At 64.6% G+C, this 86,840-nt stretch carries 82 protein-coding genes; 44 read left to right on the forward strand and 38 right to left on the reverse strand.

All coding sequences use genetic code 11. The features are described 5' to 3' along the window. Positions 1–218: 218 nt before the first annotated feature. The 5 genes from cysB to ACSVIK_RS16325 form a co-directional block, all read right to left on the reverse strand. The gene (cysB, locus tag ACSVIK_RS16305; protein ID WP_277374531.1) at positions 219–1,193 is read right to left on the reverse strand and encodes an HTH-type transcriptional regulator CysB; all 975 of its coding nucleotides are present in this window, start codon (positions 1,191–1,193) and stop codon (positions 219–221) included. A 126-nt stretch (positions 1,194–1,319) separates the two neighbouring features. After that, positions 1,320–1,820 (reverse strand): universal stress protein, encoded by a 501-nt coding sequence (locus ACSVIK_RS16310; protein WP_268177829.1) that lies wholly within the window; start codon positions 1,818–1,820, stop codon positions 1,320–1,322. Positions 1,821–1,990: 170 nt separating this feature from the next. Next, positions 1,991–2,896 carry a 5'-nucleotidase gene (locus ACSVIK_RS16315; RefSeq protein WP_442445303.1) on the reverse strand — a complete coding sequence of 302 codons (906 nt, stop codon included), beginning with the start codon at positions 2,894–2,896 and terminating at the stop codon, positions 1,991–1,993. 3 nt (positions 2,897–2,899) lie between these two features. Further along, the gene (locus ACSVIK_RS16320; RefSeq protein WP_442445304.1) at positions 2,900–3,856 is read right to left on the reverse strand and encodes a putative 2-dehydropantoate 2-reductase; all 957 of its coding nucleotides are present in this window, start codon (positions 3,854–3,856) and stop codon (positions 2,900–2,902) included. Then, on the reverse strand, positions 3,856–4,242 hold the full coding sequence (locus ACSVIK_RS16325; protein ID WP_442445305.1) for a thioredoxin: 387 nt from the start codon (positions 4,240–4,242) through the stop codon (positions 3,856–3,858). Before ACSVIK_RS16325 ends, ACSVIK_RS16320 begins: the two co-directional genes overlap by 1 nt. Here ACSVIK_RS16325 and ACSVIK_RS16330 point away from each other — a divergent pair. Next, entirely contained in the window at positions 4,241–4,654 is a 414-nt protein-coding gene (locus ACSVIK_RS16330; RefSeq protein WP_442445306.1) for a PilZ domain-containing protein, read from the forward strand. The genes ACSVIK_RS16325 and ACSVIK_RS16330 overlap by 2 nt on opposite strands. 163 nt (positions 4,655–4,817) lie before the next feature. Continuing rightward, positions 4,818–5,894, forward strand: coding sequence for a 3-deoxy-7-phosphoheptulonate synthase (locus ACSVIK_RS16335; protein WP_442445307.1), 1,077 nt, complete (start codon positions 4,818–4,820; stop codon positions 5,892–5,894). 61 nt (positions 5,895–5,955) lie between these two features. On the opposite strand, the gene ACSVIK_RS16340 is transcribed toward ACSVIK_RS16335, so the two are convergent. After that, positions 5,956–6,234 (reverse strand): GNAT family N-acetyltransferase, encoded by a 279-nt coding sequence (locus ACSVIK_RS16340; RefSeq protein WP_442445308.1) that lies wholly within the window; start codon positions 6,232–6,234, stop codon positions 5,956–5,958. Positions 6,235–6,403: 169 nt separating this feature from the next. Next, positions 6,404–7,780: a GntP family permease gene (locus ACSVIK_RS16345; protein WP_442445309.1), complete on the reverse strand. Its 1,377-nt coding sequence runs from the start codon at positions 7,778–7,780 to the stop codon at positions 6,404–6,406. Positions 7,781–8,062: 282 nt separating this feature from the next. Between ACSVIK_RS16345 and oprI the strand changes: the two genes are divergently transcribed. Beyond that, entirely contained in the window at positions 8,063–8,314 is a 252-nt protein-coding gene (gene oprI / locus ACSVIK_RS16350) for an outer membrane lipoprotei OprI (protein WP_003239826.1), read from the forward strand. Between the two features lie 356 nt (positions 8,315–8,670). Here the strand turns inward: oprI and ACSVIK_RS16355 are convergent, their stop codons facing one another. From ACSVIK_RS16355 to ACSVIK_RS16365, 3 genes are all read right to left on the reverse strand, one after another. Continuing rightward, a complete protein-coding gene (locus ACSVIK_RS16355; RefSeq protein ID WP_277374527.1) occupies positions 8,671–9,630 on the reverse strand; it encodes a L,D-transpeptidase family protein in 960 nt (319 codons plus the stop codon). A gap of 71 nt (positions 9,631–9,701) precedes the next feature. Then, positions 9,702–9,983, reverse strand: coding sequence for a hypothetical protein (locus ACSVIK_RS16360; RefSeq protein WP_277374526.1), 282 nt, complete (start codon positions 9,981–9,983; stop codon positions 9,702–9,704). A 200-nt stretch (positions 9,984–10,183) separates the two neighbouring features. Next, complete coding sequence (locus ACSVIK_RS16365; RefSeq protein ID WP_442445310.1) at positions 10,184–10,789, reverse strand: arylesterase; 606 nt, start codon at positions 10,787–10,789, stop codon at positions 10,184–10,186. A 10-nt stretch (positions 10,790–10,799) separates the two neighbouring features. On the opposite strand from ACSVIK_RS16365, the gene ACSVIK_RS16370 reads away from it, so the two are divergent. Genes ACSVIK_RS16370 through greB form a run of 3 tightly spaced genes read left to right on the forward strand, consistent with a single transcriptional unit; the run spans position 10,800 to position 14,536 of the window. Further along, complete coding sequence (locus ACSVIK_RS16370) at positions 10,800–11,483, forward strand: ABC transporter ATP-binding protein (protein WP_442445311.1); 684 nt, start codon at positions 10,800–10,802, stop codon at positions 11,481–11,483. Then, positions 11,483–13,987, forward strand: a complete 2,505-nt coding sequence (locus ACSVIK_RS16375; RefSeq protein WP_442445312.1) for an ABC transporter permease — start codon at positions 11,483–11,485, stop codon at positions 13,985–13,987. The genes ACSVIK_RS16370 and ACSVIK_RS16375 overlap by 1 nt, the downstream gene beginning before the upstream one ends. Before the next feature lie 51 nt (positions 13,988–14,038). Continuing rightward, complete coding sequence (gene greB / locus ACSVIK_RS16380) at positions 14,039–14,536, forward strand: transcription elongation factor GreB (RefSeq protein WP_442445313.1); 498 nt, start codon at positions 14,039–14,041, stop codon at positions 14,534–14,536. Between the two features lie 117 nt (positions 14,537–14,653). Here the strand turns inward: greB and ACSVIK_RS16385 are convergent, their stop codons facing one another. After that, positions 14,654–14,962 (reverse strand): class I SAM-dependent methyltransferase, encoded by a 309-nt coding sequence (locus tag ACSVIK_RS16385; protein ID WP_442445314.1) that lies wholly within the window; start codon positions 14,960–14,962, stop codon positions 14,654–14,656. 485 nt (positions 14,963–15,447) lie between these two features. Between ACSVIK_RS16385 and ACSVIK_RS16390 the strand changes: the two genes are divergently transcribed. Together ACSVIK_RS16390 and ACSVIK_RS16395 are read left to right on the forward strand one after the other, a co-directional pair. Continuing rightward, the gene (locus tag ACSVIK_RS16390) at positions 15,448–16,410 is read left to right on the forward strand and encodes a triacylglycerol lipase (protein WP_442445315.1); all 963 of its coding nucleotides are present in this window, start codon (positions 15,448–15,450) and stop codon (positions 16,408–16,410) included. A 61-nt stretch (positions 16,411–16,471) separates the two neighbouring features. After that, positions 16,472–17,509 (forward strand): lipase secretion chaperone, encoded by a 1,038-nt coding sequence (locus ACSVIK_RS16395; RefSeq protein WP_442445316.1) that lies wholly within the window; start codon positions 16,472–16,474, stop codon positions 17,507–17,509. Between the two features lie 124 nt (positions 17,510–17,633). Here ACSVIK_RS16395 and ACSVIK_RS16400 read toward each other — a convergent pair whose 3' ends face one another. The 5 genes from ACSVIK_RS16400 to ACSVIK_RS16420 form a co-directional block, all read right to left on the reverse strand. Continuing rightward, entirely contained in the window at positions 17,634–18,761 is a 1,128-nt protein-coding gene (locus ACSVIK_RS16400) for an acyl-CoA dehydrogenase family protein (protein ID WP_442445317.1), read from the reverse strand. A gap of 148 nt (positions 18,762–18,909) precedes the next feature. Then, complete coding sequence (locus ACSVIK_RS16405; RefSeq protein ID WP_442445318.1) at positions 18,910–20,100, reverse strand: acetyl-CoA C-acyltransferase; 1,191 nt, start codon at positions 20,098–20,100, stop codon at positions 18,910–18,912. 78 nt (positions 20,101–20,178) lie between these two features. Continuing rightward, positions 20,179–20,946 carry a 3-hydroxyacyl-CoA dehydrogenase gene (locus ACSVIK_RS16410; RefSeq protein WP_442445319.1) on the reverse strand — a complete coding sequence of 256 codons (768 nt, stop codon included), beginning with the start codon at positions 20,944–20,946 and terminating at the stop codon, positions 20,179–20,181. Between the two features lie 16 nt (positions 20,947–20,962). Continuing rightward, positions 20,963–22,594, reverse strand: coding sequence for an AMP-binding protein (locus ACSVIK_RS16415; RefSeq protein WP_442445320.1), 1,632 nt, complete (start codon positions 22,592–22,594; stop codon positions 20,963–20,965). 117 nt (positions 22,595–22,711) lie between these two features. Further along, complete coding sequence (locus ACSVIK_RS16420) at positions 22,712–23,740, reverse strand: AraC family transcriptional regulator (RefSeq protein WP_442445321.1); 1,029 nt, start codon at positions 23,738–23,740, stop codon at positions 22,712–22,714. Positions 23,741–23,896: 156 nt separating this feature from the next. On the opposite strand from ACSVIK_RS16420, the gene ACSVIK_RS16425 reads away from it, so the two are divergent. The 9 genes from ACSVIK_RS16425 to ACSVIK_RS16465 all read left to right on the forward strand — a co-directional run bounded on the left by ACSVIK_RS16425 (position 23,897) and on the right by ACSVIK_RS16465 (position 35,101). Further along, positions 23,897–24,283 carry a MerR family transcriptional regulator gene (locus ACSVIK_RS16425; RefSeq protein ID WP_277374514.1) on the forward strand — a complete coding sequence of 129 codons (387 nt, stop codon included), beginning with the start codon at positions 23,897–23,899 and terminating at the stop codon, positions 24,281–24,283. Between the two features lie 49 nt (positions 24,284–24,332). After that, on the forward strand, positions 24,333–25,496 hold the full coding sequence (locus ACSVIK_RS16430) for an isovaleryl-CoA dehydrogenase (RefSeq protein WP_442445322.1): 1,164 nt from the start codon (positions 24,333–24,335) through the stop codon (positions 25,494–25,496). Positions 25,497–25,592: 96 nt separating this feature from the next. Continuing rightward, on the forward strand, positions 25,593–27,200 hold the full coding sequence (locus ACSVIK_RS16435; RefSeq protein WP_442445323.1) for a carboxyl transferase domain-containing protein: 1,608 nt from the start codon (positions 25,593–25,595) through the stop codon (positions 27,198–27,200). Between the two features lie 91 nt (positions 27,201–27,291). Next, entirely contained in the window at positions 27,292–28,086 is a 795-nt protein-coding gene (locus ACSVIK_RS16440) for a gamma-carboxygeranoyl-CoA hydratase (protein ID WP_442445324.1), read from the forward strand. 2 nt (positions 28,087–28,088) lie between these two features. Beyond that, entirely contained in the window at positions 28,089–30,017 is a 1,929-nt protein-coding gene (locus ACSVIK_RS16445) for an acetyl/propionyl/methylcrotonyl-CoA carboxylase subunit alpha (protein ID WP_442445325.1), read from the forward strand. Positions 30,018–30,161: 144 nt separating this feature from the next. Continuing rightward, positions 30,162–31,061 (forward strand): hydroxymethylglutaryl-CoA lyase, encoded by a 900-nt coding sequence (locus tag ACSVIK_RS16450; RefSeq protein ID WP_442445326.1) that lies wholly within the window; start codon positions 30,162–30,164, stop codon positions 31,059–31,061. Positions 31,062–31,372: 311 nt separating this feature from the next. After that, the gene (locus ACSVIK_RS16455; protein ID WP_442445327.1) at positions 31,373–33,328 is read left to right on the forward strand and encodes an acetoacetate--CoA ligase; all 1,956 of its coding nucleotides are present in this window, start codon (positions 31,373–31,375) and stop codon (positions 33,326–33,328) included. A 98-nt stretch (positions 33,329–33,426) separates the two neighbouring features. After that, the gene (locus ACSVIK_RS16460) at positions 33,427–34,242 is read left to right on the forward strand and encodes an alpha/beta fold hydrolase (protein ID WP_442445328.1); all 816 of its coding nucleotides are present in this window, start codon (positions 33,427–33,429) and stop codon (positions 34,240–34,242) included. Positions 34,243–34,354: 112 nt separating this feature from the next. After that, positions 34,355–35,101, forward strand: coding sequence for a substrate-binding periplasmic protein (locus ACSVIK_RS16465; protein ID WP_442445329.1), 747 nt, complete (start codon positions 34,355–34,357; stop codon positions 35,099–35,101). A gap of 48 nt (positions 35,102–35,149) precedes the next feature. Here ACSVIK_RS16465 and ACSVIK_RS16470 read toward each other — a convergent pair whose 3' ends face one another. After that, the gene (locus ACSVIK_RS16470) at positions 35,150–36,352 is read right to left on the reverse strand and encodes a PilT/PilU family type 4a pilus ATPase (protein ID WP_442445330.1); all 1,203 of its coding nucleotides are present in this window, start codon (positions 36,350–36,352) and stop codon (positions 35,150–35,152) included. 132 nt (positions 36,353–36,484) lie between these two features. On the opposite strand from ACSVIK_RS16470, the gene ACSVIK_RS16475 reads away from it, so the two are divergent. From ACSVIK_RS16475 to ACSVIK_RS16485, 3 genes are all read left to right on the forward strand, one after another. Then, the gene (locus ACSVIK_RS16475) at positions 36,485–36,778 is read left to right on the forward strand and encodes a peptidylprolyl isomerase (RefSeq protein WP_442445331.1); all 294 of its coding nucleotides are present in this window, start codon (positions 36,485–36,487) and stop codon (positions 36,776–36,778) included. Positions 36,779–37,020: 242 nt separating this feature from the next. Further along, positions 37,021–38,916: a patatin-like phospholipase family protein gene (locus ACSVIK_RS16480; RefSeq protein WP_442445332.1), complete on the forward strand. Its 1,896-nt coding sequence runs from the start codon at positions 37,021–37,023 to the stop codon at positions 38,914–38,916. Between the two features lie 1,194 nt (positions 38,917–40,110). Then, on the forward strand, positions 40,111–41,049 hold the full coding sequence (locus tag ACSVIK_RS16485; protein ID WP_442445333.1) for an L-threonylcarbamoyladenylate synthase: 939 nt from the start codon (positions 40,111–40,113) through the stop codon (positions 41,047–41,049). A 14-nt stretch (positions 41,050–41,063) separates the two neighbouring features. Here ACSVIK_RS16485 and ACSVIK_RS16490 read toward each other — a convergent pair whose 3' ends face one another. Then, positions 41,064–43,514: a YbcC family protein gene (locus tag ACSVIK_RS16490; protein ID WP_442445334.1), complete on the reverse strand. Its 2,451-nt coding sequence runs from the start codon at positions 43,512–43,514 to the stop codon at positions 41,064–41,066. Then, positions 43,511–45,049 (reverse strand): NADH-quinone oxidoreductase subunit L, encoded by a 1,539-nt coding sequence (locus ACSVIK_RS16495; RefSeq protein ID WP_442445335.1) that lies wholly within the window; start codon positions 45,047–45,049, stop codon positions 43,511–43,513. The genes ACSVIK_RS16490 and ACSVIK_RS16495 overlap by 4 nt, the downstream gene beginning before the upstream one ends. A 102-nt stretch (positions 45,050–45,151) precedes the next feature. Here ACSVIK_RS16495 and ACSVIK_RS16500 point away from each other — a divergent pair, with 102 nt between their 5' ends. Next, entirely contained in the window at positions 45,152–46,012 is an 861-nt protein-coding gene (locus ACSVIK_RS16500) for a LysR family transcriptional regulator (RefSeq protein ID WP_442445336.1), read from the forward strand. Positions 46,013–46,019: 7 nt separating this feature from the next. Here ACSVIK_RS16500 and ACSVIK_RS16505 read toward each other — a convergent pair whose 3' ends face one another. Genes ACSVIK_RS16505 through ACSVIK_RS16530 form a run of 6 tightly spaced genes read right to left on the reverse strand, consistent with a single transcriptional unit; the run spans position 46,020 to position 52,382 of the window. Beyond that, entirely contained in the window at positions 46,020–46,961 is a 942-nt protein-coding gene (locus ACSVIK_RS16505) for a D-2-hydroxyacid dehydrogenase family protein (protein ID WP_442445337.1), read from the reverse strand. A gap of 19 nt (positions 46,962–46,980) precedes the next feature. Then, a complete protein-coding gene (locus ACSVIK_RS16510) occupies positions 46,981–48,495 on the reverse strand; it encodes a tripartite tricarboxylate transporter permease (protein ID WP_442445338.1) in 1,515 nt (504 codons plus the stop codon). A gap of 3 nt (positions 48,496–48,498) precedes the next feature. Then, positions 48,499–48,951, reverse strand: a complete 453-nt coding sequence (locus ACSVIK_RS16515) for a tripartite tricarboxylate transporter TctB family protein (RefSeq protein ID WP_442445339.1) — start codon at positions 48,949–48,951, stop codon at positions 48,499–48,501. A 48-nt stretch (positions 48,952–48,999) separates the two neighbouring features. Next, positions 49,000–49,980, reverse strand: coding sequence for a Bug family tripartite tricarboxylate transporter substrate binding protein (locus tag ACSVIK_RS16520; protein ID WP_442445340.1), 981 nt, complete (start codon positions 49,978–49,980; stop codon positions 49,000–49,002). A 41-nt stretch (positions 49,981–50,021) separates the two neighbouring features. Continuing rightward, positions 50,022–51,266 carry an OprD family porin gene (locus tag ACSVIK_RS16525; RefSeq protein WP_442445341.1) on the reverse strand — a complete coding sequence of 415 codons (1,245 nt, stop codon included), beginning with the start codon at positions 51,264–51,266 and terminating at the stop codon, positions 50,022–50,024. A gap of 39 nt (positions 51,267–51,305) precedes the next feature. Further along, positions 51,306–52,382 carry a 4-oxalomesaconate tautomerase gene (locus ACSVIK_RS16530; protein ID WP_442445342.1) on the reverse strand — a complete coding sequence of 359 codons (1,077 nt, stop codon included), beginning with the start codon at positions 52,380–52,382 and terminating at the stop codon, positions 51,306–51,308. Positions 52,383–52,595: 213 nt separating this feature from the next. Here ACSVIK_RS16530 and ACSVIK_RS16535 point away from each other — a divergent pair, with 213 nt between their 5' ends. After that, positions 52,596–53,534, forward strand: coding sequence for a LysR family transcriptional regulator (locus ACSVIK_RS16535; protein ID WP_442445343.1), 939 nt, complete (start codon positions 52,596–52,598; stop codon positions 53,532–53,534). A gap of 4 nt (positions 53,535–53,538) precedes the next feature. Here ACSVIK_RS16535 and ACSVIK_RS16540 read toward each other — a convergent pair whose 3' ends face one another. Beyond that, on the reverse strand, positions 53,539–54,468 hold the full coding sequence (locus ACSVIK_RS16540; RefSeq protein ID WP_442445344.1) for a LysR substrate-binding domain-containing protein: 930 nt from the start codon (positions 54,466–54,468) through the stop codon (positions 53,539–53,541). 142 nt (positions 54,469–54,610) lie between these two features. Here ACSVIK_RS16540 and ACSVIK_RS16545 point away from each other — a divergent pair, with 142 nt between their 5' ends. Then, a complete protein-coding gene (locus ACSVIK_RS16545; RefSeq protein WP_442445345.1) occupies positions 54,611–55,006 on the forward strand; it encodes a RidA family protein in 396 nt (131 codons plus the stop codon). Between the two features lie 42 nt (positions 55,007–55,048). On the opposite strand, the gene nfsB is transcribed toward ACSVIK_RS16545, so the two are convergent. Next, a complete protein-coding gene (nfsB, locus tag ACSVIK_RS16550) occupies positions 55,049–55,699 on the reverse strand; it encodes an oxygen-insensitive NAD(P)H nitroreductase (RefSeq protein WP_442445346.1) in 651 nt (216 codons plus the stop codon). A 401-nt stretch (positions 55,700–56,100) separates the two neighbouring features. Here nfsB and ACSVIK_RS16555 point away from each other — a divergent pair, with 401 nt between their 5' ends. The 6 genes from ACSVIK_RS16555 to ACSVIK_RS16580 are packed head-to-tail and all read left to right on the forward strand — an operon-like array spanning position 56,101 to position 61,770. Next, positions 56,101–56,634 (forward strand): Csu type fimbrial protein, encoded by a 534-nt coding sequence (locus ACSVIK_RS16555; RefSeq protein ID WP_442445347.1) that lies wholly within the window; start codon positions 56,101–56,103, stop codon positions 56,632–56,634. A 49-nt stretch (positions 56,635–56,683) separates the two neighbouring features. Next, positions 56,684–57,184 carry a Csu type fimbrial protein gene (locus ACSVIK_RS16560; RefSeq protein ID WP_442445348.1) on the forward strand — a complete coding sequence of 167 codons (501 nt, stop codon included), beginning with the start codon at positions 56,684–56,686 and terminating at the stop codon, positions 57,182–57,184. Continuing rightward, complete coding sequence (locus ACSVIK_RS16565) at positions 57,184–57,744, forward strand: Csu type fimbrial protein (protein WP_442445349.1); 561 nt, start codon at positions 57,184–57,186, stop codon at positions 57,742–57,744. The genes ACSVIK_RS16560 and ACSVIK_RS16565 overlap by 1 nt, the downstream gene beginning before the upstream one ends. A 9-nt stretch (positions 57,745–57,753) precedes the next feature. Next, positions 57,754–58,494 (forward strand): fimbrial biogenesis chaperone, encoded by a 741-nt coding sequence (locus tag ACSVIK_RS16570; protein WP_442445350.1) that lies wholly within the window; start codon positions 57,754–57,756, stop codon positions 58,492–58,494. A 10-nt stretch (positions 58,495–58,504) separates the two neighbouring features. Continuing rightward, complete coding sequence (locus ACSVIK_RS16575) at positions 58,505–60,811, forward strand: fimbria/pilus outer membrane usher protein (RefSeq protein WP_442445376.1); 2,307 nt, start codon at positions 58,505–58,507, stop codon at positions 60,809–60,811. Next, on the forward strand, positions 60,808–61,770 hold the full coding sequence (locus ACSVIK_RS16580; RefSeq protein WP_442445351.1) for a Csu type fimbrial protein: 963 nt from the start codon (positions 60,808–60,810) through the stop codon (positions 61,768–61,770). The genes ACSVIK_RS16575 and ACSVIK_RS16580 overlap by 4 nt, the downstream gene beginning before the upstream one ends. 3 nt (positions 61,771–61,773) lie before the next feature. Here the strand turns inward: ACSVIK_RS16580 and ACSVIK_RS16585 are convergent, their stop codons facing one another. Further along, on the reverse strand, positions 61,774–62,079 hold the full coding sequence (locus ACSVIK_RS16585; RefSeq protein WP_442445352.1) for a hypothetical protein: 306 nt from the start codon (positions 62,077–62,079) through the stop codon (positions 61,774–61,776). A 178-nt stretch (positions 62,080–62,257) separates the two neighbouring features. Then, complete coding sequence (gene pdxY, locus ACSVIK_RS16590) at positions 62,258–63,130, reverse strand: pyridoxal kinase PdxY (protein ID WP_442445353.1); 873 nt, start codon at positions 63,128–63,130, stop codon at positions 62,258–62,260. A gap of 328 nt (positions 63,131–63,458) precedes the next feature. Here pdxY and coxB point away from each other — a divergent pair, with 328 nt between their 5' ends. From coxB to ACSVIK_RS16630, 8 genes are read left to right on the forward strand one after another with little or no spacing between them, the layout of a single operon-like run. Further along, complete coding sequence (gene coxB / locus ACSVIK_RS16595) at positions 63,459–64,442, forward strand: cytochrome c oxidase subunit II (protein ID WP_442445354.1); 984 nt, start codon at positions 63,459–63,461, stop codon at positions 64,440–64,442. Between the two features lie 12 nt (positions 64,443–64,454). Then, the gene (gene ctaD / locus ACSVIK_RS16600; RefSeq protein WP_442445355.1) at positions 64,455–66,356 is read left to right on the forward strand and encodes a cytochrome c oxidase subunit I; all 1,902 of its coding nucleotides are present in this window, start codon (positions 64,455–64,457) and stop codon (positions 66,354–66,356) included. A 3-nt stretch (positions 66,357–66,359) separates the two neighbouring features. Next, a complete protein-coding gene (locus ACSVIK_RS16605; RefSeq protein WP_442445356.1) occupies positions 66,360–66,959 on the forward strand; it encodes a cytochrome c oxidase subunit 3 in 600 nt (199 codons plus the stop codon). Positions 66,960–66,971: 12 nt separating this feature from the next. After that, on the forward strand, positions 66,972–67,310 hold the full coding sequence (locus ACSVIK_RS16610) for a hypothetical protein (RefSeq protein WP_442445357.1): 339 nt from the start codon (positions 66,972–66,974) through the stop codon (positions 67,308–67,310). Further along, on the forward strand, positions 67,307–68,161 hold the full coding sequence (locus ACSVIK_RS16615) for a cytochrome c oxidase assembly protein (RefSeq protein WP_442445358.1): 855 nt from the start codon (positions 67,307–67,309) through the stop codon (positions 68,159–68,161). Before ACSVIK_RS16610 ends, ACSVIK_RS16615 begins: the two co-directional genes overlap by 4 nt. Then, positions 68,158–68,523, forward strand: a complete 366-nt coding sequence (locus ACSVIK_RS16620) for a c-type cytochrome (RefSeq protein ID WP_442445359.1) — start codon at positions 68,158–68,160, stop codon at positions 68,521–68,523. Before ACSVIK_RS16615 ends, ACSVIK_RS16620 begins: the two co-directional genes overlap by 4 nt. A gap of 6 nt (positions 68,524–68,529) precedes the next feature. Then, positions 68,530–69,093, forward strand: a complete 564-nt coding sequence (locus ACSVIK_RS16625; RefSeq protein ID WP_442445360.1) for a c-type cytochrome — start codon at positions 68,530–68,532, stop codon at positions 69,091–69,093. Beyond that, positions 69,090–69,470, forward strand: a complete 381-nt coding sequence (locus tag ACSVIK_RS16630; RefSeq protein WP_442445361.1) for a c-type cytochrome — start codon at positions 69,090–69,092, stop codon at positions 69,468–69,470. Before ACSVIK_RS16625 ends, ACSVIK_RS16630 begins: the two co-directional genes overlap by 4 nt. 1,214 nt (positions 69,471–70,684) lie before the next feature. Here ACSVIK_RS16630 and ACSVIK_RS16635 read toward each other — a convergent pair. Both ACSVIK_RS16635 and ACSVIK_RS16640 read right to left on the reverse strand, forming a co-directional pair. Then, positions 70,685–71,899, reverse strand: a complete 1,215-nt coding sequence (locus ACSVIK_RS16635) for a cation:proton antiporter domain-containing protein (protein WP_442445362.1) — start codon at positions 71,897–71,899, stop codon at positions 70,685–70,687. Positions 71,900–72,006: 107 nt separating this feature from the next. Continuing rightward, positions 72,007–72,336 carry a four-helix bundle copper-binding protein gene (locus ACSVIK_RS16640; protein ID WP_442445363.1) on the reverse strand — a complete coding sequence of 110 codons (330 nt, stop codon included), beginning with the start codon at positions 72,334–72,336 and terminating at the stop codon, positions 72,007–72,009. A gap of 467 nt (positions 72,337–72,803) precedes the next feature. Between ACSVIK_RS16640 and ACSVIK_RS16645 the strand changes: the two genes are divergently transcribed. From ACSVIK_RS16645 to ACSVIK_RS16655, 3 genes are all read left to right on the forward strand, one after another. Beyond that, entirely contained in the window at positions 72,804–73,787 is a 984-nt protein-coding gene (locus tag ACSVIK_RS16645) for an SDR family oxidoreductase (RefSeq protein ID WP_442445364.1), read from the forward strand. A gap of 48 nt (positions 73,788–73,835) precedes the next feature. Then, positions 73,836–75,110 (forward strand): cytochrome P450, encoded by a 1,275-nt coding sequence (locus ACSVIK_RS16650; RefSeq protein WP_442445365.1) that lies wholly within the window; start codon positions 73,836–73,838, stop codon positions 75,108–75,110. A gap of 195 nt (positions 75,111–75,305) precedes the next feature. Beyond that, positions 75,306–75,863, forward strand: a complete 558-nt coding sequence (locus ACSVIK_RS16655; RefSeq protein ID WP_442445366.1) for a DUF4124 domain-containing protein — start codon at positions 75,306–75,308, stop codon at positions 75,861–75,863. A gap of 124 nt (positions 75,864–75,987) precedes the next feature. Here the strand turns inward: ACSVIK_RS16655 and ACSVIK_RS16660 are convergent, their stop codons facing one another. Beyond that, on the reverse strand, positions 75,988–76,122 hold the full coding sequence (locus ACSVIK_RS16660; protein WP_442445367.1) for a hypothetical protein: 135 nt from the start codon (positions 76,120–76,122) through the stop codon (positions 75,988–75,990). Between the two features lie 103 nt (positions 76,123–76,225). On the opposite strand from ACSVIK_RS16660, the gene ACSVIK_RS16665 reads away from it, so the two are divergent. Then, the gene (locus ACSVIK_RS16665; protein ID WP_442445368.1) at positions 76,226–77,812 is read left to right on the forward strand and encodes an ABC-F family ATPase; all 1,587 of its coding nucleotides are present in this window, start codon (positions 76,226–76,228) and stop codon (positions 77,810–77,812) included. Positions 77,813–77,879: 67 nt separating this feature from the next. On the opposite strand, the gene ACSVIK_RS16670 is transcribed toward ACSVIK_RS16665, so the two are convergent. Beyond that, the gene (locus ACSVIK_RS16670) at positions 77,880–79,562 is read right to left on the reverse strand and encodes a methyl-accepting chemotaxis protein (protein ID WP_442445369.1); all 1,683 of its coding nucleotides are present in this window, start codon (positions 79,560–79,562) and stop codon (positions 77,880–77,882) included. 117 nt (positions 79,563–79,679) lie between these two features. Beyond that, the gene (locus tag ACSVIK_RS16675; protein WP_442445370.1) at positions 79,680–80,999 is read right to left on the reverse strand and encodes a Na+/H+ antiporter family protein; all 1,320 of its coding nucleotides are present in this window, start codon (positions 80,997–80,999) and stop codon (positions 79,680–79,682) included. Between the two features lie 222 nt (positions 81,000–81,221). On the opposite strand from ACSVIK_RS16675, the gene ACSVIK_RS16680 reads away from it, so the two are divergent. Beyond that, a complete protein-coding gene (locus ACSVIK_RS16680; RefSeq protein WP_442445371.1) occupies positions 81,222–81,818 on the forward strand; it encodes an NADPH-dependent FMN reductase in 597 nt (198 codons plus the stop codon). A 150-nt stretch (positions 81,819–81,968) separates the two neighbouring features. Here ACSVIK_RS16680 and ACSVIK_RS16685 read toward each other — a convergent pair whose 3' ends face one another. From ACSVIK_RS16685 to ACSVIK_RS16700, 4 genes are read right to left on the reverse strand one after another with little or no spacing between them, the layout of a single operon-like run. Next, positions 81,969–83,282: a sensor histidine kinase gene (locus ACSVIK_RS16685; RefSeq protein ID WP_442445372.1), complete on the reverse strand. Its 1,314-nt coding sequence runs from the start codon at positions 83,280–83,282 to the stop codon at positions 81,969–81,971. After that, entirely contained in the window at positions 83,279–83,947 is a 669-nt protein-coding gene (locus ACSVIK_RS16690; protein ID WP_268177893.1) for a response regulator transcription factor, read from the reverse strand. The genes ACSVIK_RS16685 and ACSVIK_RS16690 overlap by 4 nt, the downstream gene beginning before the upstream one ends. Next, positions 83,947–84,258 carry a PepSY domain-containing protein gene (locus tag ACSVIK_RS16695; protein WP_442445373.1) on the reverse strand — a complete coding sequence of 104 codons (312 nt, stop codon included), beginning with the start codon at positions 84,256–84,258 and terminating at the stop codon, positions 83,947–83,949. The genes ACSVIK_RS16690 and ACSVIK_RS16695 overlap by 1 nt, the downstream gene beginning before the upstream one ends. Next, positions 84,258–84,566: a PepSY domain-containing protein gene (locus ACSVIK_RS16700; protein ID WP_442445374.1), complete on the reverse strand. Its 309-nt coding sequence runs from the start codon at positions 84,564–84,566 to the stop codon at positions 84,258–84,260. The genes ACSVIK_RS16695 and ACSVIK_RS16700 overlap by 1 nt, the downstream gene beginning before the upstream one ends. 163 nt (positions 84,567–84,729) lie before the next feature. Between ACSVIK_RS16700 and ACSVIK_RS16705 the strand changes: the two genes are divergently transcribed. Next, on the forward strand, positions 84,730–85,809 hold the full coding sequence (locus ACSVIK_RS16705; RefSeq protein WP_442445375.1) for a patatin-like phospholipase family protein: 1,080 nt from the start codon (positions 84,730–84,732) through the stop codon (positions 85,807–85,809). A 98-nt stretch (positions 85,810–85,907) separates the two neighbouring features. After that, the gene (gene queD, locus ACSVIK_RS16710) at positions 85,908–86,264 is read left to right on the forward strand and encodes a 6-carboxytetrahydropterin synthase QueD (RefSeq protein WP_277374488.1); all 357 of its coding nucleotides are present in this window, start codon (positions 85,908–85,910) and stop codon (positions 86,262–86,264) included. Positions 86,265–86,840: the final 576 nt, after the last annotated feature.

Genomic DNA, 86,840 nt, shown 5'->3' on the forward strand with positions numbered 1-86,840 from the left:
CGAACCCTGGCGTAGCCAGGGCCGGATGAAAGGGCGGAGGTTTTGGTTACTTTTGCCCCAAAAGTGACTCGCCCGGGAGGGCGAAACAAAGAACATCAGCAGAAACGCGGCAATTCGGAACAGGCATAAGAAGAATCAACACACAAACTTGCCAGTCCAGTATCAACCAAGCATTTCCCCAAAAAATGCTAAGAACATTTTTCATGGGTTGCGAACCTTCAGTGCATTGGCAGTTCGACACCCTCGAACAGCTCTTCCAGCTCGGTCTTGTTGTGGCACTGCACGGCCTTGGCCAGCATCTCGCGGGTCAGGTGCGGGGCGAAGCGCTCGATGAAATCGCACATGAACCCACGCAGGAAGGTGCCGCGGCGGAAACCGATCTTGGTCACGCTGGGCTCGAACAAATCGTCGGCATCAAGCACCACCAGATCCGGATCAAGCTTGGGATCGACGGCCATCTTGGCCACGATCCCCACGCCCAGATTGAGACGCACGTAGGTCTTGATCACGTCGGCGTCGGCAGCAGTGAACACCACCTTGGGCGTCAGGCCGCGATGATTGAAGGCCTCGTCCAGCTTGGAACGGCCAGTGAAGCCGAACACGTAGGTGACGATGGGGTGCTCGGCCAAAGCTTCGAGGGTGAGCTTGGGCAACTTCGCCAGCGGGTGGCCCTGCGGCACCACCACACAGCGGTTCCAGCGGTAGCAGGGCATCATGATCAGATCGTTGAACAGCTCCAGGCCCTCGGTGGCGATGGCGAAGTCGACAACGCCATCGGCAGCCATCTCGGCGATCTGGGTCGGCGTACCCTGGTGCATGTGCAGGGATACGTCCGGGTACTGCTTGATGAAGGCGCTGATCACCGGCGGCAAGGCATAGCGCGCCTGGGTATGGGTGGTGGCGATGGACAGCGTGCCCTTCTTCTCGTTGGAAAATTCCTGGGCGATCTGCTTGATGCTCTCGACCTTGCGCAGGATCTCCCCTGCCGTGGTGATGATGCGCTCACCAGCAGGGGTGACACGTGTGAGATGCTTGCCGCTCCGAGCGAAAACCTCCACTCCCAGCTCATCCTCCAGCAGGCGGATCTGCTTGCTGATCCCCGGCTGCGAGGTATACAGACTCTGCGCCGTGGCCGACACGTTGAGATCATGATGCGCGACTTCCCAGATGTAGCGCAGTTGCTGAAGCTTCATAGATTTCCCTCAAAGCTGAACGGCCCGCTCGTGATGGCCGGCATTCATATAACCATATTACTGGTTCATGGCCTAAATATAGATTGTTTTTCTGCTTAGAGCCTGAGCACGAAGACGTCAGCTTCCTCAGATTTCGCCATGGGTTCGATGCTGCAACATGGGCACCAGATACACCGGTACCTCCGATAGCTGCAACAACCGTGACGCCGTGCGTCCCAGCGGCACGGCCATTTCCGCACCATGGCTGTGACTGCCTACGACCAGCAAATCCACCCCGAGTTTCTGTGACTCTTCGAGAATCACCGTGGGCGGATCTCCCTGAATCACCCGCACCGCGCGGATCTGATCGAGATCCTGCGCAGCGTCGCCAAGCTCATCGCGAAAGCCTTCGAGCACGCGCTGCTCGATGCTCGACATCACCGTGCCCAGTCCATTGCTGCGCAGCTCCTTGAGCGTGTCGTCATCGAGATAGGTTTGCAGCACGGACTCGGCGAACAAACCCATCGGCTCCACGGCATGCACCACGTACAGATTGGCGTTGAAGCTGCGCGTCAACGCCAGCGCATGTTGCAGCACGTAAGAGGCATAGAGGCCAAGATCGGTGGCGTAAAGTATCGAGCGGATCATGTGCGGCCTCCTTGACTACTCTGACTTGGGCCCATCAATCAGAGTAGCAGCGCAGCGGATAACGCAAGGTTGGCCACGCCATTCAGGACGAATGGCTATAAGTCATCGACGCAAGGGCAAGCCTCGCAAGGGTACGACGCCCTCGAGGAAAGGCCAGCTCGCACAGACACTCAGGGAATTGGTTCATTGCTCACGCCATGGGGCACGTGCCCCGTCGCCACCACCTGCCGCGCGGCCTCGCAGTGTCCCGTCTGGTCATCGAAGAACACGTCGGCGGCAAAGGCCTCCAGCACCGCGGACTTGTCCAGGCCACCGAGGAAGAAGGACTCATCGAGGCGGATGTTCCACTCACGCAGGGTGCGAATCACCCGCTCATGTGCCGGGGCCGAGCGGGCCGTAACCAAGGCCGTGCGAATCGGGCAGGCATCTTCGGGGAAGGCCTGCTGCAGACGGTGCAGCGCCGCGAGAAAGGGCTTGAACGGGCCGCCCGGCAAGGCCTGTCGGGCGGCGTCACGCTCATGGTTCTGGAACGCGTGCAGCCCACCACTCTGATAGACCCGTTCGGAGTCGTCGGAAAACAACACGGCATCGCCATCGAAGGCGATGCGCAGCTCATTGCTCGCTGCGCGCCGCGAACCACCGGACAGCAGCGTTGCCGCCCCGAAGCCGGCCTTGAGGGCACTGCGCACGTCATCGGCATGGGTGGAGAGAAACAGATGGCAACCGAACGCCGCCAGGTAGGGGTCGGGGCTGCGCCCACCGACGAAGGCGGCGCGGGAGATACCCAAGCCATAGTGCTGAATCGAATTGAAGGCACGCAGGCCGGTATCGGCACTGTTGCGCGACACCAGGATCACCTCGACGCGCTGCTCGCTGAGCCGAGCATTGAGCCCCAGCAACTTCTCCACCAGAGGGAAGGCATCGCCGGGCATCAGCACTTCGTCCTCGTGCTCGATCTGGTAACGCCGGTAGGCTTCGACGCCTTCGCTTTCATAGATCTGGTGGCTCTCGCTGAGGTCGAACAGCGCCCGCGAGGAGATCGCCAACACCAGCTTGTCGCCCAGACCCTTGCCCATGGCCTATGCCTCCTGCCGCGCCTGCAGGAACTGCAGAGCCTGATACAGTGCGCGCACCTTGGGCATGTCCTGCCCTGCCGCAGCGGCAGCCGCCAGCGGCGTGGCGTAGATGGCCTGGAGTTCGGCCGGGCGGCGCTGGGCGAAATCGTGGTACATGCTCGGCAGATAATCGGGCATGCGCTCGGTGGCCGCCAACAGCTTGTCGGCATAGTTCTCCGGCATGTCGTGACCGAGCGCCTGTGCGGCCTGCACCACCTCGAGCATCATGTCGCGGATCAGCGCACGGCTGCTCGGATTGCCCATCATCGCCTTGGTATCGGCATCGAGCAGTACCGAAAGGCCGTTGTAGGGCACGTTCCACACCAGCTTCTGCCAACGGGTCTGTTCCAGTTTGGCCATGGTCTGCGAATCCAGGCCCGCCTTGCGAAACAGTTCCGCGCCGTCGTCCACCAAGCTACGCCGAGCCTCGTCATCCTCGGCTGGGCCACTGTGGTAGGCCAGGTTGATGGCGCCCAGGGCCTGATGCTCGATCACCCCTGGCGCACTGCGGTGAACGCAGATGTAGCACAGGCCACCGAGCAGATGCAGGCCGTCGTCCAGCAAGGGACGCAGCGCCGTCTCCACGCCCAGGCCGTTCTGCAGCAGCACGACGCGCGCACCCGGCGCTGCTGCCTGGTTGATCAGCGGTGCCAGCTCGGCGTTGGCCGTGGTCTTGGCGCCCACCAGCAGCCAGTCACAGGCCGGCATGTCCTCGGCATGGCGATAGGCCTGCACCGGCTGCAGATGCAGCGCACCATGCACCTGGCTGTTGAGCTGCAGGCCATTGGCAGCCACCGCCGAGTACTCGCTGCGCAGGAGAAAATGCACATCGAAACCAGCACGTGCCAGCAGCAGGCCATAAAAGCCACCAATGGCGCCAGTGCCGATGATGCCGATACGTGGCGCGGGGTTAAGGGTCATCAGGGAAGCTCCTCAGCCGGGCGGCGCAAGGCGTGGCCGACGGCAGTGATCAGTTCGGAAGGCTTGAGAGGCGCCGACAGAGCGCCATGAAATTGACCGTTTCGCACGATGAACAACGCAGGCAGATGAAAGACGTCGTAGCGCGTCACCAAACCGGCATTGTGCCCGGCATCGATCCAGCACAGGCGATCCACCGGAAGGCCCATGCCAGGCAGGCTCTGCCGTGCCCAGCGGCAACTGGCACAGCCCATGCTAGTGAAGATCAGCAGCGATATGCCGTCGAGGTCGAGCAAGCGTCGGTCGGCATCCAGATCGGTCAACTCCAGTTGTGCGGCTATACTGGAGCCACTGATATCACTTTGCCTGCAGTCGAGGTCAGTGCTCATGCGTAAATTTCTGCGTCATCCCAGCGACATGCCGGTGGAACTGGTTCTGCGCAGGCAAGCCAATATCCCGCGACAAAGGTTGCACAATATCAGTCTCGGCGGGGTGGCGTGCAACTCGAGTCGCGCCTTTCGCCGCGGCACCGCAATAGAGATGCGCATTCCACTGCTGGGCGAACAGGCCCGTTACCCAGGCGTCGTCGCCTGGTGCCGGCGTCAGGCCGACGACTACCTGGTCGGCATTGCCTTCACCGATGAAGACACCCTGTTTCGCGCACGCATGGTCGAACAGGTGTGTCAGATCCAGCACTACCGGCAACAGCTCGAACGGCACCAGGGCGCCCCCGTCTCCATCGAACACTGCGCGCAGGAATGGATCGCCCAGCATGCCGCCGCCTTTCCGCAATTGTCCTGAAGAGCCCGTCTATCGACTTCATTGGCCCGTCGCCCATTGTCGCGCCGCGCCTTACGCGCTAAGGTTCGGCTCCCCCTGCTTGAACTGGCCGTGTCTACCATACCAGGGGAACGCTGGCGGCCTGCACCCGTGACCCGACGACCCTGACCTGATGACAAGCACGATGGCTGATTTACCGATCAACGACCTCAACGTCGCCTCCAATGAAACGCTGATCACCCCGGATCAGCTCAAGCGCGAAATTCCCCTGACCGATGCAGCACAACAGACCGTCGCCAACGGTCGCCAGGTGGTGCGTGACATCCTTGACGGCAGCGATCACCGTCTGTTCGTCGTGGTCGGCCCCTGCTCCATCCATGACATCAAGGCCGCGCATGAATATGCCGAACGCCTTAAGGTGCTGGCTGCCGAGGTTTCCGACACCCTGTTCCTGGTGATGCGCGTGTACTTCGAGAAGCCGCGCACCACCGTGGGCTGGAAAGGCCTGATCAACGACCCCTACCTCGACGACTCGTTCAAGATTCAGGATGGCCTGCACATCGGTCGCAAGCTGCTGCTCGATCTCGCCGAGATGGGTCTGCCCACCGCCACCGAAGCGCTCGACCCGATCTCTCCGCAATACCTGCAGGATCTGATCAGCTGGTCGGCCATCGGCGCCCGCACCACCGAATCGCAGACCCACCGCGAGATGGCCTCCGGCCTGTCTTCGGCCGTCGGCTTCAAGAACGGCACCGATGGCGGCCTGACCGTGGCCATCAACGCCCTGCAATCGGTATCCAGCCCGCACCGTTTCCTCGGCATCAACCCCCAGGGTGGCGTCTCCATCGTCACCACCAAGGGCAACGCCTATGGCCATGTGGTGCTGCGCGGCGGCAACGGCAAGCCCAACTATGACTCGGTCAGCGTTGCCATTTGCGAGCAGGAACTGACCAAGGCCGGCATCCGCCCGAACATCATGGTCGACTGCAGCCACGCCAACTCCAACAAGGATGCGGCCCTGCAACCGCTGGTGATGGAGAACGTCGCCAACCAGATCCTCGAAGGCAACAACTCCATCGTTGGTCTGATGGTGGAAAGCCACCTGGGCTGGGGCAACCAGTCGATTCCGAAGAACCTCTGCGACCTCAAGTACGGTGTATCCATCACCGACGCCTGCATCGACTGGGACACCACCGAGAATGCATTGCGCAGCATGCATGCCAAACTCAAGGATGTACTGCCCAAGCGCCAGCGTAGCTGAGCGCTTGATGGGCAAACGAAAACGCCGGGCATTGCCCGGCGTTTTTCTGTGCCCTGCACGCTCAGCTCATCTGATGGCGCTGGCGACGCTCCAGGTAGCGCTCGACGTAGGAGCAGGACGGGATGACGGTATAGCCCCGGTTTTCGGCATAGCGCAGGGCGTGCTCGGTCAGGGCTGCGGCGATGCCACGGCCGCGCAGGGAGTTGGGCACGAAGGTACGGTAGATATCCAGCGTCTGCTTGCCCAGATCCATGTAGGCCAGGTAGGCGCGATCACCGTCGACGGTGGTCACGAACTGATGACTGGCCTCGTCGTGATGAATGGATAACGCTTCGCTCATATCAACTCCTCTGTCCGTCGTACGCTTTCTCCGAAGCGCCTCGGTGCAGCGGCAACCTTCTGCTACTCGACGGCCAGCGGCCGGAAATGCCTGAAACCTGCCCTGCAACAATCTGCAATCCTTGCAGCTTAGCAGGGCACGTGGGTAACAGTCATGCGTAATCAACCACTTACACAAGGCTCAAGACGGCGATGCAGGCCAGGCAGGCGACCACAGGAATCAGCACGGTGATGACGAAGATATCCTTGTAGGCCTGCTTGTGGGTCAGGCCCATGATCATCAGCAGGGCGATGACCGCGCCGCAATGCGGCAACGAATCGAGCCCACCGGCGGCGATATTGGCGATACGGTGCAATACCTCCGGCTCGATGCCCATTTCCAGATAACGCGGCGCCAGCGTCTGCATGAAGATCTGCAGGCCACCTGATGACGAACCGACGATACCCGACACCACGCTGACCGAGGCGAATACCGAAAGCAACGGCGGCAGCTCGACCGAGACGATCCACTGAGCGAACTGGGCGAAACCCGGCGTCTGCGTTACCACCCCACCGAAACCGATCACAGCCGCGGTGTTGAGCAGCGGCATGATTGCATCATCCGCGCCCTGACCCAGCGTCAGCAGCAGGTTGCGGCGCAACGCCGGGAACATCAGAATCGCCAGGCTGGTAGCCAGCACCAACGCCAGACTGGGCCAGAGGATCGGTTGCGCCTGACTGAACGCCAGCAGCCCGCCGAGCATCCCCTCACCCGCCACGGCCATACCGGACAGCGCCAAAAGACGCGGCAGCAATATGATGCCCAGCACAGCGACGATCGGCATCACCGCCATTCCCCAGTGCGGCCCGCTGTCGGGGGCGCCAGCCAGTTGCGCCATGCGCTCGTCCTGGGCATTGGCCTCGAAGCCCTCGCCACGCTCACGGGCCAGGCGCCACTCACGCTGCAGATAGGCCATGCCCAGCCCGATCATCAGCAGGCTCGCCAGCAGGCCGATCCAGGCGCCGGCGAACAGATCAGTGCCCAGAGCGCTGGCGGCGATGACGTTGTGGATCGAGGGCGAGCCCGGCAGCGCGGTCATGGTGAAGCTGCCCGCACCAAGGGCAATGGCGCCACAGAACAGGCGCTTGGGCAGATTGGCCTCGCGCATCAGGGAAATGCCCAGGGGATACATGGTGAAGATCACCACGAACACCACCACACCGCCGTAGGTCAGTACTGCGCAGACCAGCATCGCCACCCACAGCGTACGCTGGGTGCCCAGGCCACGCGTAATCGCCTGGGCAATGCTGCTGGCCGCCTGGCTGGCAGCCATCACCTTGCCGAAGATGGCGCCACAGAGAAACAGCACGAAGAACTTGCCGGCGAAGGTGAAGGCTCCCAGTGGGCCAAACGGAAAGTACTCCAGCAAGGCCTTGGGCACCTGCACCGCATTGGTCAAGGCTACCAGGATCGCGCACAGCAGCGCAGCGATGAAGATGTTCACCCCACGCAGCGCCATGAAGATCAACAGCGCCAGCCCCACTAACAAGCCCAAGTTACCCAGCATCTTTTAAGCCCCTTATTGTTCTTAGTTGGATTACGCTGGCCTTACGACATCGCCGACCTAACCTACTGCACCCTCATTAAGTCGAGCCAGCGGCTTTTTGTTTGTTTTTTGTACAAACCACTGCTGCGGCGCGTGCGGCGTCACTCGGAGAGTGAAAAAAAGATGTCACTCTTGCCTTCACTCAGTTTACTTACTGGAACTAACAGGTAGTATGTACGCCGGCTAATTTCCCAAAGTAGGGAAATTGCTTTTTATGGAAAACTCCACCTCAAGGGGAACACGATGAACAACGTTCTGAAATTCTCTGCTCTGGCTCTGGCCGCTGTTCTGGCTACTGGCTGCAGCAGCATGTCCAAAGAAACCGAAGCTCGTCTGACTGCTACCGAAGACGCTGCTGCTCGCGCTCAAGCCCGTGCCGATGAAGCCTACCGCAAGGCCGATGAAGCTCTGGCTGCTGCTCAGAAGGCTCAGCAGACCGCTGACGAAGCCAACGAGCGCGCTCTGCGCATGCTGGAAAAAGCTAGCCGCAAGTAATAGCGACGGGCTTTTCAAGAAGCCGATCCGGGCAACCGGGTCGGCTTTTTTGTTGCCTGCCATCCCTGGCGGCAACCCTTCGGGCCGTCGCAAGCGACGTCAAAAATTGCTCCCGGCAATTTTTTGTTGCCTGCCCCACCTTGGTGACACCCTTCGAGCCGTCGCAAGCGACGTCAAAAATTGCTCCCGGCAATTTTTTGTTGCCTGCCTCGCCTTGGAGACACCCTTCTGGCCGTCGCAAGCGACGTCAAAAATTGCTCCCGGCAATTTTTTGTTGCCTGCCCATCAATGCCCAATCAGTGGGCAATAAAAAACCCGCCGATGCGAACATGGGCGGGCTTTTCGGGGCACCAGGCTCAGAACGACGGCTGTTCGCTGCTGGCAACCGTGCCGCCACTGGCCTGGGCAATGACCACCGGCAGGCCATCTTCGGCCGCCACGACTTCACGCACGCTGTCCCAGTCCAGGCGCAAGCCGGTGAGATCGTCACGTTTGAGCAACGCGTTGATCACTGCAGTGTGCTTGTCCACCACCGAGGGCTCGCCTTTTTCGTTCAGCGGGGCGTGCGCTTCCAGGTACACCTTGCCGCCACTGAGGCCGAACTTGTAGGGCTCGTTGATGATACGCACCGGCGTATTTACCGGCGCCATCGCCGCCAGCTCCAGGACGTTGTGGTTGAACATGCGGAAACAGCCATGGCTGACTTGCATACCGATACCGAACTTCTTGTTCGAGCCGTGGATCAGGTAACCAGGGAAAGACAGAGACATCTTGTAGGGGCCCAGCGGGTTGTCCGGCCCCGGCGGCACCACGGTTGGCAGCGGATCGCCGTCTGCCGCATGCTCCTCACGGATCGACTTGGGTGGGTACCAGGCCGGGTTTGGCGTCTTGGCGGTGATACGCCCGGTGCCGAGCGGCGAGCCCCATCCCTCACGACCGATGCCGAGCGGGAAGGTGTACACCACGTTCTTGTCTTTCGGGTAGTAGTACAGACGGTACTCGGCGAGGTTGATCACGATCCCCTCACGCGGGCCAGGTGGCAGTATGAAGCGAGTCGGCAGGACGACTTCCTTGCCCTCGCCCGGCAACCAGGGGTCGACGCCCGGGTTGGCCGCGACCATTTCCAGATAACCCAGGTTGTTGGCCTTGCCCAGATCCGCGAAGGTGTCTTCGTACTTGGCCTTGACCACCTGCACCTGACCGACGATGTCCTCACCAGGAGGAGGCAGGGGAAATTCGAGCGCCTGAACGGCGGTGCTGGAGCACAGAGCCAGCACAGCGAGACAACGGTTGACCGCAGAGAATCGCGACAACATCCGGGAATCCTTGATGGGTTGAAAGTTGAGTGAAGTCGATTGTACACCGCCGCCTGAAGCCTAGGCAGTCATCAGCCATCCGCCCAGTTGGAGCACAGGCCCTGACGCTGCGCCTGCAGCACCGCCAGACAATCCGGGCAGAGGCGCCGATCGCGCAACGACTCGCTTTGCATGGCTCGCCAACGGGGTTGCGCGGGCAGCAGTCCACCGCACAGGGTGCGGTCGGCATGGCCGCCCAGGCGCAACTGCCGAGCCACCAGGTGCAGACGCACTTCGCGACAGGCGAACAGATCGAGCTGCTCGTCCGGCTCAATGAGCTGGTAGGCATGAATGGACCAGGCAGGACGCGGCATCTGGAGCTCCGGGGCGGGGTCGCCACATTAGCCGAAAGGCTTTTGCGGGAAAAGCCTTTAGCAGGCCGTTGAAAAACGTAGGCGAGGTAGGCAAGACAAGGCGAAAACGGCCGAAAAAGCGCAGTTTACGTATTGTAAATGAGCATTTTGAGGCTGTTTTTAACGCAGTATTGCCAACGTAGGTAGTTTTTCAACGCCCGCTAGAGCAGCGGCTCGAGCGCCGGCCAGGCATTATCGAGCAGCACTGGCTGAGCGGCGATATTGGGATGAATGCCATCGGCCTGCATCATCCCCGGCACACCACCCACGCCCTCGAGGAAGAAGGGCACCAGCGCGACCCGCTGCGCCTGCGCCACATCAGCGAACACCTTGGCGAAGGCCGTGGTGTAGCGAACGCCATAATTAGGAGGCAGCTTCATCCCCAAAATCAGTACCTTGGCCCCAGCCTGCTGCGACTGCTCGACCATCGACGCAAGATTCTGTTGCAATTGCGCAGGAGGCAGGCCACGCAGGCCGTCATTGCCGCCCAGTTCGATGATCACCACCTGCGGGCGATGCTCGGCAAGCAGCGCCGGCAGGCGCGCCAGGCCGCCTGCGCTGGTATCGCCACTGATCGAGGCATTGACCACCCGATGGTCGAAACCCTCGTCCGAGAGGCGTTTTTCCAGCAACGCCACCCACCCCTGGCGGCTATCCAGGCCAAAAGCGGCGCTGATACTATCGCCGACCACAAGCAGGGTGCCTGCAACCGCCCCCTGGGCCCAGAACAGCAGGGCCAAGGCACCACTCAGCCACCATGCACGCATTGGAATCTCCATGACTTCGAGCATTCTCGCTGCGCGGAACCTTAGCAAAGTGGTCAGCAGCGCGGAAGGCGAGCTGACCATCCTCCATGATCTCGACCTGAACCTGGAAAAGGGCGACAGCCTGGCCATCGTCGGCAGCTCCGGCTCTGGCAAATCCACCCTGCTCGGCCTGCTCGCCGGGCTCGACCTGCCCAGCGCCGGCAGCGTGTTGCTGGCCGGCCAGGATCTCAGCCAGCTCGACGAGGATCAGCGCGCCCGCCTGCGTGCCGAGCACGTCGGCTTCGTGTTCCAGTCCTTCCAGTTGCTCGACAGCCTCAATGCGCTGGAAAACGTCATGCTGCCGATGGAGCTCGAAGGCCACGCCGATGCCCGCCAGCGTGCCCGCGCCCTGCTCGAACGAGTCGGCCTGGGCCAGCGCCTGTCGCATTACCCGCGCCAGTTGTCCGGTGGCGAGCAGCAGCGCGTGGCCATCGCCCGTGCCTTCGCCGCCGACCCGGACGTGCTGTTCGCCGACGAACCCACTGGCAACCTCGACACCCAAACTGGAGAACGCATCAGCGACCTGCTGTTCACGCTCAATCAGGAGCGTGGTACCACCCTGGTGCTGGTCACCCATGACGAGCGCCTGGCTCATCGCTGCCAGCGCCTGATCCGCCTCGAGGCGGGCCACCTGATCGACCAGGTACAGCCCTGATGGCGCGCCTGCCCTTCGCCCGCCTGCTGGTGTTGGCCAGCCGCCAGTTGTGGCGCGAGGCCCGCTCCGGCGAGTTGCGCGTGCTGTTCTTCGCCTTGCTGGTGGCTGTGGCGGCCAGTAGCGCCATCGGCTATTTCAGTGCACGGCTGAACGACGCCATGCTCCTGCGCGCCAGCGAGTTCCTCGCCGCCGACCTGCGACTGAGCAGCAGCACGCCGGCCAAGGAAGAACAGATCGAGGCAGGCAAACGCCTTGGCCTGCAGCACTCGCACCTGGTCGAGTTCTCCAGCGTGGTGGCCGCTGGCGATGGCATTCAGCTTGCCAGCATCAAGGCAGCCGACGCGGCCTACCCCCTGCGCGGCGAGCTGCGCAGTGCCGCCGCCCCCTATCAGACGGAGCGCCCCGGTCAGTTTCCCGCCCCCGGCGAAGCCTGGGCCGAAGCGCGTCTGATGGTGGCCCTGGGCGTCGCCGTGGGTGACGAGATCGAAATTGGCGCCAAGCGCCTGCGCCTGAGCCGGGTGCTGACCTACGACCCGGCCAACGCCGGCGACTTTTATAGCCTCACGCCGAGAGTGCTGATCAACCTCGCCGACCTGGCCGCTACCGAAGTGGTGCAACCGGGCAGCCGCGTGACCTACCGAGAACTCTGGCGCGGCGACAGCCAGGCCCTGGCAGCCTACCGGCAAGCCGTGGAACCCGGCCTGCAACCCAACCAGCGCCTGGAGGATGCCCGCGACGGCAATCGCCAGGTGGGCGGTGCTCTGGGCCGCGCCGAGCGCTATCTGAATCTGGCCAGCCTGGCCGCCGTGCTGCTCGCTGGGGTTGCCGTGGCCCTGTCGGCCTCACGCTTTGCCAGCCGCCGCTTCGATGCCAGCGCCCTGTTGCGCTGCCTGGGGCTGTCGCGCGGTGAAGCCCTTGGCCTGTTCAGCCTGCAACTGGCCCTGCTGGGGCTGCTGGCCTGCCTGCTCGGCGCCCTGATCGGCTGGTTCGGCCAGTATGTGCTGTTCCACCTGCTGCGCGGCCTGGTGCCGGATGATCTGCCGCCAGCCGGCATCTGGCCGGCGCTGGCGGGCATGGCTACCGGTCTGGTGGCGCTGGCGGGCTTCGCCCTGCCGCCACTGGCCGCGCTGGGCCGGGTGCCACCACTGCGCGTGCTGCGTCGCGACGTGCTGCCCGTGCCGGCCAGCTCCTGGCTGATCTACGGCGCAGCTTTGCTGGCGCTGGGCCTGATCATGTGGCGCCTGAGCCTGGATCTGCGCCTGACCCTGGCCCTGCTCGGCGGCGGCCTGATCACCACACTGCTGCTCGGTGGCTTGCTGCTCGCCGGCCTGCAGAGCCTGCGTCGCCTGCTGCAACGCTCCGCCCTGCCCTGGCGCCTGGGCCTGGGCCAGTTGCTGCGCCATCCGCTGGCGGCAGCCGGGCAGGCCTTGGCCTTCGGCCTGATCCTGCTGGCCATGGCACTGATCGCCCTGCTGCGTGGCGAACTGCTCGACACCTGGCAGGAACAGTTGCCTGCCGACGCCCCCAATCATTTCGCCCTCAATGTGCTGCCAGCCGAGCGCGATGCCTTCGCCGCGCGCCTAGCCCAACTATCGCCCCACCCGGCGCCGCTGTACCCGGTGGTACCGGGCCGCCTGGTGGCGATCAACGACGAGCCGGTCAGGCAGATCGTCAGCAAGGACAGCCGTGGCGAGCGCGCCGTGCAGCGCGATCTGAGCCTGACCTGGGCCGAGCAGTTGCCAAGCAGCAACCGCATCAGCAGCGGCCAGTGGTGGTCGTCTGAAAGTCACGCTGAACTGCCAGGCGTATCGGTGGAAGCCGAACTGGCCGCAAGCCTGAAACTCAAGCTGGGTGACCGCCTGCGCTTCAACGTCGGCGGCATCGAGCGCGAAGCCCAGGTCAGCAGCCTGCGCGAGGTGGACTGGGACAGCTTCCAGCCCAACTTCTACATGATCTTCGAGCCGCAGACCCTGCAGGATCTGCCGGCCACCTACCTCACCAGCTTCTACCTGCCGCCCGGCCATGACGCTGACCTGGTCGGCCTCAGCCGCGCTTTCCCCAGCGTCACCCTGCTGCAGGTCGATGCCGTGCTGGGACAACTGCGCAGCATCCTCGCCCAGGTCACCCTGGCCATCGAATACGTGCTGCTGTTCGTCCTGGCTGCCGGCGTCACCGTGTTGCTCGCGGGCCTGCAATCCACACTCGACGAGCGCATCCGCCAGGGCGCCCTGTTGCGTGCCCTGGGCGCCGAGCGGCGCCTGCTGATGCGGGCCCGAAGGGCCGAGTTCGGCCTGCTCGGCGCAGCGGCTGGCCTGCTGGCGGCACTGGGCTGCGAACTGGTGAGTCTGTTGCTGTACCGCTATGCCTTCGACATCGCCTGGCAACCACACCCCTGGTTGTTGCTGCTGCCTGTGATCGGCGCCTTGCTGGTAGGTAGCGCCGGTGTGCTGGGCACGCGCCGTGCGCTGAATGCCAGCCCACTAAGTGTGTTGCGCGAAGGTTAAGCCGGATGAAGGGGTTTGCTAGACTGGCGCCCCCTCAGCCCAAGAGTCGCCATGAGCCGTTATCGCCCACCCCGCCCTGCCGGCACCCCACTGATCACCCCAGAAGGTGAAGCCCGCCTGCGCGCCGAACTGCACGAGCTATGGCACGTGCGTCGCCCCCAGGTGACCCAGGCGGTCAGCGAGGCCGCCGCACAAGGGGATCGCTCGGAGAACGCCGAGTACACCTACGGCAAGAAGATGCTGCGCGAGATCGACAGCCGCGTGCGCTTTCTCAGCAAGCGCCTGGAAAAGCTCAAGGTGGTCAGCGAACGGCCATCGGATCCCAACAAGGTCTACTTCGGCGCCTGGGTCACCATCGAGGACGAAGACGGCGAACAATCGCGCTACCGCATCGTCGGCCCGGACGAGCTGGATCTGAAGCAGGGGCTGATCAGCATCGACTCACCGCTGGCCCGCGCCCTGGTCGGCAAACCCCTGGATGCCGAAGTGCGGGTGCACACGCCCACCGGCGAGAAGACCTGCTATATCGTCGAGATCGACTATCCCTAGACTCCAGGAGCGAGCCCGGTTCGCGAACTTCCCACCCTGTAGGAGCGAGCTCTGCTCGCGAAGCTTCATGAGCGCCAATGTTCGCGAGCAGAGCTCGCTCCTACACCTAGGGCAGGATCAGCGCCGGGTAATCAGCCCCTGACGCGCCACCCTGACCAGCTCGGCGATGGTCGCGTCCCGCTGTTCGGCGGTGGGCGCCTGCACCACGGCCAGGTCGAAGCTGTCACGCGCAAAGCGTGCCAGCGATTCGTCGCTCTGCACGAACTGGATGCGAAAGGCATGTGGCCCGCGCCAGCGCTTGGGCCAGCCTTCGAGATAGCGCAGCAGCGTCGGCTGATGGCTACCGCCAAGGAGAATGCGTGGATTGCGCAGCGGCAGGCCCGAGGTGATGGGAGCCAGGCGAATATGCAATTGGGGACAGGTCATGGTCGAGTCTCCGCCTCTTCTTCCCGCTGGGCAGCGGTGAGAGGCGACACCGAACCAGCGCTTTAGCGGAATTTCAGGCGTCTCGCGACTCCCTCTGGCGCCCCGCAAGTAGCTGTTTAAATCGGCGCAGAGCGGCATCCTAGAGAAGCCACATGGCAGCGTCAAGATGACAGCCGAAACACCAATCGCCGCCAATGCAGCCAACCTTCGATTGGCTCACCCCTTGCGAAGCCCCCTACAGCCTTCAAGTGGTTCCCAGCCCCCTACACGCCTTGTCAGGTGCGGCGTTTCTGGGTGTAACAAGAAGATGTCTGCACGATCGTCACAACTAACCCGCCAATACCGACAAACCCGCTAAAGCCGGCCATTCCCCGGCGATGCCGTGATGATGGCACGCTTCCTGCGATGTCATTGTCAGCATGGAACGCCACGAATCAGCACGGGATGTGCTTGCAAAGTGCCCCCAATTCAATACGAGAGCACCCATGAACAAGAACAAGACCCTGCTCGCCCTCTGCCTCGGTGCCGGCCTGTTGACCTGCGCTCAGACGCAGGCTGCCTGGTTCGGCGCCTCTGGCTCCACCGGCTATACCCAGACCCGCTACCCCATCGTCCTCGGTCACGGCATGCTCGGTTTCGACGATATCTACGGCGTCGATTACTGGTATGGCATTCCTGATGCCCTGCGTCGCGACGGCGCCAGCGTCTACGTCACCGAAGTCAGCCAGCTCGATACCTCCGAAGCCCGTGGCGAGCAATTGCTGCAACAGGTCGAGGAAATCGTCGCCATCAGCGGCAAACCCAAGGTCAACCTGATCGGCCATAGCCATGGTGGCCCCACCACCCGCTACGTCGCCGCTGTTCGCCCGGATCTGGTCGCCTCGGTCACCAGCGTTGGCGCTCCACACAAGGGCTCGGCTGCAGCCGACTTCCTCAAGGATCTAAGCGAAAGCCCTATCGGCCCTGCCGGCACCCCGATCCTGGTAGGCATATTCAACGGCCTCGGCGCGATGATCAACTACCTCTCTGGCGGCCCCAGCGACAGGGAGCAGAACGCCCTGGGTTCGCTGGAGTCGCTCAACAGCGAAGGCGCAGCACGCTTCAACGCCAAGTACCCGCAAGGTCTGCCCACCACGGCCTGTGGCGAAGGCGCCTATAGCGTCAATGGCATTCGCTACTACTCCTGGAGCGGTACCAGCCCGCTGACCAACCCGCTCGACCCCAGTGACCTGCTGCTCGGTGCCACCGCGCTGACCTTCAAGGGTGAGGACAACGATGGCCTGGTTGGGCGCTGCAGCTCGCACATGGGCCAGGTGATCCGCGACAACTACCGGATGAACCATCTCGACGAGGTCAACCAGACCATGGGCCTGACCAGCCTGTTCGAGACCAATCCGGTGACCGTCTACCGTCAGCACGCCAACCGTCTGAAGAACGCCGGGCTGTAATCCCCCCACGAGGGCCAGTCAGCACGGCTGGCTGGCCCTTTTTGCTGTTCAGGACGCTTTCGTGAAAAAACTCGCTCTGCTGCTTCCCCTGCTGTTCGCCGCCAGCCTGGCCCTGATGCTCTATCTGCAACCTGCGGCCGATACCGAGCATGAAGCCGTCGCCAAGCCTGTCACTGCCCAGGTGACACCGCCGGACGACAGTGCTCCCATCACCGGCAACGCCCCCACGCCCACTCAAGCGAGCACCAGCCAGGCCAGCAAGCTGAACCTGCCGCGCTCGTTCGTCGGCACCGAAGTCGATGGCAATCTGCGGGTGGACGCCGCCGGCAACCTGATCATCAGCGAAGATATCCGCCGTCTGTTCGACTACTTCCTCGCCAGCATTGGCGAAGAAAGCCTGGCTGCCAGCGTCGGGCGTCTACGTACCTATATCGATAGCCAGCTCGCCGAACCAGCGCGCTCGCGGGCTCAGACCCTGCTCGATCAGTACCTCGACTACAAACGCGAACTGGTCTTGCTCGAACGTGACCTGCCACAACTGCCCAACATCGACGCCCTGCGCCAGCGTGAAAGTGCCGTGCAGGCCCTGCGCGCGCGCCTGTTCGATGCCGAGACGCACCAGGCCTTCTTCGCCAACGAGGAGGGTTACAACCGTTTCACCCTGGAGCGCCTGGCCATCCGTCAGGACCCGAACCTGAGTGACGAAGCCAAGGGCGAGGCCATCGACCGCCTGCGCGCCAGCTTGCCAGCGGAGCTGCAGGAGGCCGTGCTGCCCGAACTGCAACAGGAACTGCGCCAGCACACCGCACGCCTGCAGGCCGAAGGTGCCAGTGCCGCACAGATCCGCCAGATGCGCCAGCAACTGGTGGGTGCCGAGGCCACCGCACGCCTGGAGGCGCTCGATCAGCGCCGGCAGCAATGGCAGAAGCGCGTGGACGACTACCTGGCCGCCAAGGCACGCATCGAGAACAACCAAGGCCTCAGCGCCAGCGACCGTACTGCAGCCATCGATGCGCTGGCCGCCGAGCGTTTCGACGAGCACGAACGCCTGCGCCTGCAAGCCGTCGAGCAGCTAGCCAAATCGCGCAAGGAAGGCTGATGAAGCAAGTGTCCTGGGCAAGCCCCGGGGCTTGACCACGACGCAATCCGCGCCCCTCTCCCACTTGTGGGAGAGAGCTGCTGGCCCTCGACAACGGTGCCAATTCCGGTGCGCACAGCGCACCCTACAAGCCGCGTGCGATCACCATGCGCTGCACGTCGCTGGTGCCTTCGTAGATCTGGCATACGCGCACGTCGCGGTAGATACGCTCGACCGGAAAGTCCTTGAGATAACCGTAGCCTCCCAGGGTCTGGATCGCCGCCGAACAGACCCGTTCGGCCATCTCCGAAGCGAACAGCTTGGCCATCGAGGCTTCGCTCAAGCAAGGCTGGCCCGCCTCGCGCAGGCTGGCGGCGTGGTGCACCATCTGCCGCGCCACGGCGATCTGCGTGGCCATGTCGGCCAGACGAAACGCCACCGCCTGATGCTCGATGATCGGCTTGCCGAAGGTCACCCGCTCATGGGCGTAGTCACGCGCCGCCTCGAACGCCGCTCGCGCCATGCCCACCGCCTGTGCGGCGATGCCGATACGCCCGCCTTCCAGGTTGGCCAGGGCGATGCGATAGCCCTCACCCTCCTCACCGAGGCGCAGGTCGACCGGGATGCGTACATCATCGAGCAGGATCTGGCAGGTGTCGGAGGCATGCTGGCCAAGCTTGTCCTCCACCCGCACCACCGAGAACCCCGGCGTGTCGGTCGGTACGATAAAGGCACTGATGCCCTTCTTGCCCGCCTGCGGGTCGGTGACCGCGAAGACGATGACCATGCCGGCGTGATTGCCGGACGTAATGAACTGCTTGGCACCATTGAGCACGTAGTAGTCGCCATCGCGCCGGGCACGGCTGCGCAGATCGCTGGCATCGGAGCCAGCTTGCGGCTCGGTAAGCGCGAAAGCACCGAGCATGCTGCCCTCGGCCAGCGGACGGAGAAAGCGCTGTTTCTGCTCCTCGCTGCCGTATTTGAGGATCGGCATGCAGCCCACCGAGTTGTGCACGCTCATGATGGTGGAACAGGCGCCATCGCCAGCGGCGATCTCCTCAAGGGCCATGGCGTAGGCCAGGTGCCCGGTCTCGGCACCGCCCCACTGCTCGGGCACCAGCATGCCCATGAAACCCAGTTGGCCCATTTCGGCGACGGCCTCGGCGGGGAAACGATGCTCGCGATCCCAGTCGGCGGCGAAGGGTTTCAGCCGCTCCTGGGCGAACTGGCGAGCCATATCGCGGATCAGGGTTTCTTCTTCTGTGGGCAGCATGGCTGGCTCCGGTGGTGCGAGTTAATCACTGTGGGAGGCGCTTCAGCGGCGACGGTCGCGGCTGAAGCCTCTCAAGGCGTAGGGTGCTCCATGCGCACCACTGGTTGGCGGAAACACTCGGTGCGCACAGAGCACCCTAGGGGTCGAGTCAATACAACTCGATGGCCACGGCAGTGGCTTCACCGCCGCCGATGCACACGGAGGCCACGCCTCGCTTGAGCCCGCGCTGCTGCAGCGCCGCCAGCAGGGTGACCACAATGCGCGCGCCGGACGCGCCGATGGGGTGGCCCAGGGCGCAGGCGCCGCCATGTACGTTGAGTTTGCCGTGGTCGATGCCCAACTCGCGCACGGCTACCATCGGCACTACGGCGAAGGCCTCGTTGATCTCGAACAGATCGACCGTATCCAGGGCCCACTCGGTACGCGCCAGCAAGCGCTGGATCGCTGCGACTGGCGCAGTGGTGAACAGATTGGGCGCATGCGCGTAACCGGCATGGCCGACGATGCGCGCCAGCGGCGCAAGGCCGCGTTGCTGCGCCTGAGACAGGCGCATCAGCAGCAGCGCGGCGGCGCCATCGGAAATGGAGCTGGCATTGGCCGCCGTCACCGTACCGCCCTCACGGAACGCTGGCTTGAGGCCGGGAATCTTGTCTGGCCGCGCCTTGGGCGGCTGCTCGTCGCTCTCCACCAGGCGTCGCTCACGCCCCTGCGGCGCCTCCACGGCGACGATCTCGCTGGCGAAATTGCCTTGCTCGATAGCCTGCTGGGCGCGGCGCAGCGACTCCAGGGCATAGGCGTCCTGCTCCTCGCGGCTGAAGCGATACTGCTGCGCGCAATCCTCAGCGAAGGTGCCCATCAGCCGACCGTGCTCGTAGGCGTCCTCCAGGCCGTCGAGGAACATATGGTCGAGTACCTGACCATGGCCCATGCGATAGCCGCTGCGGGCGCGCGCCAGCAGATAGGGCGCATTGGACATGCTCTCCATACCGCCTGCCACCAGCACATCGGCACTGCCAGCGAGCAACTGGTCATGGCCGAGCATCAGCGCCTGCATGCCGGAGCCGCACATCTTGTTCAGCGTGGTGCACTGCACCGCCTGGCTCAGGCCCGCCCCCAAGGCGGCCTGACGCGCCGGGGCCTGGCCCTGGCCAGCCTGCAGTACGCAGCCCATCAGCACCGTATCCACCGCCTCGGCGGCGAGGCCGGCGCGCTCCAGAGTCGCGCGAATCGCCGCTGCGCCCAGTTCAGCCGCAGTAAGGCCGGCCAGATCACCGAGAAAGCCGCCCATGGGGGTACGAACGGCGCTGACAATGACGACGGGGTCGAGTTGCTGATTCATGAGTTCACCTGCAGATCCTGTAGCCCGGATGCAATCCGGGAATGTATGGGGGTTCCCCGGATTGCATCCGGGCTACCGTTACTTGGCCGCCATGCGCAGCGCGCCATCGAGGCGGATCACCTCGCCATTGAGCATGGCGTTCTCGACGATATGCCGCACCAACGCTGCGTACTCGTCGGGCCGACCCAGGCGCGGCGGGAACGGTACGTTGGCCGCCAGCGAGTCGCGCACCTCCTGCGGCATGCCCGCCATCATCGGCGTCTCGAATACGCCGGGAGCAATGCACATCACACGTATGCCCGAGCGCGCCAGATCGCGCGCCGCCGGCAATGTCAGTGCGGCCACTCCGCCCTTGGACGCGGCATAGGCCACCTGCCCCATTTGACCGTCGAACGCCGCCACCGAGGCGGTATTGATAATGACCCCGCGCTCGCCGCCCGCGTTCGGCGTGTTCTGCGCCATGGCCGCGGCAGCCAGGCGCAGCAGGTTGAAGCTGCCGATCAGATTGACCTCGACGGTGCGCCGAAAGCTATCCAGGCCATGGGCGCCATTACGCCCCAGCACCTTCTCGGCCGGCGCGATACCGGCGCAATTGACCAGCCCGTGCAGCGCGCCAAAGGCCTCCAGCGCCTGCGCCACAGCTACCTGGCCATCTTCTTCGCGGGTGATATCGGCGCGCACGAAGCGCGCGGCATCGCCCAGTTCGGCAATGGCCTGCTGACCCGCCTGCTCGTTGATATCCAGCAGCAGCACCTTAGCGCCCTGCCCGACCAACTCACGGGCCGTGGCCAGCCCAAGACCAGAGGCGCCACCGCTGATCAGGAATACGCTGTGTTCGATGTGCATGATGAAAATTCCTCGATCAGTGACTGGCAGCCGCCTGGGCCTTGGCAATTTCCTGGTTACGCAGGAGGAAGCGCTGGATCTTGCCACTCGGGGTCTTGGGCAGTTCGCTGACGAACTCGATCTCGCGCGGGTAGGCATGGGCCGACAGGCGCTTGCGCACATACTGCTGCAGGGCCTCGGCCAGTGCATCGTCGGCTGCATCGTCGGCTGCATGGCCGGCGTGCAGGACGACGAAGGCCTTGACCCGCTCGGTACGCTCCGGGTCGGGCTTGCCGATCACCGCTGCTTCGATCACCGCCGGGTGCTCGATCAGCGCGCTCTCCACGTCGAAAGGGCCGACGCGGTAGCCGGAAGTGGTGATCACATCATCGGCGCGACCGACGAAACTGATGCTGCCGTCCTCGTTGAGCTCCACCGTATCGCCGCTGAGGTAGTAGTCACCGACGAAGGCTTTGGTCGCCATGCCGCGATAGCCAGGGAACCAGAACAGCGGCGAGCGCGCCATGTCCAGGGCGAGGATGCCGGGCTGGCCAGGCGGCAGTTCGCGCTGCTGCTCGTCCAGCACCACCACGCGATGGCCAGGCATGGCATAACCCGCCGCGCCCAGGCGTACCGGGTGCTGCAAGGCATGGTGGTTGCACAGCACCATGCCCAGCTCGGTCTGCCCGTAATGATCGTGAATAGTGCAACCCAGCCCTTCGGCGAACCAGCGGATCACTTCCGGCGTCAGCGGCTCGCCAGCGCTGCTCACCGCACGCAGTCGGCCCTTGATGGTCGCCTCCACCTCGTCACGCGCGGCCAGCAGCAGGCGGAAGGCCGTGGGTGAGCCGGCCAGGTTGGTGATGCCGTGCTCACGGATCACCCGGCAGGTGCTCTCGACGCTGAACGCCCCCTCGTAGAAGGTGGTGGTGTGCCCCAGCGCCAGAGGGCCGGTGACGGCGTAGTACAGCCCGTAGGCCCAGCCAGGATCAGCCAGGTTCCAGAAGCGATCCTCGGCGCGCAGCCCCACTGCCTCGCGCATATAGCTGACGAAGGCGACCATGGCCTTGAGCGGCACCTGCAGCGGCTTGGCCAGACCCGTGGTGCCGGAGGTGAACATCAGCAGGAAGGGATCGTCCGCCTGCCGCATCACCGGCTCGAAGCGATCCGCCTGACGCTCCAGCTCGGCCCAGAAATCCTCACCCACCGTCAGCATAGGCGGCGCCTGCTCCACCTCATCGAGCTTGCCCCGGTTGAGCACGTCGGTAACCACCAGCTTCGAGCCAGCCGTATGCACCCGATGTTCGATGGCCTTGGGGCCGAAGGCGGTGAACAGCGGCTGGTAGATGGCGCCGGCGCGCCAGGTGCCGAGAATGGTGATCAGCAGCTCCGGAGTACGCGGCAGAATGCCCGAAACGCAATCGCCAGCGCCGATGCCCCGGCTGGCCAGCAGATTGGCGAAGCGCGCCGAAGCGGCCTGCAACTGCTCGAACGTCCAGGTGGCGCGCTCGCCATTGCGCCCCTCCCAGACCAGCGCCGTGCGGCCAGCGCCGACATGGCGGTCGCAGCATTCGACACAGGCGTTGAGGGCATCGAGACGGCCGACCAGGGTGTTGGCGACGGCCGCCGCGAAATCGAAATCGCGGGCAGCGGTGAAGTAATCGCGCATCGGGGTGATCTCCCGGATTGTTCTTATTGGATGCCGCGATGGTTACCCCAGGCGTGCTGGTGGGCAATGTCGAAAGGTCTCAATCTGCCTGAGCGGAAATGACAACAAGGCCGCCGCTCAGGGGCTCTCGGGATGGATCAAGGCGCGATACTGCCCCGGCGTCGAGCCCGTCCACTTCTTGAAGGCCTTGTAGAAGGCGCTGGTATCGGCGAAACCCAGTTCGCAGGCCAGCTCAGAGAGATTGCTCTCGTCATTGTCCAGGCTGGCAATGGCCAGATCACGCCGCACCTGATCCTTGAGCCCCTGATAGGACTGCCCCTGCAGCGACAGCTTGCGCCGCAAGGTCGAGGGCGCCATATGGAAAGACCCGGCCAGCGCCTCCACGTCCGGCCACTGCTCGGGCGGCAGGCTGCGCAGGTGGGCCTTTATCCGTGCGCCCAGGCTTTGCGGGTCGCGATAGCGCACCAGGATGTTGCCCGGCGCCCCGGCGAGAAAGCGCTTGAGGTCATGCGGGCTGCGCCGGATCGGCACCTGCAGGCTGTCGGCATTGAACAGCAGGCGGCTCTGCCCGCGCGCAAACTGCAGGTTACGGGTGAACATCACCTGATAGTCCTCGATGTAATCCGGCTGCGGGCAACGCAACTGGATGCCCAGCACGTCGATGCGCCGCCCGGCCAGCCAGCAGCTCAGGCCGTGGATGATCAGCCACAGAGTGAAATAACCGAAGGCGCGGCAACTCTGCCCAGGTGACTCGTCAATGACGATGGCGGCCAGGCCATCGCGCACTTCCAGCCTCGGGCTGAAGTCATCGAAGACCAGATGCAGAAAGCGCAGCGCCCCTTGCAAGGCAGCGCCCAGAGTCGGCTCCTTCGCCGCTGCGCGGGCCATGAAGGCGAAACTGCCCACCTTCATGCGCCGTGGGTTCATGCCAAAGAACTCATCGTCCATCTGTCGGGCGATGGCCAGCCAGAGCTGGGCATAGGCCTCGGACGACACCCGCCCTTCGGGTTGCGCCAGCAGCTCGCCGTCGATCCCGGCCTCGGCCAGCAATGCCGCCTCGTCCGCGCCTTGCCGGCGCAGCTCGCACAGCGCTTCAAGCACCAGGCGTACGGAAATCGTGCCTTTTTCAGCGGACGCACCTGCCATGAGTTCCCTTGTTCGTGGCTGCCGACAAGAGCCGCATTCTAGAGGCTTTGCCGTAGCGCTTGTCCAGCCGGCGACTTGCCCCTGGCGACAGCGACGTTGACAGCCCGTAAAAGCCAACTTAACGTTTACGTAAAGGTAAACCACAAGCACATCGCCATGCCCACCACCTACAGCATCTCCGACCTGGCCCGCGAACTGGACGTCACCCCGCGTGCCATCCGCTTCTACGAGGAACAAGGCATGCTCGCCCCCGAGCGCCGTGGCCAGGAACGCATCTATCAGCCCAAGGATCTGGTGACCCTGAAGCTCATCCTGCGCGGCAAGCGCATCGGCTTCTCCCTGGCCGAATGCAAGGAGCTGATCGACCTTTACGACCCCAGCAGCGGCAATCACAAACAGCTCAATACCTTCCTCGCCAAGATCGCCGAGCGTCGCCAGCAGCTTGAACAACAGTTGCTGGATATCCAGCAGATGCAACTGGAACTGGATACCGCCGAGGAGCGCTGCCTCGCGGCCCTGGCCGACACTCACGCGCACCACTGAATCCGTCCCGGTGCGCACGGCGCACCCTACGACAACAACAGGTGACCCCATGAGCTACCCCACCCTCAACTTCGGCCTCGGTGAAACCCTCGACATGCTGCGCGACTCGGTGCACCAGTTCGCCCAGGCCGAGCTGGCGCCGCGCGCCGCGCAGATCGACCGTGACAACGAGTTCCCCATGGACATGTGGCGCAAGTTCGGCGACATGGGCCTGCTCGGCATCACGGTCAAGGAAGAGTACGGCGGCACCAACATGGGCTATCTGGCGCATGTGCTGGCCATGGAAGAGATCAGCCGCGCTTCGGCGTCGGTGGGCCTGTCCTACGGCGCGCATTCAAACCTCTGTGTCAACCAGATCCACAAGAACGGCAGCGAGGCGCAGAAGCAGAAATACCTGCCCAAGCTGTGCTCCGGCGAGCATATCGGCGCCCTGGCCATGAGCGAACCCAATGCCGGCTCCGATGTGGTGTCGATGAAGCTGCGCGCGGAAAAGCGCGGCGACCGCTACGTGCTCAATGGCAGCAAGATGTGGATCACCAACGGCCCGGACGCCCACACCTACGTGATCTACGCCAAGACCGACATCGAGGCTGGCTCGCGCGGCATGACCGCCTTTATCGTCGAGCGCGACTTCAAGGGTTTCTCCCGCCACCAGAAGCTGGACAAGCTGGGCATGCGCGGCTCCAACACCTGCGAATTGCTGTTCGAGGATTGCGAAGTGCCGGAGGAGAACATCCTCGGCGTCGAGGGCGGTGGCGTGCGCGTGCTGATGAGCGGCCTGGACTACGAGCGCACCGTGCTTTCCGGCGGCCCCACCGGGATCATGAGCGCCTGCATGGACGTGGTGCTGCCCTACGTGCACGAGCGCCAGCAGTTCAAGCAGTCCATCGGCGAATTCCAGTTGGTGCAAGGCAAGCTGGCCGACATGTACGCCGGCATGAACGCCTCCAAGTCCTACCTGTACAACGTCGCCAAGGCCTGCGACCGCGGCGAGGAATCGCGCAAGGACGCCGCCGCGGTGATTCTCTACACCGCCGAGATGGCCACCAGGATGGCGCTGGACACCATCCAGTTGCTCGGCGGCAACGGCTACACCAACGAGTACCCGGCCGGGCGCCTGCTGCGTGACGCCAAGCTCTACGAAATCGGCGCCGGCACCAGCGAAATCCGCCGCATGCTGATCGGTCGCGAGCTGTTCAACGAAACGAAATAAGCGCCAAGCCACAAGCTTCAAGCGGCAAGTAGCAGCGCGTTGGTGCTCTTGCTTGCAGCTTGCGGCTTGAAGCTTGCAGCTCCTACGGAGTCGGCCATGCCCATCCTGCACACCCAGATCAACACCCGCTCTCCTGAGTTCGCCGCCAACCAGGCGGCTATGCTCGCCCAGGTGGACGAGCTGCGCGCCCTGCTCGCCCGCATCCATGAAGGCGGCGGCGCCAAAGCGCAGGAGCGCCACACCTCACGCGGCAAGCTGCTGCCGCGCGAACGTATCAACCGCTTGCTCGATGCCGGCTCGCCCTTCCTCGAGATCGGCCAGCTCGCCGCCCATGAGGTTTATGGCGAGGACGTGCCCGCCGCCGGGGTGATCGCCGGCATCGGTCGCGTCGAAGGCGTGGAATGCATGATCGTCGCCAACGATGCCACGGTCAAAGGCGGCTCCTACTACCCGCTGACGGTGAAGAAGCACCTGCGCGCCCAGGCCATCGCCCGCGAGAACCGCCTGCCGTGCATCTACCTGGTGGACTCCGGCGGCGCCAACCTGCCGCGCCAGGACGAGGTGTTTCCGGATCGCGAGCATTTCGGCCGGATCTTCTTCAACCAGGCCAATATGAGCGCGCTGGGCATCCCGCAGATCGCCGTGGTGATGGGTTCCTGCACTGCCGGTGGCGCCTACGTGCCGGCCATGAGTGACGAAACCATCATGGTGCGCGAACAGGCCACCATCTTCCTCGCCGGCCCGCCGCTGGTGAAGGCGGCTACTGGCGAAGTGGTGACCGCCGAAGAACTGGGCGGCGCCGATGTGCACTGCAAGACCAGCGGCGTGGCCGACCACTACGCCGAGGATGACGAACACGCCCTGGCCCTGGCCCGGCGCTGCATCGCCAACCTCAACTGGAGCAAACTCGGCCAGCTCGACAGCCGCGCGCCCATTGCCCCGCGCTACGCCGCCGAGGAGCTGTACGGGGTGATCCCCGCCGACGCCAAGCAGCCCTTCGATGTACGCGAGGTGATCGCGCGGATCGTTGACGACTCGCAACTGGATGAATTCAAAGCGCTCTTCGGTATCACCCTGGTGTGCGGTTTCGCCCGCATCAACGGCTACCCGGTGGCGATCCTGGCCAACAACGGCATCCTCTTCGCCGAGGCCGCACAGAAAGGTGCGCACTTCGTCGAGCTGGCCTGCCAGCGCGGTATTCCGCTGCTGTTTTTGCAGAACATCACCGGTTTCATGGTGGGCAAGAAGTACGAGGAAGGCGGCATCGCCAAGCACGGCGCCAAGCTGGTCACCGCCGTGGCCTGTGCCCAGGTGCCGAAGTTCACCGTGATCATCGGTGGCAGCTTCGGCGCCGGCAATTACGGCATGTGCGGCCGTGCCTACGACCCGCGCTTTCTGTGGATGTGGCCCAACGCGCGCATTGGCGTGATGGGCGCGCAGCAGGCCGCAGGCGTACTGGTGCAGGTCAAGCGCGAACAGGCGCAGCGTGCCGGCCAGCCGTTCGGCGACGACGAGGAGCAACGCCTCAAGCAGCCTATCGTCAAGCAGTACGAACAGCAGGCGCACGCTTTCTACTCCAGCGCCCGGCTGTGGGACGACGGCGTGATCGACCCGGCGCAGACCCGCGAGGTACTGGCCCTGGCCCTGTCCGCCAGCCTCAACGCCCCTATCGAACCGACCCGGTTCGGGGTATTCAGGATGTAAGAGCAGCCGCAAGCTTCAAGCCACAAGCCGCAAGCACTGCTTCTTGCCGCTTGAGGCTTGCGGCTTGAAGCTGGCGACCGAAGGTAGCCCTATGACCAACTTCACCACCGTACAGCTTGAAACCGACAAACGCGGCTTCGCCACCCTGTGGCTGAACCGCCCGGAAAAGAACAACGCCTTCAACGCCGAGATGATCCGCGAGCTGATCCTCGCCCTCGACGCCGTCGGCGAAGACAAGAGCCTGCGCTTTCTCCTGCTGCGCGGCCGTGGCAAGCACTTTTCCGCCGGCGCCGACCTGGCCTGGATGCAACACGCCGCCACTCTCAACTACAACGCCAACTTGAATGACGCCCGCGAGCTGGCCGAGCTGATGTACAACCTGCACGGCCTGAAAATCCCCACCCTGGCCGTCGTCCAGGGCGCCGCCTTCGGTGGTGCGGTGGGTCTGGCCAGTTGCTGCGACATGGCCATCGGCGCCGAGGACGCACTGTTTTCCCTATCCGAAGTGCGCATCGGTCTGGCGCCAGCGGTGATCAGCCCCTTCGTCGTGCAGGCCATCGGCGAGCGCGCCGCCAAACGCTACGCGCTCACCGCCGAGCGCTTCGACGGCAAGCGCGCCCGCGAACTGGGCCTGCTCGCCGAATGCTGCCCGGCCGATGAGCTGGACGCTCAGGTCGAAGCCTGGGTCGGCAACCTGCTGCACAACAGTCCACAAGCCATGCGCGCCAGCAAGGATCTGCTGCGCGAAGTCGGCAGCGGCGAGCTGACCCCGGCCCTGCGCCGCTACACCGAGAACGCCATCGCCCGCCTGCGCGTCAGCGCCGAGGGCCAGGAAGGCCTGCGCGCATTCCTGGAAAAACGCCAACCTTCCTGGCAGGAGCAATGACCATGATCGACACCCTGCTGGTCGCCAACCGTGGCGAAATCGCCTGCCGCGTGATGCGTACGGCCAAGGCCATGGGCATCCGCACCGTCGCCGTGCACAGCGCCATCGACGCCAGCTCCCGCCATGTGCGTGAAGCCGACGTGGCGGTGAACCTCGGCGGCGCCAAGCCTGGCGAAAGCTACCTGCTGATCGACAGTATCATCGCCGCCGCCAAGGCCAGCGGCGCCCAGGCCATCCACCCGGGCTACGGTTTTCTCTCGGAGAATGCCGGCTTCGCCCGCGCCATCGAGCAGGCTGGGCTGATCTTTCTCGGCCCGCCGGCCTCGGCCATCGATGCCATGGGCAGCAAGTCGGCGGCCAAATCGCTGATGGAGGCTGCCGGCGTGCCGCTGGTGCCCGGCTACCACGGCGAAGCGCAGGATTATGAAACCTTCCGCGAGGCCGCCGCGCGCATCGGCTACCCGGTGCTGCTCAAGGCTGCTGCCGGCGGCGGTGGCAAGGGCATGAAGGTGGCGGAATCCGAAGCCCAGCTCGCCGAAACCCTGGAGTCCGCCCAGCGCGAAGCGCAGTCGGCGTTCGGCGACTCACGCATGCTGGTGGAAAAATACGTGCTCAAGCCGCGCCACGTAGAGATTCAGGTATTCGCCGACCAGCACGGCAAATGCCTGTACCTCAACGAGCGCGACTGCTCGATCCAGCGTCGCCACCAGAAGGTGGTGGAAGAAGCGCCGGCGCCGGGCCTGAGCCCCGAGCTGCGCCGCGCCATGGGCGAAGCGGCGGTCAAGGCGGCACAGGCCATCGGCTATGTCGGCGCCGGCACCGTGGAATTCCTGCTGGATGAGCGCGGCGACTTCTTCTTTATGGAGATGAACACTCGCCTGCAGGTGGAGCATCCGGTTACCGAAGCCATCACCGGCCTCGATCTGGTGGCCTGGCAGATTCGTGTCGCCCGTGGCGAACCGCTGCCGATCAGCCAGGAGCAAGTGCCATTGAACGGCCACGCCATCGAGGTGCGGCTGTACGCCGAAGACCCGGATCACGACTTTCTCCCTGCCACCGGCACCCTGGCGCTATATCGCGAGGCCACCAGCGGCGACGGGCGGCGTATCGATAGCGGCGTGGCCGAGGGCGATAGTGTTTCGCCCTTCTACGACCCGATGCTGGGCAAGCTGATCGCCTGGGGCGAAGATCGCGAGCAGGCGCGCCTGCGTCTGCTGGCCATGCTCGACGACACTCTGGTCGGCGGCGTGAAGACCAACTTGGCGTTTCTGCGCCGTATCCTCGCCCACCCGGCGTTCGCCGCGTGCGAGCTGGACACGGGTTTCATCCCGCGCTACCAGCCACAGTTGCAGCCTGCGCCGAGTGAGTTGCCGGATGCCTTCTGGCAACTCGCTGCCGATGCCTGGGTACAGAGCGAAGCACCATTGCAACGCGCAGACGATCTCCACTCGCCCTGGTCGGCCCGCAGTGGCTGGCGTGCCGGTTGTGCGGCGGAAATCGAGCTGCACCTGAGTTGCCAGGGCGAGAGCCGCAAGGTGCGAGCGGCTAACACTGCCTACTTGCAAGGCGAAGAACTGCTGGTGGACATCGAGGGTAAACGCAAGCGCCTGTGCGCCATCCGCCGAGGCGATGCCCTCTATCTGCAATGGCACGACGAATTGCGCGCCATCACCCGTTTCGACCCCATCGCCGCTGCCGAGGCCAGCCATGCCCAGCATGGCGGTTTGAGCGCGCCGATGAACGGCAGCATCGTCCGCGTGCTGGTTCAACCCGGCCAGGCGATCGAGGCCGGCACCGCGCTGGTGGTGCTGGAGGCGATGAAGATGGAACACAGCATCCGCGCGCCCGAAGCCGGCACGGTAAAGGCGCTGTATTGCCGCGAAGGGGAAATGGTCAGCGAAGGCATGGTGCTGGTGGAGCTGGAATCCTAGGGTGGATCACGCTTTATCGATCCACCGCCAGGCGGTTCCATTATCAGATGGTGGACATGAAAAGCGATGTCCACCCTACGCAGCCGACGCAAATGGTGCGCGCAGCGCACCCTACGACATCGGCAACACCTGTGAGGATAACCAATGAACCTGCCCAAATCCGTGCGCCTGGTGGAAGTCGGCCCGCGCGACGGCCTGCAGAACGAGAAGCAGCCGATCAGCGTGGCCGACAAGGTGCGCCTGGTCGACGACCTGACTGCAGCCGGCCTGAACTATATCGAAGTAGGCAGCTTCGTCTCGCCCAAGTGGGTGCCGCAGATGGCCGGAAGCGCCGAGGTATTCGCCGGTATCGGGCGTAAAGCGGGCGTCACCTACGCCGCCCTGACGCCCAACCTGAAAGGCTTCGAGGCCGCACTGGAAGCCAAGGTGGAGGAAGTGGCGGTGTTCGCCGCCGCCAGCGAGGCCTTCTCGCAAAAGAACATCAACTGCTCCATCGCCGACAGCCTGCAGCGCTTCGTGCCGCTGATGGAGGCGGCCAAGGCGGCTAAGGTGCGCGTGCGCGGCTATGTGTCCTGCGTGCTCGGCTGCCCCTACGATGGCGACGTCGCAGCGGAGCAGGTCGCCAGTGTTGCCCGCGAGCTGTACGCCATGGGGTGTTACGAAGTGTCGCTGGGCGACACCATCGGCACCGGCACCGCTGGCAAGACACGCGCGATGTTCGAGGTGGTTGGCCGCGACGTTCCGCGTGAACGCCTGGCCGGGCATTTCCACGACACCTATGGCCAGGCTCTGGCCAATATCTACGCCAGCCTGCTCGAAGGCATCAGCGTCTTCGACAGTTCGGTGGCCGGCCTGGGCGGCTGCCCCTATGCCAAGGGCGCCACCGGCAATGTTGCCACCGAGGATGTGCTCTACCTGTTGCAAGGTCTGGGTATCGAAACCGGTGTGGACATGGACAAGCTGATCGCCGCCGGCCAGCGCATCTGCGAGGTGCTGGGCAAGGCCAATGGCTCGCGCGTCGCCCGCGCCCGCCTGAGCCGATAAGCCTATATAGCCGCAGATTGCATCGGGCTAGGGTTATGCCTGAACAGCCCTGTAGGAGCGAGCTCTGCTCGCGAACGCATTTTCGCGAGCAGAGCTCGCTCCTACGGCATCCCCGCTGGTTTCGCTCTTGGCCATTGTGTGTGGTTGCCACAGAGTCGCGCTTGAATTCGCTTACAGCAGTTAAGCTCTTGTCTGACAGGCATTGGGGTAGGCACATTTTCCCGGATTGCATCCGGGCTACAGCACATCTGTCTGCGCTAACAGAAAGTCGGTAGCCTGAGCTGAAAGTACAAGAACGACGAGGACTCACCATGCCGCAACCTCTGTGGACACCTTCCGCCGAGCGCATCGCCGCCAGTCGAATGGAGGCCTTCCGTTGCTTCGTCAACCTGCGCCATGGCCTGCAACTGGCTGACTACCCTGCCCTGCATGCCTGGAGCGTCGCGCAGCGCGAAGCCTTCTGGCAGGCCATCGTCGACTTCTTCGATATCCGCTTTCACACGCCCGCCGAATGCGTGCTGCGTGAAGGCCCGGCGATGCCGGATGCGCAGTGGTTCCCCGGAGCCACGCTGAATTTCGCCGAGCACCTGCTGCGCCGTCGCGACGGCCATCCGGCGCTGGTGGCCATCAGCGAGGACGGCAGCCGCGAGCAGCTCAGCCATGCGCAACTGGCCGCCCATGTCGCCGGCCTGCAAAGAGCCCTGCGCGAGGCTGGCGTGGGTATCGGCGACCGCGTCGCGGCCTTCATGCCCAACACCTGGCAGACCGTGGTGGGCATGCTCGCCAGCGCCAGCCTCGGCGCCACCTGGTCGAGCTGCTCGCCGGACTTCGGCACCCAGGGCGTGATCGACCGCTTCGGTCAGATCGAGCCCAAGGTGCTGATCGCCGCCGCCGGCTACCGCTACGCCGGCAAGTCCATCGACCTGACCGACAAGCTCAATGAAATCCTCGCGCAACTGCCCAGTCTGGAGCGCCTGGTGATCGTGCCCTACTCACGCGATGAAGCCAGCCCTACTGATTACAAGTCAGTTGCTCCAGTGACTCTCTGGCAGGACTTCTACCAGCCCGGCGGCGCGCCGCAGTTCACTCCAGTGGCCTTCGACCAGCCGCTGTATATCCTCTACTCCAGCGGCACCACCGGCGTGCCCAAGTGCATCGTCCATGGTGTCGGCGGCACCCTGCTGCAGCACGTCAAGGAACATGGCCTGCACACCGACCTAGGCGCCAGCGACACCCTGTTCTACTACACCACCTGCGGCTGGATGATGTGGAACTGGCTGGTTTCCGGCCTGGCGCTGGGCGCCACCCTGGTGCTCTACGATGGCTCGCCCTTCCACCCAGAGCCAGCCCGCCTGATCGACCTGATAGACGCCGAGGACATCTCCATCTTCGGCACCAGCGCCAAGTTCATCGCCGCGCTGGAGAAAGCTGGCGTCAAGCCGCGCGAGAGCCACAGGCTGAGCAGCCTCAAGGCCATTCTCTCCACCGGCTCGCCGCTGGCCCACGAAAGCTTCGACTACGTCTACCGCGACCTGAAACCGGATCTGTGCCTGTCATCGATTTCCGGCGGCACCGATATCGTCTCCTGCTTTGCCCTCGGTAACCCGACCCTGCCGGTGCGGCGCGGTGAACTGCAATGCAAGGGCCTGGGTATGGACGTGCAGGTGTGGGACGACAGCGGCCAGGCGGTGACGGGAGAAAAAGGCGAGCTGGTCTGCGCCCGGCACTTTCCTGCCATGCCGCTGGGTTTCTGGAACGATGCAGACGGCGAGAAATTCCACGACGCCTACTTCGCCACCTTCCCCGGCGTCTGGGCCCATGGCGACTATGCCGAAGAAACCGCGCACGGCGGCCTGGTGATCCACGGCCGCTCCGACGCCGTGCTCAACCCGGGCGGCGTGCGTATCGGCACCGCGGAAATCTACCGCCAGGTGGAAAAGGTGCCGCAGGTGCTGGAGTCCATCGCCATCGGCCAGGAGTGGGACGGCGACGTGCGCGTGGTGCTGTTCGTGCGCCTGCGTGACGACGTGACGCTGGATGACACCCTGCGCGAGGAGATTCGCCGGATCATTCGCGCCAACACCACGCCGCGCCACGTGCCAGCCCGCATCGTCCAGGTCGCCGATATCCCGCGAACGCTCAGCGGCAAGATCGTCGAGCTGGCGGTGCGCAATGTCGTGCATGGCCGCCCGGTGAAGAACACCGATGCCCTGGCCAATCCTCAGGCGCTGACGTTGTATCGCGATTTACCGGAGCTGCAGCAATAGAAAGTCAGGGTTGTCCAAGCGCTGAAATAGCAGCACAGTGCCATCACTGACCACGGCCGATGCAGTCCTGGTTCCGATCGCTCGAACGAGGGAAAGCTTTGGACATTCTTCGGCGCAACCATGTACAGCACCAGCGAGCGTACAAGAGCGATACCCCCACGCTCATCTATGGCCATGGTTTCGGCTGCAACCAGGACATGTCGCTCAAGGTCGCCTCGGCCTTCAGCGCGAAGCATGACCAGGTGCTGTTCGACTACGTCGGCAGCGGTCGCTCCGACGCCAGAGCCTGGCAGCACGAGCGTTACAGTGCGCTCGACGGCTACGTGGAGGATCTGCTCGAGGTGTGCGATGCCCTGGCATTGAGCGAAAATCTGGTCTTCGTCGGTCATTCGGTCAGTTGCAGCATCGGCATACTCGCCGCCATCAGGCGGCCATCGCTGTTCTCACGCCTGGTGTTGCTGGGGCCTTCGCCCTGCTTCCTCAATGTCCTGCCGGATTATCAAGGCGGCTTCCTGCGCAGCGACCTGGAAGACCTGCTGGAGCTGATGGATCATAACTACCTGGGCTGGGCCGGGCATTTCGCCCCCATGGTGTCCGGGGTGAACAGCACGGACAACCTGACCGCGCAGCTTTCCGAAAGCTTCTGTGCCACCGACCCCTTGATGGCCCGGCAATTCGCCCAGGTCACCTTCCTCTCCGACATCCGCGCGCAACTGCCCCACTGCCCCACCCCCAGCCTGATCCTGCATCATTGCCATGACGCGCTGGTACCGGAGGCCGTCGCCCACTACCTGCATAGCCACCTGCATGGCAGCACCCTGGAGATGCTCGACGTCCAGGGCCATTGCGCCCACATGAGTCACCCGGGGCTGGTCATCGCGGCCATGCAGCGCTACCTGCAGACCAAACACTGAGCCCACGCCATGAGCGCGCTGTGGCCTGCTTCGCTCAGGACAAGCACGAGCAACGTTCGCTGGCCGCAGACTGACTCAGCAGCTTCTATACTTTTCTCATTCAAGCCCGTGGATGTCGGTCGTGCCCATCATCTTCTGCCTGCTTGTCCTGCTGCTGCCCCGCTACCTGATCGCGGGCGAGACAGTGCTGCTCTACATGCCCGATGCCCCGCCCCTGACCCTGCACGATTACCAGGGTGGCTACGGCATGGTGGGCGATGTGACCCTGGCGGCCATCGCCCGCAGCGGCCGCCTGACCCAGCTCATGGACGAGCCCTGGCCCAGGGCACAGGCCAGCGTCATCGACGGCAAGGATCTGCTGATCATTCCCCTGTCCCGCACCCCGGATCGGGAAGCCAATTACACCTGGATCGTTCCGATCATGCCGCTGGAACGGGCTTTTTTCAGCCTCGACGACCCCGTGCACAGCTTCGCCGAAGCCCGTCAGCGCTATAGCCGCATCGGCGTCGGCCTGGGCACGGCGCAGGTGGAGATGCTGCGTCGCGCAGGTTTCGCGGACAGCCAGGTGGTGCAGCTCAAACTGGGCGAGAATCCGGCCCGGCTGCTGGAGCTGGGGCGCATCGATGCCTGGTTCACCGGCGTACCGGAGGCGCTGTACATCTGGAGCAAAGCCGGTGAACGACAGAGTGAGCTGCGGATGAGCCCAGTACTGGCGAGCACCGACCTCTACCTGGCCTGCTCCAAGCTGTGCAACCAGAAGCTGATCGCCGAGCTGCGAAAGGCGGTGCTGGAGCTGGAGGCGGAAGGTGTCAGCCAGCGCTTGCGCCAGGCCTATCTGCCCGCCTCCTTCGTACCCTAGGGCCTGTTGACGTTTCGACGTGAACCGCGAGCGAAACGTCAACAGGCCCTAGATACCGTGGCGCCCCGGATCTTCGGGGGGCTGTTCCTGCTCGATCTCCTCCAGCTTCAGCTCCCACTCGCTGGCAGCCGGCGCTTGCGTCGGCGCGGCGGGGGCAGCGGCGGCAGGCACCGGCTTGGCATTGGCCGGGTTGTCGCGGTGCAGCTTGAGTTTGAGGCGCACGTTGTTCGCCGAGTCGGCATTCTTCACCGCCTCTTCTTCGTCGATGGCCCCCTCGTGCACCAGATCGATCAGCGCCTGATCGAAGGTCTGCATGCCCAGATTCTTCGACTTCTCCATGATTTCCTTGAGCTCGGAGAACTCGTTGCGCTTGATCAGGTCACGCACCGTCGGCGTGCCCAGCATCACCTCCACGGCGGCACGGCGCTTGCCGTCGGCGGTCTTGACCAGGCGCTGGGAGACGAAGGCCTTGAGGTTGTTGCCCAGGTCGTTGAGCAGTTGCGGACGACGTTCCTCGGGGAAGAAATTGATGATGCGATCCAGCGCCTGGTTGGCGTTGTTGGCATGCAGAGTAGAAATGGCCAGGTGGCCGGTGTCGGCGAAGGCCAGGGCGTGCTCCATGGTTTCGCGGTCACGGATCTCGCCGATCAGGATCACGTCCGGCGCCTGGCGCAGGGTGTTCTTCAGCGCAGCATGAAAGCTGCGGGTGTCCACCCCCACTTCGCGCTGGTTGATGATCGACTTCTTGTGCCGGTGCACATACTCCACCGGGTCTTCGATGGTGATGATATGGCCACCGCTGTTGCGGTTGCGGTAGTCGATCAGCGCTGCCAGCGAAGTGGACTTGCCCGAGCCGGTGCCACCGACGAAGAGCACCAGACCACGCTTCTCCATCACCGTGCTGAGCAGCACTTCGGGCAGCTTGAGATCCTCGAAGCGCGGGATGTCCAGCTTGATGTTGCGCGCGACGATGGACACCTCGTTGCGCTGCTTGAAGATATTGATACGGAAACGCCCGACGCCCGACAGCGAGATCGCCAGGTTCATCTCCAGCTCGCGCTCGAATTCCTCGCGTTGCGCGCTGTCCATGATCGAGTCGGCGATGGCCGCCACGTCGCCGGACTTCAAGGGCTCCTGGCTGAGCGCCTTGAGCACGCCATTGAACTTGGCGCAAGGCGGCGCGCCCGTGGAGAGGTACAGGTCGGAACCATCCTGGGTGGACAGCACCTTGAGCATTGCATGGAGATCCATGGCGGCATTCCCGTGAAGGCAGTTGAATTACCATAGACAAGATTGACCGCCCACTGAGCGGCGAGTCATGGCTGCAAATTGGCGTCATTCTGCTGGCGCAACGAATGCTGGCACAATACGCGCCCGGTGAATATGAGGACTGCATCAATGGCAAAGGCAATGGCCCGCCACATTCTGGTCAAGACCGAAGCGGAAGCTGCCGCGCTGAAAAAGCGCATCGCTGCCGGTGAGGCCTTCGACGTACTGGCGCGCAAGCACTCCAGTTGCCCCTCCGGCAAGAAAGGCGGCGACCTGGGCGAAGTGCGCCCCGGGCAGATGGTGCGCGCCGTGGATCAGGTGATTTTCAAGAAGGCCCTGCGCGAGGTGCACGGCCCGGTGAAGACGCAGTTCGGTTACCACCTGATCCAGGTGTTCTATCGCGACTGAAGGGCACCTCTAAAAACTACCTGCGTTGCCATCGCTGCGTTAAAAACAGGCTCGTGCGCGAGTCCGATCAAAATGCTCATTTACAGCTCGTAAACTGCGCTTTCTCGCCTGTTTTTGCCTTGCGCTGGCTGCCTCGCCTACGTTTTTAGAGGTTCCCTGAACGCGACGGTAATGGCACATAGCCTTTATCGGCGCGTTATCATGCCGGCTCCCGCCAACGTGCGCTTTCCTCAGGAGCCGTGATGAACGCCAGCCGCCCCGCCGTTTTCGCCCGTGAGTGCGACCTGGTCATGAAGGGCGGCATCACCAGCGGCATCGTCTATCCGCTGGCCATCAGCGAGATCGCCAAGGCCTTTCGCCTGCGCAGCATCGGCGGCACCAGCGCCGGAGCGATCGCCGCCGCCGCCGCGGCCGCAGCGGAACTCGGTCGCCAACGCTTCCAGGCCGGTGAACTGAGCGAGGATCCACAGGGTTTCGCCGAGATCGAACGCCTGCCCCAGCACCTGTGCCTGCCGGCAGCGAGCGGCCAGGGCACCAAGCTGCTGGCACTGTTCCGCCCACAGTCCAGGCTCCGTGGCCTGTTCGACACCTTCACCGCCATGCTCGATGCCCGGCGCAAGCCTCTCGGCCTGCTGCGCGCCGTGCTACGTCATTACGGCTTGGCGGCAGTCCTCGGCGCCCTGCTCGGCGGCGGCCCGTTATGGCCGTTGGCATTCGGCAACCATGGCTGGCTGCTCTGGTTGTGGCTGCTGCTCAGCGCACTGGTCGGAGCCCTGGTCGCCGTCGCTATCTGCCTGCTGCGCCAGCTCGGCCGCGAGCTGCCGGCCAATGGTTTCGGCCTGTGCAGCGGCATGTCCAGCTCGGACGACATCGCCCCTGGTGAAGCGCTGACACCCTGGTTGAGCGACTACCTCGACCGCCTCAGCGGCCAGCGCCAGGCCTGTGCCAACGCGGACGAGGCGATGCAGGGCGCCCGCCCTCTGACCTTCGGTGACCTGCGCCGGCATGGCATCGACCTGCAGATGATGACCACCTGCGCCAGCATGGCCCGGCCCTTCCGCCTGCCCTTTGGCAATGACGGCCGAGTACGCGAGAACAACCAGTTCTATTTCTCCCGCTCGGAATTCGCCGCCCTCTTCCCCGCGCGTATCGTCAACTGGATGTGCGCACGGCAGCGCCCGGAGCAGCAGAACGAGCGCAGTGACGGCCTGTATCGCCTGCCGCTGCCGGACGACCTGCCCGTGGTGGTGGCGGTGCGCATGAGCCTGAGCTTTCCCCTGCTGCTCAGCGCCGTGCCACTGCATGCCGTGGACTACCGGCACCAAGACAAACCCATGGAGCGCTGCTGGTTCACCGACGGCGGTATCGCCTCGAACTTTCCCATCCACTTCTTCGACCAGGCCCTGCCGACCCGGCCCACCTTCGGCCTCGACCTGGGCAGCACCGAGGACGCCCGCAGCCAGCGCGTACACTTCCCCACGAGCAACAACGACGCGCGCCTGTCCTACTGGCGGCGCTTCCCCAGCAGCGGCCTCGGCGCCCTGGGTGGTTTTCTGCGCATCGTGATGAACGTGGCCAAGGACTGGAACCACGAGACGCTGTCGTTGCTACCGGGGTTTCGCGACCGCATCGGCCTGATCCAGCTGACCCGCGAGGAAGGCGGCCTGAACCTGACCATGCCGCCCGAGCGCATTGCCCGCCTGACCGAATACGGCCGCCAGGCCGGCATCGAGTTCGTTCGTCGCTTCGGCGACCCGGCTTGCTGGCAGGCCGGCGCGCAGGCCACCAAGATGAACTGGGAGAACCACCAGAGCATCCGCCTGCGCCTGATGCTGGCCAGCGTCGCCGAACAGCTCGCCAGCCTGGAACGCGCCTGCAGCAGCCTGGCGCAGACGCCCGAGGACTATGCGCGCTTCTTCGAGGAAAAATACAGCTACCCGCTGCAAGGCCTCGGCCATCTCGCTGTCGACGCTGACGGCCAGTACCCGAGCCAGGCGGCGCTGGCCCTGGCGCAACTGGATGCATTGCGCGAGGTGGCCAGGCTGATCGAGGCGCAAAGCCAACGCCGCCCTGCCCTGCATCCGGCCAAGGGCGCGCCGAAGCCGACGCCGGAGCTGAAATTGCGTCCGCGTGTCTGAAGTAGGTTTCCAGGAATCTAGGCGAGGCAGCCAGCGCAATACTGATGCTGGTTCTATGAGAAACACCGGAGCGATTCACGCCGGGCTGGCAAGTTTGTGTTGGTTTGTTGGTTGTTCGGGAGCCTGTTCCAAATTGCCGCGTTTTTGCTGATATCTTTGGTTTCGCCCTCCCGGGCGAGTCACTTTGCGGGCAAAGTAACCAAAACCTTCCGCCCGATCATCCGGCCCTGGCTTCGCCAGGGTTCGCTCACTCCATCGCCGCTCCAGAGGCCCGCCGCGGTGGGCCATCCCTGGCCCATCGCGGCTCTCGCGACATCCATGTCGCTCAACCTCTTCCACGACGACTCCGCTCACCCTCCTGGGCGGGCTCTGCACGCGCCTGAAACTACGGTTATTCCCAGTGACTCTGCGTGCTTGATGGGTGCAGCCGTAGGGCGGACTCAGGAGCCTAAGCGAACAGTCCGCCGGGCCATGCCGAGTTCGGCACCACAACACACGTCCCGCCTCCCAACGGCGTACTGCTTCGCGAGTACGCCCTACACGACTGACCAAACAACAGCCGCAAGAATGAAACTAAACGAATGAAAGTTTTGGTTTAACCCGACGGCCACGTAGTGGTTCCACTGCTACCAGAACACGCCGCGCAGCCTCTGAAATGCCAGTTCGTTCAGGCGCGCAAATGCCCCCTTCAGGAGGCCGAACGTAGGCATTGCGCAGGGGGCGAGCGGCATGGATGCCGCGAGATACCGATGGCGGCCCCGCGTAATGGGCCAGGGATGGCCCATGTACGCCGACCCCGGAGCGATGCCGGAGTGAGGGAAGTCGAGCGAAGCATGACGGGGACGACTAGTTCCGGATGGCGGGGGTGCGTTTCTTTTGCTTACTTTTCTTTGCGCACCTCAAAGAAAAGTGACTCGCCCGGGAGGGCGAAACCAAAAACATCAACAAAAACGCGGCAAGCCGGAACAAGCACCCGAACAACCAACAACCCACACACAAACTTGCCAGTCCGCTATCGACCAAGCCCTCCCCCTAAAAGAACCTGTTTTTAACGTTGCGATCACAACGACTGCATGGGGCAGGAAGCCCAAGCCGAGGCAGTGCTCAGAGGTGCTCTCGAAACTGCCCATCTACCCCACAAATCCCCTAGAATCGCCGTCGCCCCATTAACCAATGCCAATAGCCAGCCTTGCCATGCCCACCATCACCCACGACATCGAGCGCTGCGCGCAGCAGTTGCAGAGCGGCGAGCTGGTCGCCATGCCCACCGAAACCGTCTACGGCCTGGCGGCCGACGCCCGTAACGGCGACGCCGTGGCCAAGGTGTTCCAGCTCAAGCAGCGCCCGGACAGCAACCCGCTGATCGTCCACCTGGCCGATGCCAGCCAGGCCGCCGATTGGGTCAGCGAGATTCCGCCACAGGCCCAGGCCCTGATGGAAGCCTTCTGGCCGGGGCCGCTGACCCTGGTGCTGCCGGCGCGCGACGAGGTGCTGCGCAGCGTCACCGCGGGGCAAGACAGCGTCGCCCTGCGCGTACCCGCCCACCCCGGCGCACGCGCCCTGCTCCAGGCCTTCGGCGGTGGGCTGGTGGCGCCCTCGGCCAATCGCTACATGTCCATCAGCCCCACCAGCGCCGCCCACGTCGCCCAGCAATTCTCAGACAGCGAGCTGCTGATCCTCGACGGTGGCCCCTGCCAGGTGGGCCTGGAATCGAGCATCGTCGCCCTGCTGCCCGGTGACGCCCCGCGCCTGCTGCGCCACGGCATGCTCGACCAGCAGCGTCTGCAACAGGTGCTCGGGCAAGAGCTGGAAACCCGCGACGGCGGTCTGCGCGCCCCGGGCCAACATCGCCGCCACTATGCACCGGGCACCCAGGCCAGCACCTTCGTCGAAGTGCCCGAAGCGGCGCTGGATGCCCCCGACTGCGGCTGGATCTGGTGCGGCCAGGCCCGCCCGAGCCAAGGTCCTGCCATCGATCTCAGCGCCGACCCGGAACGTTACGCCGCCGGCCTGTACGCTGCCCTTTACCAGCTCGACGCCATGGCCCTGCGTCACCTGCATATCGCCCTGCCGCCAACGGGCGCGGCCTGGGCCGCGGTGCACGAGCGCCTGCAACGGGCCACCACCCAGTAATCCAGCCTGACGGCTCAGCCTGCCGTCAGCGGGCGCCAGCCCCGCGCATCGCGTAACTGCAAAGGGGCGCCCGGCTCGTCGTCCAGTTGCAGCAGATACAGCCAGGCGTTCTCCACCAACTCACGCACCACCTGATGCTCGGCGATCACCTGATCGATCATCGCGCGCGGCGCAGCGATCACCACGCTCAGGCGTACTGGCCGATGCACCCAGCGCTGACCATCGTGCAGCGACTGCCGCGCCAGGCCGATGCGCAGGTCGCCGCCGTTGCCCTCGAACACGCCGATATGCCCACCCACCACGTTGTGCAGCACCTTGTTGCCACTGCCGAAGCGCAGGTTGTCGGTGGTCGAGGTCAGGTACTGCAGGTTGATCCAGTGCGTCACCAGCATGGGCGCGGTCATGATCTGCTCCAGCACCTTGCTGCCCTCGTCCGCACGCCAGTCGTAGTCATGCAGGAAGGCCCTACCCTGCAGGTCGAGGCCGCGACTGCGCGCACGCGGCGCGACGATGAACGCGGCATTGCCGGCCAGGCCCCACTCCGGACGGGTCTGCGCCCAGTCATTGGCGCGCCGGCGCAGTGCCGTCAGCAGCCGTGCGGGGCGTTGGCCCAGGTGTTCGAGGCCAAGCTGGCTGGCGCGGCTCTGGCGTACCTTGACCGCAGCGGCATCCAGGGCTTCGCGCAGACGCTGCCAGTGCGCCGTGAAGGCTGACGGCAAGCGTTCGCTGGCGAACACCTGCACCTCGTCGGTGGTGGTGTTGTGCAAACCGGCCAGCACATGGCAGTCAGCCGGCAGCTCGATGCCCTGCGCGGCCAGCCCTTGGCGCACCTGCGGGTCATTGAGCAATTCGGCCAGCACGCGCGCATTGACCTCGCCGCTCTGGCCGCAGCAGGCACCGCAATCCAGCCCCGCCGCCTGGGGGTTGTTGGCACTCTGGCTGCCATGGCCGAGCAACAGGATCAGCGGTGGGAAATTCTGCGTCAGGCTCATCGCCCGCAGAATGCGCGCCGCCAGTTGTACCCGCTGCTCATCGGCCAGGGGCGCCAGTACCGGTTGCAAGCGCTGCCATTCACTGGCCTTCAAGGCCACGCGCTCGGCCGGGGTATGGCCCCGCAGCAGCCCGCCGGTGTGACCAAGCAGCGCGGCGGCATGCCCCAGGCCGATGGACTCGACCAGGGTGAAGGCCGAGGCCGGCAAACGCCCGAACAGGCGCCAGCCACCCTGGCGGCCCAAGCGCGCCTGGCGCCGTCCGGCCAGCTTGGCGTCGCAGCCGGCATCGCCGCAACTGTCGCTGACCGCCAGTTGCGGCGCCAGCAAGCCCGGCAATTGTGGGCGCGTGGCCGCCGTGCCCAGCGGGGTGTAGGCGATGGGCAGGCCGAAGAAGCCAGCGAAACCGCCGGTCTGCACCTCTGGGCACACCGCTTCCAGGGCACGCCGCAGCGGCTCGGAGCGCACGTCGATGCAGAAGTAGACCCTGGCCAGCGACGCTTCTGCCTCTGCCGCGGGTACATGGGTGCTCAAGAGCTGTTGCAGGTGCTCCTGCCAGGCCAGCTCCTCGGCACGCTGCCAGAGCTGCAGAGCCTGCCAGGTAGCTGATGGCTGACGACTGCGTGCCACCTGCCAAGCCTGACGCCAGGCGCTCCAGCGGCTGCCGGCGCCGCGCTGGTGGTCGTCCACCAGCCATTCCCAGGATGCGCGTATGGCCAGCAGGTCGAGCAGCGTGGCATCGTCAGCACCGGACAGGCGCGCCTGCCAGCGCCGATAGGCGCACCAGGAAGCCCAGCCCAGGCTGCGCAGCAACAGGCAGTCGAACCATTCATCCAGCTCGTCGGCGCCGAGCCCCAGGTGCTGCACCGCACCTTCCAGCGCCGCTTGTGGTTGTGGCGGCAGCTTGGCGATGCGCGCGCCCAGCTCAGGGCAGGCGCTGAGCACGCTGAGGCCGCGGTCGTCCTGCATGGCTTGACGCCAGGCCTGGTACAAGCCGTCCTGGCGATGCAGATGCCAGTCGGCCTGCGCCTCGTCGAACCAGGCGGCGCAGCACTGGCCGATTTGCTGGGTGATCAGCGTTGGCCAGCCCGGCAAGGCAATCTCGGCGTCGGTCATGTCCTCCAGCAGCGGCAGGCTGCGAGACTCATCCTCCGCGCTGTGCAAGGCCTGCAACAGATCCGCGAGCGTCAGGCCCTGCGGGTTGTCGGCCAGCACCTGCTGCAGATGATGCTCGCCGATCTGCCCACTGGCCCACGCCTGGCGATAGTCCTCGGGCTTCAGGGTCAGGCGGCTGCCTACGCGGCGCCAGAGCTGCTCGGCCACCTCGCTCCAATGCTGCTGACGCCGCTCCCACAGGGGGCTGACCGCGATCATGCGATCCAGCGGCCAGGTCGGGGCGATACGCTCGCAGGCCCGGTTGGCAGCGGCATGTAGGGTGTCACGGTCGATCATAGCGAAGGTTTCAATGGCGGTCATGGACGCTCTCCGTTGACGGATACGATGGCTTGCGGCGGGCGTACCGGCCACAGGCGAAAGGTCAGGCGGGTGAAATGTTCATCGAGGAAGAAGCCGGCGAATGCGGCTGGGTACAGGCGCCGCGCCAGCGCTCCTTGCGGCCTTGCGACTATCCAGGCCTGTAGCAGGTAGAGGGCGAGGAACAAGCCCAGGGCCAACAGGCTCAGGGCCAGCGGCGCGCCCGGCAGTTGCCGGCCCATGTCGAGAATCCAGCTCGCCGCCAGATGCCAGAGCAGGTACAGGCCCATCAGCGCCACCAGCATCGCCCCGGCATGCAGCGCATGGCCGCGCCGCAGGCACCAGGGCGCCAGGCCCACGGCGAGAATGATCAGCGCCTCCAGCGGCAGTGGGTGCGCCGGCACGAAATGCCGCCATGCCTGATCGAGCCCGAACACGGCCAGCGCCGCCAGCACCAGCGCCAGCAGCAAGGCAGCCAGGCCCGGCGCAGGGCGAGACGGCTGCAGCGCCTGCTGACGTACCTGCAGCACCGTCTCGCCGGATGTCAGGAAGGCATGGGCCTTGTACAGCGAGTGAGCCAGCAGGTGCACCAGCGCCAGTTCGTAGAGGCCCAAACCGCATTCCAGCAGCATGAAACCCATCTGTGCGCAGGTCGACCAGGCCAGGCGCACCTTGATGCTGATACGGGTCATCATCACCAGGGCCGCGAGCACGGCGGTCAGGCCGCCGACCAATACCAGCAGCGTCTGCGCCAGCGGCACGGCCGAAAGCAAGGGCGCGAAACGCAGCAGGACGAAGCCGCCGAGGTTGACCACCCCGGCATGCAACAAGGCGGATACCGGCGTCGGCGCCTCCATCACCTGTATCAGCCAGCCATGCACCGGCAACTGCGCGGACTTGAGCATCACCGCCAGCACCAGCAGCACAGCCGCCAGTTGCAGATCCCAACCCAGAGCGCCATCCGCCTGCAGGTGCGCCGCCAACTGCTCGATGATCGTCGCCAGTTCGCTGCTGCCCGCTGCTCGCACCAGCAGCACGCTGGCCAGAATCACGCAGACATCGGCCAGGCGGCTGGCGAGGAACTTCTTGTGCGCCGCCACCTGGGCCTGAGGCCGCTCGGGGTAGAAGGTCAGCAGTTGATGCAGGCACAGGCTGGAGACGATCCAGGCCGCCACCAGCAGGTACAGATCGCGGCTGGTGACCACCATGGCCACGGCTGCCAGGGTGCCCAGCAGCGCCAGCAGATAGCGACGCTGACCGGGTTCGCCTTGCAGGTAGCGGGCGGAAAACTCGATGATCACCCAGGCCAGCAGGCTGATCAGCGTGGCCATGGCCAGCCCCAGGCGATCGGCGGGCTGGTCATCGAGTCCAGCCTGTAACAGGGCGGCCAGTAACAGTGCGAAGCCTGCCGCACCGGCCAGGCGGCCCGGCAGCCACAGAGCGCTGCCCTGGCGTTGTGGCCACAGTGCCACGAGCAGCAGCGCCAGGGCGTACAACCAGGGCAGCCAGGTGGCCAGTTCAGAATAAAGCGGGAGCATGAGCAATCTCCGAAGCGAGAAGATGGCTCTAGTCTCCGTTAGGGCTTTATTTATTTAAAATAGATTGATAAGAATTGAACATTCTTCTTTAGAGAACAAAAAATGCGCCGCCTGAATTTCCATCACCTGCATTATTTCTGGGCCGTGGCCAAGGAAGGCAACCTGACCCGCGCCGCTCAGTCCCTGCATGTCGCCCAGTCTGCGCTGTCGACGCAGATCCGTGCACTTGAGGAGCAGCTCGGCCATGCCCTGTTCATCCGCTCCGGGCGCAACCTGCTACTGACCGAAGCCGGTCAACTGGTGCTGGATTATGCCGACAGCATCTTCGCCCTCGGCAGCGAGCTGCAGATGACCCTGCAGGGCGCGCTGCAGGCCAACCAGAGGCTGCGCATCGGCGCCGTGGCCACGCTGTCGCGCAACTTCCAGGAGAACCTGCTGCGCCCCTTCCTCGGCCGCCGCGAGCTGCGCGTCACCCTGGAATCCGGCAGCCTGGGGGAGTTGCTGGAGCGTCTGGCCCTGCACAAGCTGGACGTGGTGCTGAGCAACCAGGCGGTGAGCAGCGACGCCCAGCGCTCCTGGCGCTGTCGCCTGCTGGATCGGCAAAGTGTGTGCCTGGTCGGCCCGCCACGCAGCGCCACCTTCGAGCTGCACCGTGACCTGCAGCAGGCGCGCCTGATCGTGCCGGGGCGCAGCAGCGACATTCGCAGCCAGTTCGAGCTGTTCTGCGACAATCATGGCCTGCAACCGGATATCTGCGCCGAAGTGGACGACATGGCCATGCTGCGCCTGCTGGCCCGCGACTCCGGCGACATGGCGCTGCTGCCGGCGGTGGTGGTACAGGACGAACTGCAGACTGGGGTGTTGCAGCTCTATGCCGAGATTCCGGAGATCGCCGAGCAGTTCTTCGCCGTGACCCTGCAGCGGCATTTCAATCTGAGCATCCTCGACGAACTGCTGGGCTGATGCCCCACTACGGCGTCGCGAGCGCCTGATAGAACGCCCGCACATTGGCGAAAGCCTCGCCGAAATAGGCCTCGTAGCTGTGCTTCTCGACATAGCCCAGGTGCGGCGTGCAGAGCACACGCGGATGGGTGAGCAGCGGATGGTCAGCCTGCAGGATCGGCTCCTGCTCGAACACGTCCAGCGCCGCCTGGCCGGGCCGGCCACGGTTCAGCGCCTCGAGCAGCGCCCCCGGCTCGATCAGCTCGGCGCGGCTGCTGTTGACCAGTAACGCATCGGGCTTCATCCGCGCCAGGTCGGCGGCAGTGACGCAATGCCGCGTGGCCTCGACCAGGCGCAAATGCAGGGTGAGGATATCGGCCTGCGCGAAGAAGGCCTCGCGCGTCGGCGCGGCCTCATGCCCATCGGCCACTGCCGCCTGGCGCGACGCCTCGCTGCCCCACACCAGCACCGGCATGTCGAAGGCCCGCGCATAGCGCGCCAGGCGCTGGCCGATCTTGCCGTAGCCCCAGATACCGAGCGTCTGGCCGTACAGCCGTTGGCCCAGGTTGACCTGCCAGTGCCCGGCATAGAGGCCGTTCATGGCCTCGCGCAAGCCGCGCCGGGCATTGAGGATCAATGCCCAGGTCAGCTCGGCGGCGGCAATCGGTGAGCCGGTGCCTTCGGCAACCGTCACGCCCCGCGCACGGCAGGCCTCAAGATCGAGATGCGGCCCTGCCCGCCCGGTCTGGCTGATCAGCTTGAGCCTGGGCAGACGCTGCAGCAGCGCGGCATCGATACGGGTGCGCTCGCGGGTCAGCACCAGCGCGTCGGCCTCGGCGAAGCGCTCGGCGAGCACCTCCGGATCGCTGACATGATCGTGATACACGCGGACATCGAAGCCCTGCAGCAGGCGGAAGCACTCCAGCCCCTGCACGACGCGCTGATAATCCTCGGGTATCACGATACGCATGCCGATTCTCCTGTTGGCATCAGGCCACGCTGGGTGCGCCGGTTCTCTGCCGGCGCGCACGCCAGGCACGCCAGAATGGCAGCACGACCATCAGCGCCACCAGCGCCCAGACCACCCAGGTGATCGGGCTGGCGAAGAGGATACCGATGTCGCCGCTGGACAGCGACAGCGCCCGGCGCAGGTTCTGCTCCATCATGCCGCCGAGGATGAACCCCAAAAGGATCGCCGACAGGGGGAAGTCCAGCTTGCGCAGCACGTAACCGAACAGGCCAATGGCGATCATCAGATAGAGGTCGAAGGTAGTCGCGTGCACCGCGTACACGCCGATGGCGGTAATGATCGCCACCGCCGGCACCAGCGCCCAGTACGGCACGGCCAGCACCTTGGTGAAGACCTTGATCATCGGCACGTTCATCACGATCAGCATGATGTTGGCGACGAACAGCGAGGCGATCAGGCCCCAGACGATATCCGGCTGGTGCTGGAACAGCAGCGGCCCCGGAGTGATGTTGTACAGCGTCAGGGCGCCGAGCATCACCGCGGTGGTGCCCGAACCCGGCACGCCCAGGGTCAGCATCGGCACCATGGAGCCGCAGGCAGCAGCGCTGTTGGCGGTTTCCGGTGCGGCCAGGCCACGCAGGTCACCGTTGCCGAACTGGTTGTCCTTGACCGCCATGCGCTTCTCGCTCATGTAGGACACCGCACTGGCCAGCGTTGCACCGGCCCCCGGCAGCACGCCAAGAACGAAGCCGACCACGCCGCTGCGCAGATTGGTGGCCAGGACGAAACTGCCCTCCTTGAGGCTGAACAGCATGCGTCCACTGGCCTTGATCGCCTTCTGCCCATGGTGAGTGCGCTCGAGCAGCACCAGCAGTTCACTGACCGAGAACAGGCCCAGCACCAACACCACGAACTGAATACCGTCGGCCAGCCCCAGGCTGCCGAAGGTGAAGCGATAGACACCGCTGTTGGCATCGATGCCGACGCACGACAGCAACAGGCCGATCAGCGCCGCCACGCCGGTCTTCAACGGCTTGCTACCAGCCATGCCGGCCAGGCAGGTAATGGCGAAGACCATCAGCACGAAGTATTCGGCCGGGCCGAAAGCCACCGCCCATTTCGCCAGCAGCGGCGCGAACAGCACCACGCCGATGGTGGCGATCACACCGCCGATGAAGGAACTCCAGGCCGACAGCGACAGGGCCACGCCAGCCTGGCCCTGACGGGCCAGGGGGTAGCCGTCCAGGGTGGTCATCACCGCGGACGCCTCACCCGGAATGTTGAGCAGGATCGAGGAGATACGGCCGCCGTACTCGCAGCCCAGGTAGACCGCTGCAAGCAGGATCAGCGCCGTCTCCGGCGGCAGGCCGAGAGCAAAGGCGACGGGGATCAGCAGCGCCACGCCATTGATCGGGCCCAGCCCCGGCAGCAGGCCGACCACGGTACCGATCAGGGTGCCGCACAGCGCGGTGAGCAGGTTGTAAGGACTCAACGCCACGCCGAAGCCATGGCTGAGATAACCGAGGGTTTCCATGGGTCAGCTCTCCAGATTGGCGAGAATGCCGAGCGGTAGCGGTACCGCCAGGGCCTTGTCGAACAGCAGGTACAGGCCGATGGCGAGTACCACGCCACTGATCAGGCTGTGCAGCCAGCGCCCGCCATACAGGTGTGCCATGCCCATGCCGAACAGCAGGCTGGCGAGGATGAAGCCGAGGGTCTCGAACAGCATGGCGTAACCGAGCATCAGGCCGAGGAAGGTCAGCGACTTGAGCAGCACCGCACGATTGAGCGGCGGCTCCTCGCCTTCGGCAGGCGCAGGTGGCTTGAGCAGCAGTTGCACGCAGCCGCAGGCGATCAGCAACAGCAGCAGCAATGGGAAGGCCTTGGGCCCGACCGGTTCATAGGAAAAAGGTGCGCTGTAGCCCCAGGCCAGAACGGCTAGCACACAGCAAAGCAGCAGGGTGATGCCTGCAAAGATACGATCTTGCATGGTGTTGCTCCGCAGCGATGCGCCGCCCGCAGACGGCGCATGGGACTCTCACTCAACCAGGCCGAATTCTTCGCCCAGCTTGCGGTACTCCTGCACCTGCGCCTTGACCAGCTTCTCCAGCGCCGGGCCGGTCACGTAGTCGGGCAACACGTCGCGATCGGCCAGGTAGTGCTGGAAGTCCTTGGAGGCATGCAGCTTGTCGAACTGTGCGTGCCACCAGGCCACGTCCTCGTCCTTCACGTCCGGGCCCAGGTAATAGCCACGGATCAGCGGCCATTGAATGTCGTAACCCTGTTCGCGCGCGGTGGGAATCGACGCCAGATCGCCGTCCAGACGCTTCTCGCTGAACACCGCCAGGGTGCGAATCTTGTTGCCCTGCTGCGCGCGGATCTCGCTGGCACTGCCGGTGACCAGGTCGACATGCCCGCCCATCAGTGCCATATAGTGCTCGGCGCCGCCCTCGAACGCGGCGTAACGCAGCTCACGCGGATCAACGCCAGCGGCACGGGCCAGCAGCGCGATCTTCACCCAACCCTGGCCGCCGATGCTGCCGCCACCGCCCACGATGATGCTCTTGGGATCCTTCTTCAGCGCCTGCACCACGTCGTCGAGGTTCTTGTAGGGGGAGTCGTCGCGCACGGCCAGGGTGCCGTAGTCGTTGCCGATCACCGCCAGCCACTTCACTGCGTTCTCATCGAAACGGCCGTACTTGCCCAGGGCCAGGTTGAGCAGCGAGGCACCGGAGAAGGCCACCAGAGTGCCCGGCTCGGCACGGCGGTTGGCGGCGATGGAGTTGTAGGCCACGGCGCCGATGCCGCCGGGCATGTAGGTCACGCGCATGGGCGACTCGAGCAGGCCTTCATCCTTGAAACCGGCCTGGGCCAGCTTGCAGGTCAGGTCGAAGCCACCGCCCGGTTTGCTCGGGGCGATGCATTCCGGACGTGCCGGCTCATCGGCCAACACAGAAGCACTGGCCAGCAGTGCGGCAAGGGAAAGCGGCAGGATACGGCGAATGGAACGGGTGATCATGGTGGGTTCCTCTTATTAGATTTGTAGGCAAGGGCGCTGGGTTACCACAGCGGCACGATGTAGCTCAGGATCAGGCGATTCTCGTCGAGATCACGGACGAAGCTGGAGCGATAGGTGGCATTACGCCAGGTCAGGGTCAGGTTTTTCAGCGCACCCTGGCCGAAGGTGTAGGCGATATCGGTATCACGCTCCCATTCCTGGCCTTCGCCGGCGGCGAGGTCGACCTGATCGCCACGCACGTAGCGGGTCATGAACCGCAGCCCGGGAACGCCGACGCTGGCGAAGTCGAAGTCGTAACGCAGTTGCCAGGAACGCTCGTCAGGCCCGGCGAAGTCGTTGATCTGCAGGAAGTTGGTCAGATAGGGCGTGGCGCCATCGACATAGGTGAAGGCATCATCGCCGCGCATCTTCTGGTAGCCAAGCCCCAGTGCATGGCCGGCGAGGCTGTAGGTGAACATGGCGTTGAGCGCCTGGTTGTCGATCTTCCCGGCCCGCTCCTGCCCTGCTTCGGCGTTGTTGAAATAGCGCAAATCGCTCTTCAGCTTGCCCGCAGGCAGCGACAGCGTGTGCTGCAGCCCGGCGAAATGCTGGCGGTAGACATCGCTCAGTTCGGCATGGTGATAGCTGACCAGCAGTTGCGGAGTGAGCGCATAGTCGATACCGGCGAAGCGCAGTTCGTCACTTTCCGGGCTGCCACCGAAACGGCCGTTCTTGTTGTTCAGAGCCAGCTTCTCCGAGCCGGATGCATCTCGCTGCACCACCCGGTTGATCTCACCCAGGGTGAAGGTGGCGCGCTCGAGATCCTTGCTCTGCAACTGCCAGCCTTCGTACACCTGCGGCAGCAGGCGCGAGTTGCTGAATTGCAGATAAGGCATCTTCGGCATCAGCGTACCGACGCGTAGCTGGCTCTCGGCGAAGCGCACCTTGCCGGTCACGCCCAACTTGCTGTAGTCGTCCTCGGGGCGATTCTTGCTGTCGCGCGGCAACAGGTTGGTGCCGCTGCGATCCTTCGAGGAATCCAGCTTGAGGCCGAGCATGCCGATGGCGTCGACACCGAAGCCGACGGTGCCCTGGGTGAAACCGGACTGCAGATTGAGGATGAAGCCCTGCGCCCACTCCTCGCGTTTGTTCTGCCCGGGGAATTGGCGGAAGTCACGGTTGAGGTAGAAGTTGCGCAGTTCCAGGCTGGCCTTGCTGTCCTCGATGAAGCCGGCCGCCTGCAGACTGGGCAGCGCCAGTGCCGACACACCGCAGGTGGTCAGCGTCAGTAGGGTCTTTCTTGTCATTGTGATCAAGCCCTTGATGTGGTGGTGAGTGAAGCGGTGTCAGGTTCCCGTTCGGCGACTGAGCGGGATGTAAACCTCGCCGGAGAACAGCCGGCGTGCGGTGCGCACCAATGAGGCGCGCATATGCTGTGGCTGCCCGTCTGCCGCGGGCTGCAGGGAGACTTCGATCTGCCCGCCGGGATGTTCCAGGCGTACCAGCGCTTGGCCGGCGATGGGCGCGATGTCCTGGGCGACGCTGCCGGGCACCGCACAGGCTGTCGCCAGGCCGATGGCGCCGGTCGCGGCGACCGAACGGTGGCAGTTGTGCGGCATGAAATAGCGCACGCTGAGGGTGCCGCCATGGCGTGCCGGTGCCAGCAGCACCGGCTTGGGAATCACCATCTGCGACACGTCACCCAGGCCCATGGCCAGACCGGCCTGCAGGCGGATGCGCTCCAGACGCTGGAGGAATAGCGGGTCGGCATCCAGCTCGGCCGGCGACTCGTAACCGGTCTTGCCCAGTGCCTCGGCATGCAGCAGCACCATGGGCATGGCCATGTCGATGCAGGTGGCCTCTACCCCGTCGAAATGGTCACGGCTGCGGCCGGTGGGCAACAGGCTGCCGGTCTTGGCGCCTGCGGCATTGAGGAAGGTCAGTTGAATCGGCGCGGCGGTGCCTGGCACGCCATCGATGGCGGTGTCGCCGTCGTAGCGCACGCGGCCACCCGGCGTCATCACGTCGGAATCGACGAAGGTGTTGGTGTTGAGGTTGCGGATACGCACGCGGGTCATCGGCGAGCTGGCGTTGACCAGGCCATGCTCGATGGCGAAGGGGCCGATGGCGCAGAGCATGTTGCCGCAGTTGGGCGCAGTATCGACACGGCGCTGAGTGACCATGACCTGCACGAACAGGTAATCGACATCGGCATCCGGATGGAGCGAGCGGCTGACGATCGCCACCTTGCTGGTCTGCGGGCTGCCACCACCGATGCCATCGATCTCCAGCTCATGGCCCGAGCCCATGAGATTGATCAGCAGCTCGTCGCGTTGCAGCGGGTCACTGGGCAGGTGATTGGCCAGGAAAACCGGCCCTTTCGAGGTGCCGCCTCGCATGAGTACGCAAGGTACCGTCCGCATGATGCCTCCAACGCATTAAAACTGATGATTGTTGCTTTGCGTTGATTATGAAGAGGCCAAGTTTCTTCTGTAAAATGCATATATTTCGATATTTATTCCGATACATGCATTAATGCACCAGCCAAGCGTTCTGACTTGCCAGCCTCAAGCGAAATGACTAGGGTTCATTGGTAAATTTCAGGCAAAAATAAAGACGACTAATAACGAGCACGCATGAATTACGAACTCCAGGACATCCGTGCTTTCGTGAAAATTGCCGAATTCGGCAATTTTCACGAAGCCGCCAACGCCATCCATCTTTCTCAGCCTGCGCTGACCCGGCGCATGCAGAAGCTCGAAGAGAGCCTGGGCACGCAGTTGCTTGATCGCACCACCCGGCGCGTCAGCCTGACCGCCGTCGGCCGCGACTTCCTGCCCAAGGCGCAGCGCCTGCTGGACGACTTCGAGCGCTCCATCCTCGGCATCCGCGAGCTGGCCGAGCGCCAGTCCGGCCAGGTCACCCTGGCCTGCATCCCCACCGCCGCGTTCTACTTCCTGCCCACGGTGATCCGCACCTTCAACCTGCAATATCCGAAGATCCGCATCCGTATCCTCGACCTCAGCGCCCACGAAGGGCTGGAGGCAGTGATCCGTGGCGAGGCGGACTTCGGCATCAACATGCAGAGCGGCCAAAGCGCGGAAATCGACTTCACCCCGTTGGTCAACGAGCCCTTCGTACTGGCCTGCCGGCGCGACCACCCCCTGGCCAAACAGTCGGAAGTGGCCTGGCGCGAGCTGAGCGACTATCGCCTGATCGGCGTCGGCCGCCTCAGCGGCAACCGGGTGCTGCTGGATCATGGCCTGGCCCATCTGGACTGGCGCCCGAGCTGGTTCTACGAGGTGCAGCACCTGTCGACCTCACTGGGCATGGTCGAAGCCGGCCTGGGCATCGCCGCCCTGCCCAGCCTCGCCATGCCCGCCGAGGATCACCCGATACTGGTCAGACGGCCCCTGGTCGACCCGGTGATCAGCCGCACCCTGGGCCTGGTGCGGCGTCGTGGCTCGTCACTGTCACCTGCGGCCGAACAGTTCGTCGAAACCCTGCTCAGGCAATGGCCTGGCTATACCTCACTGGGTACCGCCAGTGAATCGGGCGCCGGCAAAGCAGAGTAAGGCCTCACACATTCAAAGGCCGTGGCGCTACCGGCGCATGCTCGGCCAGCAGCGCCACGATCCAGTCGATGAATACCCGCAACTTGGCGCTGACATGGCGGTTCGGTGGGAAGGCCAGGTACATGGGCATCGGCGCCATCTGCCAATCCTCGAACAGGCGCACCAGTTCACCGCTGGCCAGATGTGGCTTGGCCATGTAGTGCGGGAGCCAGAGCATGCCCAGCCCTGCCAGCCCCGCCGCCAGGTAGGCATTGCCATCGTCGACGGTGAGCAGCGGCCGGCCTTGGCTCTCGACACGCTCCTCCCCGCGCTGCATCGCATAGGGCAAGGCCTTGCCCGTGCGCGACCAGAGAAAGCCCACGGTGCTGTGCCCGGCATCCTCCAGCTCGCGCGGATGCAGCGGCGTGCCGCTGCGTTGCAGATAGCCCGGCGTGGCGTAGATGCCAAGCTGCAGATCACCCACGTGCCGGGCGATCAGCGATTGATCGGTGATCTCGCCGCCGCGCACCACGCAATCGACGTTCTCACCGATGATGTCGACGATGCGATCGCTCACCCCCAGGGTCAGCTGGATTTCCGGATAGCGCGCATAGAACGCCGGCAATGCCGGAATCAGCAGCATCCGCGCGAAGGGGCTGGGCACATCCACGCGCAGCCGTCCACGCGGGGCCAGGGCTGCGCTGGAGAGGCTGGTCTCGGCATCGTCCAGCTCGGCCAGCAGGCGCACCACCCGTTCGTAGTAGGCGGCGCCATCGGCGGTGACCTTGACCCGGCGCGTGGTGCGGTTGAGCAAGCGCACCCGCAAGCGCGCCTCCAGTTGCTGGACGAGCTGCGTCACGCTGCTGCGATTGATGTGCAGCGTTTCAGCCGCCTTGGTGAAGCTGCCGGTTTCCACCACGCGGGCGAACGCCTGCATTGCATCGAAACGATCCATCTCGGGTTTCTCTTCGCGGCTCAATTGTTTGGATTCTACAAACAGTCCTGACCCGAGGTGCGTGTTTATCCCGCCCAGTGCGCCTCCTAGAGTGGCTCCATCATTCACGACGGGCCCAAACGGGCTCGGATGGAGGCAGGCAATGAGCAATAAACGTGATGTGGTATTCCCGGCCGAGCGCCATGCGCTGTACGAACTGCATCGTTATTCCCCGGCGATTCGCAGCAACGGCTTTCTGTTCGTCTCCGGCCAGGTCGGCAGCCGCAAGGACGGCTCGCCGGAGGCGGATCTGCGGGCTCAGGTACGCCTGGCCTTCGCCAACCTCAATGCGATTCTGGCCGAGGCCGGCAGCAGCTTCGATGATGTGATCGATACCACGCTGTTCATGCTCGATCCGCACACGCAGTTCGAGACCATCTGGGAAGTCGCGGCCGAATACTGGGGCCAGGCCCCCTACCCGACCGTGACCGCCCTCGGCGTGACCTGGCTGGCCGGTTTCGAATTCGAGATCAAGGTGATCGCCAGGCTGCCGCACTGACGGCGGGCACGCCCGGCTCGATGCCGAGCGCGCCAGGTGCACTCAGAGATGGGTGAACACGCGCTCGGCCGGCAGGCGCGATTTCGGCAGCGCGGCGTTGAAGTCGCTGTCGCTGTGATAGCCCAACGCGACCATCACCAGGCTGCGCAGGCCGCGCTCGGCCAGGCCCAACTCGGCATCCAGAGCGTCGCGGTCGATGCCCTCCATCGGCGTGGCATCCAGGCCCAGGCTGGCCGCGCCGAGCAGCAGGGTGCCGAGCGCCAGGTAGGCCTGCTTCTCCATCCAGTGCGACATGTCGCCCAACTCGCGGTGCAGCTTCACGTAGCTATTGCGGGTGTTCTGCTGGGTGGTACGGGCGGCATCGTCACGGAAGCGGCCATCGGCGCCCTCCTGCTCCAGCAGCGCCGCCAGGTGCGCCTCACTCATCTCGCGCTGGGTGCAGATCAGGATCACGTGCGAGGCGTCGAGCACCTTCGGCTGGTTGTAGACGAAGCCACCCTGGGTGCCCTTGGCCAGGCGCGCCTTGCCAGCGACGGAGCTAGCCATGACGAAGTGCCAGGGCTGCGAGTTGACCGACGACGGCGCCAGGCGCAGCAACTCCAACAACTCATCGATGCTCGCCTGCTCCACCTGGCGGGTCGCATCGTAGGCCTTGGTGGTGTAGCGCTGGCGCGCGAAGGAAACGGGGTTCATGAAACTTCTCCTGAAAGAGATGGGGGCGATGGACGCTAGTCTGAATCAAGCGAATAGGTGAAAAAAGCCATCACACCCCTCAGGATTTTCAACGAAGACGAAAATCCGCCCACCACAGAGCGCTGCGCCGTCGATCAGCGTTGTCAGTCGCCTGCCGAGCAAAACATGGAACGGCAGCCGATCCCGTGGGTATGAGGCGCCATCCCAAATCGTAAAACCGTGCAAGCAATCTGCTCGCTACGCTTATGGCAGATTTCTTACAGTGCCTGTTTTTTCCTGACCGAACAATCAGTTAGCCATCCTTGCGGAGGACGCCCCGCGGGCACCGATACGCGCCACTCTTGGAGCGCCAGCGAAGCCTCAACTAAGGTCAGAACAATATGATTTGGAACGAACGCTCCATGAAGAATGCCATTCGAGCCACCGCCCTGACGCTCGCGTTCACCGCACCACCGCTCTTCGCAGCCGGTGAGCTGCAGGGGCAACTCAACGTACAGATCACCATCGGCACGGGCTGCACCGTCACCAACGGCACCGCCGGCGGCAGCGGCAATACCTTCGGCTCCCTGTCATTCGGCGACTACGCCGATCTCAACAACCTCATCGATGGCCGCTCATTCGGCAGTGCCGGCGGTAGTTCGTTCGGCCTGCAGTGCAGCCTCGGCACGGCCTACAGCATCGCGCTCAATGGCGGGCAGAACGCTACCGGCGGTCAGCGGCGCATGGTCAACTCCGGCACCTTCGTGAGCTACGACCTGTATCAGGACAGCGGCCGCACCCAACCCTGGGGAGATGGTGGCGCTACCGGCACGGTGCTCTCCGGCACCGGCACCGGCAACAGCGAAGAGGTGGTGGTGTACGGCCGGGTACCGGCACAGACCACGCCCAGCCCCGGTACCTACAGCGATACGGTGCAGGTGACGATCGCCTGGTAACCCCCGCGACGCTTGCCGTCAGGACTCCGTTAAGCCAGGGAAAACTGCCATGCCCCGTCCGCTCGCCCTCCTGCTCTTGCTGGCCCCGGCGACCCTGCCGGCGGTCGACAAGACGGCCACCATCGGCTTCAGCGTCGAGGTGCTACCGGCCTGCCAGGCCGGCAGCGACAGCGGCTCCGGCCTGAGCTTCGGCACCCTGGATTTCGGTACCCATTTCGCCCTCGACAATCTGCTCACGCAAGTCGGCCAGCCAGGCGCTGGTGCCTTGCGCATCAACTGCCAGCAGAACATCCCCTATCGGGTGCTGATCAGCGGCGGCCACAGTGGCAGCGTCAACAACCGGCAAATGGTCGGCCCAGGCTCGGCAGTACTGGCCTACAACCTCTACACCGCCGCGGACTTCCTCAACGTATGGAACGACAGCACCGGCGTCGGCGCTGTCGGCAATGGTCAGGATCAGTGGCTGCCCGTGTATGCGCGGATTCCGGCACAGGCCTCGCCGCCACCGGGCAGCTACAGCGACACCCTGACCGTCACGGTGAGCTGGTGATGCCGTGCCGATCGTTATCCGCTCCGCTCCATCTGGCGCTGCTGATCGCCTACGCCTCACCCGGGCATGGCGATACCGGGGTCAACGACCAGGTGGTCAGTCAGAGCTTTCAACTGCGCGCAGAGATCGTACCGGGTTGCCTGCTGGGCAGCGGCAACAGCGATGCGACCACCTTCGGCAATCTGTCGTTCGGCCAGATCGCCTCGCTGCCGGCCAATCTCGATGTGGCCAGTGCCCCTGGCAGCGGCTCGATCATCCTGCAGTGCTCGCCGGGCACGGCGCTTACCCTCTCGCTCAATGCCGGGCTCAACGCCAGCAGCGTGGGGGCCGGCCGTTACCTGGCCAAGGGGGCCGAGCGCTTGCGCTACCAGCTCTACCAGGACGCCGCGCGCAGCATCGTCTGGGGCGACGGCAGCAACGGCGGCACGCGCCTGAGTATCACCTTCCCCAGCGCAGGCGGCAGCCAGACCTACGCCGTCTATGCGCGCCTGTTCGCCGTCACCCCGCTGCCATCGGCAGGCACCTACACCGACACCATCACCGTCACCCTGAGCTACTGAACCATGCGCATGCACATCCTGTTGAACGGTTGCCTGGCATTGGCCTTGTCGCTGACGAGCCTGCACGGTTGGGCGGCCAGCTCCATCCTCATCTGGCCGATCAACCCACTGATAGAGGCCGACCGACAGAAAGCCGCCGCGCTGTGGCTGGAAAACCGCGGCACAGAGCCCGTGGATCTGCAGATTCGGGTACTGGACTGGCAACAGATTGGCTTCGAGGATCAACTGAGCCAGCAGAAACAGGTGGTCGGCAGCCCGCCAATGGCCACGCTGCAACCGGGCAAACGGCAGATGATCCGGCTGGTCAACCTGCAGCCACCGCCGCCGGGAACGCTGCGCACCTACCGCGTACTGGTGGACGAGGTGCTGCCGCCACAGACCCGCCCGCAACAACTGGGCGTACAGTTCCAGATGCGCTATTCGGTACCGCTGGTCGTGGTCGGAGCTGGAGCCTACCTGGATGACGGTGCACGCGATGCACCCGAGCAAGGCCAGCCCCTGGCGCCCGACCTGCGCTACCGCATCACCGACGGTTTCCTCCACCTGCGCAACCTCGGCCCGGCGCCCGCGCGCCTGTCGCAGGTCATGCTGCAGCGCGACGGCGGCGATGTGTCCGTTGCCGACGGTTTGCTCGGCTACGTGCTGCCGGGCGCCCACATGCGCTGGCCATTGCCGCCGGGTGCGACCAGCGGGCACCTGCAGGCTCACGTCAACGAAGCACGGCGCGCACAGAAACTGGTGGCCGAGTAATGCCTTGGGTCTGCTCCTGTTGTTCATCCTGCTGCTCTGCACCAGCGCTCGCGGGGATGAACAGGCGCCAGAGCACCTGCTCTATCTGGAACTGGTGATCAACGAACTGCCCAGCGGCAAGGTGGTGGAAGTGCGACAACGACAGGATCGCCTCTGGCTGCAACGCGACGAACTGACTGCCATCGGCGTGCCGCTGCCGGCGGAATCGAACGAGTGGATCGCTCTCGACAGCATCGACGCACTGCACAGCCAGTACCAGCAGGACACCCAGCGCCTGCGGCTGACCCTGCCGAGCGAGTGGCTGCCTCACCAGCGCTTCGGCCCGCAGAGCCTGAGCGAGCCCATGCCGGCACAAAGCTCATTGGGCCTGCTGTTCAACTATGACCTCTACTACAACCACAGCGAAAACGCCGCCCACTATGCCAATGCCTGGCTGGAGCAACGCGCCTTCGATGGCTTCGGCATGATCTCCAACACCGGGGTCTATCGGCACAGCTTTGCCGGCCCCGGCTACCGCGACGGCTACACCCGCTACGACACCACCTGGCGCTTCAACGACCAGCAACGCATGATCGGCCTCACCGGCGGCGACCTGATCACCGGCGCGCTGACCTGGAACAACGCGGTACGCCTGGGCGGTATCCAGATCGCCCGCGACTTCTCCCTGCGCCCGGATCTGATCACCTATCCCCTGCCGCGCTTCGCCGGTGACGCAGCAGTGCCCAGCACCCTCGATCTGTTCATCGACAACGCCCGCATTGGCCAGCAGGATCTGCGCCCCGGCCCCTTCACCCTCAACACCGTGCCCTATATCAGCGGTGCCGGCACGGCGACCCTGGTGACCACCGACGTGCTGGGTCGCCAAGTCACCACCACCGTGCCCTTCTACGTAACCGACACCCTCCTGCGTAAGGGCCTGATGGACTACTCGGCCTCGCTCGGCAAGCTACGCCGCAACTACGGCGTGGACGACTTCGCCTATGGCCAACTGGTCGGCAGCGGCAGCCTGCGCTACGGCCTGAGCGATCAGCTCACGCTGGAAAGCCATCTGGAAGGCGGCGCGGGCCTGCGCCAGGCTGGCATTGGCGGCACCGTCGGGCTGGGGCTGTTCGGCACCCTGAGCACCTCACTGAGCCAGAGCAGCGGTATCGGCAACGGCCAGCAGTACAGCCTCGGCTACAGTTATTACGCCCGGCGTTTCGGCATCACGGCGCAGCGCATCCAGCGCACCCGCGACTACGCCGACCTGAGCGTGGCCTACGCCCTGGACAATGGCCTTGCCGGCACCCTGCTGAGCAAGTACCAGGATCAACTCACCTTCAGCTTCAGCCCCGAGCGGCTGGGCTCTTTCGGGATAGGCTACTTCGCCAGCGAAGCGCACAACGGACGACGTACTCGCCTGCTCAACCTGTCGTGGTCACGCGGCCTGTGGGGCAGTAGCAGCGTTTATCTGTCATTCAACCGGCAACTGGACGACGGCAGTCATTCCATCCAGGCGCAACTGGTCATCCCCTTCGACCTTCACGCCAGCATGACCACCGCCGTGGAGCGCACCAGCAGTGGTGACCAGCGCGTACGCGCCAATTACAGCCGCAATCCGCCCAGTGAAGGTGGCCTCGGCTGGAACCTTGGCTATGCCGACGGCGCCAGCCAATACCGCCAGGCTGACCTGACCTGGCGCGCACGCCATGCGCAGGTGCAGCTCGGCGCCTATCAGGACGATGGCCTGACCACACACTGGGGAGGTGTGAGCGGCTCGCTGGTGGCCATGGAAGGCAAGGCCTTCGCCAGCAACCGCATCGACGATGCCTTCGTGCTGGTCAGCACCAATGGCCAGGCCGACGTGCCCGTGCGCTACGAGCATCAGCTACTCGGCCGCACCGATGCCGATGGCTACCTGCTGGTGCCCTGGGTGCCCTCCTACTATCCCGGCCAGTACGAGTTGGATCTGCTGGATCTGCCGAGCAACCTGCAGCTTGCCGAGACGCAGAAGCGCATTGCCGTGCACAAAGGCAGCGGCGCCTTGCTGGCCTTCCCGATGCTCATGACGCTTTCCGCCAGCATCCAGTTGGTCGACGATCAGGGCCAGCCCCTGCCCCGTGGCAGCCAGGTCACCCATCACCCCAGCGAGCAACGCACCTATATCGGCTGGGATGGCCAGCTGTACCTGGAAGGCCTGAGCGGCGAAAACCGCCTCGACGTGCAATTACCCAACGCAGCGCCATGCAGCACGACGTTCAGCCTCGACGAAACCGCCACGGAAATGGCCGTGCTCGGCCCCCTGACCTGCACCGCCCGCGCCGGAGCGATGCCATGAGACGCTGGGTGGCAGCCCTGACCTTGCTCTGCGCCAGCCTGGCCAGCCCGCTGCTATGGGCCTGCAACACCTCGGCCATGGCCGTCAGCCTGGGCAGCAGCAACTCCCTCAGCCTGCGCAATACGCCGCAGTCGGCCGCCGCTGGTGCCGGCCTGTCCTGCCCGGGCGTACTGCAGGCCCTGACGGCGGCCTATGTCAGGGTCACGCTGCAGAACAGCGGCGCACTGGCCTTGCAGGACGGCCAGGGCAACCAGATTCCGTTCCAGATCTATCAGGACGCCGGCTACAACCAGGTGCTGGTCTCCGGGCAACCGCAACAGTTGGGTGCAGTCAACCTGCTGGCGGTCGGCAGCACCTCCAGTGCCATCGGCCTGTACTTTCGCACCAACCCCGGCCCGAACGTACCGGCCGGCACCTACACGGCGACGGTGACGCTGCGCTGGGACTGGGCCATCTGCACCACCGGCGTGCTCAGCGCCTGCCTGTGGAATCGCAGCCCGGGGTTGGTGCAGCCGTGCCTGGCCGTGTGTGGGCCACCGAGCAACTGGGGCAGCGGCTCGCTGGCCACCCTCACCATCACCCTGGTGGTCAGCAAGGCCTGCCGTATCGATACCTTGCCGGCGGTGGATTTCGGCGCGCAGGCGCTGGTCAGCCAGTTCACGGCGCAACAACGCACCTTCGCCGTCACCTGCACCAACAGCGAGGGTTACACCCTGACCTTCGATAACGGCCAGCACTACCAGGCGCCCTGGCGGCGGCTGAGCAATGCCGGGCAGTACCTGCGCTACAACCTCTACCACAGCGGCAGCAGCCTGATCTGGAATGCCGCTGCGCCGCTCACAGCCAATGGCACCGGCAATTCGCAGAGTTTCACCTATCAGGCGATCCTCGACCCCAGCCAAGCCAACGCGCCGGTCGGTGTCTACACCGATAACGTGCTGCTGATCATCAATTACTGAGGCCTACCAGTAGACTTCCAGGCTGGACTGCGCAGCCTCGGCGGTGTCCAGGCGCAGCGAAGGCGTGTGGCTGTCGCGGCTCAACGGCAGGGCTCGCCCCTGCCCGTCCCGGACATGGAACACCGCGTGCTCACAGCCATCGCCTTGCAACTGCCAGACGACATCATCGACTTGCAGGGAGATTTCGCAGCGCTTGAGCACCGTCAGGCTGATCGACAGGCTGCCATTGAGCTGGCCGGCGACCGCGTTGCTGCACAGCAGGCACGAGGCAAATGCCGCGCAGGGAAGAAACAGACGTAGGAAGGGCATGAAGGCGCTCTACGGTGACGTTGGCCTGCGTTGGGTGAAGGTCAAATCCATCCGTAGAAACGACCGCCGCCAAGGCGTCGGTCGAGTGACGTCAAGAATAGAATGATGTCACATTGAAATCACGCCTCTCCCGACGAACGTAACGAGCCGCGCCTCGTCCGCCTGCCCCGCGTGCCACTCATGTCAACGCGCGCGCCAGGAAACGCGGCGCCGGCGCCACGATCTGCTCCTGCGCCGCCACCAGCGGCAGATCGCGTGCGCCCTCCTCGGTCTGCTCGACCAGGGCATAGAGCGTCGCGGTGGCCAGTTCCAGGGCCTGCGGTAGTGCCTGCCCGGCCAGCAAGCGGCCGAGCAAGGTGGCGGAGAACACGTCGCCCATGCCGTTGGGCAAGGGGTGCAGTGCCAGCCGTGGCGTGCTTACCAGCCAGGCGCCCTCGCCGTTGACTGCCAAGGTGCCCAGCTCGCTGTCGGGGATATCCGGCGTCGCCAGGCTGGTGATCACCACGATATCCGGGCCACGACCACGCAGTTGCCGGGCGATCTTCACCGCTTCCTGCAGGCTGCCCAGCTTCGTGCCGGTGAGCAGCTCGAACTCGAACTGGTTGGGGGTGATGATGTTGGCGAAGGGAATCGCCTGGTCACGGAGAAAGTCCGGAATCGCCGGATTGACGAACACGCCCCGGCCGACATCGCCCATCACCGGGTCGCACAGGTAGCGCACGCCGGGATTGTGCTGGCGGATCTCGCCGACCGCTTCGAGAATCACCCGGCCGCTGTCGGCATCGCCCAGGTAGCCCGACAGCACCGCCGACAGGCGCGGCAGCACGCCGCGCTCACGCAGCCCCAGCAACACCTCGCGCACGTGCTCGGCGCCGAACACCTGGCCACGGAACTGGCCGTAGCCGGTGTGGTTGGAGAACTGCACGGTATGGATCGGCAGCACCTCGAAGCCCAGGCGCTGCAGCGGGAAGACCGCCGCGGCATTACCGACATGGCCCCAGGCGACATGGGATTGGATCGATAGAACCAGCGGTGGCAGGACGGCACTCATCAGGGGCTCCGGCAGTGAAGGGATGGGTGGCGATTATTGGTCATGTCGGGGCCGCAAGGCCACTGCCGGCGCAGACCGCGAGCTGGCGTGCAACGCTCCACCATCGGCCCGAGTCTCCGGCACAGCATCGGCCTGACAAGCGCAGCGGCTGTCGCCACCCCTGGCAGAAAAAGGTGAAACGGCCTCGGCGCAGGCCCGGTCACAGCCTAGAAGCCAGCAGCAGGCGCCCGCTTAATGAGTGGGCACCTCGCCTTTACCATCACGGGGAAGCCGCCATGCCAGAACGCGCCGATCAGCCACGCACGCCAGCGCGATACGGAGGGGCGAGGTGCACCTGAACCTCGCCCTCCCGAGCCTGCCGTCGCTGGCCAGCGAGGCGCCAATGCAATCGATGCTGGCACCACGCAGCGAGGCGGCCGAGCTGATCGCCACCCTCAGTTGGTGGATGATCGGCACCTTCACGGTGGTCTTTCTGCTGGTCATGCTGCTGGCCGGCATCGCCCTGTGGCGCGGCATGCACGCCAGGGCCAGCCTGAGCGAGCGGGCCAGCCGCAACCTGGTGCTGCTCGGCGGCGTGGTGGTGCCTTCCTTCATTCTCGTGGCGCTGGTGATCGGCAGCATTCTGGTCGGCCAGGCCAGCTCCGGCGACCAGGGCGACGCCGAGCTGACCGCCGAGATCACCGGCAACCGCTGGTGGTGGCGCATCCGCTATTTCGACCGCGAGGGTCGACTGCTGGCGGAAACCGCCAACGAGCTGCACCTGCCCGCCGGTGAAACCGTGCGCCTGGTGCTCGAAGCCAAGGACGTGATCCACAGCTTCTGGGCACCGAATCTGGACGGCAAGACCGACATGATCCCCGGCATCAGCAACCAGCGCTGGCTGCGCATCGACCAGCCCGGCGTGTATCGCGGGCAATGCGCCGAGTTCTGCGGCGACCAGCACACGCTGATGGCGGTGCGCATCGAGGTGCAGGATCAACCCGCCTTTCGCCGTTGGTTGGAACATCAGGGCCAGCCGGCCGTGGCGGCCGCGCAAGGCATGGGCGAAGCGCGGCGGCTGTTCAGCGAGCGTGGTTGCGCCGACTGCCACAGCATTCGCGGCACCGCTGCCGCCGGCCTGCTTGGCCCCGACCTGACCCACCTGGCCTCGCGCCAGACCCTCGCCGCCGCCACCCTGCCGAACAATCGTGGCCACCTCGCCGGCTGGATCAGCGACCCGCAGAGCAGCAAACCCGGTGTGCTGATGCCGGCCACCCGCCTGCAACCCGATGAGCTGCAGGCGCTGCTCGATTACCTGCAGGCACTGCACTAGGAGGCGCATGCGATGACGGATCTGCTGGATGAACGACAACGGCAACAGCTCGACGACACCTGGCGTTCGCCAACAGGGCTGGTCGGCTGGTTCATGCAGGTCAACCAGCGCAAGATCGGCCTGCGCTTCATCGTCACGGCGTTCATCTTCTTCCTCCTCGCCGGGGTGCTGGCGCTGCTGATGCGCCTGCAACTGGTGAGCCCGGAGAACGGTCTGCTGGATCCGACGCTGTACAACCAGCTGTTCACCATGCACGGCACCACCATGATGTTCTTCTTCGCCGTGCCGGCGATGGAGGGCTTCGGCATCTATCTGGTGCCGCTGATGCTGGGCACGCGCGACATGGCCTTTCCGCGCCTGAATGCCTTCGGTTATTACGTCTACCTGATCGCCGGCATCGTCTTCTTCCTCGCCCTGTTTCTCGGCATGGCCCCGGACGACGGCTGGTTCAGCTACGTGCCGCTGGCCGGCAAGACCTATTCACCGGGCCAGGGCGCCGATATCTGGACCACGGTGATCACCTTCATCGAGCTGTCCGCCCTGTCGGCGGCGGTGGAGCTGATCGTCACCATTTTCAAGCTGCGCGCGCCAGGCATGACCCTCAACCGCATGCCGTTGTTCGTCTGGGCGATTCTGGTGATGTCGTTCATGATCGTCTTCGCCATGCCCTCGGTGATCGTCGGCAGCGTGCTGCTGGCGCTGGATCGCACCTTCGGCACGCTGTTCTTCCACAGCGAGGCCGGTGGCCTGCCGCTGCTCTGGCAGCACCTGTTCTGGTTCTTCGGCCACCCGGAGGTGTACATCATCCTGGTGCCGGCGCTGGGCATGATCTCGGCGATTCTCACCACCTTCTGCCGGCGCCAGGTGTTCGGCTACACGGCGGCGGTGCTGTCGCTGGTGGCCATCGGCTTCATCTCCTTCGGTCTGTGGGTGCACCACATGTTCACCACCGGGCTGCCGCAACTGAGCCTGGATTTCTTCACCGCCGCGAGCATGATGATCGCCATTCCCAGCGGCGTGCTGATCTTCTGCTGGATCGCCACCCTGTGGGGCGCGCGCATCCGCCTGGCGACGCCGATGCTGTTCATCCTCGGCTTCTTCTTCACCTTCGTGCTCGGCGGCCTGACCGGGGTGATGGTGGCCTCGGTGCCCTTCGACCGCCAGGTGCACGACAGCTACTTCGTGGTCGCCCACTTCCATTACGTGCTGATCGGTGGCGGCGTGTTCCCGCTGTTCGGCGCGCTGTACTACTGGTACCCCAAGCTGTTCGGGCGGATGCTGTCGGAGCGTCTGGGGCGCTGGAGCTTCGCCCTGATGTTCCTCGGCTTTCACCTGACCTTCTTCCCCATGCACCAACTGGGCTTCGAGGGCATGCCACGGCGGGTCTACACCTATCTGGCCGAAATGGGCTGGGGGCCGTTGAACCTGCTGGCCACGGTCGGCGCCTTCGTCTTCGCCGGCGGCGTGCTGCTGACCCTGATCAACACCCTGCGCGCGCGCTTTCGCGGCCCGCTGGCCAGCGCCAACCCCTGGGGCGCCGACAGCCTGGAATGGGCCTGCGACTCGCCACCGGGCAACTACAACTTCGCGCGCATTCCGGTGGTCGACAGCGGCTCGCCACTGTGGCGCGACGGCGATCCCGAACGCCTGCTGACCCTCGCCGACCTCGGCCACGTTACCGGCCTGCGCGCCGACCGCCGCGAGGTGGTGGCCAGCAGCGTGGTGGATGCCGAGCCGCAGACCGTGGTGGTGCTGCCGGCGCCTTCGATCTGGCCAGCGCTACTGGCGGTGGCGGTGGCCACGGGCTTCGTCGGTTTCATGTGGTCGCCGTGGTTCTTCGTCTTCGGCTTCTTCTTCAGCTTCTTCATGATCGTCGGCTGGCTCTGGCCTCGGCGACCCTGGCGGGAGGATTGAGGTATGCCCAGAGTGGTGGATGTCAGCTCGTTGTCACGCTTCCAGGCCGGCCCGGAGGCGCCGCTGTGGTGGGGTATCGTCGGCCTGGTGCTGATCGAGGGCACGGTGGTGGCGAGCTTCATTGCCAGCTATTTCTACCTGCGCCTGTACCAGCCGCAGTGGCCACCTGCCGGTGTGGCGCCGCCGGAGCTGCTGTGGTCGACGCTCAACCTGATCATGCTGCTGGCCAGTTGCGTCACCATGTGGTGGGCCGGCAACCAGCTCAAGCAGGATCGGCGCCGCCGCTTCACCCTGGCCACCGCTACCAGCGTGCTGCTGGCGAGCCTGGTGCTGCTGTCGCGCTGGCAGCAGTTCCACGCCCTGGACGTGCGCTGGGACAGCAGCCCCTATGGCTCGATTGTCTGGACCATCTCCGGCTTTCACTTTCTCCATGTGATTTCCGCCGTGATCGGCACCGCCGTGGTGGTGCTGCTCGGCCTGCGCGGCTTCTTCACCCGCCAGCGGCAGATCGCCGTGGTGGTCGACACCCTGTACTGGTACTTCGTCGGCCTGGTGTGGATCCCTCTGTACCTGGTTCTGTATTGGGTGCCCCGCTGGCTATGAGGAGGCTCGACCATGTGCGCTGACGCCACCCGCCCCTCCACCCAGCGCCTGGCCTTTGGCTGGCTGGCCGCGCCAGTGGCCTGGGCGTTGCACCTGGGGCTGGTCTACAGCCTGGCCGGCTGGGACTGCCCGCATCCGCTGCCACTGGCGCTGTACGCCGCCAGCCTGGGCTGCCTGGGCCTGGCACTGGGCGGCGCGTGGGTGGCCTGGCGCAACGCCCGCCAGGCGCACGTAGCGGGTTCGGTTCGGCACTTTCTCGGTTACAGCGGGTGTCTGCTGGGCCTACTGTTCAGTGCGGTGATCGTGATGCAGAGCCTGCCCTTCCTGCTGGTGGAGGGCTGTGGCCGATGAGCAAGGTGCTGCTGGCTCTGCTGCTGGTCATGCCGGCTGCCTGGGGACATGCGCCGGATGTGCGCGTGCCGGGCGAGGTGCAACTATTGAGCTTCGATCCCTGGTCCTGGCTGCTTCTGCTCGGCAGCGCCCTGCTCTACCTGCGCGGCGCCTGGCGGCTGCGCCGTGGCATCGGGCGTGAACAGTGGCTTTTCATAGGCGGCTGGCTGTCCCTGGCGGTCGCTCTGGGCCCGCCGCTGGATCCGCTGGGCGGCTACCTGTTCTCCGCGCACATGCTGCAGCACGAAATCCTCATTCTGGTCAGTGCGCCGCTGCTGGCGCTCAGCCGCCCCGGCGGCCTGCTGCTGTGGGGGCTGCCAGGACGCGGGCGCCAGTTGTTCAAACGCCTGCGCCAACGGCGTTGGCTGCGCAGCAGTTGGGAGGTGCTGAGTTCGGCTCATGGCGCCTGGCTGTTGCACGCAGCCGTGCTATGGGGCTGGCACCTGCCACCGCTGTTCGATGCCAGCGTGCTCAACGATGGCGTGCATGCCGCTCAGCACGGCAGTTTCTTCCTTTCCGCCCTGCTGTTCTGGTGGGCGCTGTTGCAACGTCGCCAGGCCGGCGCGGTGCTCTACCTGTTCACCACCGCCGTGCACAGCAGCCTGCTCGGCGCCCTGCTGAGCTTCTCGCCGACGGTGTGGTACTCACCCTACCTGGCCACCACCCAGACCTTCGGCCTCGACCCGGTGCAGGATCAGCAGCTCGGTGGGCTGATCATGTGGATTCCCGCCGGCCTGGTGTTCCTCGCTGCCGGCCTGCTGTTGACCGCCCGTGCGCTGAATGACGCACCGCGCCTGGAGCGTTCACGATGAAGCGGCGCGCCCTGTCCCTGTGCCTGCTCCTGCTGCTCGGCGCCTGCGAGCCGATGGCCGAGGACAAGCAGCCGACCTATGCCGGCGACCCCGAGCGCGGCCGCGAGCTGACCCATCGCTACGGTTGCGGCAGTTGCCACCGCATCCCAGGGGTACCGGGTGCCAACGGCCAGGTCGGCCCGAGCCTGGAGCAGATCGCCCGCCGTGGCTACCTCGCCGGCCTGTTGCCGAACGACGAAGCCCACATGGTGCGCTGGCTGCAGTCGCCCCAGGCCGTCGACCCGCGCAGCGCCATGCCGGATGTCGGCCTGTCCACCGCCGAGGCGCGGGACATCGCCGCCTTCCTGCATCAACTGGAATGAATGGCTATGAATCCACTCTTCAAGCTGCTTCTGCGCCACTGGTTGCTGGCCGGCCTGACACTGCTCAGCGCCGCTTTGCTCGGTGCCCTCGCCTTCATCTACCTGGGGCTGTACAACGTCGCCGCCACCGGCCAGCACACCGCCCCGGTGTTCTGGCTGACCAATACCGTGATGCGCCACTCCATCGCCCAGCGCGCCGCTGAGCTGACCCCGCCAGCACTGCAGGAGGCGGCGCGTATCGAGCGCGGCCTGAAGCTCTACGTCGCGCATTGCGAACAGTGCCACGGTGGCCCTGGCGTCGCCCCACAACCCTTCGCCCTAGGCCTGACACCGATCCCGGCGAACCTGGTGGAAACCGGCCGCCGCTGGCCGGCCAGCCACATCTTCTGGACGGCCAAGTACGGCATCAAGATGACTGGCATGCCAGCCTGGAAATACCGCCTGGACGATGATCAGCTCTGGGATCTGGCGGCCTTCATCGAACACCTGCCGCGCATGACCCCGCGCGACTACCGCACGCGGCGCGAGGGCCTGGCGCGGCAGCCGGACGGCACGGAGCAACGACCATGAAACGATGCAGCCTGGCCTTGTTGACGCTGCTGCTGACTGCCTGTGGCGAGGCACCTGAGCTCAGCGTACCCGGTGTCGGCACCGGCCATGCCGCCGCCGGGCACCAGGCGTTCCACCAGTTCGGCTGCACCAGTTGCCACGTCATCCCCGGGGTAGTCGGCGCCGATACCCATGTCGGCCCGTCCCTGACCGACCTCGCCCAGCGCAAGTACCTCGCCGGGGTACTGCCGAACACCCCGGCCAACCTGGTGCGCTGGTTGCGCGCGCCACAGCAGGTGGCGCCGGACTCGGCGATGCCTGACCTCGGCGTCGACCGGCAGAGCGCACTGGACATGGCCGCCTATCTGTATGGTTCAGCCCCGCCGCAGGCGCCGTAGGGCGCCTTTAAAAACGTAGGCGATACAGCGCAATACCGATGGCGGCCCCCGCAAAAACGGACGAAACGACTAGCGGGAGTAACAGCCGAAGGCTGGCCCGAAGGGCGAACGCAGTGAGTCAAAACGACCGGGGTCGCGATCGACTTTACGCGTTGTAAATGAGCATTTAACCGGGCTGGCATTCCAGCCTATTTTTAGATTCATCGCATTTTTCAGGGGGAATGCCCGGTTGACACCGGACTGGCAAGTTTGTGTGAGTGCTTGTTCCGGATTGCCGCGTTTTTGTTGATGTTTTTGGTTTCGCCCTCCCGGGCGAGTCACTTTGCGGGCAAAGTAACCAAAACCTTCCGCCCGATCATCCGGCCCTGGCTACGCCAGGGTTCGCTCACTCCATCGCCGTTCCAGAGGCCCGCCGCGGTGGGCCATCCCTGGCCCATCGCGGCTCTCGCGACATCCATGTCGCTCAACCTCTTCCACGACGATTCCGTTCGCCCTCCTGGGCGGGCTCTGCACGCGCCTGAAGCCACGGTAACTCCTCGGGACTCTACGTACTTGATGGGGGCAGCCGTAGGGCGGACTCAGGAGCGCCAGCGAACAGTCCGCCGGGCCATGCCGAGTTCGGCACCACAACCTACATTCAATACTCCTAACGGCGTACTGCTTCCGAGCGGCCGGCGTCCCGGTACGCCCTTGCGAATGAAACTGTTGCTTTAACCAGGCGCCCCATCGCGACTTCACAGCTACCAGAACACGCTGGGCAGCCCATGGCATGCCAGCTCGTTCAGGCGCGCGAACGGCCCCTTCAGGAGTGTGAGAGGAATCGTTGCGTAGAGGGTTGAGCGGCATGGATGCCGCGAGAGCTGCGATGGCCCAGGGATGGCCCTTCGCAGCGTGCCCTCGGAGCAACGATGGAGCGAACGAACCCCGGCGCAGCCGGGGCCGGATGGCGGGGCCTGCCTTTTTGCTTTCTTTTGTGGCGTTTGAAAAAAGAAAGTCGCCGGGGGCGAAACAGGAGTTATCAGCTAAACGCCAATAAGCAGCTTGAACACCGAAAACCACCGAAATCAACACACAAACTTGCCAGTCCGGTGTCAATACTGACTTCCCCGAGACTCCGCTCCGCGAAAAACCTATTTTTAACGCCGCGATGGCAACGCACGACTGAGGGATGCAGGAGGTAGAGCGACGCAGGAAAATCAAAGCCAAGGTAGTTTTTAGAGGCGCCCGTAGAGGCGGGTGAAGGGCGTGGCGGTCAGCCCATGCACCACCACCGAGGCGCAGATCAGTAGGCTGCCGAGTTGCCAGACCAGCGGCTCACCACTGCGCTCGCTGGCCATCAACGCATAGAGCAGCGCAGCGACGCCAATGGGGCCGAACCAGCCGGCGAACAGCAGGTCGCGCGGCGCCTGCAAGGCCGGCAGCCAGGGGCGCAGCAGCCACAGCACCGGCAAGCGCCGCAGCAGGAGCACGGCCACCACCAACGCCAGCGCAGGCCAGCCGAGCGCCAGCCAGTCCTGCCAGGGCAGCATGGCCCCCAGCAACATGAAGATCGGCAGGGTGAAGAACTGATCCATGGCCTCCTGCACCCGCTCCTCCTCGGCACGCGCCTTGCCCCCGACCTTCTGATCGAATGCCAGGCCGGCGAAGAACACCGCGAGGATGCCATCGACCTGCAGCAGCTCGGCGGCCGACAGGGTGAGCAAGGACAGCGCCACCGTGTAGCTCATGAACGAAGGCCGCTCGATGGCGCCCTTGGCCTCGGCCAGGCGCAACAGATAGCCGGCCAGCAGGCCGATCACCAGGCCCAGCAGCACGGCGCCAGCGACCTCTTGCAGCAACACCCGCAGCAACCAATGCTGGCCCGCTTCGGCAGGTGTCAGGTTCAGCAGCAACAGCGGCAGCATCACCAATGGCAAGCCCAGGCCATCGTTGATGCCCGATTCGGCCGAAATCAGATGACGCAGGCGCCCGTCCAAGTTGCGTTCGGCGATCTCGCCGGTCACCACCGAGGTGGCGACGATGGGATCGGTCGGGCAGACCACCGCGCCGATCAAAAGCGCCAGCAGCGGCGACAGGTCGAACAAGCCATACACTGGCAGCGCCGCGCACAGGCACATCAGCGGCAAGGCCAGCCCCAGCAGCACTGCCAGCGAACGCCAGTGACGCGGCACAAAGCCGGCCGGCAGGCGCAACGCCACGCTCATCAGACCGATCGCCAGGCTCAGTTGCGCCGCCTTCTCCAGCAGCTCATGGGGCTGCTGCCAGGTATCGGTGCGCAGCAGGTCGAACACCTGCGGGCCCAGCAGGGTGCCCGCCAGCAGGGCGAGCAAGGGCGCGGCCAGGCCATGACGTTTGAGTGGGCGCGACAACACACCGAGCAGCAGCACGATGGTCACCGCGAAAAACAGACTCTTGAAGAATTCCTCCACGCTCCCTCCGAGGCGCGTCCCGGGTCGCAACGACCCTTCCGGCTGTCAGGCGCCAGCCGTGCGCATGAGCCCCGCAGCCACGAACCGCAGGGCTCATCAGGCCGGCGTCAGGCCGCCATGCGGCGACAGGCCTCGGCGCAGGCCTTGCAGGTCTTGGCGCAGTCCTGGCAGTGCTGGGCCTCATGCCGGCTGCACTCTTCACCACATTTGCTGCAGATCTCGGCGCAGACGCCGCAGAAGGCCGCTGCCAGCTCGCTGCCACTGGCCATCAGCGACGCCGCGAGGCGGCACACTTCCGAGCACTCGCGATCCAGCTGGATACACTTGGCCATCATCTGCACCTGGCCTTCGCTCAGGCAGGCGGCAAAGCAACGGTCACAGGTCACGGCACAGTCCAGACAGGCCTTGATGCAGGATTCGATATCGGCGTTATTCATGAGCATTCTCCACTCGTAGTAGGTCTGCAATCGTCAGTCGATACCCGCCCCCGAGGCAGAGTCTCGGGAGGCCAAGGGCGCCAGGGCCGCGCGCACCGGGTTCGACTCATGGCATCGCACTATGGCCCTGCATGGCACCTCGGGCTCACCGAGCAGCACGTCAGTCATCAGCAACGTCGAGGGAAATCCTCGCTTCCCTGCCCATGCCGGTTTCAGTGGCGATGTGCGCAGTGGACAGGGGCAGGCAAAGCCAGGTTCAGGGAGTTTTCCGCCCTGCCCCTTGCCTCGCTCACCAACGGCGCAGGGGTTCCGGGCCACGACCCGGCCGTGAGTAAAAACAGGCTGAACTCCCCGCGAAGCTCCTCAGTCCCCATTAACAAGGGCCATAGCCCCAGCGACTGGCGCCAAGCAGCCTCGCTGGCAATTGGCGCATCACCCACCCGTTCCACCGACTGCAGGAGAATCCAATGGCAAGCGTTCAACTGAACGACGCACTGGTGGTGATCACCGGCGCCTCGAGCGGCATCGGCCGCTGCGCCGCCCATGCCTTCGCCCGGCATGGCGCGCGCCTGGTACTGGCGGCCCGTGATGAAGCGGCACTGGCCACCGTCGTCGAAGAATGCGAGCGAATCGGTGCCCGCGCCCTGGCCGTGCCTACCGACGTCACCCGCAACGAGTCGATGCAGCACCTGGCCGAACAGGCCGCAGCCTTCGGTGATGGGCGCATCGACGTCTGGGTCAACAATGCCGGCGTCGGCGCGGTGGGCTGCTTCGAGGACACCCCGCTGAACGCTCACGAGCAGGTGGTACAGACCGACCTGCTCGGCTACCTGCGCGGCGCTCATGTCGTGCTGCCGTATTTCAAGGCGCAGACCTCGGGCATCCTGATCAACACCCTGTCGCTCGGCAGTTGGGTCGCCCAGCCCTACGCGGCCGCCTATTCCGCTGCCAAGTACGGCCTGCGCGGGCTCACCGAAGCGCTGCGCGGCGAACTGGTGCGCTGGCCGCACATCCATGTCTGCGACCTCTACCCAGCGGTGATGGACACCCCCGGCTTTCGCGATGGCGCCAACTTCACCGGCCATCAGCTCAGCCCGCCGCCGCCACGCTACGACCCGCGCCAGGTCGCCGATGCCATGGTGGAACTGGCCCTCGATCCCCGCCCAAGCCGCACCGTGGGGCGCGCCGCAACCCTGCTGCGCCTCGGCCATTTCCTCCTGCCGGGCTTCGCCCAGCTCTCCGGGCTGGTGGTGGGCGGCGCGCTGAAACGCGGGCCACGCATGCCGCACTCCACCGGCAACCTGTTCCAGCCAGCGACTGGGGAACGGCGCATCGACGGCGGTTGGCGCAGCAGCCCGGCGGCTAGCCGCATGCCGGCCCTGCTGACCGGCACGGCGGCCGTGCTGCTGGTCGGTTGGGGGCTGAGGCGCCTGCGTAACGGCGCTCGCTGAGCCGCCCCGACCTGACGACAGGACGTTCACCACCGAGGATGGGCTGAGTTGAAAATCCCCCGCGACCCGCGCCTGGAAAGTACCGTCGCCCTGCTGCGCGAGGGCTACGACTTCATCGGCAATAACGCACGCCGCCTGCACAGCCCCATCTTCGAGAGCCGCATCCTGTTGCAGCGCACCTACTGCCTGCAGGGGCATGAGGCGGCGGAGCTGTTTTACGCCAGCCCACACCTCAGCCGGGTCGATGCGGCGCCGCGCATGCTGATTCACACCCTGTTCGGCAGCCAGGCGATCCAGGGCCTGGACGGCCCCGCGCACAGACGGCGCAAGACTCTGTTCCTGGAGCTGCTCAGCGGCGAACAGGCGGCAAGGCTGACGCAGCAGGTGGACGCAACCCTGATGGCCGCCCTGCCTGGCTGGGCCGCAGCCGGCACCCTGGACTTCCTCAGCGAGATGCAGAGGGTGCTGTTTCGCGCCGTGATGAGCTGGGCCGGCCTGCCCGCCAGCGAGCATTCGGCCAGGCGCCAGCACCAGTTCGTGGCCTTGATCGAAGGGGCTGGCAGCATCGGCCTGGGGCAACTGCGCGGGCGCTGGGCGCGTCGCCGAGCCGAGCATTGGGGTGCCCGCCTGATCCGGCGCCAACGCCGCAGCGGCGATGTGCTACCTGCAGGCAGCCCAGCGGATCGCCTGGCCCGCTACCGCGAGGAGGACGGCCAACCGCTGGCGCCACGAGTCGCCGCGGTGGAGCTGCTCAACCTGCTGCGCCCGGTGGTGGCCATCGCTTATTTCCTGCTCTACGCCATGGTGGAACTGGCGCGCCGCCCTCTCTGGGAACAACGCCTGCGCGAGGACGATAGCTGGCTGCTGCCCTTCGCTCAGGAAGTTCGGCGTCTGTATGCCTTCTTTCCCTTCGTCGCCGCACGGGTGACGCAGCCGTTCGACTGGCGCGGCATGCGCCTGCAACGCGGCGCGCGGGTGCTGCTCGACCTGTACGGCAGCAACCGCTGCAGCGATGTCTGGGAAAACCCAGAAGCCTTCGCCCCCGAACGTTTCAAGGCCCGGCAACTGGACGCCCATACCCTGATCCCCCAGGGCGGCGGGCAGCACGACAGCGGGCACCGCTGCCCGGGGGAATGGGTCACCCTGGACATCATGCAGAACTGCCTGCGCCGCCTCACGCGCAACCTGCGCTACCAGGCGCCCGCCTTCGCAGGCGCGCCCCTGTGCAACCGCTTCCCGCTGCGTTTCCAGCAGCGCCTGTGGCTCAGTCGGGTAGAGCTTCCGAGCAATAACGACCGGTCAACTGAAGCTCAGCCCGAGTAGACCACCCGGGCGAGCAGATGACTTCTATACGGCGAATTTCTGCTGAGTACTTCCCACCCTTACAGCCCTGCCGCTTCCCCGGTTCGATCATTACCGCTCGTATCCTGGTTCCGTTTCCCTGCAAGTTCGCTGAAGCTTTGAGTAGTGGCACAGTGCTGGTAGATTGCCGAAGCCGATACTCGGGAGGGAACCCTCATGATCAGATCGCTTTTCTTGTTGTGCCTGTTGACGGGCGCCATGCCGGCCGCTCAAGCGGCAACCGTGTTCAAGTGCGTCGACGCCAAGGGCAAGGTCACCTTCACCCAGCAGAACTGCCCGGACAACCACGCCCTCGATGATGTGGTATCGGCCCATAACCAAACCCCAAGTGGCAGCAGCGCACCGACCAGAATGGCGCAGCCCAGCAGGCACGCTGCTGCTCGGCAATCCCCCTCGGCCCAAGGCTACATGCCGGATCAAGCGAAGGGTGAAGGCGCGTCGGTGACCGTGGTGGGCGGCTCTGCTGAACGACCTCCTTGCAGCACCGGACTTTCTGATCGTGACCTGCGCACTGCCAAAGTGCGTGGTGAGATAGTCCCGGGCATGTCCCGCAAGGACGTGGAATCCATGTATGGCGCCCCCAATCGTGACGGCCATGCTCACGGCGCTGGCGCAAGCACTTACTGGAACGACAAGTATCTCGACCAAACCACTGTCGGTTATGACAGCAACGGCTGTGTCAGGGGCAGCTACCAATCTGGGCATCGAAACTGAGCTTAGGGGTTAGCACTCTCACCCTGACGCAGTTGGTGGAATGGTCTGCTGACCCTCGCAGTAAGTAAATCTGTTCAATGGCGCGCGCGGCGCACCCTACCCTTGTGTACCGCGATGGCTGAAGTTACAGATGCCAAGTGATACCATTGCGCGCCTCGGCGCTGCCCTGAGCACCAGCAGGCTGCGGCGCCACGATATCCGACACACCCATGCTGAGCAGCCCCAACGGCTCGTCTGCCGGCAGGGTCGTAGCCTTCACTCATCTGCGCAGGTTCGTCTTCCTCGGTTCGGGCCGGGTTGCAAGGCTCGAAGCGGTATCACCCGTTCAACAGCGCACCTCAAGTTACTGATAGGTAAGCCCTTTGATTTCCACCGCTAACATCACCATGCAGTTCGGCGCCAAGCCGCTGTTCGAGAACGTTTCCGTCAAGTTCAACAACGGCAACCGCTACGGCCTGATCGGCGCCAACGGCTGCGGCAAGTCGACTTTCATGAAGATTCTTGGCGGCGATCTGGAGCCGTCGGCCGGCCAGGTGATGCTCGAACCCAACGTGCGCCTGGGCAAGCTGCGTCAGGATCAGTTCGCCTACGAAGAATTCAACGTGATCGACACGGTGATCATGGGCCACGCGGAGCTGTGGAAGGTCAAGGCCGAGCGTGACCGCATCTATTCGCTGCCGGAAATGAGCGAAGAAGACGGTATGAAGGTGGGCGAGCTGGAAGGCGAGTTCGCCGAGATGGACGGCTACACCGCCGAGTCCCGCGCCGGTGAGCTGCTGCTCGGTCTGGGCATTCCGCTGGAACAGCACTTCGGCCCGATGAGCGAAGTCGCCCCCGGCTGGAAGCTGCGCGTGCTGCTGGCCCAGGCGCTGTTCGCCGACCCGGACGTGCTGCTGCTCGACGAACCGACCAACCACCTGGATATCAACACCATCCGCTGGCTGGAAAACATCCTCACGGCGCGTAACAGCACCATGATCATCATTTCCCACGACCGCCACTTCCTCAATGCGGTCTGCACCCACATGGCCGACCTGGATTACGGCGAGCTGCGCCTGTTCCCGGGCAACTACGACGAGTACATGACCGCTGCGACCCAGGCACGCGAGCAACTGCTGGCCGACAACGCCAAGAAGAAGGCACAGATCGCCGAGCTGCAAACCTTCGTCAGCCGCTTCTCGGCCAACGCCTCCAAGGCCAAGCAGGCCACCAGCCGCGCCAAGCAGATCGACAAGATCCAGCTCGCCGAGGTCAAGCCGTCCAGCCGCGTCAGCCCGTTCATTCGCTTCGACCAGAACAAGAAGCTGCACCGCCAGGCGGTCACCGTCGAGAAGCTGTCCAAGGCCTTCGACGACAAGGTGCTGTTCAAGAACTTCAGCTTCACCATCGAAGCGGGTGAGCGCGTGGCCATCATCGGCCCCAACGGCATCGGCAAGACCACCCTGCTGCGCAACCTGGTCGGTGAGATGACCCCGGACGCCGGCGCGGTGAAATGGACCGACAGCGCCGAGGTGGGCTACTACGCCCAGGATCACGCCCACGACTTCGAGGCCGACGAAACCCTGTTCGAGTGGATGGGCCAGTGGACCAGCGGCGAGCAGAACATTCGCGCTGCCCTGGGTCGCATGCTGTTCTCCTCCGACGAGATTCAGAAGTCGGTGAAGGTGCTCTCCGGTGGTGAACAGGGCCGCATGCTGTTCGGCAAGCTGGCCTGCCAGAAACCCAACGTGCTGGTGATGGACGAACCGACCAACCACCTGGACATGGAATCCATCGAGGCGCTCAACCTGGCGCTGGAGAACTACCCGGGCACGCTGATCTTCGTCAGCCACGACCGTGAGTTCGTCAGCTCCCTGGCCACGCGCATCATCGAGCTGTCGGACAACGGTGTGACCGACTTCAGCGGCAGCTACGACGACTACCTGCGCAGCCAGGGCGTGATCGTCTGACCTCTGCTACAGAAATGAACAAGCCCGCGACTGCGGGCTTTTTCATTTGCGGGGTCAGACTATGGCATCAGATGCGGAACTGACGCACCAGCGCGTTGAGGCGATCGCCTAGCCCGGCCAGGCTGCGCGCGGTCTGCGCGCCCTGCTCCGTCTCGCTGGCGACGCTATCCACCGCCCCGGCGATCTGGTGCACGCTGCGGTTGATTTCCTCGGCCACGGCGGTCTGCTCCTCGGCGGCACTGGCGATCTGCGCGTTCATCGCGTTGATGGTGGCAATCAGTTGCGCGATGGCATCCAGCGAGGCGCCGGCCTTGTTGGCCTGTTCGCTGGTCAGCTCGCCGGCATCGCTGGAGCGGCGCATGGCCGTTACCGCGGCCTGGGTGCCCTGCTGTAGGCGGTCGATCATGCCCTGGATTTCCTGCGTGCTTTGCTGGGTGCGGCTGGCCAGCGCCCGCACCTCGTCGGCCACCACCGCGAAACCGCGCCCGGCCTCCCCGGCCCGCGCCGCCTCGATGGCCGCATTGAGCGCCAACAGGTTGGTCTGCTCGGCGATGGAGCGGATCACGTCGAGCACGCTGACGATGGACTGCACGTCCTCCTGCAGGCTGTCCAGCGACACGCCGCTGCTGCGGATATCCTCGACCAAGGCATGAATGCTCTGGATGCTGCCGTCGACCACGCGCTTGGCCTCCTGGCCCTCATGGTCAGTCTGCTGGGCAGCCTCGGCCGCGTTCTGCGCACTCTTGGCCACCTCATGCGCCGCCGCCGACATCTGGTTGATCGCCGTGGCCACCTGATCGGTTTCATGCCGCTGCTGCGCCATGGCCTGCTCGGAACGCTGCGCCTGAGCGGACACCTGACCGACCAGGTCGGTGAGCTGGCCGGTCATTTCGGCGATCTGCCGCACCAGGCCATGGATTTTCTCGACGAAGCGGTTGAAGGAGCCGGACAGCTCGCCCAACTCATCCTGGCTGGTGATGGGGAGGCGATGGGTCAGGTCACCATCTCCGGCGGCGATATCATCGAGGTTCGCCTTGATCTGCACCAGTGGCCGCAGAAAGGCATTGCCCAACCACACCGCGACGATACCGACCAGCACCAGCAGCACCGCTGCCACGACCACGACACTGGTGATGATGGTGCTGATACGCTTGTCGATGTCTGCCTGCACCTCGGCGATCTGCGCCTCGATACCGTCAAGATTGAGCGCAGTGCCCAACGCCATGTCCCACTTGGGCAAGTAGTAGCTGTAGGCGAGCTTGGGCACCTGCACCGACTCGTTGCCCGGCAGCGGCGAGGAGTAGTTCACGAAGTAGGTATTGTTCTTGGCGACATTGACCAGCTCGCGGTTGATGTACACGCCGTTCACATCACGACGGTCGGTCAGGCTCTTGCCGACGTCCACCGGGCTGTCGCTGCGAAACAGGCGCACGACGTTGGAATCATGCGCGAAGAAGTAACCGTCGGTGCCGTACTTGATCTTCGAGAGAATGGCGATGGCCTGCTCGCGGCTGGCCATGTCGCCCTGACTGGCGTTGTCGTAGAGGCTCTTCACCGCCCCGACGGCGATCTGGATGTAGTTCTGCAGCTCGGTGCGCTTCTCCTGCAGCAAGCGCTCTCGGGTCTCGGCCACCTCGTCGGCGGCCAGGCTCTGCAACACCTTGGCGGCGGTACCGCTGAGTACCAGTGCGAAGAGCATCACCGGCACCAGGGCCAGGAGTATTACCTTGGCTTTCAATGTCAGGCGCATTTCTTGTTGTCCTTTGTGCGGCCAATGAAAAAGCGGGGCTACCGCTTGTATCGGCAGCCCCGCTGAAGAACTTGAAAGCGACCCGATGGACTGGAAATCCGAGTGCGGAAGATGCCCTCACAGAAGCATAGCTGCGGCCCAACCGAACGCTAGCAACGGCAGGTTGTAGTGCAGGAAGGTGGGCACCACGCTGTCCCAGATGTGGTTGTGCTGGCCGTCCACGTTCAGGCCGGCGGTCGGCCCCAGGGTGGAGTCGGAGGCCGGCGAGCCAGCATCGCCCAGCGCGCCGGCCGTGCCGACGATACTGACGATGGCCAAAGGGCTGAACCCCAGTTGCAGGCCCAGTGGCACGAAGATCGCGGCAATGATCGGCACGGTGGAGAATGACGAGCCGATGCCCATGGTCACCAGCAGCCCTACCAGCAGCATCAGCAGTGCGCCCAGAGCCTTGTTGTGGCCGATCAGCTCTGCCGCGCCATTCACCAGGGCCTTCACCTCGCCGGTCGCCTCCATCACCGCGGCGAAGCCGGCCGCTGCGATCATGATGAAACCGATCATGGCCATCATCTTCATGCCTTCGGTGAACAAACCATCGGCCTCGCGCCAACGCACCACACCGGAGATCGAGAAGATCACGAAGCCAGCCAAGGCGCCGATGATCATCGAATCCAGCCAGAGCTGCACGACGAAGGCAGCGGCGATGGCGACGCCGGCCACCAGCAGGCTCATGGGGTTGTACTGGACGTTCACCCGTTCGGCCTGTTCGATCTTCTTCAGATCGTAGCTGCGTTTGCCGCGGTAGCTGAACAACACCGCGACCAGCAAGCCACAGAACATGCCCAGAGCCGGAATCGCCATGGCCTGGGTGATGCTCACGCCACTGACGTCGGCGCCGGCGTGGGCGACGTTGGCCAGGAGGATTTCGTTGAGGAAGATGCTGCCGAAGCCCACGGGCAGGAACATGTAGGGTGTGACCAGGCCGAAAGTCAGCACGCAGGCGATCAGCCGGCGATCCAGTTGCTGACTGCTCATGACGTAAAGCAGTGGCGGTACCAGCAGCGGGATGAAGGCGATATGGATGGGCAGAACGTTCTGCGAAGCGATGGCTACCAGGAGCAGTAGCGCGATCAAGGTCCACTTGAGCACAGCACCGCCACCTTCACGCTTGCCACCAACCAGCCCCAACGCCTTGTCGGCCAGGGCATGAGCCATGCCGGATTTGGCGATAGCCACAGCGAAGGCACCCAGCAATGCGTAGGACAGCGCCACCTTGGCGCCACCACCCAGCCCCTGGTTGAACGCGGCCAGCGTGCCCTCGACACCCAAGCCACCGAGCAACCCACCGACCAGAGCGCCGACGATCAGCGCCACCACCACATGAACCCGACACAGGCTCAAGGCCAGCATGACGCCAACCGCCGCGATTACTGCGTTCATGAAAAGCCTCCAGCATTCAGCGCGCGGCCAGCGACCGCAAAAAGCCGCGTACTCTGCAGCAAGCGGATCGGCCTGTCAAAACGACGAACGCTCGATCCAGCGGGCGCCTCGTGCACATTTTGAATCAAACCATGACGCCAAATCCTCCCCGATCTGGCAGGGCTTCCCTTGCCGTACAGGCCTTCGATGGCCTAGCCTGCGTTCTTTTTTCGGGGAAGCAGCATGCTCAATATCGCCTTGGTCGCCGGCTCCAGCCGTAACAACAGTCAGTCGGGAAAGGTCGCACGTTTTCTGCGGCAGCGTCTGATCGAAATGGGTCATACCACCCAGGAATCGAGCAGCATCATCGACCTGGGCCTGGCGCCGCTGCCACTCTGGCCAACGGAAGACGGTGGCCCCTGGGAGCTCTATCGCCAGCAACTGGCGGCGGCCGATGCACTGGTGATCGTTGCCCCGGAGTGGAACGGCATGGCCTGCCCGGCAATCAAGAACTTCTTCCTCTATGCCAGCAAGGCGGAGCTGGCGCACAAGCCGGGGCTGCTGGTGGGCGTTTCCTCGGGTATCGGCGGCGCCTACCCGATCAGCGAGCTGCGCGCCTCCAGCTACAAGAACTGCCGCCTCTGCTACCTGCCCGAACACCTGATCGTGCGCCAGGTGGAGAAGGTGCTGAATGCACCACAAGCGCAGGATGAAGCCGATCAGCGTATCCACGAGCGCGCCAACTATGCCCTCGATGTGCTGGTGCGCTATGCCCACGCCCTGCAGCCGGTACGCGCCGCCATCGGCTTCGACAACCCGGCGTTCGCCAACGGCATGTAAGGAGCCGCAGCAGGCCGTTGAAAAACGTATGCGAGGCAGCCAGTGCAAGGCAAAAACAGGCGAAAAAGCGGAGTTTACGAGCTGTAAATGAGCATTTTGAGTCTGTTTTTAACGCAGCAATGGCAACGTAGGTAGTTTTTCAACAGCCTGTTAGCGGCTCGGCAGCTCGATGGCCACACGCAGCCCGCCCAGCGGGCTGTCTTCGAGACGGATACGGCCGCCCCAGGCTTCGACGATATCGCGCACGATGCCCAGGCCCAGGCCATGCCCGGCGACCTGCTCGTCCAGGCGTGTGCCCCGCCCCAGCACCTGCTCACGGCGCAGCGGTTCGATGCCAGGGCCATCGTCATCGACGTGGATCAGCAGCTTGCCAGGCGCCTCCTGCAGCTCCAGGCACACGCGGCCATCGGCCCATTTGCAGGCGTTGTCCAGCAGATTGCCGAGCAACTCCAGCAGGTCTTCGCGATCGCGCTGCACCACCAGGCCGGCAGGTGCCTGCCAGTCCAATTCGATGCCATGGTCATGAATCATAGCCAGGGTGGCGAATAGCCCAGGCAGTTCCTGGGCGCAATCGAAACGCGCTCCGGGCAGTGCCTCCCCTGCCAGGCGCGCACGGCCCAGTTCGCGGCTCAGGCGCTGTTCGATCTGTTCGAGCTGTTCGCGCAACGTGGCACGCAAGGCCGGATGGGCCGCCAATTCTTCGCGCCCGGCCAGGCTGATCAACACCGCCAGCGGGGTTTTCAGAGCATGGCCCAGATTGCCCAGGGCGTTACGTGAGCGCTTCAGGGTGTCTTCGGTATGGGCCAGCAAGTGGTTGATCTGCGCCACCAGGGGCTCCAGCTCTTCGGGCACCAGGGTATCCAGCTCGCTGCGCTGGCCCTGCTGCAACTGGGCAATCTGCCGCCGCACCTGCTCAAGGGGTTTCAAGGCACGCCGCACCGTATAGCGCTGGGCAATCAGGATCAGCACCAGCGCAGCGCCCCCCAGCCCCAGGCCCAGCCACTGCATGCGGCGAAAGCCTTGCAGGATCGGCGCGTAGTCCTGCGCCACGCTGATCGACAGGTTTTCCCCGTAACGCCGGTAGTCGGCGCGGTACACCAGCAGGCGCTGCCTCTGCGGCCCATCGCTGAGACCATCGTGCATGCCGGGGCCTGCAGGCTTGAGCAACTCACGATCCCACAGCGAGCGTGAGCGCCAACTGTGATCGGTGAAATCGATGCGGAAATAATGGCCGGAGAATTGCCGCTGGAAGGACGGGTCGAGGCGTCGCTCATCCAGCTGCACGCCCGTCGGGCCACGTACCAGAGCGGCCAGCAGGCCTTGCGCTTCGTCGCGCAGATCCTCTTCCAGGTAGGCGCGCAGGCCACGGTCGAACACCCATAGGCCAGCCTGTGCCAGAGCTAGACCAACCAGCAACAGTACGGCTGCCAGACCCAGGCTCAGGCGCCGCTGAATCGACCTCACCCACGCTCTCCGCTGAAGCGGTAGCCCTGGCCACGCCGGGTTTCGATGACTTCGCGCCCGAGCTTGCCGCGCAGACGATTGACATGAACCTCGATCACGTTGGAATCGCGCTCGGTTTCGCCATCGTAGAGGTGGTCGGCCAAATGGCTCTTGGACAGGATCTGCCCAGGGTGCAGCATGAAATAGCGCAGCAGCCGGAACTCGGCGGCCGTCAGATCGATGCGCTGCCCGCCGGCAGTCACGCACTGGCGGCTTTCGTCCAGTTGCAGGCCGGCCGCCTCCAGTTGCGGCTGGTTGGCCAGGCCATGGGCACGGCGCAGCAGGGCCTGAATGCGCAAGGCCAATTCTTCCGGGTGGAAGGGCTTGGTCAGGTAATCGTCGGCCCCTGCTTTCAGGCCTTCGATGCGCTCGGCCCAGGAGCCGCGCGCGGTGAGCACCAGCACCGGGGTGGTCAGGCCGCCGGCACGCCACTCCTGCAGCACCTCGAGCCCGGGTTTGCCCGGCAAGCCGAGATCCAGAATGATCAGGTCATAGGGCTCGCTCGCGCCCTGATAGGCGGCGTCGCGACCATCGGCCAGCCAATCCACGGCATAGCCCTGACGGGTCAGGCTGGCGCTCAACTCATCGGCCAGGGGCACATGATCCTCAACCAGCAACAGGCGCATCAGTCATCTTCCTCGTCCTTCGTAACGCGTCCATCGCGAGCGTCCAGTTCCAGCTCGCGCACCACCCCCTGTAGCGTGAGGATCTCCACTTCGTAGACCAGCACGCCATCCTCCTCCTCGAGTTCGGCTTCCAGCAGCGTGGAGCCCGGATAATGCTGATCCACCCGTTTCATCATCTGCTCGAAAGGCAGGATGACCCCCTCCCGGCGCAGGCGCAGGGCCTCGTCCTGGTCGAGATCACGCGCCAGGCTCGCGCCACTGAGCAGCACGCCACTCAGCAACGCGAGAATGGCAAAGGTACGCATGTTCATCAGTCGTCCTGGTGATTCTTCAGTATGGCGCCGCTACTGGCATCGAGTTCCAGATCCCATTGCACGCCATGGGCATCGTGCAACTCGATCTGGTAGATGTAGCGACCGTATTCGTCTTCCAGCTCGCTCTCCCTGATACTGCCCCCGGGATGCTGAGCCAGTGCCAGTTCATTGAGCTGCTCGAAGGTTTTGATGGTGCCGGCATCCTGTAGTCGCTGCGCCTCATCCGGCGCCAGATCGCGCGCCTGGGCAATGGTAGCGGCGCCAGCGAGCGTGGCAAAGGCCAGAACACTGAGCAATCGATTCATGAGTAGACTCCAGTAAAGAAAACTGTACGGCCACCACTCTAGGTAATGGCACTTAATTCAAGCTGAATGCTGTCTCGCACAGGTGCGTCATTCAGCCACTGAAGTCGCTTGGCCGTGCTTCACAGGGCTTTATAATCGCCAGCTTGCATCGATGGAGATGATGATGAGCGCGATCCACATCAAAGCCCCTGCCCTGACCATCAAGGCCGGCAGCAAAGCCTTGGCACGCATCCGTGAGCAAGGCCTGAGCCCGGCGGATGTCGGCATTCTGCCGGGCGCAGCAGGTGGGCCCAAAGGAATTGGCATTCAGGGGCTGGATCTGGCGCTGTTCGGTGACTGGCTGGCCCGGGCACCGCGTGAAAGGGCGCTGATCGGCGCCTCCATCGGCTCCTGGCGCTTCGCCAGCGCCTGCCTGCCCGACCCTGCCGAGGGCATTCGCCGACTCGGGGAACTCTACACTTCGCAACGCTTCGCCAAGGGCGTGAGCATGGCCGAGGTGTCCAGCACCTGCCGGCGCATGCTGGATGAGCTGCTGGCCGATCAGGATACCGACATCATCGACAATGCCCACTACCGCCTGCATGTCGTGGTGGTGAGAAGTCAGGGGCTCTTGCAGCACGATCATCGCGGCAAGCTCAGCCTCGGGCTGTCCTCGGTGATCGGCAACAACCTGCTGGCCCGGCAACGATTGGCGCGCCACTTCGAGCGGGTGATTCTGCATGACGCCCGTCAGCTACCGCCCCTAGCACGACTTCAGGACTTTACTTCGCACTTTCACGTATTGACGGCCGATAACCTGCGCCATGCCCTGATGGCTTCCGGTTCGATCCCCATGGTCATGGAGGCCATCCGCGAGATTCCAGGTCTGGAGCCGGGAGCCTACCGCGATGGCGGCCTGCTCGACTACCATCTCGATCTGCCCTACAGCGGTGACGACATCGTGCTCTACCCACACTTCACCGACCGGGTGATTCCAGGTTGGTTCGACAAGGGCCTGCCCTGGCGGCGCAGCACTCCGGCGCACCTGCAGAACGTGGTGCTGCTTGCACCCTCTACGCACTACCTGGCGCGCCTGCCCCATGGCAAGCTGCCGGATCGTCGCGACTTCAAGCGCTATCTCGGCGACGATGCAGGTCGCGAACGCTACTGGCGACAGGCGATGGCCGAGAGTGAACGCCTTGGCGACGAGTTTCTCGAACTGGTTGAAAGCGGCCAGCTCGCCGCTCGCCTACAACCCCTGTGAGCCGAGGCGGTTGCTCGTTATCTCTTGGCTGCCCGACCGATGAGCAAGAACTGCTAAACTGCGCGCCCTAACGATCATGGCAAGCCGAGCGCAACACAGTGGAACTGTTCAAGGAATTCATCTTCGAGGCGGCCCATCGCCTCCCCCATGTCCCCGCAGGCCACAAATGCGGTCGCCTGCATGGCCACTCGTTCCGGGTGGCGCTGCATATCGAAGGCGAGGTGGATCCGCACACCGGCTGGATACGCGACTTCTCCGAGATCAAGGCGATCTTCAAGCCCATCTACGAGCAGCTCGATCACAACTACCTCAACGACATCCCTGGCCTGGAAAACCCCACCAGCGAGGTGCTGGCCAAGTGGATCTGGCAACAGGTCAAACCCCTGCTGCCCGAACTGTCACGCGTGCGAATCCACGAGACCTGCACCAGCGGCTGCGAATATCGCGGCGACTGAACAGCCTCCAGACACGCCAAGGCCACCTCCAAGGTGGCCTTTTTATTGCGCTCGCGAAGGCTACGAAGCATCCCCCTAGGGTGCGCTACTCATGAAATGAAGCCAGCGCTTCGGTACGCATAGCGCCCCTACGACCACGCGGCCAGAGTTCGTAGGGTGCGCTGCGCGCACCATGGCCATGAAGCCGGAGCGTCGGCGCGCACAGCGCATCTACAGGCCGCTCGAACCCCGTATGTATCGAGCCACCTCGAACCTACGTAGGGTGCGCTGCGCGCACCATGGCCTTGAGGCCGGAGTTTCGGTTTCGGTGCGCACAGCGCACCCTACGCCAGGATTCGGCTTTTCCCGCCGCAAAGAAGAAACCCCAGACCGCGTTGGCGATCTGGGGTTTCGTATAGGAGCTTGATTATGACCCGGCCGGCGCGCCGGGACTCTCACCGCCACCTGCCCTTTTTCGCGCACATAGAAGAACGCCCAGTCTGCTTGCGCAAACTGGGCGTTCGTATAGGAGCTTGACGATGACCTACTCTCACATGGTGAAGCACCACACTACCATCGGCGATGCGTCGTTTCACT

This window comes from Pseudomonas sp. NCHU5216 (assembly GCF_052156495.1).
Lineage (GTDB): Bacteria > Pseudomonadota > Gammaproteobacteria > Pseudomonadales > Pseudomonadaceae > Aquipseudomonas.

Excerpts from the sequence above, each read along its gene's own strand:
- cysB (WP_277374531.1), bottom strand. The coding sequence starts at position 1,193 with ATGAAGCTTCAGCAACTGCGCTACATCTGGGAAGTCGCGCATCATGAT.
- ACSVIK_RS16310 (WP_268177829.1), bottom strand. The coding sequence starts at position 1,820 with ATGATCCGCTCGATACTTTACGCCACCGATCTTGGCCTCTATGCCTCT.
- ACSVIK_RS16315 (WP_442445303.1), bottom strand. The coding sequence starts at position 2,896 with ATGGGCAAGGGTCTGGGCGACAAGCTGGTGTTGGCGATCTCCTCGCGG.
- ACSVIK_RS16320 (WP_442445304.1), bottom strand. The coding sequence starts at position 3,856 with ATGACCCTTAACCCCGCGCCACGTATCGGCATCATCGGCACTGGCGCC.
- ACSVIK_RS16330 (WP_442445306.1), top strand. The coding sequence starts at position 4,241 with ATGCGTAAATTTCTGCGTCATCCCAGCGACATGCCGGTGGAACTGGTT.
- ACSVIK_RS16325 (WP_442445305.1), bottom strand. The coding sequence starts at position 4,242 with ATGAGCACTGACCTCGACTGCAGGCAAAGTGATATCAGTGGCTCCAGT.
- ACSVIK_RS16335 (WP_442445307.1), top strand. The coding sequence starts at position 4,818 with ATGGCTGATTTACCGATCAACGACCTCAACGTCGCCTCCAATGAAACG.
- ACSVIK_RS16340 (WP_442445308.1), bottom strand. The coding sequence starts at position 6,234 with ATGAGCGAAGCGTTATCCATTCATCACGACGAGGCCAGTCATCAGTTC.
- ACSVIK_RS16345 (WP_442445309.1), bottom strand. The coding sequence starts at position 7,780 with ATGCTGGGTAACTTGGGCTTGTTAGTGGGGCTGGCGCTGTTGATCTTC.
- oprI (WP_003239826.1), top strand. The coding sequence starts at position 8,063 with ATGAACAACGTTCTGAAATTCTCTGCTCTGGCTCTGGCCGCTGTTCTG.
- ACSVIK_RS16355 (WP_277374527.1), bottom strand. The coding sequence starts at position 9,630 with ATGTTGTCGCGATTCTCTGCGGTCAACCGTTGTCTCGCTGTGCTGGCT.
- ACSVIK_RS16360 (WP_277374526.1), bottom strand. The coding sequence starts at position 9,983 with ATGCCGCGTCCTGCCTGGTCCATTCATGCCTACCAGCTCATTGAGCCG.
- ACSVIK_RS16365 (WP_442445310.1), bottom strand. The coding sequence starts at position 10,789 with ATGCGTGCATGGTGGCTGAGTGGTGCCTTGGCCCTGCTGTTCTGGGCC.
- ACSVIK_RS16370 (WP_442445311.1), top strand. The coding sequence starts at position 10,800 with ATGACTTCGAGCATTCTCGCTGCGCGGAACCTTAGCAAAGTGGTCAGC.
- ACSVIK_RS16375 (WP_442445312.1), top strand. The coding sequence starts at position 11,483 with ATGGCGCGCCTGCCCTTCGCCCGCCTGCTGGTGTTGGCCAGCCGCCAG.
- greB (WP_442445313.1), top strand. The coding sequence starts at position 14,039 with ATGAGCCGTTATCGCCCACCCCGCCCTGCCGGCACCCCACTGATCACC.
- ACSVIK_RS16385 (WP_442445314.1), bottom strand. The coding sequence starts at position 14,962 with ATGACCTGTCCCCAATTGCATATTCGCCTGGCTCCCATCACCTCGGGC.
- ACSVIK_RS16390 (WP_442445315.1), top strand. The coding sequence starts at position 15,448 with ATGAACAAGAACAAGACCCTGCTCGCCCTCTGCCTCGGTGCCGGCCTG.
- ACSVIK_RS16400 (WP_442445317.1), bottom strand. The coding sequence starts at position 18,761 with ATGCTGCCCACAGAAGAAGAAACCCTGATCCGCGATATGGCTCGCCAG.
- ACSVIK_RS16405 (WP_442445318.1), bottom strand. The coding sequence starts at position 20,100 with ATGAATCAGCAACTCGACCCCGTCGTCATTGTCAGCGCCGTTCGTACC.
- ACSVIK_RS16410 (WP_442445319.1), bottom strand. The coding sequence starts at position 20,946 with ATGCACATCGAACACAGCGTATTCCTGATCAGCGGTGGCGCCTCTGGT.
- ACSVIK_RS16415 (WP_442445320.1), bottom strand. The coding sequence starts at position 22,594 with ATGCGCGATTACTTCACCGCTGCCCGCGATTTCGATTTCGCGGCGGCC.
- ACSVIK_RS16420 (WP_442445321.1), bottom strand. The coding sequence starts at position 23,740 with ATGGCAGGTGCGTCCGCTGAAAAAGGCACGATTTCCGTACGCCTGGTG.
- ACSVIK_RS16425 (WP_277374514.1), top strand. The coding sequence starts at position 23,897 with ATGCCCACCACCTACAGCATCTCCGACCTGGCCCGCGAACTGGACGTC.
- ACSVIK_RS16430 (WP_442445322.1), top strand. The coding sequence starts at position 24,333 with ATGAGCTACCCCACCCTCAACTTCGGCCTCGGTGAAACCCTCGACATG.
- ACSVIK_RS16435 (WP_442445323.1), top strand. The coding sequence starts at position 25,593 with ATGCCCATCCTGCACACCCAGATCAACACCCGCTCTCCTGAGTTCGCC.
- ACSVIK_RS16440 (WP_442445324.1), top strand. The coding sequence starts at position 27,292 with ATGACCAACTTCACCACCGTACAGCTTGAAACCGACAAACGCGGCTTC.
- ACSVIK_RS16445 (WP_442445325.1), top strand. The coding sequence starts at position 28,089 with ATGATCGACACCCTGCTGGTCGCCAACCGTGGCGAAATCGCCTGCCGC.
- ACSVIK_RS16450 (WP_442445326.1), top strand. The coding sequence starts at position 30,162 with ATGAACCTGCCCAAATCCGTGCGCCTGGTGGAAGTCGGCCCGCGCGAC.
- ACSVIK_RS16455 (WP_442445327.1), top strand. The coding sequence starts at position 31,373 with ATGCCGCAACCTCTGTGGACACCTTCCGCCGAGCGCATCGCCGCCAGT.
- ACSVIK_RS16465 (WP_442445329.1), top strand. The coding sequence starts at position 34,355 with ATGTCGGTCGTGCCCATCATCTTCTGCCTGCTTGTCCTGCTGCTGCCC.
- ACSVIK_RS16470 (WP_442445330.1), bottom strand. The coding sequence starts at position 36,352 with ATGGATCTCCATGCAATGCTCAAGGTGCTGTCCACCCAGGATGGTTCC.
- ACSVIK_RS16475 (WP_442445331.1), top strand. The coding sequence starts at position 36,485 with ATGAGGACTGCATCAATGGCAAAGGCAATGGCCCGCCACATTCTGGTC.
- ACSVIK_RS16480 (WP_442445332.1), top strand. The coding sequence starts at position 37,021 with ATGAACGCCAGCCGCCCCGCCGTTTTCGCCCGTGAGTGCGACCTGGTC.
- ACSVIK_RS16485 (WP_442445333.1), top strand. The coding sequence starts at position 40,111 with ATGCCCACCATCACCCACGACATCGAGCGCTGCGCGCAGCAGTTGCAG.
- ACSVIK_RS16490 (WP_442445334.1), bottom strand. The coding sequence starts at position 43,514 with ATGACCGCCATTGAAACCTTCGCTATGATCGACCGTGACACCCTACAT.
- ACSVIK_RS16495 (WP_442445335.1), bottom strand. The coding sequence starts at position 45,049 with ATGCTCCCGCTTTATTCTGAACTGGCCACCTGGCTGCCCTGGTTGTAC.
- ACSVIK_RS16500 (WP_442445336.1), top strand. The coding sequence starts at position 45,152 with ATGCGCCGCCTGAATTTCCATCACCTGCATTATTTCTGGGCCGTGGCC.
- ACSVIK_RS16505 (WP_442445337.1), bottom strand. The coding sequence starts at position 46,961 with ATGCGTATCGTGATACCCGAGGATTATCAGCGCGTCGTGCAGGGGCTG.
- ACSVIK_RS16510 (WP_442445338.1), bottom strand. The coding sequence starts at position 48,495 with ATGGAAACCCTCGGTTATCTCAGCCATGGCTTCGGCGTGGCGTTGAGT.
- ACSVIK_RS16515 (WP_442445339.1), bottom strand. The coding sequence starts at position 48,951 with ATGCAAGATCGTATCTTTGCAGGCATCACCCTGCTGCTTTGCTGTGTG.
- ACSVIK_RS16520 (WP_442445340.1), bottom strand. The coding sequence starts at position 49,980 with ATGATCACCCGTTCCATTCGCCGTATCCTGCCGCTTTCCCTTGCCGCA.
- ACSVIK_RS16525 (WP_442445341.1), bottom strand. The coding sequence starts at position 51,266 with ATGACAAGAAAGACCCTACTGACGCTGACCACCTGCGGTGTGTCGGCA.
- ACSVIK_RS16530 (WP_442445342.1), bottom strand. The coding sequence starts at position 52,382 with ATGCGGACGGTACCTTGCGTACTCATGCGAGGCGGCACCTCGAAAGGG.
- ACSVIK_RS16535 (WP_442445343.1), top strand. The coding sequence starts at position 52,596 with ATGAATTACGAACTCCAGGACATCCGTGCTTTCGTGAAAATTGCCGAA.
- ACSVIK_RS16540 (WP_442445344.1), bottom strand. The coding sequence starts at position 54,468 with ATGGATCGTTTCGATGCAATGCAGGCGTTCGCCCGCGTGGTGGAAACC.
- ACSVIK_RS16545 (WP_442445345.1), top strand. The coding sequence starts at position 54,611 with ATGAGCAATAAACGTGATGTGGTATTCCCGGCCGAGCGCCATGCGCTG.
- nfsB (WP_442445346.1), bottom strand. The coding sequence starts at position 55,699 with ATGAACCCCGTTTCCTTCGCGCGCCAGCGCTACACCACCAAGGCCTAC.
- ACSVIK_RS16555 (WP_442445347.1), top strand. The coding sequence starts at position 56,101 with ATGAAGAATGCCATTCGAGCCACCGCCCTGACGCTCGCGTTCACCGCA.
- ACSVIK_RS16560 (WP_442445348.1), top strand. The coding sequence starts at position 56,684 with ATGCCCCGTCCGCTCGCCCTCCTGCTCTTGCTGGCCCCGGCGACCCTG.
- ACSVIK_RS16565 (WP_442445349.1), top strand. The coding sequence starts at position 57,184 with ATGCCGTGCCGATCGTTATCCGCTCCGCTCCATCTGGCGCTGCTGATC.
- ACSVIK_RS16570 (WP_442445350.1), top strand. The coding sequence starts at position 57,754 with ATGCACATCCTGTTGAACGGTTGCCTGGCATTGGCCTTGTCGCTGACG.
- ACSVIK_RS16580 (WP_442445351.1), top strand. The coding sequence starts at position 60,808 with ATGAGACGCTGGGTGGCAGCCCTGACCTTGCTCTGCGCCAGCCTGGCC.
- ACSVIK_RS16585 (WP_442445352.1), bottom strand. The coding sequence starts at position 62,079 with ATGCCCTTCCTACGTCTGTTTCTTCCCTGCGCGGCATTTGCCTCGTGC.
- pdxY (WP_442445353.1), bottom strand. The coding sequence starts at position 63,130 with ATGAGTGCCGTCCTGCCACCGCTGGTTCTATCGATCCAATCCCATGTC.
- ctaD (WP_442445355.1), top strand. The coding sequence starts at position 64,455 with ATGACGGATCTGCTGGATGAACGACAACGGCAACAGCTCGACGACACC.
- ACSVIK_RS16605 (WP_442445356.1), top strand. The coding sequence starts at position 66,360 with ATGCCCAGAGTGGTGGATGTCAGCTCGTTGTCACGCTTCCAGGCCGGC.
- ACSVIK_RS16610 (WP_442445357.1), top strand. The coding sequence starts at position 66,972 with ATGTGCGCTGACGCCACCCGCCCCTCCACCCAGCGCCTGGCCTTTGGC.
- ACSVIK_RS16615 (WP_442445358.1), top strand. The coding sequence starts at position 67,307 with ATGAGCAAGGTGCTGCTGGCTCTGCTGCTGGTCATGCCGGCTGCCTGG.
- ACSVIK_RS16620 (WP_442445359.1), top strand. The coding sequence starts at position 68,158 with ATGAAGCGGCGCGCCCTGTCCCTGTGCCTGCTCCTGCTGCTCGGCGCC.
- ACSVIK_RS16625 (WP_442445360.1), top strand. The coding sequence starts at position 68,530 with ATGAATCCACTCTTCAAGCTGCTTCTGCGCCACTGGTTGCTGGCCGGC.
- ACSVIK_RS16630 (WP_442445361.1), top strand. The coding sequence starts at position 69,090 with ATGAAACGATGCAGCCTGGCCTTGTTGACGCTGCTGCTGACTGCCTGT.
- ACSVIK_RS16640 (WP_442445363.1), bottom strand. The coding sequence starts at position 72,336 with ATGAATAACGCCGATATCGAATCCTGCATCAAGGCCTGTCTGGACTGT.
- ACSVIK_RS16645 (WP_442445364.1), top strand. The coding sequence starts at position 72,804 with ATGGCAAGCGTTCAACTGAACGACGCACTGGTGGTGATCACCGGCGCC.
- ACSVIK_RS16655 (WP_442445366.1), top strand. The coding sequence starts at position 75,306 with ATGATCAGATCGCTTTTCTTGTTGTGCCTGTTGACGGGCGCCATGCCG.
- ACSVIK_RS16670 (WP_442445369.1), bottom strand. The coding sequence starts at position 79,562 with ATGCGCCTGACATTGAAAGCCAAGGTAATACTCCTGGCCCTGGTGCCG.
- ACSVIK_RS16675 (WP_442445370.1), bottom strand. The coding sequence starts at position 80,999 with ATGAACGCAGTAATCGCGGCGGTTGGCGTCATGCTGGCCTTGAGCCTG.
- ACSVIK_RS16680 (WP_442445371.1), top strand. The coding sequence starts at position 81,222 with ATGCTCAATATCGCCTTGGTCGCCGGCTCCAGCCGTAACAACAGTCAG.
- ACSVIK_RS16690 (WP_268177893.1), bottom strand. The coding sequence starts at position 83,947 with ATGCGCCTGTTGCTGGTTGAGGATCATGTGCCCCTGGCCGATGAGTTG.
- ACSVIK_RS16695 (WP_442445373.1), bottom strand. The coding sequence starts at position 84,258 with ATGAACATGCGTACCTTTGCCATTCTCGCGTTGCTGAGTGGCGTGCTG.
- ACSVIK_RS16700 (WP_442445374.1), bottom strand. The coding sequence starts at position 84,566 with ATGAATCGATTGCTCAGTGTTCTGGCCTTTGCCACGCTCGCTGGCGCC.
- ACSVIK_RS16705 (WP_442445375.1), top strand. The coding sequence starts at position 84,730 with ATGAGCGCGATCCACATCAAAGCCCCTGCCCTGACCATCAAGGCCGGC.